Here is a 115,343-nt window from a genome sequence, read left to right as displayed (position 1 = left end):
AATAACATAAGTAATAGTTGGGGTGAGTTGACAAGGTAGGTCTACAGTTCGTTTGCTAAGCGCATATCCTCTGGGAGTGGGCTCGGTATTCAGGCTGGTTCGTAGTTCCCGGTTCAGAGAGGCTGATATGGCACCGCAGAATCTGCGTTCTATTGGTGCCGCCTAAAGATATCGCTGCTTTGATTTGTGTACTCGACATTTAGTGACAGTCTTTGCAGGCGGGTTAGTCGCACTTTCCTGCACTCAACTCCCTAACGCGGATGGTCGTACTACGAGGCTCTTGGGTCGTCAGGTTCGGCAGTCAAATAAGAACTCGCACCTCGGTGCAGGCGAAATGGGTGAATGAACGATGAAGATGTTTCAGTTAAAACCGCTTGGATTCGCTGTGGCCGTGCAGTCCATTTTGTTGGCTGTGCCAGCAGGGCAGGCACTGGCCCAAACCGATGAAAAGCCACGGCGTACTTCCCGGGCGCTAGAAGAGGTCGTCGTAACGGCCCAGAAACGGGAAGAGAACGCGAACGATGTTCCGATTTCGATTCAAGCCTTCAGCCCGGATCAACTTGAGGCTTTGGGCGTTCAAAATACCACCGACTTGATGAAAGTCACCCCGGGGCTTGATATGGGCACCCAGGCGGGCGACTTTACCAGTGTCTTCATGCGCGGTATCGGCTCTGAGGCCTGGTTGACTTCTGACCCCAGTGTGGCGACCTATATTGACGGTGTTTATTACCCGTTCGCGCCCTCGGTTGCTCAGAATCTGAAAGGTACTGAGCGGGTGGAGGTACTGAAAGGGCCGCAAGGTACGCTGTTCGGCCGTAATGCCGTGGGCGGTGCAATTAACGTTATTCTCAAAAAGCCTGACTTTGAAGACACCTGGACGGAGCTGTCAGTAGCAACGACCAAGGCAGAGGATCGCGATACGTATGAAGTGGGCATGTTCGTCAACGTGCCGTTGACTGACACGATTGCAATCAATTTCGCAGGTGCGTTCAACCAGGATGACAAGGTTTATAGCGATGACAGCACCATCGCTGGCAAACCTGTACCGGCAGATAAGCTGTTCAGTGGTCGCGCCATGTTACGATGGCAGCCTAATGAGTGGCTTGATCAGCGCGTTACCATTCAGGGTGCAAAACGGGACGGCACCTCAACATTGGCCTCCAATATAGATCCAACTCCGCTGGGCACCGCGGTTGGTGTTGACGGTGAGCGCGGACGGAACTATGAAGTACACCCGGACCTGCCAATCTACGGTCACTTGCAATCTTTCGTTATTTCCAGCCAGACTGAAATGTATTTTGACAAGTTGGATGTCAAATTTCTGGCGAGCCATCAGGCACACAGTAACCCCTACAACTACGATTACGACGGCACCGAATTCCCCGGCGCGTCATTTATCGTACACCGTCACGAAGCCGATATAGATGAGGCGGAAATTCAGTTGCTGTCCAACGAGGGTACTCCCTTTTCGGATTGGCTGACGTTGACCGCAGGCGCTTTCTATTTCAAAAAGGAGCAAGGCTTTGACCCTGTAGAGCTCACCGTGGGTGGTGCAGATTTGACCAACCTTGACGGAGCCCTGGGTAACCCTGGTGGCTTGCTAGGAGATTTGGTAGATACTCTCAGCCCGGTGCTTAGCGACGTACTGAGTGGCGTTAAAACCCCGGTTTACGCCTTGTCTAACGTCGGTATGGTTGAAGGTGAGTCTTGGTCGGTGTTCATGCAAGCTACCGCGCAGGTGACTGAGTGGATGGCGGTGACACTGGGTGGCCGTTATCAGGATGAGTATGTTGGTGTCGCAGAATCCAGAACCAGCGCACGGGTATTAAATGGCGATGAAGTCTTGCTGTTTGATTGGAAGCAGGCGCGGGATGAAAACAACGAGCCCTACCCACTGGGTGACCGTACCAAAGCGTTTACCCCTAAGGTTTCTTTTGACTTTACACCGTTTGAAGATGGCACGTTGATATACGCGTCGTATCAAGAGGCGATTAAAGCGCACGCGTACAACGCATTTGCGTTCTATTTGAACCCTGCTTATGTACCTGCTGAAGAAACAACCGCATATGAGGTTGGTATCAAAACAACGCTGTTTGATGACACCGTACAGGTCAATCTTGCTGCCTTCCGCTACGAACTTCAAAACCTTCAGTCTCAGTCTATCTCGTTGACTAACGGTGGTGCTTTGTCACTGGATAGTGCAGGTAACTCTGAGTCTGATGGTTGGGAGTTCGATATTAAAGCTGATATCTTCCCAAGCATCTTCGGTAATCTGGTCGGCACCATCAATGGTACCTTCCTCGATGCAGTCTATACCGAGTACATTGACGGTGCGGGTCACGATCCTGAGACCGGTGTATTTACTCAGAACAACGACTTCACCGGCAACCGCGTCACCCGTACGCCCGAATTCAGCGGCTCGGCATCGCTGTCTAACACCTGGTTTGTTCCTGGTGGTCCGCTGGAGGCAACCGTTAGCTACTACTACAATGACGGCTTCTTCTACGCAGCGACGAATGACCCACGGTTCTCGCAGCCCAAGTACGACCTCTGGGGTGCCCACCTGAGCTATTTGCTGGAAGACTCAAACTTGCGGGTCACCCTGTCAGGGCAGAACCTTAAGGACGAGTTCTACACTGCCGGTATGTTGAAACTTGACTTTGGTGCCTTGGCGTCGCTTGGTGCTCGTCGCACCATCGGCCTGAAAGTTGATTACGAGTTCTGAGGTGAGTCATGAATAAACAGAATGCTCATACTCAAAATACAACGTTTCGAGGGGTAAAGTCCGTGACTAGTTCAATCAATAAGTTTCTTATGCCTGTGGCCTGTACTTTGATGTTGGCCTCCGGAGCAGCTCACGCTCAGTATGGCGATGGCGGTGCCCCGGCGTCTGGCGGTAGCAGTGGTGGAAGCACTACTGGTTCCACTACTTTTGATAGCTACATTGATGTCATGTTCAACACTGAGTTCAGTCAGGATGATGATGTTCAAACGGTAACCACCGGCGGCGGTCTGCTCGGTGGCGGGTCGACCAAAACCTACGACCCGGTGCTCGATCAGGCAAATGGGATTAGCGTCTTGGCGGGTTTCCGTCGCAAAGGCTGGTATGGTTTTGAGGTTGGTTTTGGTTATTCGAAGGATGGCGAGGCAGACGTTCAAAAACAGAGCGCTCAGTTCAATACTTTGTTCTACCCCTTTGAAGAGTCAAATCTTTACTTGAAACTCGCGCTCGGTGTGACTCGCTACGTTGAATACCCGATCGAGCGCAGTGATGACCCGATTCCTGATGGCGATGATGACTTCTTGACTGCCAATTATGGTGGTGGTGTTGGCTACGTGTTGCCCATCGAATTCGGAGAAACCTCTCTGGGTATTCGAGCGGAAGCGGTTTACCTGGTCGGTGATCGCTTCCTGGAGCGCGAGAATGACTTTGAAGAGGATATCCGCGCACCGGGTACCTTGAAGGAAGTGCAATTCAACATCGGCGTACGGTTTCCTCTGTGATTGTTACCCCCTCCCGTCTGGGGGGGGTAAGTCGCGGTTTGTTAGGTATGTGAACCAAGTCTACTCTTTTGACTTGTGTTGCATGGAAATAACACTGTAAATTAGCTGCGTGCACTTCGAGATTGGCTGTCACGCAAATTAGAGGTTCTAGTATGAATAACAATTTGGTAAAGAAAACGTTGATGGGTTCTGCTTTTGCAGTCGCCTTTACCGCCGCGGGCAGCGTTAACGCCCAGATTCCCGGCTTACCAACAGACGCTCTGGGTGGCCTCACCAGTTTCGATCTGGCTTCTCTCGGTGGTCTGGATATCCTGTCACTCGACTCGTTTGGCGGTCTGGACCTCCTGGCCATTGGTGACTTCGGTGACCTTGGTGGTTTGGGTGGCCTGGATATTCTGTCACTCGACGCGCTAGGCGGCTTAGACCTGCTTGCCATCGGCGACTTCGGTGACCTGGGTGGGTTGGGTGATTTCGGCTCCGTGTTGTCCTTGGGCGGCGGCTTGGGAGGTCTTGATCAGCTCCCGGTAGAGGATCTTACCGGTCTAGTTGGCCTTGAATTGCCACCCTATGCCACCGGTTTGTTCTCCGGAGGTCTCGATGCCTTGGGCGTATTGGGGCTTGATACCTTTGGCGATATTCTCGGCGGTGGCGGGATTCCAGAGATTCCCCTGATCGGTATCGACTTGGCGGCCTTCCTGACCCCAGAGGGCTTGGTATCCGGTCTAGAGGGGCTGGCGACTGATTATACGCTTCCCATTGGCCTTCCAGTTCTCACGCGGAATCCCGCCCAGCTGTACCTGCCCGTTGTGTTTAGCGCCCTTGGGACACAGGGTTTGCCGCTTGGAAACGGTGCTCCCCCGACACTAGACGACATTCTCACAGGTAATTTTGGTGGTTTTGGTGGCGGTGCAGGTGGTCTGACAGAGCTGCTTGCCCTGGGCGGCGGTGCAGACGCTGACCTGACTGGCCTGTTGGTGCTGCCCTTCTAAACCAAGCGGGGTGCTAGGAGATGTGGCCCATTAAACTGTTGTAAAAACAGGGCCCGCAAACTAAAAAGCCGACGAGTAATCGTCGGCTTTTTAGTTTTTCGAACTCAGCGGCAAAAGTCGCTGGGTGTAGTAAAGTGGGCAGTCCCTTGCCCAGGTACAAACTTACTGTGCGCTGACGACCAGCTTGTCCTCTACCTCAACGACATTGTCGTAGCCTTTGGCCATCTCAATAGCCAAGTCATGAGCTGCTTCGCTCTTTACCGTGCCGGAGAGGGTGACCACACCCTGCTTGGTGTCAACGTCGATGGCGGTGGCCTCAATGGCATCGTTGGCAGCAAACTTCATGTTCAATCCCGCCGTGGTAGTTAAATCGTTCCACGTTGTGGCGAAGTTGTTACCGACTTTCTGCAGGTCGTTCTGATACTCGGCTTCGACCTCCAGTTGGTTATCGACTTTCTTGACGCCTTCAACATTCGAAGCGATTTGGCCAGCCAAGTCTTTTTCAATCTCAGTGCGTACGGTACCGCTGAGGGTAGCTTTGCCAGCCTTGACGTCGGTGTCGATCTCAAAGTTGTTGAGCTCGCCATTTAGCATCAGGGCGGTTTCGATTTTACCGTCCAGCCAAGCATCGTTTGCCTTGCCCTGCCAGGTGTTAGCGTGAACAGCGGTGCTGGAAATTGCCGCAGTGAGAATGGCTGTACCAATCAGATTTTGACGTTTCATATCGCACTCCTTTTCAAGCTCGAACTGTTGTTTCGTAATCGAGTTTTCCTGCCGGCGGTCCTGGCTGAGAAGCTCAAACAGGCACGCCAGTGTGGTGTATATAGCCCGGTAAAAGCTTACCGGGCTTGGGGCTTAAGAAATTTTCTTCTTCAGCTCTTCAAATTGCTTTTTGGCATCTTCCTTGGCCAAACCGTATCGCTCCTGCAAAATGCCAATGAAGCGTTCGCTACTGCCTTCGGCCTTGTTGAGGTCGTCATCGGTAATATCCGCCCACTTCTCTTTGATTTGAGCTTTAAATTGTTTCCACTTTCCTTCAGCAATATCGCGGTTCATATCAATACTCCTTTCGATAGAAAAAAATGAGGTGATTGCAACAAGCTATAGCTTAGGTCTACCTGAGCGCAGTAGCTGAGTAGCAACGGAGATAACAAGTAAGGCAAGAAAAACGAAGAAAAGAATTTTCGCGATTCCGGTTGCCGCGCCTGCTATTCCGCCAAACCCCATTGCTGCTGCAATAACAGCAACGAGAAAAAATATAAGCGACCAGCCAAGCATATTTCCTCCTATGTGTTTGCACACAGTTACTCAGACCGCGAGAAGATAAACAGTTCCATGTCAATTTTGTTGCACGCAGGTTCACGCAAAGAGTTACGCAGTTTGGGGCGTGCTGTATCGCCGGGGGATAGGGCTTTCTCGGTTGTACTTCAATTCAGGAAGCGGTTGTCATGCTGAACTCTTGTTTAATTATGCTGACTGAGATGGAGGTGGCGACGCATCAATCTTTTAAAGACGTTGTGTACCCATTTAAAAATGAAGCGCTATTTGTGAGGAGAATGACAATGGCAGTAACAAATACTTCTGAACACCATGATTCCCACAACGAGCACATCGATAGCCTTGCACGGCGTGCTCACGAAGCGGTGGACCGCGCAGCGAAAATGGCAGGGAGCAGCGAAGAGCGTATTCTCAGACTCGCAGATGAATTGCGAAGTCAGGCAGAGCAAATGGGCTCCAGTGCTAAGCAGCGCTCCGAAAAGATTACGTCTTCAGTCGAGGACTATACTCGGGCTCATCCGATCAAGACATTGAGTTTTGCCTTTGTGTTGGGGGCGCTGCTGACCTTTCTGCTGCGGAAGTAAGCATGGGAGAGGAAGCTCATATTGAGTCGCTCTCGGCGTGCCCATCTTCGGGTGCGCGCCGTGGAGCACCGCCCGAGCAGGGTGAGTTCGGCTCAAGTCTGAAAGATTTGGCTGGCGTGGAGCTCGATAGCCTTGCCAACGCCCTGGCCATTGCTCAACTCAAAGGGCTGCTGTCGGTGCGCTTGCTCCTTGGTGGTCTCGCTCTATGCGCTTTGGCAGTACTCGGGGTGGTGATTGCGCTGACCTTAGCAATTGTTGCCTTGGTGGTTGTTGCCACGAGTGCTGGCATACCCCTGGAGCTGGCTTTTCTTGGGGCAGCGTTACTGTGCCTGTTGGTTGGCTGGATTTGCCGGCGCGCCGCGGCGGCCCGATTTAGTCGTCTGGCAAAGCTGGTGGTTTCGATTGCAGGCCCCGATGCGGAATCGGCAGAGAGCGGAATATGAGTCAACGTAATGTCGCCAGTCTCGAGACGGAGCTTGCCGAGCGGCAGCGGATTCAGCAGTGTCTCCGCCGCCGCAAGCGTCAGTTACGGACCCAGTGGCACGCTGGTCAAGTGCGCCGCCAGCCGGTGCTTATTTTTGCCGGCGGCGTGCTGGCCGGCGCGGTGTTCTGGACTACACTTCAGACAGCGCGAGCCAAGCGCACGGTGCGCGCGCTGCTGAATCATTGGGTGGACGAGAAAATTGATACCTTGGTGAGGTCGCTTCTGGCAGGTTTGCGCGAAGCGCGCGCTAGCCGAAACCCCGGCCATGGCTTAGATGAGGGAAAGTAAATGGATTTGATTCGAGTATTAGTCGCGATTTTGCTGCCACCCTTGGGGGTGTTTCTGCAGGTAGGCTTCGGCGGCGCATTCTGGCTGAATATTCTGCTCACCTTGCTGGGCTATCTGCCTGGCATCATCCATGCGGTTTGGATCATTGCCAAACGCTAGTCAGCTCTAATTTGCGGGGAACTGCGTAGAAATCCTGATTTCGGTTTGTTTCGGGAGAGGGTATGTTTCCTGCAAAAATCTTTCTTTTATTGTCTTTGGCGTTGCTGGGCTGCAGCGCCCGCGAGCCGCTGCCCCCGTTACCATTGGCTGAGAATGTGGACCTGCAGCGATTTATGGGGCCGTGGTATGTGATCGGCTTTATCCCCCTGTTTCCAGAGCGTCATGCCAATAATGGAATCGAGCGGTATAAGTTGATGGACGACGGGCGGATTGCGGTAGCATATCGCTTCCGAGAGGGTAGTGCCGAAGGGGAATTGAAAAGCTATTTTCCCAGTGCCGAGGTGGTTCCGGGTACAGGCAATGCCGTGTGGCGTATGCAATTTCTATGGCCCTTTACCGCCGATTTCCGCATTGCCTATCTCGCTGACGATTATCAGGAAGTCATCATCGGTCGCGAGGCGAGGGATTACGTTTGGCTGATGGCGCGGTCGCCTGATATGTCTGCTGAGCGGTTTGAAGCGCTGCGGCGTCGCATCGGGCAAATGGGGTATGATGTTGAATCGTTGCGCCGCCAGCCCCAAGTGTGGCCGGAGAAATCGCAGCGTCCTCCCCTGGAGGGGTGGTAGGAAATCAAACGTGCCCGTGGGTGCGATGACATCATGAACTGTCAAGGCGCAATAAATGGAAGGATTTTGGGAAACGCTATTCGGTAACAAAATGCCCCCCCATGGGCATTGCTACCTGTGGAACGATCAATTGGTCGCCCTGCACGTGGCCAGCGACGCCCTGATCACGCTCTCCTACTTCACTATTCCGATCGCGCTGGTGTATCTCGTTAAAAAGCGGGATGACCTGAGCTTCAATTACATGTTTATCCTGTTTGGCATATTTATCTTTGCCTGCGGATTGACCCACCTAGTTAATATTTACAATGTCTGGTACGGCGCCTATTGGCTGAGCGGGGGAATCAAGCTCATTACTGCGGCGGCCTCAGTCGGCACTGCTATTTTGGTTTGGCCGCTGATTCCCAAGGCCTTGGCGCTGCCCAGCAACGAAACGCTGCGTCAAATTAACACTAAACTCCGGGCTGAATCGGAACGGAATATCCAGCAGCGAAAGGAGCTGGAGCACCTATCTGATCAGCTGCAGGCGTCGGTCGATGAGCGGATGGCGGAGATTGACGAGCTCAATCGGGTAAAAGCGGAGCTGGAGGAAAAAAACCTTCAGCTGGAGCAGAGCAATGATGCCCTTCAGCAGTTTACCTACATTGCCTCCCACGATTTGAAGGAGCCCTTGCGCACGATTTCGTCCATGTCGCAGTTATTGCGCCACAATCTGGCTGACCGCCTGGACGAGCAGGAAGGGCAGATGATTGACTTCATCAGTAGCTCTGCCAGCCGGATGACCGCGCTGATTGATGATTTGCGCTCCTACACGGTGGTGGGTAGCCAAAACGAGCAGTTCAGCCAGACTGATCTGGACGAGCTGGTAGACAATATTCTTGGCGATCTCTCAGCGCGGATATCGGACAACCGCACCAGGGTGAGCAAAGAGCCACTGGGTGTGCAAACGGTAATTGCACCGCAGTTTCAGCAGCTGATGTATAACCTGATTAGCAATGCGACGAAGTTTAGTGCGGGTGGCGAGAATCCGGAGGTGAGTATTGGCGCCCTGGAAGGGCTGGAAGACGGCCAGTACGGGCTGTATGTTCGCGATAACGGCGTGGGTATCGACCCCGCCGATCGAGAAAAAATCTTTCGGGTCTTCGAGCGGTTGCACAGCAAGGACGAATTTGAGGGGTCAGGTATCGGCCTGGCCATCTGTAAGAAGATCGTTGATCGTCACGCAGGACGGGTAGAGGTGCATGGTGCGCCGGGCGAAGGGACAGAGTTTCGTCTCATCTTCCCGAAGCGAAACCGCTAGTGGGTGATCGCCAGGCTAGCGCTTCCGACGGAGTGGGGGAGCCGGCATGACTTCCTCCTGGAAGATGGTCGCCGATATTGGTGGCAGCAATGCTCGTTTCGGTTTAGTGAATGCTCGCGGACTTGTCGCTTTTAGCAAAACCTTTGCGGTGGCGGACTTCCCCACGCTGGAAGAGGCCTTAAATCAATTTCTCTCGGCGCTTCGCTCGGCTGGCGGGTGGGCTGAACTACCCACTGCGGCCTGTTTTGCCCTTGCCTGCCCGATACAGGGCCAGACCTTTCATTTTACTAACAGCCCCTGGCAGGTAGTGCCAGATGAGCTGGCAGCGGCCCTTGGCTTGGATGCGGTTGCGGTGATTAACGACTTCGCCGCGATTGGCTATGCGGTGACCGAGCTGGCTCCTGCAGATTGGGTCAGTCTCGGTGGTGGAGACGGGCTAGCGAGCGAGCCGGTCGGGGTGTTGGGGGCGGGCACCGGGCTGGGTGTGTGCTCTGTCATTCCTGCACGATCCGGGTGGCAGCCGCAGATTGTTGCTGGGGAAGGGGGGCATGTGGACTTTGCCCCCCAGGACGACTTGGAGGTAGCGCTGTACCATTATCTTGCGTCGCGCTATGGCCATGTTTCGGTTGAGCGAATTCTGTCGGGGCCGGGGATTCTGGAAACCTATCGGTTTCTGTCTGAGGCTCTCGACAAGCCCCGCCAGCAAGATTCTGCTGAGGCCATATCCATGTCAGCCTTGGCCGGTGGTGAAGTGCTGGCTACTGAAACACTCGCGCTGTTTTGCCGGGTGCTAGGCAGCGCTGCGGGTAACCTGGCCCTTACGCTGGGCGCCCGCGGCGGCGTGTATATTGCCGGCGGGATCGTGCCGCAAATTATGGGGTTGGTGCAGGCCAGCGAATGCCGCAAGCGCTTTGAGGATAAGGGGCGGTTTGCTCGCTACCTGGCGGATATCCCACTTCGGGTCATCACCCGCGATCAGTTGGGGCTTCTCGGTGCCGGCGCCTATTTGCGTTGTACCTAGCCGTTTAATGCCTTCTCTGCCGGCAGAAAGGTCATTCCGAGTGAGTCGGCCACGGCAGGGTGGCAGACATTGCCCCGAAAGATATTTAGGCCATTGCGTAGGTGAGGGTCGTCGCGCAGCGCCTGCAAGCCACGGTCTGCCATTGCCAGGGTAAAGGGCAGGGTCGCATTATTGAGCGCCAGTGTGGCAGTGCGGGCCACCGCCCCCGGCATGTTGGCCACGCAGTAATGAATAATCCCGTCCACAACATAAGTCGGATTCTGGTGAGTGGTTGGTTTTGATGTCTCGAAGCAGCCTCCCTGATCAATGGCTACATCCACCAGCACACTGCCGGCGCGCATTTCGCCAAGCAACGCTCGCCGGACTAATTTTGGTGCCGATGCTCCCGGAATGAGTACCGCACCGATTACCAGATCGGACTCTCGCACCGACTCGTCGATTGCCGATTGAGTGGCGTAGCGACAGATGACCCTGCCCTGAAATTGGCTATCGAGCCAGCGAAGGCGAGCGGGTGAACGATCATACACGGTCACACTGGCGCCCATTCCCGCGGCAATGCGAGCGGCGTTGTAGCCGACAATGCCGCCGCCGAGCACGCATACCTCGGCCGGGCTGACACCCGGCACGCCACCCAGTAGTACGCCCCGGCCGCCGGCGGCTTTTTCCAGGTGGTGGGCGCCTGCCTGAGGCGCAAGGCGGCCCGCGACTTCACTCATTGGAGCCAGGCAAGGCAGGTTGCCGTGGTCGTCGGTAATGGTTTCGTAGGCAATGGCGGCAACGCCGCTGGCCAGCAGGCCCTTGGCCTGCTCGGGGTCGGGGGCCAGGTGCAGGTAGGTAAATAGCAGTTGCCCTGCCCCAAGAAGCTTGCACTCATGGGGTTGGGGTTCTTTCACTTTGACGAGTAGCTCGGCCTCAGCGAAAATTTCGGTGGCCTCACGCGCGATGCTGGCGCCGGCATCGCGATAGTCCTGATCGCTGAAGCCGATACCCGAGCCTGCGTTGTGCTCGACGCATACCGAGTGCCCACGCGCCACTAGCTCGCGACAAGAGGCGGGTGTTAGACCAACCCGGTATTCGTGATTTTTGATTTCTTTGGGAACGCCAATTCTCATTACTTGCCTCGGCTCTGGTTGGGTGGGGCAGTGAATGTAGACCACCAATAATGCCATCCGATCTCCGCGGCCTAACCTAACGCTGGCGGCACCTCGATCAGCGCATTCCACCCCGAAGGCAGGCGGAATTTGGTGCTGTGAGTCGGGTGGCGGCAGCGTTGACTGAAAGCAACGTGTGGCCCTGGTCGGCTCCGATCGCAGGCCATAACAGGTCTTATAGACCATGCCGTTGTGGGGTGCCAGTAGCCTTGTCTATGACGCTATCTCTTTGATATAAAAATTATTTTAAGCAGGGTGGCGCCGATGACGAGTGCTGTCTGGCTGCGGAGAGGGGGGAGCTCGAGCTGAAGAGTGCCGGCCGCTGCTGATGGCGAAGCGCTGGGCATGGCTGATTACCGCAAGTTGCCCGAGGTGGACTTCTTATGGGTGAATCGACAGATTTGAGAGACTTTGGGAAAGTAATGGTGCCCAGGAGAGGACTTGAACCTCCACGGCCTCGCGGCCACTAGCACCTGAAGCTAGCGTGTCTACCAATTTCACCACCTGGGCAGGAGATGAAGTGCGGCATTACTGCCGAGGCGCGCAATTTACTTATTGGGCGCTATTTTGTCAACGCTTGCGTTACACTGTACCGAACTTTTTTTGTTTCAGTTAAAGGACCCGCTACTGCATGGCAAAACGCCGCATTTCAGCAGACCCCCACGCCGCCCGAGAGGCCGAGCGCTATGACAAACCCATTCCGAGCCGGGAATTCATTCTCGAAAAATTAAAACAAAGTGATCAGGGGCTGAGCCTGCGCGAGTTGCGTGGCCTGCTCGCCATTGAGGACGAGGATGAAGAGGAAGGCCTGCGCCGCCGGATCAAAGCGATGCTGCGCGACGGCCAGATCAGCGAGGGGCGCCGCGGGCGCTACGCTGCCCTTGGTGGCGGCGATTTGATCACCGGGCGCGTTCAGGGGCACCGAGATGGCTATGGTTTTTTGCTGGTGGAAGAAGGCGAGGATATCTATCTGGCCAGCCGGCAAATGCAGCAGGTGTTCGATGGCGATTTGATCTCTGCTCAGGTGACCGGCGTGGATCAGCGTGGCCGCCAGGAGGGCGTCATTGTTGAGGTGCTGGAGCGACGCACCAAGCAGTTGGTCGGCAAGCTGATCGACCACCGGGGGCGGCCGATGGTGGTGCCGGACAACGCCCGTATTCAAAGCTGGATATCCCTGGAACAGGACGATGCCGCCGACGCCAAAGAGGGTGACTTCGTGATGGTCGACATCACCGAGCAACCTGGCCCCCGGCGCCAGCCCAAGGGCCGGATTGTGGAAGTGCTGGGCGACCGGAAGACCGCCGGGGTGGCCACGGAGCTGGCCATTCGTTCCCATGAAATTCCCTTTGAGTGGCCCGACGCGGTGGAGGAAGAGGCCCGTCAGTTCGGTACCGAGCCGGCGGAGAAAGACAAAAAGGGGCGGGTGGATTTGCGCAACCTGCCTTTGGCCACCATTGATGGTGAAGATGCCCGGGACTTTGACGACGCGGTCTACTGTGAAGAAAAGAAAGGCGGTGGCTGGCGCTTGTGGGTGGCGATTGCCGATGTGTCCCATTATGTGCAGGTAGGATCACCCCTCGATCAGGAGGGACAAAAGCGCGCCACGTCAGTGTACTTCCCCGACCGGGTGGTGCCGATGCTGCCGGAAGCGCTGTCTAATGGCCTCTGTTCGTTGAAGCCCAAAGTAGATCGGCTGGCGATGGTTTGCGAAATGACCATTAGTGCCCGGGGCAAGCTGAGCGGTTACGTGTTCTACGAAGCGGTCATCTGCTCCCACGCCCGGCTGACATACAACGAGGTCGGTGCCTTGCTGGGGCTCCCTTCGGTAGACCCGGCCCACAACACGGGGCGCAACGAGCATATGTTGCCCCATCTCAAGCGCTTGCATGCCTTGTATAAGGCGCTTCGGGAAGCCCGCTCTGAACGGGGAGCCATCGATTTTGAAACTGTGGAAACCCGGGTGGTGTTTGATGCCGAGAAGCGCATTGAGGCCATTGTGCCGGTGTACCGCCATGACGCTCACCGCTTGATCGAAGAATGTATGTTGTGTGCCAACGTGGCCACCGCCCGGGCTCTGGAACGAGCTGGGCTTGAGGCCTTGTACCGGGTGCACAACGGTCCGTCAGATCAGAAGCTGGAAAACCTGCGTACCTTCCTCGGCGAAATTGGCCTGGGTTTGAAGGGCGGGGCGACACCAACGCCCAAGGATTATCAAACCCTGCTGGGCAGCCTCGGCGAGCGACCCGATGCCCAGATGATCCAGACCATGATGCTGCGCTCGCTCAGTCAGGCGGTGTATCAGCCTGACAACGAGGGCCATTTTGGCTTGCACTACAAGGGCTATACCCATTTCACTTCGCCCATCCGGCGCTATCCGGATTTGCTGGTCCACCGCGCTCTGCGCCATCTTATTCGCAACGGCGGTGGCGAGGCCGCGGCCTGCTTCCTGCGCCAGCCGGGCGCCGGCAAGCTGCCGCGCAAACGGATTTATCCCTACGATATGGAAGCCCTGGTGGCCTTGGGCGAGCACTGCTCCATGGCCGAGCGGCGGGCGGATGATGCCAGCCGGGATGTGATGGCCTTTCTCAAGTGCGAGTTTTTGCAGGAGCATGTTGGGGGCGAGTATGCCGGCGTGATCGCGGCGGTGACCGGCTTTGGCATGTTTGTGGAGTTACAGGACTTTTACATTGAAGGCTTGGTGCATATTTCCGCCCTGCCCCAGGATTACTACCAATTCGATCAGGCCCATCAGCGCCTTGTGGGCGAGCGCACAAGGCGCAGCTTCCAGCTGGGCGACACCGTCCAGGTGCAGGTGCTGGCGGTGGATATGGACGATCGCAAGATTGACCTTGGCCTGGTCGATAATGGTAGCCCCAAGCGCAAGAAGCCCTCAGTGCGAGAGGCGCTGGCCAAGGGGCAGTTTCCCGGTGCCCAGAAGGCCGACAAGGGGGGCAGCAAAAAAGGTGCTGCAGGCAACAGCAAGCGGGGCAGCGCTAATAAAAAGCGTCGCCGGCGTTAGGGTGGAATAACAGGTTATGGAAAAGGTGTTTGGCTTGCACGCCGTGCAAAGCCTGTTACAGCGTAGCCCTGAACGGGTGAAAACGCTTTATGTGCAAAGTGGCAGAGAAGATCAACGGCTGAGTGAGGTGCTCGGTCAAGCCGAGCAGGCAGGGGTGGCGGTCATCAGTCTGCCGCGCAAAAAACTCGACGAAATGGCCGCCGGGCGTCACCAGGGCGTGATCGCGGAGGCGGATACCACCAGTCATTATTCAGAAAAAGACCTGCCGGCCCTGCTCAATCAGGCCGGGCGCAAGGCGTTGGTGCTGATTCTTGATGGGGTAACCGACCCCCACAACCTCGGCGCCTGCCTGCGCAGCGCTGACGCTGCCGGCGTGACGGCGGTGGTGGCGCCGAAAGACAAATCGGTTGGCCTGAATGCCACCGTCATGAAGGTGGCCTGTGGTGCAGCGGAGGTGATCCCCTTTATTGCTGTCACCAACCTGGCCCGGACCATGAAACAGCTGCAGGACGCCGGGCTGTGGCTGATCGGTTTGGCGGGCGAGGCGGATGACACGCTCTATCAGCGGGATCTGCGTGGCCCGGTGGGGCTGGTCATGGGCGCCGAAGGGGACGGCCTGCGCCGCCTGACCCGGGAGAACTGCGATTATCTGGCGAAACTGCCCATGGCGGGGTCGGTCAGCAGTCTGAATGTGTCCGTGGCCACGGGTATCTGTCTTTTTGAAGCGGTCCGTCAGCGCGCAATTGACTGATTTTTGCGCAAATTGCTTGCATCAACGTCCACGCTTGCCTAAAATCCGCGCTCTTGAATTCTTGGTGGCCCTCCGCAGCGGTGGGCGGCCACTCTCCTTGCCACACCGAAAAGGGTGGCTTAACCCGTAAGGAGCATACAATGCGTCACTACGAAATCGTGTTTCTGGTTCATCCAGATCAAAGCGAGCAGGTTCAGGGTATGGTCGAGCGTTATACCCAAACCATCGAAAAGGACGGCGGTAAAGTTCACCGTCTGGAAGACTGGGGTCGCCGTCAGTTGGCTTACCCCATCGACAAAATCCACAAGGCTCACTACGTGCTGATGAACGTTGAAGCGTCTGCCGAGGCGATCGACGAGCTCACCACCAACTTCCGCTACAACGACGCTGTTCTGCGTAACCTGGTTATTCGTCGCGACGAAGCGGTTACCGAAGAGTCACCCATCATGAAGGCTGAGAAAGAAAGCCGCGAGCGTCGCAGTCGCAGCGAGCAGCGCACTGAGCGCAATCGCGACGACAGCGATAACAACAATGATGGTGCAGACAACGAAGAAGCTGAAGAAACAGCTTCTGAAGAAGCCTAATTTCAGCGGAATCAGTGAGGAGTTAACACAATGGCACGTTTTTTCCGTCGTCGTAAGTTTTGCCGTTTCACCGCTGAAGGCGTGAAAGAGATCGATTACAAAGATCTGGACACCCTGAAAGCGTATATCTCTGAAACTGGCAAGATCGTACCGAGCCGTATCACCGGTACCAACGCCCGTTACCAGCGCCAGTTGTCAACCGCGATCAAGCGCGCGCGCTTCCTGGCCCTGCTGCCCTACACGGACAGCCACAAGTAAGAAGACATTTTCCATGCGCGCCTTAGCAGAGTTCATAATGAAAGGGCGCTTCCAGGCCGTTGCAGTTTCTGGCCTGGGTATTGGAACGTTGATGTTTGCCTGGGTAGGCGCGGCGGCAGCTGCGCTGGTGATGCTCAGGAAAGGCCTGGCAGAAGGCGCCTATGTGGTGTTTTGGGCTCTGCTGCCGGCCATCGCCGTGGCCTATGTCGGCAACGATATTGGCCCGCTGACCATGCTGTTAGGCACAGCGGTCTCGGCTCAGGTGCTGCGAGAGCAACGCTCCTGGGCTGCAGCTATTTTGGCTGCCGTGGGCATGGGGCTGCTGACCGCACTGCTGTTATTGCATTTTGGCAGTGCCTATTTGCAGTCATTACTGGCGCTGGTGCAGCCAATTATGGATGACCTGCGCAGCCAGACTCAGGGTCAATTGCCCACGCTAGGCGAGGGCGATGTTGCCGCCGCCATCGGGGGCAGCACCATGCTCTGGAGTGTGCTGGCAGTGATGTTGGCGCGGTGGTGGCAGGCGATGCTGTACAACCCGGGCGGTTTTCGGGAAGAAATGTGGGCGCTGCGCTTGCCGTCAGTGGCCTCCCTCATTTTGGTCGTGCTGCTGTTGCTACTGCGAGCAGCCGGTGAGGATTACCGCTTCTGGGGTGTGATTTGTATGCTGCCCTTTGTGATCGCCGGCCTGGCGCTGGTGCACGGAGTGATCGGCAAGCGCCAAATGGGGCGCGTTTGGTTAGTGGGTTTTTATGTTGCGCTGGCGCTGTTGACCCCCCTTTGGGCTCTTCTGGTACTGGTCGCGATCTTGGACAGTTGGATTGATTTTAGAAAGCGTTTGTCACCGCCGTCGGGCGCTGAGTAACGCGATTGAGAGGGTTAGAACCATGCAAGTGATTCTGCTTGAGAAAGTTGGCAAGCTCGGCAACCTGGGCGACCAGGTAAATGTGAAAGCGGGCTTTGGCCGTAACTACCTGATTCCCTTTGGCAAAGCAGTACCTGCCAACGAGAGCAACATCGCTGAGTTCGAAGCGCGTCGCGCCGAGCTGGAAGCGGCAGCCGCTGCCAAGCGCGCTGAAGCTGATGCGCGTGCAGCCAAGCTGGCTGATGTCAGCGTGACCATCGCGGCTAACGCTGGCGAAGGTGGCAAGCTGTTTGGCTCTATCGGTACTCGTGATATCGCCGATGCCATCACTGCGGCCGGTCAGGAAGTGGACAAGAGCGAAGTGCGTATGCCCGAAGGCCCGATTCGCGAAATCGGCACTTTCAGCATCGCCATCCAGGTGCACAGCGACGTCATGCAAGAAGTGACCGTTGAGGTTGTTGCAGAGTAATACTGCTGCGCCTTCCAGCATCGCTGCAATCGAAACAACCGGGTGTCGCCGCGCCGCTGGGTGATGGCGCCGCTCTGTTTCAGGCGCGGTAAAAGAAAACACAGGGGATTAACCTCTGTGTTTTTTTTTGCCACAATGCTCGGCCCTGTGCCGCAATGATAATGAGTCCTCGTGCAGACCGAGTCCTTCCCTGAACCGCCTCCCTTCGACGAAGACGATGCGGCCTTTGCCCAGCTGAAGCTGCCGCCCCATTCCCTCGAGGCGGAGCAATCGGTCTTGGGCGGCCTGATGATCGCCAACGAGGTTTGGGACGCCGTTGCCGATGTGATCGGTGAGGGCGATTTCTTCAGGGCGGAACACCGTAAACTGTTTGCCCAAATGGCGCGGCTGGTCGAGCAGCAGCAGCCTATCGACGTAGTCACCCTGGCTGAGGCCCTGGCCAGCGCTGGACACTTGGAAGACGTCGGCGGTGCGGCTTACCTCGCCGAAATTGCCAGTAACACCCCCTCGGTTGCCAATATTCGCGCCTATGCCCAGGCGGTGCGGGAGCGGGCCACCTTCCGTTCATTGATCAGCGTTGCCAATGAAATTGCCGACAGCAGTTTCAACCCGGAAGGTCGCAGCAGCGAAGAAGTCCTGGACGAGGCCGAACGGCGGATCATGCAGATTGCCGAGGACCGTCCCAAAATGGGTGGCCTCGAGCCGATCAACCCACTGCTCAAGGAAGCGGTGGAAAAAATCGATGAGCTGTTCAATAACGATGCCGCGATCACCGGCTTAACCACCGGCTTTGAAAAGCTCGATGAGATGACCTCGGGGTTGCAGAACTCGGATCTCATCATTGTGGCGGCCCGTCCCTCGATGGGGAAAACCACCTTCGCCATGAACCTGGTGGAGAATGCCCTGTTGAAGTCGGAAAAACCCATGTTGGTGTTCAGCATGGAGATGCCCGCCAGCCAGCTGATGATGCGGATGCTGTCCTCGGTGGGCCGGATTGACCAGGGCCGGGTGCGTACCGGTCGGCTAGAAGAGGACGATTGGCCCAAACTGAGTGCGGCGGTGTCTAAGCTCAAGGATCGGCCCCTGTACATTGACGATACCCCGGCGTTGACACCCACCGAGCTTCGCTCCCGGGCCCGCAAGATTTTGCGGGAGCACGGCAGTATTGGCATGATCATGATTGACTACTTGCAGCTGATGCAGGTCGCGGGCCGCGGCGGTGAAGGCCGAACCGCGGAGATTTCAGAAATCTCCCGCTCCTTGAAGGGCATTGCCAAGGAATTTGGTTGCCCGGTGGTGGCGCTTTCCCAGCTGAACCGCGCCCTGGAGCAGCGCCCCAACAAGCGGCCGGTCAACTCCGACCTGCGGGAATCCGGCGCCATTGAGCAGGACGCCGACGTGATCATGTTTATCTACCGGGACGAGGTCTACAACGAGGAGTCGCCGGATAAAGGCACGGCCGAGATTATTATCGGCAAGCAGCGGAACGGTCCCATTGGCACCGCGCGTCTGAGCTTTATCGGCAAGTACACCCGCTTTGAGAATCTCGCCTTTGGTTTTGATCAGGGTGAGGAGTATTGAGGTTTAGCGCTGCCAGCGTGGGCCTCGCATCCTGGGCATAGTGGGAGACGCTTGACGGGAGAGGGACGGCCGGCGTTCCGGAGACGTAAAACCCTGCCTCTTCGGGCCTGGTGCTCATACCTACTGGAATGCTTCCACCATCGTCATGCCGGCCCTGAGCCGGCATCCATAGACCCGCTACAGTAGTAATGTGCGGGATACCCGCCTTCGCGGGTATGACGCTATTTCAGGCTTTCGTAAATCAAGTCTCGCCCCCGGATTGAAAACCCTCCGCTTTGCGAAACTCTTCGGCGTCATACAGGCAGGCTTCCCAGGCTGATATTGGCGGGATAAGTTTTCTCCCGTCTCCCGAACGCCCATCTTCACCAAAACCACCCCACTACCAGCATCGTCGCAAGGACCACCACTGCCGCGGCGATCGTCACCGAGCCTGAGGGTCGGGGCAACTGTTCTGGCTTTGCTATGGTCGCCGTATCCGCGTTATCCAATACCTGACTCAGTAGCAGAATCATCACCCCTGTCGCGGCAAATAGCAGTCCGGCGACGACGGTAAAGTGGATGTGGTGCCAGCCCAGTTGCGCCGCGACAAACACCGCGGCGGCCAACAGATGACCACTCGCCGTTCCCCAAAACGCGGCGTTGGCGCCGACTCGCCGCGACACCATGCCGACGGCAAACACCGCGACCAGTGGCGGCGTCACATAGGCAAAGGCTTGCTGAAGATAGGCGAACAGGCCGGGAAAGTGGTCAATGGCCGGTGCCCAGATCGCCGCCAAGATCATCAAGCCGAGGGTGGTATAGCGGCCGTAGCGGGCGATCTGCTTCGGGCTGAGGCCCGGCTTTTTCGGCTTTACGAAATCGACCATGACCAGCGTCGACGCTGAATTCAGCGCCGAATCTACACTGGACATAATGGCCGCCATCAGCCCTGCCAGCATGATCCCGGCCAGCCCCGGCGGTGCGTATTCGCTGATCAGCCGGGGGAACACCGTGTCGCCCCGCTCAAGGTCGGTGAATAATGCGGCGGCCATCGCGCCCGGTAACACCATCAAGAACAGCGGCAACAGCTTGAGCGCGGCGGCCAACACCGCGCCTTTGGCGGCGGCGTCGGCGCTTCGGGCACCGAGCAGACGCTGGGCAACATACTGGTTCATGGTCCAGTAGTAAAAGCCCAGCACCGGCAAGCCAATCAAGGTGCCCAGCCAGGGAAGCGCCGGGTCGTCCAGGGGGCGGATCAGCGACATATGCTCGGCTGACACCGCGGCGGTGATCTGGCTCCAATCGAAGTCGAATTGGGCAAAGACAATGCCGCTGAGTAGGGCAGAGCCAATCAATAGCACCACCGCCTGCAACACATCGGTGTAAGCAACCGCACGCAAGCCGCCTGCGGCAGTATAAATTCCAGCAAAAATGGCCATCGCGGCGCAGGTCGGCCCGAGACTCAGGCCGGGAATAAACAGCATCAACACCAATGCGCCGGCGTAAAGGCTTCCCGCCGTGTCGAGCACAACGCTCAAAAACAGCGAGGTGCCTGACAGATACTTGCGCAGGCGTGGGTCAAAGCGCCGCTCGAGGACTTCCGGTACCGTGGTAATGCCGCGACGGATGAACATCGGGGCGACGAAAAATGCGCTGAACAGCAATACCAGCCCGGCCATCCACTCGTAGTTGGCCACCGAAATACCGTATTCCCAGGCGGCGCCCGGCAGACCGATGAGGGTGGTGGACGAAATATTGGACGCAAATAAGGACAGGCCAATCACGACCGGCCCAAGGCTGCGTCCGGCCAAAAATAACTCGTCGGTATCTGGCGAGCGGCGACTGACTCTGGCGCACAGCCAGATCACAATCAGGGCGTAGCAGCCGACAATCGTGTAATCAATGGTATGTAGCTGGGAGGCGTTGTCTGTCACTCTGCGTCTCCTGTCGTTGGGTGCCCGGCCGTTGCTGCTGCGGTTCGTGGCTCGGCGCGTTCGCTATTATTTTGAGTGCGGCGGTAGTCTCGCCGAAGCCGGCGCGTTACGAATTTGCTGTACTTCAATGAAGCAAGTTTTACGCTAGAGCCGCCCAAGAATCACGCAAGAACCAGACCAGCCGTTTTGCAGGTGGTCGTCGGCAGAAAAGGGGTGCTGTGGCGGAGGGTGACAGAGACTCGGGGGCGGGAAGGAAGCGCGACGCCGCCTGAGACGCCGCGCATGGCCCGCTAAGGGGTGGGGAGATCAAGCTTATTGAGGCAGCAGCGCCTCCAGCTTCTGCCAGTCGATCACTTTAAAGTTCTGGTTACCGGCTGGCACCCGGTTGCGGCCGTCCTGCACCACAATCAGGCCCTTGGGGAAGCCCTTCAGCACGGCGGCACTCACCGCCAGCCCGTCGGTTTCGGAGGCCCCGTCCAGGCCAAGCTCGACATTGGGGCCGATACTGAATTTCACCAGATATTGCCAGGGTGCCAACGAGAACAGCACATAGCTGTCATCGCCTTGGCTGGAGGCCAGTAGCAGTGGTCCGCGCTCAGGGTGAGGGTAAATATCCAGGCCCTCGACATCGGCAACCAGGTGACCCCGGGCAACCGCTTCGATCAGCGCCTGCTGTTGGGTAGCGGTATTGATGCGCCAGATGCCTTTGTCCTCTTGGCCGACATACACTGCCCCTTCACGAGCGGAATAGACGCAGCCTTCGGTCTGGGAGCTAAAGCGATAGCGGTGGTTGAGCCGACCGGGGGCGGCGGCGTCGGGCAGTTGCCAGTGCTGAAACTGGCTGTCGGAATCGCCGACAAAAATCTCGATGCCCTGGCTGGAGCGGCCCATGCACAGTCCATAAGGATCGTCCAAGTCCAGGGGAATGGCCCGCAGGAAGGTGACCTGATTCAGGGAGCGTTTGGCCAGGTAGAGGTCGATGGCCTTGTCGGTGCGGTTGCTGGCGGCCAGCAGGTAGCTGTCGGCATCCAGGGCCAGGGCATCGACGTTGTTGATGCGGCCGCGGGGGAGAAAATGAATTTGCTTACCGGCAGCGTCAAAGATTCGCAGACCCCGTTGTTTGTCGGTGCCGGCAATCCAGAAGTCGCCACCCTGCCAAACCAGAATGGCGGGGTCGTCAGCGGCATCACCGGCGGTTTCCACGGTGTCGGTTTCCAGGTCCGCGCTGATGACCGGCTGATCGGCCTGGGGCAACTGGTCCGTGCTCAGCGGCGTTTCGGCGGCCAGGCGGGTTACCCAGGTGCGGTCAGCGGCAGAGGCGGGGCGCAGAATGCCGTCGGTCTCGGGATTGCGCTCGGTTTTCACCGGGCCCAGGTAGGGGTCATCCAGGAAAATATCGCTCTGGCTGAGCACGCAGCGTTCAATGTCGGGATTGCTGCTGAGCTGACGCACCGGCATCAGTGGGGCCGACTCGCCCTCGCGCAACCAGTAGTGAAACACCCGGCCGTCGCCATCGGTGATGACCAGATCGCGGGTGGTCTCGCTCAAGGGCGCGAAACACAGCCCATCGACGTCATGATCGAGGTTGGCGACCATGCTGGCGTCCAGGCGGCCGTCGCCGATCGCGCCAAACCATAGGGCGGGGATTTCGCCATCGGTGGCCCATACCAGGTGCTTGCCGCTTTGCGCCAGGGCTTCTATCTCCGCGTCGCCCTGCCACAGGGTGATGGCTTGGCTTTGTTCGCCTGATTGCGTGGGGCTGAGCTGCACAATGCGCGTGTCGTCAATTGCCAATGCCGACGGTGTCGAATCGCCTGGGGCGGGTGCGCTGGTGGCGCAACCCAGTAGGCCGGCGCTGAGCAAGCCCGTCAGGATGAGTTTCAAATTCATAGCAGTGTATCTCTGAAATAGGGATTTGCCTGTGGCGAGCCCTAGGGCCCACCTCAGTGCGTTAGGCTAATAAATACCGCGCTTAGAACCGGCCCCGGAACGTCAGGATAATCGCCGGGCTGGTTTCTTCGACTTCGGTTTCGCTGCTGGCAAACTGGCCCGCGCGGTAGGCATCGCCATCATCGTACTCACGAATCAACTCGCGCTTTTCGGCATCGAGCAGGTTTTGCGCTGAGAGGCGCAGCACATAGTCGCCACCGGCGAAGCGCTTCTCGATAAAGGCCTCAAGGTTGCCATCGTAGCTGATGCGATTCACTTCGCCGCCTTCAAATTCCTCGCTGTCGCCCTGGCGCTGGAAGCTCATGCCGTAGCTCATGTCGAGGGCGGGAAGCTCGTGCTCGAAGCCGATGTTCATGACAAACTTGGCCTGGCCGCTGAAGCGCCGTTCAACCCCTTCCAGAAAGACATCGTCTACCTCGGAATCCATGTAGCTCAGGTTCAAAAAGCCCTGCACGTTGGGCAAGCCCAGCAGGGTCATCGGTGCGCTGTAATCCAGTTCCACACCATACACCCGGCCGGTGTTGCGGTTGTTGATGGGCTCAACCAGTTCGAACTCTTCGCCGCCAATGGTGACATCGCGTTGGGTGAGCTCAATCAGGTCTTCAACTCGGCGGTAATAGACGTTGATGCCCACCACACCGGTGTCGCCCATAAAGTGATCCAGCCCCAGGTCGAGGCCCCAGGCTGTTTCGGGGTCCAACTGAGGGTTGCCGCGGAACTTCTCGTCCTCAATGGTCAAAGTTACGGGGTTGAGTTGATCAAATTCGGGATAGCGCACGGTGCGGGCGATGCTGATGCGCGCCTGATCCTGTGGGCTGAGGTGCCAGCGCAAATGCAGGCTGGGGCTCCACTGGAGCTCTTCCTCGTCACTGCGGGACTGACTGCCGTCGAAGTTGGCGCCGCGGATATCCTCTTTTCGGAACTCGCCGCGCAGACCGGCCTCTATCTCAAGCGCTTCAGATACCTGCCACTGTTGTACGGCGAACAGATCCAGGCCATCGATATCGGCTTCGAAGTCGGCAAAGCCATCGTCTTCATCGTCGAGCTCACCCTCGTCGTCAAAGACGGCGACGGCAAACTCACGGGTCTTTTGGGAAAATTCTGCACCCAGGGTGGTTTCCATTTTCTCGCCGCCAAATTTCCACTTGGCACCCAAGCGATTTTCCACATCGTCGATGTCGGTAATTTCCCGCTCGTCCAGTTCCAGCGGTTCGCCAATGTCCGACTCGGTATTGGTTTCAATTTTGTCCTGGGTGAACTGATTGCGGCTGGCGTAGAGCGTTAGGGTGCCGGCGCTGGTATCGATCTCGTACTCGGCACCCACATTGATGTTGTCCTGTTCAATGTCTTCAACCTGATGTTCCCGAACCCGCTCGTCCAGATCAAAGGGGGCATTCTCGTCGGCGCGCTCAAAAGCCGACACAATCGTGTTCTCGACCTCCTCCCGCGCAGTGTCCACATAGAACAGGCTGAAGCCCAGCTTTTGGTTTTCGCTCAGTTTGAAGCTGATATCCCCGGCCAGGGAAACGTCCCGGCTGTCACGGGTGTCATCTTCCACGGTGTCTTCGCGCTCATTTTCTTCAATTTTGCTGGAGACTTTTTCTTTGGGGTTATATCGCTCCTGAACATTGGCCGAGAAGCTGTATTCCACTTTGTCGTTCACGCCAGTGAAGCCGACAAAACCGCTGCCGTCGGTTTTGTCCATGTTCACGGCACCTACCCGCCAGATGCCGCCTTGATACTGGGCGCCTTCTTTCAAAATGATGTTCAGGGTGCCGCCGATGCCCTGGCTGCTCATGTCGGCGCTGGGACTGCGGATGATTTCGATCTTCTCGACCATCTCGGCGGGAATCCGGTCCACGGCAATAGCGCCGCTGTTCTCCTCGCCGGGCAGGCGGCGGCCATTAATCAGCACCTGGGTGTACTTGGAGTCCAAACCGCGCAGGCGGGGCAGATCGTACTCGCCCACATCACTGACAAAGGAGACGCCGGGGACGCGCTTAAGCATATCGCCCACCGAGATCGGTTCGAAGCGTTGGAAAAAGGCGCCGTCGTAAACCAGTTTAGGCGCGGCATCGTCAGTGTGATTCCGGCGAACCACCCGCTTGGCAATAACGTGGACCGACTCCACATTGGCCTGCTGGGTGTCAGCAACGCTGTTGCTGCTGGCAACGGTCAGCAGTGCGGAAGCCACCGCCAGTGGCAGACCAAAAGAACGTGAGCCGGTGATGGCGCGTGAAGAGAGTGAGGGGCGTGTGCGAGTCATGGAAAGTGCCTGTGTTTGCGAAAAAGAGATCACACCCCACGGGGTGCATTTGCAGCGAATCTAGATCAGCAAAATGACATTTCCTTTACAGCCCTCGCGCCATCGTCGTGTTGGCAGTGTGCAGGCGGGCAAATATTGCGCCGCTGAGCTGATATGACCTTTTTCTGCAATGTCCCTTCTCTAGACTGAATCACCGAAGTTTTTCCCCGGTGATCGAGTCTGGCAGGTGAAGGCTGCTCATTTCCTCGATTGTGTGCGGGTACGGGGGCTGCCGCGGCGGAGTGCGATTTGCCAACTGCAATGCCCTGGGTTTGTGGAAATAGGAAATGAATTTAGAAAATTTACTGAGCCGTTTTGACCTGTTAGGTCACCTTGACCCCAAGTCGCCGACCCGTCGTTCCCCCGGTGCGAGTCTGCATTGGCGGTGTTTTTGGGCCTTGTTAGCTTTGTATCTTGGCACCGCCATTGCCGTTGCCGGGCCGGGTGAGGTCAAGACCTGGGCAGAGATCGATTGGCTGGATGTAGCCGGTGAGGGCATGGTGGCTCTGGCGGCTCTGTTGTGGCTTTATCTTTCTTTGTTGTGGCGGCCGCCGGGCCCCGTCAGTTACCTGCTGATGGCTGGCTTTTCGTTGTTGTCCTTTGGCTTCTTTTTGGATGCACTGGACGAGATTGTCCGCCTCGGCGGCCATTCCTGGGGCGGCCAACTGGAATCGGTGGTGACGCCCTTCGCGGTGATCATGATCAGCTGCTCGCTTATTTCGCTCAGCCAGGAGCAGCGCATTTTGCGCCGTCAGCAGTTTCGGCGGGAGGCAAATTACCGGGACCATCGCGTCATTGATCCGGTAACGGACCTCTACGATGCCACCTATTGCCGTCAGGCGCTGGCCAGTGCAATGGCTGATCCCAACACCGAGGCGGGAGCGCTGTCTCTGTGGATGATCGATCTGAAGGACTTCGATCACATCAATCGGCGCTATGGTTTTGCTGTAGGTGACGCGGTGCTGAATCGGGTGGCCAGCAGTCTGGTGGCCGCTGCCCCGAGTCAGTCACTGGTGTGTCGCTATGCCGGTGACTGTTTTGTGGTGCTCGGTCAGGGTGTTGCCCACGGCGCATCACTGCAAGAGGCGCTGGGCAAGCTGTTGCAACAGACCGTCGGCATTGCCCTGTTTCAAGAAACCGGGGAACAGCCTGAAATTGGTGTGCGCCTGCGGGTGATTTGCCCGCAGCCCGGTGAGTCGGCAAGTGCGGTGTTGCAGCGCGGTGCCTGCATGCTGAAGCAGAGCGAGGTTGCCGGGTGAATCCGGCCTTTGCCAGTGCGGGACAGGGGCTGATCCCCGCATGGCTGCAAGGTCTGGCGGTATTGGACCTATGTGCCGCACGGGGTGTGGAGCTTGAATCCCTGCTGCCGGGAACTGGCATTTTCATCGAAGACCTGCCGTTGGCGGATCGCCATCTTAGCGCGACCCAGTTTCAGCGCCTGCTGGAAAATGCCCAACGCCGGTGGCCTGGGGGCGATTTTGGCTTTCAGTTGGGTCACGCACTGGCCCATCATGGCCTGGGCCCGCTGGCAGATTACCTGGCGACTCTACCCGTATCTGATTGGGGGCAGGCCCTGAGTCGTTACCAGCTATTAATCGCGCCTGGCCTGTGGCTCTATTGTGCCGGCTTGTCGCCGGACACCCTGCTGGTGCAATTCTCCCCGGCATCGTCATCGCCGGATCATATCAGCGCCTGCGCATTGATTACCGTTCTCCATCGGCTGTTGAAATCGCGTGCAGATGCGAGGGTCGAGGAGGTGTTCTTCAGTGGGCGGTCGGGATTGGCAGAGGAGCAGTGTCTGGCCCACTGGGGTAAGTTGCCGAATGATGCGGCTCCCTTCGATGGCCTGATGATTACCTTCAAGGCCAAACCCTGCAGCGACGAATGGGCCGTGTCGCCCCAGCACCTGCGCCGACAGCTCGCCAAGTCCCAGTGCGAAGCATTGCTCCCACCTTTGCCCGGCTTGCCCATGGCGCTTCGCAACCAGCTGCTGGTAAACAACGGTTCTCAAGCCAATCTGTTGCAATGTGCAAGCGCATTGCAAGTGAGCCCCGCCACGTTGAAGCGGCGCTTACAGGAGCAGGGCCTGCATTTTCAGGCACTGCTGGATGACTGCCTGCGCCAGCGGGCGGTGGCAGAGCTGCTCAGAAAAGGCAGTACCATTGAGGGGATCTCGGAGCAGCTCAGCTTTCACGACAGCAGTAACTTTCGCCGGGCCTTTAAACGCTGGACCGGCACGACTCCGTCGCAAATGCGTCTTGCCTTTAAAACCCTGATCTACTGATTGCCGCTGGTATCACTCGCGCTAAGCTGCCAAGCTCCGTCTTGCCTGACTATTACCCTGGCAATTCTATAGATCTCCAATCTATTTAATTGCGCGCCTTTAAAATGCTCGCATTGGCCTGTTGGCTAATGGCGGCGCATCCTTGTGCCGCATGGACCACTAGTATGTTTACCAAGACCAACCAAACCGGATTTGACGATGCCCTGACCTGTGAAGCGGAGGGGCTTGCCGTGCTGGCCAAGGCCGTTGACGGAAGCGGGTTGTCGGTGCCCAGCGTATCGAAGGTCGACGGCTGGGAAATTGAGATGACGGCCATTGACGGCTGCCCGGGCGATCAGGATCACCACGCAACGTTGGGGCAGGGGCTGGCCGACCTGCACCGCCAGCATCAGCCCCAGTATGGTTGGCACCGGGATAACTACATCGGCCTGAACCCGCAGGCTAACGCGCTGACGGAAAATTGGGGCGCGTTCTTCACCGAGTATCGATTGGCTCGGCAGATTCAGATGATTGAACCGCCGGCGGTGCGCAAGGCCTTTCGGCAGCGCTTGGAGCATTGTCAGGCGACGCTGGAAGACTTTCTCAATGCCTATTGTCAGCATCCGAGTCTGGTTCACGGCGATCTGTGGTCTGGTAATGTGATGTTTGATGCCCACGGCCAGGTGTGGCTGATCGACCCGGCAGTGTACTTTGGTGACCGGGAGGTGGATTTGGCCATGACCGAGATGTTTGGCGGCTTTGCCTCGGCGTTTTATCAGCACTATGACGCGTGCTATCCCCGCTCGGCGCAATACCCGGTCAAGCGGGAAATCTACAACCTGTATCACTACCTCAATCACTACAACCTGTTTGGCGAGGTGTACCTGGGCGGTTGCGAGCGGGGGCTGTTGGCGGTGGAGCAATTGTAGGCCGGGCATATCAGTAGAGTCCCCGGCGAACTACGCATAGGTCCTCTCCCGAAACACGTTGACAGGGCATAGGCTCAGGGTATACTGCCCTTGCTTGAAAGTAAGTCCTATATTTATGCAATCCATTTCGACGTTCCTCCCTGTAGTACCGTCCAGATCTTCATAAGTAATAGAATCACTTCTTCAGCACTAATCGCCGCAAGGCACTCACTTTGAATGATTTGGAAATTTAGTTATGGCAACTGGTACTGTTAAATGGTTTAACGAATCTAAAGGTTTCGGCTTCATCGAGCAGGAATCTGGCCCAGACGTTTTCGCACACTACAGCGCGATCAGCGGCAGCGGCTTCAAAACTCTGGTTGAAGGCCAGCGCGTTGAGTTCAACGTAACTCAAGGCCAAAAAGGTCCCCAGGCTGAGAACATCGTAGTTATCTAAGGCTATCCAAGGATAACGCCCGGGTCAGTTTCAACTGATCCGCGCTAGATGTTCGCGCGGGGGCGGTGTCTCCCGCACAATAAAAAGGGCGAGACCATTGGTCTTGCCCTTTTTTATTTTTTCGAGAGTTGAGTTGTGAACGAGCAAGCCTTTTCCTCCCTCAAGCTTCACCCTGCCCTGCTGAGCAACCTGCAAGACCTGGGTTATCAGCAGATGACGGCCATCCAGGCAATGAGCTTACCGGTGGTGCTGGCCGGCGGCGACCTGATTGCCCAGAGCAAGACCGGGTCGGGCAAGACGGCGGCGTTCGGTTTGGGCATATTGCAGGGCCTGAATGTGCAGCACTTTGCCGTGCAGGCGCTGGTGCTGTGTCCCACCCGTGAGCTGGCCGATCAGGTGGCCAAGGAAATTCGTCGGCTCGCCCGGGCGGTGCACAATATCAAGGTGCTTAGCCTGTGTGGTGGTGCGCCCTTTGGTCCTCAGGTGGGGTCACTGGAACATGGTGCCCATATTGTGGTGGGTACACCAGGGCGGGTGGCAGATCATTTGCGCAAGGGCAATCTCAAACTCGACGGTCTGAAAATGTTTGTGCTGGATGAAGCAGACCGGATGCTCGAAATGGGCTTTCAGGAAACCCTGGAGGCCATTGCCAAAAAACTGCCGGCAAAGCGCCAAACCCTGTTGTTCAGTGCCACCTTTCCCGATCAGATCGAAGCGATTAGTGCCAAGCTGTTACACGCGCCCGAGCGGGTGACGGTTAAGGAGCAGCATACTAACGTCAGTATTCAGGAGTACTTTTACAAAGTCAGCGGGGCAGATACTCGCGATGAGATTCTGCAGCGCCTGTTGCTGAAATTCCGCCCCGGCAGCGCCGTGGTGTTTTGCAGTACTCGCAAGGAAACGGAAGAGCTGGCCCACACCCTGCGTCAGGCTGGCTTTAGCGCGCTGGCACTCCATGGCGAATTGGATCAGAAGCAGCGCGATCAAACCCTTACCCGCTTTGCCAACAAGAGTGTTTCTATCATGGTGGCCACTGACGTTGCCGCCCGGGGCTTGGATATCGATGCACTGGATGCGGTGTTTAATTATCACCTGGCCAGAGATCCCGAGGTGCATGTGCACCGGGTTGGCAGAACTGGTCGTGCTGGTGCCAGTGGGGTGGCCTGCAGTCTGGTTGGCGACCGGGACAGCCAGAAAATTGCCCGCCTTGAAGCGCTGAAAGGGGAAGCTATTTCCCTCGTGTCACCGCCGAGTCTCGCGGGGGTGGACGGCAATAGCTATCAGCCACCGATGGTGACCTTGCAAATTGATGGTGGCCGCAAGCAAAAGGTCCGCCCCGGCGATATTCTGGGCGCGTTGACCGCCAACGGCGAGTTGACGGGCGACGATGTTGGCAAAATTCATATCTACGACAATTGTGCCTATGTTGCAGTGCGGCGCCGAATTGTCAGTGATGCCCTGCGGCAGATCAGCCAGGGCAAACTGAAAGGGCGCAGTTTCCGAGTGCGCAAAATCACGTGATTGCCATCCCAGTGGCCGCGGATGCGCGCGCTTAGTAAACGTCTCTGAGATAGCGTTTTGCCTTGGCCAGTCCCTGCAAATAGGCACTGGCCTCCTCTTCGCTCATATCCCCTTGGCCGGCAATGATGTCGAGCAGGCTATTCTCGACGTCCTTGGCCATACGATTGGCATCGCCGCACACATAAAAGTGAGCTCCTTCTTGCAACCACTGCCAAATCTCGGCGGCGGACTCAAGCAGCCGGTGCTGCACGTAAATTTTCTCTGCCTGGTCTCTGGAAAACGCAGTGGAGAATTTGGTTAACACGCCCTGCTGGCAAAGGTCTGAGAATTCTGCCTGGTAATAAAAGTCGCAGCGCTGCTGCTGTTCGCCGAAAAACAGCCAGTTCTTGCCGCTATGCTGCTGGCATTGCCGCTGTTGTAAAAAGGCTCTGAAGGGAGCGATGCCGGTGCCGGGGCCGACCATGATTACCGGCGTGTCGGGTTCCTCTGGCAGCCGGAAATGTTTATTTCGCTGGATAAAGATCCCCGTGTGTTCCTGCTCCGCCCGGTCGGCCAGATAGCGGGAACACAGCCCGCCCCGGGCTGCACCTTCATACTCGAAGCGGGTCACCGAGACGGTGAGATGCACCTCACCAGGATGTCGCTCCAGACAGGAGGAAATGGAATACATGCGCGGCTGCAGGGGTTTGAGTTGTGCGAGCCATTCTCCGAGGCTGGCCTTGACTGGGTACAGGCTGAGCACGTCGCGCAACTCCTTGCCCCACCGCCAGGCATCCAGGGCGGCTTTGTCGTCGCTTGTCAGCAGTTCGATGAGCGGGTCTGCAGCGCTGCGTTCAGCGATAAATGCCAGCAAGGATTTGGGTAGCTGAACGATGTCCAGTCGGGTCAGCAAGGCCTCGAACAGGGAGATTTCCTGGTCTTCGTCCAGGCGGACCATTTTCGTGCCATCCAGACCGGTCAGGTCTAGCACTTCCTGCGCCTTAATATTGTCGTTTTTTGGCCAGACGCCGATAGCATCCCCGGGGGTGTAGTCGATGCCGCTGTCACCCAGATCGAAGACGAATTGGCGCGTTTCCTTGAGCGAGCCCGGCCCACTGAGCAAAACGTTGTGCTTCAGGCGCGCCTGGAAGGGCCGCTTGCGGCTGTAGTGTTCCCCCTGGTTTTCAGGCGCTTTTGCGATGGCGCCACTATCTAGCACCGCGTCTAACCCGGCGGCTTGCAGTGGGGGTTTGAGCGCGGTTTGGACCGCGCTTAACCAGCGTTCGGCAGATTCTTCAAAATCCGGTTCGCAGTCTATCCGGGGGCAAAGTGGCATGGCGCCCAACTCGGCCAGACGGCCGTCGAGCTTGCGGCCAAAGCCGCAGAATTCGTCGTAGCTGCTATCGCCGAGGGCGAGCACCGCATACTGGGTGTGGATCAGCCTGGGTGCGTCCTGTTGTTGCAGGACCTGCCAGAAGCTGGTGCCATTATCCGGCGGATCGCCGTCGCCAAAGGTGCTGGTAACGACTAACAGATTGTCGATCTTGGCGAGCTCAGTCGGATTGATCTCGTTCATTTCATGGGTCGTAACGGCAAAGCCGGCGGCAGAGAGTTGGCCCTCGACGTATTCCGCTAGGGACTCCGCATTGCCCGTCTGGGAGGCCCAAACCAGTGACACTCGGGGGCCGGTCAGGGCCAGGCGATTGGCGGCGCTATTGGTCTGCGTCTCGCGGGAGAATAAGCCCGCGATCAGGCCTTCCAGGCCAGGGCGATTGCGGGTTTGTATAGGCGCATCATCAGGCAGCCGGGGCAATTCATTCGTTGCTGGCGGCTTTCGCTCAAGGCCGTCGAGAAAGCCCTGCAGATAGCGCTGCTCCGTGTCGTTGAGGGTGAGCTTGCTGGCGCTGGGTAAGTCGAGTGCACGACGCAGTGAGTCGGTCGCCCCGAGGCCGTCCGTTTGCTGGGGGGCTGTTATCAGGCGGACGGGTTGCGCCGCGGGGCTCAGGGCCACGGCGGCGTGTTTGAATTCGGGTTGCAGGGAGTCGGGGTCGACGGCATCGGTGGTGACCGCGTTGATGGCCAGGTTATCGCCAAACACATCGTTCCAGTGAAAGGGCGCAAAGCATTCGCCGGGGCGTACCCGGTCAGCAATTTGCACTGGCAGGGTGGCTTCCCCCCGGCGGGAGCGAATGGTTAAACCGTCACCGTTTTGCAGCCCCAATCGCTTGGCGTCATCGGGGTGAATCTCAGCAAAGGGCCCTGGATTGAGTTTGTTGAGGCGAGGCACCTTGCCGGTTTTGGTCAGGGTGTGCCACTGGTGCTGGAGGCGACCGGTAATCAGCACGAAGGGGTAGTCGTCGTCGGGCAGCTCCGCTGGCGGCATAAAGGGGCGAGGAAAGAATGCCGCCCGCCCATTAGGGGTGGCAAAACGCAGCTGCCCAGTCTGGTGAGGCTGCTCAGCCTCGCCTTTGAGGTAGCGAATGGGATTGCGATTGCTGCCCGCGGGATCGGGGCAGGGCCATTGCATCGGGGTTTGGCGCAAGCGCGGGTAGTCGGCGCCGGCAATGGAATAGCCCGTTTGCGGATTGGCGGCTTGCTTTAGCTCGTCAAACACCTGCTCGACGCAATCGTAGGTGAAGCTGTCCTGATAACCCATGGCGCAGGCGACATCGGCGATGATTTGCCAATCGGGGCGAGCTTCACCCGGCGGCGCCACGGCTTGCTGCATCAGGGTCAGGTTGCGCTCGGAGCTGACCATCACCCCCTCTGCTTCGGCCCAGAGGGCGCCGGGGAGCAGAATATCGGCGTAGCGGTTGGTTTCGGTGTCCTGGAAGGCGTCCTGGGAGATCACCAGTTCGGCTCGCTCCAGGCCGGCAATCACATTACTGCGGTTGGGCACCGTGGCAACCGGATTGGTACAGATAATCCAGCAGGCTTTGATGTCGCCCTGGGCCATGGCTTCGAACATGCCCACCGTGCCGTTACCCGGGCCTTCCCGTAAGGTACCCCTTGGGATGCGCCACAGGTCTTCTATAAATTGCCGGTCGTCGGCATTCAATACACTGCGCTGACCGGGCAGGCCCGGCCCCAGGTAGCCCATCTCCCGGCCGCCCATGGCATTGGGTTGCCCGGTTAAGGAAAATGGCCCGCTGCCCGGGCGGCAGATGGCGCCGGTGGCCAAATGCAGGTTGCAGATGGCGTTGGTGTTCCAGGTGCCGTGAATGCTCTGGTTTAGCCCCATGGTCCAACAGCTCATCCACTCGTTGGCTTCAGTGATCCAATCGGCTGCCTGGCGAATGTCGGCTTCGTCGAGCCCGGTAATCTTGGCCACCCGCGCCGGCGGGTAGTCAGCCAGAAAGGTGACCATCTGCTGCCAGCCTTCGGTATTGCCATCGATAAAGGTCTGATCAATGGCGTTGTGTTCAACGAGCAGGTGGAGCAGGCCGTTGAGCAGGGCCAGGTCGGTGCCGGGGCGGATTTGCAAGAACAGGTCGGCCTTGTCGGCGGTGGCGGTGCGGCGGGGGTCCACCACGATGAGCTTTGCCCCCTGCTTGACCCGCTCCATCATCCGCAAAAACAGGATGGGGTGGCAGTCGGCCATGTTGGCGCCGGTAATAAAAAACAGGTCGCTGCAGTCAAAATCCTGATAGGAGCCGGGCGGGCCGTCAGCGCCGAGGGACAGTTTGTAGCCGCTGCTGGCGCTGGCCATACACAGGCGGGAATTGGACTCGATGTTGTTGGTGCCGAAAAAGCCCTTGGCCAGCTTGTTGGCCAGGTACTGGGACTCCATCGACATTTGCCCGGAAACATAGAGGGCGACGGCGTCGGGGCCATGTTCGTCGATGATGGCTCGGAGGCGCCGCGCGGTCTCGGTAATGGCTTCTTGGTAGGATCTGGGTGTTGGCGGCGTTTGCCGATCTGGCCGCACCAGGGCCGTCTCCAGTCGGCCGCTGTCGGCCACCGCTTCGCCGCAGGTGTTGCCCTTGGTACACAGACGGCCAAAGTTGCTGGGGTGGCTTTTATCTCCGGTGACCCGTTTGATGCGGCCGTCTTCAACTTCCATGACGATACCGCAGCCGACCCCACAGTAGGGGCAAACACTTTTTACACGGTTTGTGGATGTTGGCTTAGTCACGTTGCTCGATTCGGCTTGGATACAGGGCCGTGTGGCAGCGGCCCCTTGCAATTGGTTGAGACGCGGCGATAGGTCTCTCGATCTCTACTCTACGCAATTGCTATGCCAGCGAATTTGCCCCGAGATACTGGGCCTGGCGGGGGCGGCTGTCTGTCTGGTACGCGTATTTAGTGCGTTTCAGCTGATTCTGCTCTGTTTTGGTGCGGTTGGTGGTGATATGGAAAGTTGAGGCTGCCCCAAATGCGAACTTGCCTGGCGGCGGGCTCACCTCGTGATCGCTGCGATGTTGCGTCTGCCGGGGTGGCTACCGCAAAATGCGATCTTCGTTAACTCTGCCGGCGGTGTGATGATTTTTGCTTCGGTTTTATTTCACCGGCAGGAACCGCGCCCGTCGCGTTCCGGTCCTTGGGTGCGCGGCACCTGGGCGCTGGTGTTGCTGGTGTGCTGCAGCGTGCAAAGCGTGACGGCGGAGGTGCTTCACGTGGCGGTGGCGTCCAATTTTGCCGGGCCGATGCGCGAGCTTGCCAAGGGGTTTGAAACCCAGCACGGCCACCACGTTAATCTGTCCTTTGGCTCATCGGGCAAGCTGTTTGCCCAGATCGAGCACGGCGCGCCCTTCGATGTGTTTCTGTCGGCAGACCAGCACAAAATCGATGTGCTGGTGGAAAAGGGGCTGGCCGTTCCAGACAGTCAATTCAGCTACGCCATCGGCACGCTGGTGTTGTGGGCGCCTGATCAGATACAAACCGCAAATCCCCTGGTGATGCTTAAGGAAGGGCGCTTCGCGCATCTGGCTATGGCCAATCCGCTGTTGGCACCCTACGGGCAAGCGGCGGAAGAAGTGTTGCGCCGGTTAGGTCTGCTGGCGAGCACGACGCAAAAACAGGTGCTGGGAGACAATATCAATCAGGCGTTTCAGTTCGTTGCCACTGGCAATGCCGAGCTGGGGTTTGTTGCCCTTTCTCAGGTCCTGGCGTTGCCTGCCGAGCAGCGCGGCCAATTCTGGCGTGTTCCCGCTGAGCTGGCGCCGCCCATTTTGCAAGACGCGGCGCTGCTACAACGGTCGTCCAAAACTGCGGCAGCCACAGCCCTGCTGGGCTATTTGGCTGGCGCCGAGGGGCAGGCGGTGATTCGCCGTTACGGCTACGACGTTGTCTCTGCCACTACTCCCTCAGACTAGCCCCTGAACCTGGGAGCTTTTTGCTAGCGCAAGCTGCCAAAGCTGCGGGGCGCAGCCCGCCCGGTGCTGCTGGATTTGCGTTCGCCGCCCTGGGCTTTTTGATTGCCATTGGCTGGCCTGCTGCTGGCCGGTTTGCCGCTGGTGTTTCCGCCATCATTGCCGGCGCTGTTTCCGGCTTGGGAGGGTCGCTTACGGGCGCCGCTGTTATCCCGATTGCCCTGGCTGTTGCGGCCGGACTCACCAGGTTTGGCATTACCGCGCCGGCGATTGCCGCCGGGTTTTGCTGCGGCCCGTTGATTGCCATTGCCGTTGCCAGCTGGGCGGGGCTTGCGCGGCTTGTGGGGAGTGCTGATCGGGCGCCCCTCTGGCAGCACATGATCGGGCTCAAAGCCTTCCACCTCACGGCGCTCGAGAGAAGATTTGATCAGCCGCTCGATACTGCACAGGTAGTCGAATTCATCGGCGCTGACCAGCGACACGGCGTGACCGCTGGCACCAGCCCGACCGGTACGACCGATGCGGTGCACATAATCTTCCGGCACATTGGGCAGATCAAAATTAACCACTTGGGGAAGCTGGCTGATGTCCAGGCCTCGGGCGGCGATATCGGTGGCGACCAGAGCACGAACCTTGTTTTGTTTGAAATCGCTCAAGGCCCGGGTGCGGGCGCCCTGACTCTTGTTGCCGTGAATGGCGGCGGCGGTGATGCCGGCATCGCTAAGCTGTTTTGTTAGCTTATTGGCGCCGTGCTTGGTGCGGCTGAATACCAGCACCTGGTGCCAGTTGCCTTCGCTGATCAGCTTACACAGCAGCGCAGGCTTGCGCTTCTTGTCTACCGGCACAATCCATTGCTTCACGGTTTCGGCGGTGGTGTTGCGGGGGGTGACGGAAACCTCGACCGGGTCGCTAACAAAGGATTTGGCCAGCTGGCGAATATCGTCGGAGAAGGTTGCCGAGAACATCAGGGTCTGACGCTTGGGGGGCAGCAGGGCCAGAATTTTGCGCAGGTCGTGAATAAAGCCCATGTCCAACATCCGGTCGGCTTCATCGAGCACCAGCACTTCCAACTGGTCAAAGCGCACGGCCCGTTGCTGATGCAAATCCAGCAGTCGGCCCGGTGTGGCCACGAGGACATCGGCACCTTTGCGCAGAGCCATCATTTGCGGGTTGATCTTGACGCCGCCGTAAACCACGGTGGAGCGCATGCGCAGATATTTGCTGTAGGCGGCAACGCTTTGGCCAACCTGGGCAGCCAGCTCTCGGGTGGGTGTCAGCACCAGCGCACGGGCCTGGTTGGATCCGGCGGGCTGACCTTTGGACAGGCGCTCCAACAGCGGCAGGGTAAAGCCGGCAGTTTTGCCGGTGCCGGTTTGGGCGGCCGCCATAATGTCCCGGCCCTGGATGATCGCGGGAATAGCCTGTTCCTGGATCGGGGAAGGGGTGCTGTAGTTTAGTTCGGTCACGGCCCGAGTAATGGGCTCGGAAAGGCCCAGGGAGGAAAAACTCATAAATAAAACGTTCTCTGTGGGGAACCGCCGGGTCTGGCGGGCGGGGAAAAATACGGGATTTTGCAGAAGGGGACCATTTTGAGGAAAATTCCCGGCCCTGGCCAGCCATTTCCCCGGCATTTGTTCGCAGTAGTCATATTTTATGCGGGCGATCGTCGATGAAAACCCGGGGGCTTTCGCGTAAAATCCACGCCCATCCTGGCGGAGGCTCCGCCGATTCCGCCCGAATATCCATGCGAGAACACCCACGCCAATGTCTGTAGCTCAATCTGAAATAGCCAAACGCCGCACTTTTGCCATTATTTCCCACCCGGATGCGGGTAAAACCACCATCACCGAAAAGCTGATTCTGCTGGGTCAGTTGATTCAGGTGGCGGGCACGGTCAAGGGCAAAAAGCACGACAAAGCGGCCACCTCTGACTGGATGAGCCTGGAGAAAGAGCGGGGCATTTCGGTGACTTCGTCGGTGATGCAGTTCCCTTACAAGGGCAAAGTGGTGAACCTGCTCGATACCCCGGGGCACGAGGATTTCTCTGAGGATACCTACCGGACGCTCACCGCCGTGGACTCGGCGCTGATGGTGATCGACGGCGCCAAGGGGGTCGAGGACCGGACCATCAAATTGATGAATGTCTGCCGCCTGCGGGACACCCCCATCATCGGCTTTGTGAACAAAATGGACCGGGATATTCGCGACCCCATCGAACTGCTCGACGAGATTGAGAGCGTATTGGGGATCGCCGCGGCGCCGGTGAACTGGCCCATCGGGATGGGTCGTGATTTCAAGGGGGTATACAACCTCTACACCGATACCATTCATGTGTTCCAGCCGGGTAAGGGCAGTGTGGTCGCCGAGGATATTCGTATCGACGGCCTCGACAGTGACGAGGCCAAGGCGCTGCTGGCTGATGAGTATCAGGACTTTCTCGATGAGATCGAGCTGGTCCGGGGCGCGAGCCATGAGTTTGTGCTGGAGGACTACCGGGCCGGCCAGTTAACGCCGGTTTTCTTCGGCACCGCGCTGGCCAACTTTGGTGTGCGGGAAATGCTGGATGATTTCGTTGAATGGGCGCCCGCACCGCTGAACCGGGAAGCCCTGCAAAGTGATGGCAGTGCCACTGAGGTGGATGCCAAAGGCGAAACCTTCAGCGGCTTTGTTTTTAAAATTCAGGCGAACATGGACCCCAAGCACCGGGACCGGATTGCCTTTATGCGGATTTGCTCCGGCACTTATCGTAAAGGAATGAAAATGCGCCATGTGCGCATTGGCAAAGATGTGAAGATTGCCGATGCCGTGAGCTTTTTGGCGGGGGATCGGGAGCTGCTGGAAGAGGCCGTGTCGGGCGATATTATCGGTCTGCACAATCACGGGACCATCCAGATTGGCGACACCTTCACCGAGGGTGAAGAGCTGAAATTTACCGGGGTACCGCATTTTGCGCCGGAATTGTTCCGCCGGATTCGCCTGAAAGACCCTCTCAAGTCCAAGCAGCTTCAGCGGGGCTTGCAGCAGCTCTCGGAAGAGGGCTCGACCCAGGTGTTTATGCCGGAGCGCAATAGCGATCTGGTAGTGGGTGCGGTTGGGGTGCTGCAGTTTGATGTGGTGGCCTACCGCCTCAAGGATGAGTACAAGGTTGAGGCCATATACGAGCCCATCAACGTTTACACTGCGCGCTGGGTGGAGTGCGATGACCCGAAGAAATTCGAGGAATTCAAGCGCAAGTGCTACGACAACCTGGCCATTGACGGCGGCGGACACCTGACCTATCTCGCCCCCACCCGGGTGAATTTGTCTCTGACGGAGGAGCGTCACCCCGAGGTGCGTTTTCGGGCGACCCGGGAGCACTAGCCCTCGCCATCAGTTCATAGGGGGCTGTTGACGGCCCCCGACTCTACCTTCTCTTCCGGCGGTCTTGTTGCGCCGCTGTCTGCCTGCAATCCCTTTTGCCCTCTTCGGTGGGCAGAAACTGAATCTAAGCTGACTCGCATCGCGTTGATAATGTGAAATTATTTGCCAAGTCATCACTTGTCCGTCACAAGTCACCGACTACAATGTGGTATCACTAGCTAACGCAAACGGGGAATACAATATGAACAATCGCAATATGCTGGCCATTGCTTTGATGATGGCAACCACGGGCGCCTTTGCTGCTGGTGGCAGTCTGACCGGTAGCTTAGGTATTGGTGGTGACAGTGGTTCTGGATCAGCGGCGCTGAGTGTCGATGGTTCTGTCGAAGGCCTGTCAGAGGAAGAGTTGGAAGAGAAAGCCGACGCGGCAAAAGCCAAAGCAGCGGCGAAACAGGATGCATCCGTTGACGCAGCAGCCGAAAAGAAAGCGGCGATGAAGGAAGCTGCCGCTGAAAAGAAAGCTGCCATGGAAGCCAAGCGTGAGGAAATGAAAGCCAAGCGTGAAGCTGCCAAAGCGGAGCGCGAAGCCAAGGCCGCTGAAGATGCCGCTGCCCGTGCCGAAGCCAAGGCGAAGATGAAAGAAGATCTGGAAGCGAAGAAGAAAGCGCTCAAGGATATGGGCAATGTCAAAGTAGACGCCAGCGTTGAAGCGGGCGCCTCTGCCGAGTAATCGCAAGGTAAAGCCCTCCATTTGGAGGGCGATTTCATTAGTGCACAGGAGAAGAAGAATGAAGAAAGTGATGAGCGCTGTGTTAGTTTCAGGCGTGGTAATGGGTTTCAGCGCATCAGCCAGTGCCGAAGGCTTTTTCAGCCGTCTGTTTGGTGGTGGTTCCAGTGAAACTAAAGTGGAAGCCAAAGCCGAGGTGAAGAGCGATGCACCGGCCAAGGCCGACAACGCGGTTGCCAAAGGTCAGGAAACGGCGGCTGACATGAAGGCCAAGGCGGAAGCCAAGCAGGATGAAATGGCGGCCAAGAAAGCGCAGATGCAAGCCGACGCGGCAGCCCGCAAAGCGGAGCGCGATGCTGAAGCGGAAGCTAATGCTCAAGTCCGCGCTGAGGCAAATGCAAAAATGAAAGCTGACGCTAAAGAAACCGTTAGCAAGACCAAAGACACCGTCAAAGGTTTGACCAACGTCGGTGTTAGCGTCAACGTTGATGCGGGTGCCAGCGCCAAGTAAGCGTTTCGCTTACCCCGATGAGTAACACGCGAAAGAGGCCGATACGGCCTCTTTTTTTGTGTCGCAAAAAGTGGTCTGCGACCCAGAGGGTTTCACAGTGCCAGGGCGAATAGCGTCACAATAAACCCGGCGCAGACTACCAGCCAGGCGTTGAAAAACACCCGTATTGCCAAGGGCAGCTCGCTCAGTTCCATAAACTGATAGAGCACCAGCCGGGCCTTGATGGCAGACAGGGCCATGATGGCGGCTACTGCGAGAATTTGCTGTGTACCGTACTCGGCTGATAGAAACCCCGACAGGGTGAGCACCATTAGCGCCACCCACGCTGCGGTGGGTGATTTGGCGAAGGCCTTGATCATGACTGTACCCCCAGCAGGTAGAGCATGGCGAAGATATAAATCCACAGTAAATCCACCAGATGCCAGAACAGGGCGCCCGCCTCCAGCCAGCTGCGGCTGCGCTCATCCCCCGCAGCGATACGCGGAGTGGCATTGACCAAAAAGCACAGCGCGCCCATGCCCAGCAGATAGTGGAACAGGTGAAAGCCGGTGATGGCGTAGTAGAAGGTGAAAAAATCGTTGGTCAGCGGCGTGATGCCGGCGCTGACCTTGGTGGTGTACTCAATCGCCTTTACCACCGCAAAACCGCTGGAAACGGCAATGGCGGCAATCAGGTGCCTGCGGGTTTTATTGCCATCGCCCTGTCGGGCGGAGACCACGGCCAATGCCACCAGCCAGCTGCCGGTGATCAGAATGGCAGTGTTGAGCAGGCCAAAGCCCTCGCTGAGCTGGCGGGCGGATTGGGAAAATACCTCGGGCTGGCCGAGCCGCTCGACCATGAACACCAGAAAGAACAGCGCAAAGCTGACGCTGTCGATGATCAGAAATACCCAGATGCTGTGGAATTTGGGCGCAGCCCTGCTGGACTGCGCCTCGGCTTCAGAGGGTGCCTCAGGCTGCATTGGCATGTTCCCGTTTCAGACGATTGATGGCCTTGATCAGATAGATAGCGGTGACCCACCAGTAAACAAAGAACAGGCCGAACTCGATCCAGTAGTTGATGAGACCGCTGCGGGAGAAAGCGCCACTTTTAAATAGCGGCATAAAGATTTCCATTACAAAGCTGATGCCGGAACAGATGGCGATCCAACACACCCAGGCCGGAATCAGTGGCTCTGGGCGCTCATCCTGCAGAAAGCACACACCCATGGTAATCATGGCCATCGAAGTCAGCGTGAAGGTGTTGTCAAAGAACAGCCAACCGAAGTCATAGAAGATCTGCAGGATTTGTGGGTCCATTTGCTCCGGACGGTAGACCACGGTTAGCCAGATAACGCAGGGCAGCATAAAGATCAGGGTGGTCAGGCCAGTTCCCCAGCGCTGCACGGTGGACAGCAGGTTGTTGTCTACTTCGACCTCCTCCATCACTTTGGAGATGACAAAGCCCCAGAGCGCGTAGATAAACGAAATCCACAGCTGGCCGATCATGCCGATGCGAATTTTGGAGGCATTGGCAATGATCTCCGCCGCGAACTCGTCCGCTGGCAGGGCGGCGGAGTAGGGAGGGATGTTTTCGCCCAGAATGCCCCAGAACAGGACGGTGCCGGGGATCATGAACAATCCCATCCAGGCAAAAAGGCTGTAGTAGCGGTATGGGTTGCGCTTCATATCAATCTCCAAGTAAGTAAAGTACTGCCATAAGTCCGGTTATTTTCCTCGGCTATCAAATACCGTTCGCACGCGAACTTCAAGCGTTGGTTGGCTCGGTTATAGTCCTGGCAATGGTTCGCTAATGAAAGGTAGGTCGGGCACAGCGGCCAGTGAGCTGTTCAACAGTGTGCCGCCCTCTGCGATAAATGTAAGCAGGGTTGCAGGGTCGCTAACCAGTGTCTCAAGCGCGGGGGATAATCCTAAAACCAGGGGTAGCCCGGTTCCACTGCCAAGAGACAAAAGCGGTTGGGGGTCGATGGCCAGGGTCGTTACCAGGCCAGCGACCCGGCCTGGCGCGCCAGAAAAATCGCCTAGCGCCGTGAAGGCGCTGGGGTTGATATCAAGTGGGAGCGGGCCTAGCGGTAGTTGTTGGGCGCCTACCGCGCTGCTAATAGTCAAGCTGATGGCTGCGAAATATAGATGTTTCATATTGTTATCCTTCTGGTGATTGTGGTGGCTGCCACCGCGGTTGTTAGTAATCCCAGTTCACCCGCACGCCGTAGTACTCTTGCGGTGCGCGTGCGCCCATCGTGCCAAAGTCGGTTTGAAACAGGCCAATGTTGTAGTCCTCGCCAGTCAAGTTTTTGCCATACAGCGTGGTCCGAAGGTTCCACGGCTCGTACAGGTAGCTCACACGGGCGCCGAGAAGGCCGTAGCCCTCTTGAATGACATTATCTGTGCCTTGGGGAGCGAAGCTGTACTCACTGGTGTAGTAGTAATCGACACCCAGCTCCAACGGTCCGCCGCGCATTTCGATGGTTTTTAGAAGGCTGACGGTGCCTGTGACGTCAGGAGATTTCACGATCTGATTGCCGGAGTAGTCGTTACCGCCTTCGAACAGCCCGGTTTCGGCGCTAAACCCCGAGGCATTTTTATAATCGGTATATTCGGCATCGAGAAATAGCGCGCCGGCTGACAGAACCAGGTTGTCAACTAAACTGGGGAAAATGGGCGTGGTGATATCGAATTCAAACCCCCGCTGTTGTTGTTCCCCAGAGTTTTCAAACTGCACCGCGCCGCCCGCCAGAAAGGAAATGAATTGCTGTTGTGGCGAATCAATTGTGTAGTGAAAAATAGCGGCATTTAATGTGGTCATGCCGTCAAAAAACGTTGTTTTCAGGCCGACTTCAAACGCATTCATTTTTTCTTCGTCGACGACTTGTGGCGGTCTCCCTGGCAGAATGTTAATGACGTTAATAATCGCTGCTTTGGTGGCGGTCTGATAGCTGGTATATATCATTGGAGCATCGCCCAAGACGTCCCAGTTTGGACGGAATTCCAGGGCAACTTTCGGGTCAAGTGATCTGGTCGTGGTGCTGAGTTTCGGCTCACCTGAAGGGCTGTAGTCATTGATTGGAACAATGTAGTCGCCTTGTGCGTTACCGATGCCCGAGGTGGATTTGTCCAGGGTGCGCTCCTCATCGGTGTAGCGAGCCCCGAGTGTGACCGAGAGCCAATCGTTGATTGCGGCTGTCGCCTGGGCGTAGAAGGCCAGCGATTCGGTTTTTAGCAAGCCGCTGAAGTAGATATCCCCCGCGCCGCTGTCGTTGTCGGCCTGAAGCCCCACTGCCTGTAGAACATCGGTGATTTCTGACGGGATATCGATTGCGCCGCCGAGCATTGAATTGGCTAGTGCAAGCTGAGCGTCAAGGTTGGCGACGCTCAGCTGAAAAAAGGCAGGGTCGTAGCCTTGGAGAGACTCGAAATAGTAGGCACCTGCAGTCCAGGTGAGCCAATCGCTGCCCCAGGATTCGTCGTTGGACACAAATTGAATTTCGGCTGACTGGTTGTCAGAGTAAAGGTTGGGAAGATAAAAAGTTGCTAGAGGCAGTGCTGAGCCATCAAAGTCAAATAGATAAATGGCGGTCACCTGTTGATCACTGGCTAGCAGTTTAATGTCCATCCAGTTTGTGTTCATCACTAGGTCAGCGGAATACACCTCGATATCAATAGAGTTAAGCTGATCTCGTGGTGGATCGAGTTGTCCCCCGCGGGGATCCTGTTCCGGCAGCGCCAGACCCAGGCCGCTCGGCTCCTGATTGGGGGCGTAATTTGAGCCCAATCCCTTTGCATCAATGCGTGAATAGTTCAGGCTGGCTTCCAGCCAATCCAATGGCGAAAAGCGGACCTTGGCGCGCACCCCTTTCTCTATGGTTTGAGGGATATCCTGCAAGGAGCCGTCGCGAGCTGGGCTGCCAACCCGGCCATCAATGTGATGGTCGGCTTCATCATCGACAGCGGCCAGGCTTACGGCTAAGCGGTTCTCGATTAGCGGAATGCTGATTTCACCTCTGGTACGGCGCGCAGTTGCATCGTGGGGGCTGTCGTACATTTCGTAGGCCGCCATCGCAGACGCTTCGATTTCGTTCAGGTTCGGCTTTTTGGTAATCACGCTGATCGCTCCGCCCACCGCATTTCGTCCGAACAGCGTGCCTTGCGGCCCTTTGAGTACCTCAATCCGCTCCACCGAGCCAAAATTTTGCAGGCTGCCCGCCGCCAGTGGGTAGTAAACACCGTCGATATAGCTAGCGACGCTAGGGTCTCCCAGCACGAAGGCATCGCTCCCCACACCGCGAATATAGGTGCTGGTGTAGCCGGACTGGGCGGTCACGGTCAAACCCGGTGTGATGTGAGGGAGGTCGGCGGCGTTGACCACGCCTTTGGCATCTAGCACGCCTTGGGAGTAGGCTTGAATCGAGATAGGCACATCCTGGGCGCTTTCCTCCCGTTTTTGGGCTGTGACTACAACCTCTTCGATAAGGCGGCTTTGGCGCTTCTTAGCAGGTTCCTGTGCTTGGGCTGGCAGACCAACTAGCGCCATCGCAGCTACTAGGGTCATCGTGGAGGTTGGCTTGCTGCCGTGATGGGTTGAAAGAAATTGTGGAGCATATTCACCCTTAGTCGATTTCCAGAGCATTTTTTATATCCTATGTCTTGGTTTGATCATTATGATTTTTAAAGGCTGTAGTCGATACCGGACCAACATCAGGATTAGTATAGGCATGAAAGTAGGGGTTGCCCCCCTCCTCTGGTAGGGGGTGTGTACTGATCGCGAAATACCTAAGGTTTGAAGTCTGTGGAAATGTCAATGTCTGCCGCCAGTCGGCCTCCTAGCTTTGTTTTTGACTTAGTCCGTACCGAGCTAATGAGTCAGTTAGTGACCGAGTTTGAGCGTCAGCCCAAATTGCTAAGCGTGGTTGCGCCCATAGGCTATGGTAAAACTGTGCTCCTGTCGGCTTTATATGAATCGCTGGTCGATCAAGGCGAGCATTGCCTATGGGTGGGGCTGGACGAGCGCCATGCCACCGTCGAGCGGCTTTTGTCATGTTTTGATTCCGGTCGAGACTCTCTGGGGCACTCGGTTATGGACCTGGTTCAGGGGGGGGGAAGCCATTGAACGACAGCTCAGCGGCTTGCTCGATCAGTTTGCTGAAATGCCGCCGACCATTATATTTCTCGATAACCTCAATGCCTGTATTGATCCGCGCCTCGCTTCGGTGCTTGATAGCTTGATCTTTCGTACAGGTGCTTCTCTACGCTTGGTATGGTCGAGCACCGCTGAGCCGGAATTTAATGTGGGTCGGGCCAGACTAGAGGGTCTGGTGCGGCAGGTTTCGGATAGAGAATTGGGGCTGGGCCCAAAGGAAGTGGCTGAGCTGTTGGGAAGTGACCTCAGCAAAGCGATTGGCGAGGCCGAAATCGCAGCAATGGTAAAGCGTACCGAGGGGTGGCCGGCGGCCATTCGCTTGATGCAAATTGTGCTTTCAGAGTCTGACAAACCACTTGATACGCTGGCGGATTTTTCGGGTACCGATGAAGATATTGTTTCGTTGCTGAAGCGGCAGGTAATGGTTCGATTTTCGGTGGAGCTGCAGCGGTTTCTCTTACGGCTGGCTTTGCTGCGAAACTTTACAAGAGGTCTTTGCCGATATGCCATTGATAATTTGGCCGCATCCGACTACCTAAATTTTTTACTGCGTCGCAACGTTTTTATGATTCCGCTAGACCGTAATCGGGAGCGCTATCGGCTACACAATATGTTCCGGGAGTTTTTGCTGACTGAGGCGGCACAGACGTTGGCAGATGGAGAACGGGCTGCAGTGCTACGCCGCGCGGCACAGTGGTGCGAGGCGCGACAGGAATGGCATGACGCTGTCGATTATGCGCTCGCGGCGGAGGATCTAGCGCACAGTGGACATCTACTTAATGCGATCTCCAGCCACTATGTCCGCGAGCAGCACGACGTACAGCAATTTATCGACTGGGTGCAGTCTTTTGACGCCCTCGGCGGCGTCTTAGGAGTAGAGTCTCATTTTTGGTACGTTTGGGCGTTGGTGTTTAAGCGACGTTATCAGGCCGGTCGCCGGGAACTGGATCGCCTGGCCTCTAAGCTGAGCGAGGCGGCAAATTTTGAGGAAAAGGAGAATCTGACTCTGCGTGTTATGCACCTGCGGCTCTGCTTGGAGTTGTTCACCGACAGACTGGCAGATTGCGAGCAGGTGATTGTCCGTTGGCTTGAACTCGATAATGGCAGCGATGCCTATTCCTCAGGGTCGGTGCGCTGCGCACAGAGCATATGTTTGACCGCACGTTTTGAATTCCGCCACTCCCGTCGGGTGATGTTGACGGCGCATCCCTATTTTCTGGATGTTGGCGGGCCGTATAGTCTCGGTTGGATAGGATTGATTGAAGGGGTGACTGCCGCCCTTGAAGGGAATGTGGCAAGTGCCTATCGGGAATTGATGGCCTCTTTTAGCCGGGTCAAGAGAGACTTGGGCGCCGATGCTCAAATTGGTTGCTCCCTCGCATGTGTTGCCAGCTACTGTGCCGTGGAGATGGGGGAGCTTGCCGAGGCAAGGCGCTTACTGGCCGTGGCTATGCCCAATTTCCAGAGCAATGTTCTGGTCGATCATGCGGCGTTTGGTCTGGAGGCGATACTTAAACTCTGGGACGGCGATATCTCAGGGGAAATTTCCATTGAGCGACTTCGGGCGTGGGTACGAAGTTATCCACCGCGACTGGCGTTGATGTTTTCATGCATGCTGATCCAGCGCTTGGTGGTCCTGGGAGAGTTGGAGCAGGCTGAAGCGGAGGCGCGGGCCATCAATCTGTATGGCGATGTGCTTAGCGTCGAAGTGGCGGGTTATGCCCTCAGTGATCACCCTGGATTTTCTTCACTCTGGATGTCCACTCGCTTGCAACTGATGATCGCTCGACATCAATTTCGCTCTGCCTCGTTGCTCGTTGCCCGGCAGATGACGGTGTTGAAGGCGGAGGGACGCCATGCGCGCCTGCTGGAGTTAGAATTAGCCAGCGCGACCATCTCTGTCCAGCTTGGCAAGGTAGAGCTTGCTGCCAAACTGCTGACGGGGGCGGTGCGTCGGGCAGCGCAGCGACGTTTGCTCAGGGCATTTTTGGATTACCGAGACACGGTCGAGACCTTGGTCCGGTCCGGGTGTATTAGCGCTCGATCCTTTGCACTGCGTGATGAGAGCGAGTTTTTTGAAGAGCTGTGTCGTCTGCTGCGCATTGGGGAGGTTGAAGAGGCGCACTCCCGGACTGGCGGCGAGATTGGAACTCCGACCCAACGGGAGGCGGAGTTGCTCTCCCTCTTGGAAACTGGTTTGTCCAACGCCGAGATTGCCAGCTACACCAATTTGTCCATCACCACGGTGAAATGGCACCTGAAGAACCTGTACAAAAAATTGGATGTTGGTAATCGAGCCGCCGCCATTGCCACCGCCAGAAAACTGGGGCTGCTCGCTAAATAGGGTGAGGATTTTTTTCTCGATTTGGTAAACAATCTTGAAGCGCGGGTCGGCATCTCCGAAAATGCCGGATTTAGTCGAGGTGAGCATTGCCGAAGTCTGCCCCCACTATGCGCTTGGACCGCTACTTGGCCACGGTGACGGATTATTCCCGCAGCGAAGCAAAGCGGCTGATTAAAGCGGGCGAAATCGCGGTGGCGGATAGGGTCACCACCGACCCGGGCTATCCTGTCGCCGACGGCGACGACGTGAGTTTGCAGGGGCATTTACTGCGCCCGCCCGGCCCCCGCTATTTCATGCTGAACAAACCCCCCGGCTATGTTTGCGCGGCCAAGGACCGCCGTCATCTGACAGTGCTGGACCTGTTGGACGAAGACAATCCCGAGCGGTTGCATGCTGCCGGTCGTCTGGATATCGACACCACCGGCCTGGTTCTGCTCACCGACGATGGTCAGTGGTCCCACGCCATCACCTCGCCCCAGCGTCAGTGTTGGAAGCGCTACCGTGTTGGGCTTGCTGAAGACATTAACGACAAGACGGTGGAGCACTTTGCCCGGGGCGTATTTCTGAAAGACGACAAAGCCCGGACTCTGCCCGCCGAGCTTGAGGTGCTGGGGCCCCGGGAGGCCCTGCTCAGTATTCAGGAGGGCCGCTACCATCAGGTAAAGCGCATGTTTGCCGCTGAAGGCAACGCGGTTGTCACGCTTCACCGGGAAGCGATTGGTGCGATTGAACTGGACGACGACCTGGATGAAGGGGCCTACCGACCGTTGACGAAGGAAGAGATCGACAGTGTCTAGCGCAACTGACACCGCCCTTGTGGCGCTCATGAATGCCCTCAGTGAATGCCCAGCGCCCACCTGGTGGTTTGCAGGCGAGCAGGAGTTTGCACCGCCCGTGGCCAGTGGCGAGGTCAATGTATTCACTAATCGCTGCGACACGGCGGCATTGTTTTCTGATCGTGGTTATCCGGTCATCCTGGGCGATTTTGAATTGCCCTCAGGTGACGGGCAGAACGCGGAATGGGAGCGGCCCCAAAGTATTTGCTACCGGGTGTCTAAGGAAAAAGCCCTGGTGCATTACCTGATTAACCAGGCAGCCAAGGCCCTCCCCGAAGGCGGTGAACTGCTGCTGGCTGGGTTCAAGGGTGATGGTCTGAAAACCTATGCGGACAAAGCGGCCAAATTACTCGGCGGACAGAAACAGATAGAAAAATGTGCCGGCAACGCTTACCTGGCACGGATCAGCAAAGGCGAGCTGAGTGATCAATGGTTGCCGGATCAGGATTACACCCGCCTGCAGATGATTCACGAGGAGCCTGTGCTGCTGAGCAAGCCGGGGATTTTTGGCTGGCAAAAGTGCGATCGGGGCAGCGCCCTGCTGATAGAACAGTTGCCGGGTGTGCTAGCTTCCTGCCAACGCGCTCCGCATCGGCTGCTTGATCTGGGCTGTGGTTACGGCTACCTGACCGTGATGGCCCATCGCCATCTGCCCGGAAGTGAATGGTTACTTACTGATAACAATGCCACCGCATTGATCGCCGCACAGGCCAATTGTGAGCGCCACGGTATTGCGGCGGAAACCCTCCTGGCGGATTGCGGAAGTGGGGCGCAGGGGCCCTTTGATATGGTGTTGTGTAACCCGCCATTCCATCAGGGCTTTGCGGTGGAGGGGAGTCTGACCGATCAATTTCTGGCCGCCGCCAGTCAGGTTCTTGCCCGGGGTGGGCAGGCGCTGTTTGTGGTCAACGAATTCATTCCGCTGGAGCGCAAGGCCCGGCAAGCGTTCGCCTCAAGTGAGCTGTTAATTCGCTGCGACGGCTTCTGTGTATACCGGTTGATTGCCCGCTGACGCAGCCTTTGCGCTAGGGCTTACCGCGTTGGGGGAAGTTGGGGCACTCTCCGGTGGCGGGGTGAGCAATTCGGGTGGCAGTTCCTCTGTCTCCGGTACATCATTCAAGGCGCCATCGCAGGAGCTGCCAGCGTACATCGCCCGCTTATACAGTCCCTGCGCGAGAAGGGACAGGCCGCCGGTATAGATAGCGGCGCCCGTCGACAGGCCGGACGTGAACATGCCAGATGGGTCGGCGACGATGCGCGGTTTTTGCAGCGGCCCTGCCAGGCGGACCAGGCCGGCGGCAGCGCCAATGTTAATGCCCACCCCGGTGCGGGCGATGGGCGAGACACCAAAGGTGAGGGATTCGTCGGCCAGGTCTACCTGTCCGGTACCGACGATTTTGGTGGCGCGGGTTTCGAGGGCGATACCATTGTTACTCAACAGCTTGCCGTCTTCGCCTTTAAAGTGAATCGCCACGCACTCAATTTCGGTGGTTTGCCGCTTTTCGGCAAAGGGATTTAACTTGCTGATCAATTCGCTGAGCAGGTCGGAGCCAATCAAGTTCAGTGCGTTGCCCTTGGCTTCCAGGTTGGTGATCTTGGCATCGAGCTTAGCTTTGAGGTTGGCGGCCAGTTCGGCGGGGCTGCGGCCTTGGCTTGACGCCGTCAGTTTGATTTTGCCGTCGCCGCCGCGAATCCCGGCGGCTTTCTCCAGCCCCAGTTTGCCGTAATCCTGGCCGTCTACCTGCAGTTTGGTTTTCAGGCTGGGGGCGTTGCCCTGGCTGTCGAGGGAGGCCGACAGCTTCACCGTGCCGTGATCAAATTGCAGCGTGGTGGACTTAAGGCTGAATTTGCCATCCTTCAAGATGGGGTCGAGCTGGGCGCTGCGCAGCCGGTTGTAGCCGGTATCGATGTCCTGCAGCTGAATATTCAGGTCGATGTCGAAGGATTGCAGTGCGTCGAGGGGCAGAGGGTCCTGGCTGAAGACCGGACCGCCTGTCTTCTTGGTGGCAGGTGTCGCGGTCTTGGGCGTCGGCGCTGCTTCATTGGCGTCGGTGATAAAGGTCAGGTCGAGTTTGGTCAGACTGAGATCGCCACGAAGATGGGGTCGTTGCTGATCGAGGTAGCTGAGGTTGAAGGTGGCGTTCTGCTCGCCGAGGCGGGCGCTGCCTTTGGCGCTGTGCTGTTTGCTGCCGGTACTGACCTTGCTTTCAAGGCGAAGTGGGCCTGCTTCTTTCCAGGGGACCTCAGCCAGCCGCCAAATGGCTTTGCTGTTAGGGGCGGAGGCATTCAATTGCAGCTCCGTGCCCTCGAGGCCATTCACGTTCACCTCGCCCTGACCGGTGAGAGTGACCTCCCCGATGGCGATATCGAGATCGGCCTTGAGATCGGGGCCCTGGGTGATGCTCGCCAGGGGGCTGGCGCTGGCCTTGATGCGCAGATCGCCATAGCGGCGCTGGCTCGCCTGCTCGGACAGGCTTTTGGCTTTTAGTGAGAGCGACATATCCGAATCCACCTTGGCGTCCAGGCTCAGATCCTGGCCTTGCCAGCCCCTGGCCTTGAGGGTGGCAATTTGGGCGGTGAGGGCAACTCGGGTGGTATCGAGCCAGGCCCAATCGATGTCGGTCTCGGGGCTTTCCTCATCTGGCGTCGATTCGGTGGCGGGAAATAGCTGGTCGATGTCCAGTAGCGAGGCAGTGAGGTTGGCACTGACGGCCAAATCGTTTTGGCTGACTTCGACCTTACCCTTTACCTGGCTGTCGCCGCTACGCAAGTTCAGATCGCGGATTTCGTAATCCGGTGTGAACGCCAGGGTCGCTTTGAGGTGGGTTTTTGGCAGTTCGGGCAGCGTGGTCTCGGCCAGGGCGGCCAGGTTCTGTAGTTGACTGATAGACAGGTCGAGGTCGATCTCGCTGCCCTTCAAGTCGCTCGCCAAGACCAGTCGGCCCTGGGTTTTTAAGCTGGCGTCGGCGTGGTCAAGGTTGAGCTGGTAATTAAGAATGCCATTCTGCGGCTCAAACAGATCGACTTTGCTATTGATGGTGAAGTCCTGCTCTTTGTAGCGGACGTTGAGGCGCAGTTCGCCGTTGCCGACTTCCACCCGCTGGGCGTCGATCAGCGGTAGGGTAATGCGCTCTTCCAGCTCGCCATTGCGCCAGGTGACGGTAACGTTTTCCAGCTCAATATCATTGAAATTGAAATCAGCGGGAAGGGTAATGCCGTCGGCCGCCTCTGGTACCGGGTCAGCGGGTGTTTGGGTCTCGCCGCCGGCAAGTTTGTTGCTGATCCAGTTCAGTTTGCCCTCGTCATTGCGGGCGACCAGCAGTTCAATACCGCGGCCGCGCAGATCCCAGAAAGGCTTGTCTGAAAAGGGCAGTTGCGTGAGTTCCAGGCTGAGGTGATCAATAGTTAACAGTGCTTCATCGCCCCAGTCGGGGTTTTGCAGCTTCAGTTTTTGCACTTCAATGCGCAGCGGGTTCATGTGCGTGCTGATGTCGCCGATTCCCAATTGCAGCCCGGCATAGCGATCGGCGCTGGAGCTGATGGTACCCCGCAGCAAGTTGGGATGAATGAGCGCGGTACTGACACCGAAGAACAGGGTGACCAGTAAGATCAGCAGCGCAATAGCGATGGTTTTCAGCATGGGCTTGAATCGGCTGTCTGGTGGTGGGTAATAAAGGCTTGGGGCAACAATAACACGATTGCGCAGCCCTGTGATGGCAATGGCCAGGCTTCGCGCCGCAAGGTGGTGTGCTAGGCTTTGCCTCTTTTTGCCGATGATTGCGCCGGCTTAGGCCCGCGATAACTGGCGTTTTTGCCTCGGCGATGTGGCAGAAGCATAACAAGGTGAAGACGAGGTCAGTGATGCAGTGGCAACCCCCTTTGGTGATCGGACGTTTGCAGCGGCGGTATAAACGCTTTTTGGCAGATGTTGTGCTGGACGATGGCCTGGAAGTTACCGTGCATTGCCCTAACACAGGGGCCATGACGGGCTGTGCAGAACCCGGTAGCGTCGTCTGGCTGTCACCCAGCACTAACCCCAAGCGCAAGCTGCCGTATACCTGGGAGCTGGTAGAAACTCAGGATGGTCATCGCATTTGCATCCATTCGGCCCTGGCAAATGGCCTGGTTGCCGAGGCACTGGACGCAGGAGAGATTGACGAGCTGGCCCAATACAAACACTGGCGTGGTGAATGGAAGCTGCCTTCTGGAAGCCGCATTGATTTTGTGTTGTCAGACCAGGCTGGTGACGCTGAATGGGACTGTTATGTCGAGGTAAAGTCGGTCACCTTGCATCGGGGTGGTGGGCAGGGCGCCTTTCCAGATGCGGTGAGTGATCGGGCCCGGCGGCACGTCGATGAATTGTTGGCCCTCAAGCGAGGCGGCGCCAGGGTGTTGCTGATCTTTGCCGTCCTTCATGAGGGCATCGACCGGGTCGGTCCCGCAGCGGATATTGATCCGCGCTACGCTGAAACGTTGGCGGCGGCCTGCGCTGACGGGCTGGAAGTGCTTGCCCTCGGGGCAGAGGTGTCGCCACAGGGAATGCGCCTAACCCGTCGGCTTGCCTTTACCCTCTAGCGTTGCGACGGAGGGATCAGTGGGCGCCTAGCAAGAAGAGTTTGTCGCCGTCCACCGAGAAGGGCACGGCGTCGAGGTATTCCCCCTGGCAGGGGCCCGACACGCACTCACCGGATTCAATCAAGAACAGGGCGCCGTGGGTGGCACATTGAATCAGACTGCCGCTAGCGTCGAAAAATGCGTCCGGTTGCCAGTTCAATCTGACTTGCCGGTGGGGGCAGCGGTTGCGGTAGACCCATATTTTGCCCCGGCTGCGCACGGCAAAGTAACTGACTCCGTCCGTCTCAAAGCCGACGCTGCCCGGGTCGGGAAGGTCGCTAAGGTCGAGGACGGGTTGCTGTTGCGGGCGGGTGGTCACGGTTGCTCCTCGGCAATGTTGCTAAGCCGAAAATCGCCCTCGCGCTCGAAGGTGTGCCGCAGCGCTGGCAGCATCCGGTCGATGGCGTCGCGGCCCTCTGCAATGGCCTCGCTCGCCTTGCTGAATTCAAGCAGACCGATATGACCGAGCCGGGGCCACAGCATGATGTCGGCGGGTTCGCCGGCCAGCCGTGAACGGGTGATCCGGTCTTGCATAATGTTGATGGCGCTCATCATGACGCTCAGTGTGCCGGGGGCCACGGGCTTGCTGTCATTTTCATCGCTGCGGAAATTGGCGGCGGCTTCCTTCAGGGAGTGGGTAAAACGGGCGAAGGCGGAGGGTTCGGTGGGCGGCTCGCTGCCCGCCGCTTTTTCATCCTCCGACTCTTCCTCTTCGGCCATCTCTTCCTGAGTGGGCGCGGCAACATCGGTCAGCACCCGGCGGCGACCAACAATATCGCTGTTCAAGTCCACACCAATAATAATGTCGGCGCCCAGGGCGCGGCAGACAGAAACGGGCACGGGGTTGACCAGGCCGCCGTCCACCAGCCAGGCGTCGTCTTTGGTCACTGGGGTGAGCACGCCGGGAATGGCAATGGATGCTCTCACGGCATTCCACAAGGGGCCGCGCTGGAGCCACACTTCTCGCCCCCGGTAAAGGTCGGTGGCCACGGCGGCGAAGGGCAAGGGCAGGCTTTCGATATCGGGGTTGCCGTATTCCGCGGAAAAGAAGTCCATCAAGCGGGTGGCGTGAGCGACCCCACCGGTAGCGGTCAGGCTGACACTCATGTAGTGGAATACCTGGGCGTTGCTGAGGTTTTGAATCCACTCGGCGAAATGTTCGAGTTTGCCGGTGAGATAACAACCGCCGATCAGGGCGCCGATTGAGGCCCCGCAGATAATATCTGGCGCAATGCCCAGTTCCTGCAGGCGTTGAATAACACCAATGTGCGCCATGCCCCGAGCAGATCCGCTACCCAGAGCGAGCCCGATCTTTTTGTGATTTTCCTGGTGTTCCACGATGAGGTTCCTGCTTAGACGGGGGCTTGTCACAGGTAGTATCATGCCAGATTGCATGCGTCCCAAGATACCCTGCCGCCAGGCGTTGGCATGGTGGTGGGTTTCGCAGTGTGGTGCGCAGTGTTGTAGGCGGAGCGGATTGGGGAGCAGACGTGGAAATACGCCCGGAGCAAGTGCTAGGACAAATCCCCGAGCTGATGGATGACAGCTTGGGTGCGCCCTTGCATCCGGCGATCCGGGCGCCGTTGGTGCGCCTGCAGCAGCGGGCAGCAGAGGTGGGTTTTGATCTGCAGGTGGTGAGCGGATATCGGAGTTTTGATCGGCAGTTGGCGATCTGGAATGCCAAAGCCAGCGGTCAGCGAGCCTTGTTGGACTCCCGGGGCCAGCTCCTCGATTTTGCCAGCCTGTCTCCTGACCAGTTAGTCCATGTCATTTTGCGTTGGTCGGCGCTGCCCGGCGGGTCCCGCCACCATTGGGGTAGCGATATTGATGTCTATGATGCCGCTGCGGTTGATGCCGATTACGCGGTCCAGCTCACGCCCCAAGAGGTGAGCGAAGGTGGGCCCTTTGCGCCAATGCACGACTGGTTGGACGAGCAGTTCCGGCGCGATGACGGCGAAGGCTTTTTCCGCCCCTACGATATAGACCGGGGTGGCGTGGCGCCGGAGCGCTGGCATTTGAGTTTTGCGCCGCTGGCGGCGCAAATGCAGGCGGCCCTCACCCTGCCGGTTTTGGCTCAGGGGCTGGCGGCTGCCGGGATAGTGTTGAAGGATGAGGTAATGACCCAATTACCGGAATTGTACCGGCGTTATGTGGTGGTGCCGATAAGTGCCTACCCGCAGCCGCTTCGGTCGCTGCTGGTTTCTCAGGAGGAAGAATGAGTCTGTCGGTTGCAGATCTTTGGTCAGCGATGATTCGTGAGGCGACTGAATTTGGTGGCAACGAACCGGTGCTGGCAAGTTTTTATCACGCCAGCATCCTTAATCACCCCGATTTTTCTGCGGCCCTCAGTTTTCAGGTCGCCAGCAAGCTGGGCTGTAAGTCGGTGCCAGCGATGCTGATTCGGGATGTGTTTAATGAGGCGGTGGCGGCTGACCCCGGCATTGTCCAGGCGGCGGCAGATGACGTTTGTGCCCACTATGATCGGGACCCTGCCTGTGATCATTACGGCATGCCGTTTCTCTATTTCAAGGGCTTTCAGGCGATTCAGGCCTACCGGATCGCTCACTGGCTGTGGAATCAGGGGCGGGAATCGATGGCCCTGTTTCTGCAAAATCGCATTGCCACGACCTTTGATGTCGACATTCACCCGGCAGCGAGGCTGGGCAGCGGCATTATGATTGACCATGCCACCGGTCTGGTTATCGGTGAAACGGCAGTGGTGGGGAACAATGTGTCGATGCTGCACTCAGTAACCCTGGGTGGTTGCGGCAATCATCGTGGTCCCCGGCATCCCCATGTGGCAGACGGGGTGTTGATCAGCGCAGGTGCAAAAGTGCTCGGCAATATTCAGGTGGGAGAAGGGGCCAAAATCGCCGCCGGCAGTGTGGTGCTTTGTGACGTAGCTCCCTTTACCACTGTGGCAGGTGTCCCAGCACGACAAGTTGGACGTGAAGTAAGGGAACTTCCGGCACTGAATATGAATCAGAGTATCGGTGACGATGAGTAGCAGTGTTATCCCCCTCGCTGAGACGGAAAACGGCCTTGGTTAGCGGAGTTTGCAGCTCGACAAAATCGTCAGACATACTGATTGACATATGGTATATTGCATTCGTTAGGTCAAAAAATATTAGAGGTGCTTGTGAGCGTTAAACTACTGGACAACAGGGCGTTTTATGGCTTTCGGGTGCGCAGAACCGTTGCTGGGGAGCTGTTTCAGGAGTACTTCTCCCTAAAGAAAGACGGCAAGCGACTCGAAGGACGTCAAAAGAAGGCGATTGAGAAAGAAGCAATCGCCAGGGACAAGGAGCTTGAACAGCAGCAACTGCGTTACCTCGAAGAGACTAAAGAGGATCGTTGCTTCAAGCCTGATGGCACTGTTAGGGGGATCAGCTACCTGCTGAAAACCGAGAAGAGCGGTAATTTGACGCCGATCTTCCAGGTCGGGGTGGCGTCAAAAATTGAGAATAAAACGGTTTGTACCAGTTTTTCTCTCAATGCCCATGGCAGTGACGATGCGTGGGAGCGTGCGGTTGAGGCCTATGCCAAGCACAAATCCATTCACAAGAACTCCAAGCTATACCAGCGCCTGCTGGAAGCGATGCCCAAGGTTCAATAAGGGGATCGCCCTGGCTGCGCCCCCGCCTTGCTCGCTGGCGGCATCTCGCCGAGATGTCGCCTCCCTGCCTTTTTCTTCCTTTCTGTAACTGACACCCATCGCTAACACACCGAGTCAGCGCCTTTGTGTTGCGGCGTTGTTTTGCGCGGTGATGTTGGGTCGTGGGTTGGGGAGGACGACTGAAGGTGAGGCGCGGACTGCCGCACTACCTGATAGTCAGAGGTAAAGGGGTGTTGTCAGTTGTAGTAAGGGTCTGACTGGAGAGGGAGCTGAGGGCCCCAAGGGGCCCTCCTGCGCAATTAGCCTTTGTAGGCTGCTGCGGCTTTGGTGACTTCTGCGAGTGCAGCTTCGCTGCCTGCCCAGCCGTCAACTTTAACCCACTTGCCTTTTTCCAGATCTTTGTAGTTCTCGAAAAAGTGCTCGATTTGCTGAATCAGCAGCTCGGGCAGGTCAGAGGGCTCTTTCACGTCTTTGTACAGCACGCTCAGCTTGTCGTGGGGAACGGCCAGTAGTTTGGCGTCCTGGCCAGCTTCGTCGCTCATGTTCAGAATGCCGATGGGGCGGGCGCGAATTACTGAGCCGGGTACCACGGGGTAGGGCGTCACCACCAGCACGTCCAGCGGGTCACCGTCTTCAGACAGCGTGTTGGGGATGTAACCGTAGTTGGCAGGGTAAAACATGGGGGTGGCCATGAAACGGTCAACCATCAGGCAGTCGGCGTCTTTGTCGATTTCGTACTTGATGGGGCTGCTGTTGGCAGGGATTTCAATGGCGACATAGATGTCGTGGGGCAGCTCTTTGCCCGCGGGAATTTTAGAGTAGCTCATGCTGAATTCCGTTTTCCAGGGTGGGTTTTAGGGTTAAAAAAGTCCGTCGAGTATAAACGCTAAGGCTGGGGAAGCGAAGGGCAAAAAAAATCCGGCCCGGCAGCGGGGGAGCCGCCGGAGGCCGGTTAGTGTGGAGACTTACCGTGGTTTGCCCATCTTCTTGTATAACCCCCAAAGGGGAGGGGCTATTCTGCTGTCATGCCCACCTGCACGGCGTCGCCTTCGATGCGTACCGGGTAGGAGGGAATGGTGACATCAGCGTCTTCCAGGCAGGCGCCGTCCTCGAGGCCAAAGTGTTGTTTGTAAATCGGTGACGCGACGACCAGCTTGCCGTTGAGGCTACCTACGATCCCTCTGGAAAGGACATTGGCGCCGCTGAAGGGGTCGCGATTGGCAAGGGCATAAAACGCATCGTTCACCCGAAAAATCGCCACCTGGGTTTCCCCCAGCAATGCGGCGGCCCCCGCATTGGGGAGGATGTCGTTGATTTTGCAGACGGGAGTCCAGTTCATGTTGAGATTCCTGTGGTATTGATGTGGCGGACGCTTAAGAAGCCACCGCGATCAGGTTGTCGGCGGTTTGCTTCTCTTCCTCGGTGGCGGGGCGAATCTGGCCGCGTTCCTGTACAAACACGATGTCTTTGTCGCCACCCTCGGCGTTTACAAAGCTGCGGAATTGCTTGACCTTGTCCTCGTTCTCAATGGTGGTTTTCCACTCGCACTGGTAGGTGTTAACGACCTGTTGCATTTCCGCTTCCAGTTCCGCGCAGATGCCAAGCGAGTCGTCAATGATGACCTTGCGGAGGTAGTCGAGGCCGCCCTCCAGGTTGTCCATCCACACCGAGGTTCGTTGCAGGCGGTCGGCGGTGCGGACGTAAAACATCAGGAAGCGGTCGATGTACTTGACCAGGGTTTCGGTGTCGATGTCCGAGGCAAACAGATCGGCGTGGCGGGGCTTCATGCCGCCGTTGCCGCACACATACAGGTTCCAGCCCTTCTCGGTGGCGATCACGCCCACGTCCTTGCTCTGGGCCTCAGCACATTCCCGAGTGCAACCGGATACGGCCATTTTCAGCTTGTGGGGGCTGCGCAGACCTTTGTAGCGGTTTTCCAGGTCGATAGCCTGCCCAACGCTGTCCTGCACGCCGTAGCGGCACCAGGTGGAGCCCACGCAGGATTTCACCGTGCGAAGAGACTTGCCGTAGGCGTGGCCGGATTCAAAGCCGGCGTCGATCAGTTCCTTCCAGATCAGTGGCAGCTGATCGACGGTGGCGCCGAACAGGTCCACCCGCTGGCCGCCAGTGATTTTGGTGTAGAGGTTGTATTTTTTGGCGACGGTGCCCACGGCGATCAGGCCATCCGGGGTGACTTCACCGCCCGCCATGCGGGGCACCACGGAGAACGTGCCGTTATTCTGCATATTGGCCAGGAAGCGATCGTTGGTGTCCTGCAGGCCGGCGTGCTCGGGCTGGAGAATATAGTCATTCCAGCAGGAGGCCAGAATTGAGGCAGCGGCAGGTTTGCAGATATCGCAGCCCAGACCGGTGCCGTGTTTTTCGAGCAGCTCATTAAAAGATTTGATCTGGCCAACCCGCACCAGGTGATAAATTTCCTGGCGGGTGTAGGGGAAGTGTTCACAAATATCGGTGTTCACTTCCACACCCAGCTTGGTGAGTTCGGCGTTGAGTACCTGGCCAACGAGCGCGGTACAGCCGCCACAGGTGGTTGCGGCCTTGGTGCAGGCTTTCAGGTCACCCACGGTTTGGGCACCGTCCTGAACGGCGGCGCAAATCTGGCCTTTGCTAACGTTATTACAGCTACAGATGGTGGCGGTGTCGGGCAGGGCGTCCACGCCCAGGCCAACGCTGGCGCTGCCGTCGAGCTGGGGCAGAATCATTGCCTCGGGGTGCTTGGGCAGGGTGATTTTGTTCAGGGCAAATTGGAGCAGGTTGCCATAGTCTTCGGCGTCGCCCACCAAGACGGCGCCCAGCAGGTGTTCGCCGGTTTCGCTGACCACGATCTTTTTGTAAACCTCGGCCTGCTCGTCAATGAAGGTGTAGCACTTGGCGCCGGGAGTGTTGGCGTGGGCGTCGCCAATGGAGGCTACGTCCACACCCATCAATTTCAGTTTGGTGCTCATGTCGGCGCCGGTAAAGGCCAGGCCTTGTACGCTGCCAATCACGTGGTCGGCGGCGGCCCGGGCCATATCCCAGCCGGGAGCAATCAGACCGTAAATGCGACCGCCCCAGAGGGCACACTCGCCAATGGCGTAAATGCTGGGGTCTGAGGTCTGGCAGTAGTCGTTGATGACAATGCCGCCGCGCTCGCCGATCTCCAGTTCGCTCTGGCGGGCCAGAGCGTCTTGCGGGCGAATACCGGCGGAGAAGACCAGGATGTCGGTCTCCAGCTCGCTGCCATCGGCAAAGTTCATTTTGTGAACGCAGCTTTCACCGTCGGAAATGTTCTGGGTGTTTTTCTGGGTGTGGACGGTTACACCCAGGTCTTCGATTTTGCGGCGCAGCAGGGCACCGCCGCCGTCGTCAACCTGTACCGCCATCAGGCGGGGGGCAAACTCCACCACATGGGTTTGCAGGCCCAGGTCTTTAATTGCCTTGGCGGCCTCGAGGCCGAGCAGACCGCCACCGACCACGGTGCCCACTTTGGCGTTGGCAGAGGCAGCGGTGATTGCTTCCAGATCTTCTATAGTTCGGTAAACGAAACAGTTTTGCCGGTCGTGGCCCGGTACCGGAGGGACGAAGGGGAACGAGCCGGTGGAGAGCACCATAATGTCGTACGGGTATTGCTCGCCTTGGTCGGTGCTGACGATTTTGTTCGCCCGATCGATGGCCACCGCCTTTTCGCCATTTTTCACGGTAATGTGGTTGGCCTCGTAAAAGCCCTCCTTCACCATATTGAGGGATTCGGCTTTGCGGGTTTCAAACCAGGCGGTGAGATGGACGCGATCGTAGGCCGGGCGGGGCTCTTCACCAATTACCGTGATGGCAAATTCCCCGGCCTTGCCGCTGTCGACGAGGGATTCAAGAAATTGGTGGCCGACCGGGCCGTTGCCGATAACCAGCAGGCGTGTGGGGTTTGTCATGGTGGTGGTCCTTTACTTCTGTTCGTCGGGGAAGGTTGCCCGACGAGGTAATTCATTCAGGGATTCGCTGATGAATGGGAAAGCAATACCTATGCCATGACTGATTTTTATATTTAAGCTATTGAAATATAAGTTAAAAAAATTAAATTGCCATATTTTGGGGCATTTATAAGGTGCGCCAAAATGGAATATTTGCGAAATGATGGGGCGCAATGATTTATTTTGGTGCTCTTCTGGGGCGCTGAGGAATGGAATGGCCGCCCTGAAATGACTCATAATGGTGCGTTATTTTTATTTAATTCATAGAAAACAAATAGATACGTTTGTTTTGAGGCGGTTTTCATGCTTGCTGGCACAGCAATTGCTCCGGGGTCTGCGTCGCTTTATCTGTTTTCGGAGTTTTCATGTCATCGTCTAATCTGAACCTGCTGGATATTAAGCAGGATAAAATCCGCCTGCTGCACCTGAGCTGGTTCGCCTTCTTTCTTACCTTTGTGGTGTGGTTCAACCATGCGCCCATGCTGGCTGCGATCAAAGAGGCCTTCGATCTCACCGGTCAGCAAGTTAAAGCCCTGATGATTCTCAACGTTGCGCTGACGATTCCGGCCCGGGTGATTATCGGGATGCTGGTCGATCGCCTGGGGCCCCGCATCGTTTTTAGTTCTTTGTTGGTGATTGGGGGCGGTATCTGCTGCGGCTTTGCCTTTGCCAATTCCTACGAAATGATCGCCATGATGCGCTTCTTTATGGGCTTCATTGGCGCCGGGTTTGTGATTGGCATTCGCTTGGTGGGCGAGTGGTTCCCCGCCAAGCAAGTTGGGCTGGCCGAGGGGGTATATGGTGGCTGGGGCAACTTTGGCTCGGCGGCTGCAGCGATGACGCTGCCCACTGTCGCGCTGATGTTTGGCGGTGAGGACGGCTGGCGCTATGCCATTGCCAGCACCGGTGTGATTGCGGCGCTCTACGGGGTGTTCTTTTACACTCGGGCGCGCAATACGCCTAAAGGGTCTACCTATTTCAAACCGAAAAAGTCGGGCGGGCTGGTGGTTAGTAGTCGGCGGGACCTCTACTTTTATATTGCCATGTGCGTGCCCATGTATTTGGCGCTGGCGGTGCTGACCTGGAAGCTGTCCCCATCCAACCTGGGTCTGTTGACCGGCGTGGCCGCTAATATTATCTATCTGGGCCTGGGTGCACTGTTTGTGTTTCAGGTCAGCCAGATTTTGCGGGTGAACAGCGATGTATTGAAAGGGATCCCGATGCCGGAGATGCAGCGCTTTAAATTCAAGCAGGTCGCAATTTTGAATGTGTCGTACTTTGTTACTTTTGGCTCCGAGCTGGCGGTGGTCTCCATGTTGCCCTTGTTCTTTATGGAGACCTTTGAGTTGAGTGCGGTGAAAGCGGGCTTGTTGGCTTCCGGCTTTGCCTTTATGAATCTGGTGGCGCGCCCTGGCGGTGGTTACCTGTCCGATAAGGTGGGTCGTCGCAAGTCCCTTACTATTTTGGTTGCTGGTCTGGCGGTGGGCTATATGGTGCTGAGCCAGGTCGATGCGGGCTGGCCGGTGTGGTTGGCGGTGATCGCAACCATGTGCTGCTCGTTCTTTGTTCAGGCGGGTGAAGGTGCGGTGTTTGCCATTGTGCCGCTGGTGAAACGCAGCATGACTGGGCAGATCGCCGGCATGACGGGTGCCTATGGTAATGTTGGTGCGGTGATCTTTCTGACTGTGCTGTCCTTTGTGGATGCCTCCCAGTTCTTTATGGTGATTGCGGCCTGCGCCGGGGTGGTCTTTATTGCAGTGCAATTTTTGGAAGAGCCCCAGGGCCATGTCGCCGAGCTGAACGACGATGGCAGTGTCGCCCTGGTGGAAGTGAGCTAAGGCCTTTGCCAATGGCTGGGAGCGCGTAATGTACCTGGATGCCGGGTTACGGTGTTCGGCGGCGCAACTGAGCACCGCCGGACGCAAGCCCATCAATGAGGACAGCCTCGGGATGCTGATTCCCGAAGGGCACACCGTGATTACCAAGGGGGTGGTCGCGGTGATTGCTGATGGGGTCTCTGCGGCAGAGGCGGGCAAAGAGGCGGCGGAAACCTGCGTTCGCGGGTTTTTGCAGGACTACTTCTCCACGCCGGATTCCTGGTCGGTCAAGCGCTCCGCTCATCAAGTCATTTCAGCCCTGAATCGCTGGTTGTACAGCCAAGGAAGTCATTTTGCCAAGGCGGAAAAGGGCTACATCTCCACCTTGAGCATTGCCATTGTCAAATCTCGCACTGCCCACCTGTTTCATGTGGGTGATAGTCGGATCTACCGCTTTCGCGGCGGCGTGTTGGAGCCGCTGAGTCGTGATCATGCGCGTCATATTGGTGAAAACCAGAGTTATCTGACCCGGGCCATGGGGCTGGATGTCAGTCTGGAAGTCGATTATCGCAGCGTTGATGTGGAGCAGGGCGACCTGTTTCTACTCAGCACCGATGGTCTGCACGGTGTGCTCAGTTCAACCGCCATTGCCGGGCTATTGGGCCAGGCTGGCGATAACCTGGATGCCTGCTGTGCGCGATTGGTCGATGCGGCGCTGGAGGCGGGTAGCGACGACAATATCAGTTGCCAGCTGTTACGGCTGGATGCGCTGCCGGGAGAGGACGCAGACGAGGTATATCGGCGCCTGACGGCCTTGCCATTTCCGCCGGAGTTGAGCGTTGGGGACCGGCTGGACGGCCTGGAGGTGATCGCGGAGATTCACGCCAGCGCCCGCAGCCAGATTTATAAAGTCAAAGACATCGCCAGCGGTCACCTGCTGGCGATGAAAACCCCCTCGGCTAATTTCCAGGACGATCCGGCCTATCTTGAACGCTTTGTCATGGAGAGTTGGATTGGCCGCCGGATTGCCAGCCCCCATGTGGTGGAGGTGGTGGAGCGGGAAGCCGCGCCTTCCTGCCTCTATTACCTGACCGAATACATAGACGGCCAGACCCTGGCGCAGTGGATTAAAACCCATCCTGATGCCTCGCCCCGGGAGGTGGTGGCCATCGCCGAGCAGGTGGCGCGGGGACTGTTGGCCATGCATCGCCGGGATACCTTGCATCAGGACATCAAGCCGGAAAATATACTGCTGCGCCCGGATGGCTCAGCCTGCATTATCGATTTCGGCTCCTGCTATGTTGCCGGGCTAGCGGAGATCTCGTCACCCATCCCCCGCGAATATTGCCTGGGTACTGCCCACTATTCGGCGCCGGAGCAGGTGCTGATGCGGCCGGTAACGGCCAGAGCGGACCAGTTTGCGCTGGCGGTGGTGGTCTTTGAGATGCTCACCGGTAAGCAGCCTTTCGCCGGTAAGCTGGCAGAGTGTGCCAGCGCGGTGGCATACCGACGTTTGCATTACGTTCCTGCCAGTCAGGTCAATCCTCATGTGCCCTTGTGGCTTGATGCCGCTCTGGAAAAGGGGATGAGCATCAGCCCGGAGCTACGCTACGCCGATGTGGCCGAATTTGTTCACGACCTGCGCTACCCTAACCCTGCTTTTTCCCTCCGTCGCAAGCAGCCTCTGGTGGCGCGAAACCCGCTACGCTTTTGGCAGGCTGTCTCGGCAGTGTTGTTTATTCTGCTGATGCTGAGTCTGTTTGACTGAAATCCGCCGTGCGGGTGGCCTTGTCGCCCGGTCTCTCCCCTTTGCCCTCCAAGCCAAATGGGTCCTTTTGGTGCAATGCCTGATCTTTCGGGGGAATTTGCTTGGGCGACATTGGTGCGGCGCCGCACTTGATCGGAAAAATCTGATAAAAGTCAAAAAAAATGCATGTTTTTTGGAGGTGCAAATCGGCCTGAATTTTTTGGTGCATGAAAAAAAGCTGCACTGAATGTTTCCAAAAACCACGCAATTACTCAAATTGATACCTATCGTATCGTCCTTGGCATAGCTATTGCTGAACTTATTGTGCCGGCACAAATAAGTGGCGTGCTGTGAGGCGCTCACTCTCGGGTGAGTAAAAACCACGGATGCTTTGCTTTCGAGTGAGGCCGCAGCACCCAAATTTACATTCAACATAGATGATCAAACCATTGTTTGGGTAGGAGCGGGAAATATGGAAAATCGAATTGGGCGTTGGGTAAAACCAATTGCCGCGGCAGTTGGTATGTCAGCAGGTTTTTGCGCTAATGCGGGTCTCTATAACGACGGCAAAGTGCTGGCGACAGGGGGCGTTAGTATGATTGATGGTGCCGGCGGTGGCGGGATTACACCCTGGGCGACAATCACGGGTTATGCAACGCGAGATGGTATAAACGGCGATGTTCACTATACCTATGCGCCGTTGGCCAACTACACCCTTCATTCGTTAGGTGCGGCGGTAGGCTTGTTTGACCGCTTTGAGCTGTCTTACGCCAAGAGCAACCTTACAACTGGCTCGACCTTCGACACGGTGGGCTTGGTGGTGGACACCTTGGGCGGCGTCACTGGCGGGTTGGGGGCACCGATTGAAACCGGTATTGAGCCCTTTAACACCACCATTGAAATGGATGTTTATGGTGCCAAGGTCAGAGTCTTCGGTGAGGCAATCTACGACTCGGATAATCTAATTCCACAAGTTGCTGTGGGCGCATTTTACAAAAAGAACAAAAATGAAGAACTGCTTAGAACCTTGAAGGCGGCCGAAAGCGATGGGTGGGAATACTACGTCTCAGCGACAAAAATCTTCTTTCCCATCAATACCCTGGTCAATATCACTGCACGGTATACGTCAGCGAACCAGACGGGCTTAGTCGGCTTTGGCGGGCCCGACGGCAACGACAAGGAGGTTCGGCCGGAAATATCCCTCGCCTATCTGCTGAAGAAGGACACGGTAATCGGCATGGAGTGGGCCCAGCACGGGGATAATCTCAGCGGAGAAAGCGTCGAGCTAGGGGGAATTGACGTCACCGAACTACAACCGACCCTCGAGGGCTTGGGGCTCGGAAATCTATCGGGCACGCTCACCCAAAACGAAAGTGACTGGTTTGATGCCTTCGTTGCTTACTTCCCCAATAAGAACCTGTCGATGACCTTCGCCTACGCCTGGCTCGGTGATATCACCATCACTCCGGACCAGCATGGCTTCTATCTGTCATTGCAGGCGAGCTACTAACTGGCAACCAGGACGACTTGAGGAATACACAATGAAGACATTTGCTAAGTATCTAATGTTTATTTCCCTGATGTTTGCCTGCGCCATGCCCTTGCAGGCACAGACCGGGAAAACAAAAACCCTGCCGCCGCTGGATGACGATGCACTGGAGCAGTGGGGCGGGAAAGAGGGTATCCGCAACTGGGTAGAGAGTCTTTTCTACTACATCATGTTGGATAACCGCATAAACCATATCTTCCGCGAGTTTGGCAACGTTGAGCGGCAGATATTTCTCAATACCCAGCTGGAGCAACTGGTGCTCGGTGGTGATGTGCAATATCAGGGGGCAAGTATGGCAGCTGCTCATGCTGATCTTGGTATCACTGTTACCCAGTTTAACGCCGTGGTTGAGGCGGCCTATAAGGCTTGTGAGCGCGTTGAGGTTACTTATGAAGCCTGCAATCAGCTGATTGCCGCGCTGGCACCATACGAGCGGGTGATTGTGACGCGCTAGTAGGGCGGTTCTCGCTGGCTCTGCAGTTTGCCCGCGCTGCGTGTACTGCAAAGCCAGTGAAGATCTCAGCACGGCGCCGATTCTCGAACCTTTCAGAAACGATTTAGACAGGTAGTGGTTGATATGTTGTCAAGTGATATAGCGGTAGCAGGCTGGCGCAAGAGCAGCAGCGACAAATATAGCGAGGCGGGGAAAATGTGTGGCGATATTACGCGAGGATTATTTGCGGTACTGGCAGCGATGTTGATGTGGTCTAGCGGCGCTGCTCAAGCCTTTGAACTTTACAAAACCTTTCAAACCCCGGAGGTGTTTCTAAAAGAGGTCTTCAATGGCCAGGTGCCGGCACCAAAGGTGTTGGAGTTATCTGCGAGCGACCAGGGGAAAGTAGCCCAGGCATTCAAGCGAAATTTTCCCCAGCAACGGCTCCGTTACTGGCAGGACGGCGACAGAAGTGTGTGGATCTTCGACGATATTGGCAAGGAGGGCTACGTGCCAACAACCTGCGGATTTGTGATCAGTAATCAGAGTGTGGAAGTGGCAAAGGTGCTTATCTACAGAGAGTCTCGTGGTGAGCAGGTGGCTGAACCGTCGTTTCTCCAGCAATTGTACGGTGCCAAGGCGACGCCATCAGGACTTGATGTCGAGGTGGACAATATCACCGGTGCAACCCTTTCGGTTCAGATGATGGAGCGAATGGCGTGGACGGCTATCGTGTTTGACAGTCTGATTCAGTGAAAAAATAACGATGAGAGTGAGGTTCTTTTATGGCTGATATAGACATTGCAGACGCTGGCAAAGACAAAGTTGTACTCGGGCAAACGGTCATGCGCAAAGCCTTATTGAAAAAGGTGCCTAAGCTGCGGGCGGTAGGGTCGTCGTCGAAGCCCGGCGGCGCAAAGAAAAACCTGACGATGGTGCTTCGACAGTGGCACCAGCGGGCCGGCTTGTTCGCCTTTCTGTTCATGGCCTGGCTCGGAATTAGTGGTGTGCTGCTGAACCAAAGTGCGTCCTGGGGCCTGGACGCGCTGCGGGTCAAGTCGGCCGCCGTTATGTCAATGTACGGGCTGTATCCCCGGGCGCCAGAGACGGGGTATGTGAATGCCAGCCACTGGTTGGTCAATACCACTGAGAATACGGTGGTGGATGGGCATTTGCTGGATCGACACATTCCCTCGCCAGTTGGCTTTTCTGCCCTGGGCGAAGATGCGTCGGCGCAGATTTTTGTTGCGACCAAAGACAAGCTCACGCTGGTGGATGCGAAGGGAAGTGTGATTGATGAGATCAGCGACTATATGTTGCCGGTGGCTGCAATCAACCAGATTGGCGTGTTGCCCGCCACGAGCGCAAGCGGTCAACGTGTTGTGGTAAAGGGCGAAAGCAGTTATGCCACCGGCGACGGCATGGTTTGGGAGGCCCTTGACTCGGATGTCGATGTGCAATGGTCTGTGTTGACCGATTTGAGTGAGGAGATCAAAGCCAAGGTTTTGCCCTTTGCGCGGCCAACGGTGGCATTGGAACAGCTGCTGATTGATATGCACAGTGGCCGCTTTTTTGGCCGATTTGGGCCATGGGTGATTAACACCGTTGGCATTCTGTGTGTATGGCTGTCAATCAGCGGCATTTGGATGATGTGGCGCAGTAATCGGCGCCGCCGGAAATGAAATATGCGGCTGAGGCAGCGCGTTTGTTTAATCCTAAGCGGCGCGGTTGGATCGCTCTGTCACGACTTGAGGAGGTTGCCAATGAAATCAAAGGATGAAGGACTGCCTGGCCGCCGGCGGAATAGTGCGGTTGCCATGAGCGGCCTGCTCGGAATCGTGCTGATGGAGCGAGTGCTGCCTTTTGCTGCGATGTTGCTGCTGGCATGGCTGAGTGTGAGTGTGGCGTTGAGTGATCCTGTGGATGAACGCGGCGCTGTGGGTGACGGTGACCTGGAAGCTCGGGCGCTGCAGGTGGACAAGGCGGTGCGGCAAGCGCTGGAAACGGAAATTCGCGATCTGGGCCTGGTTAATTTACTGGTGGCCGACCGGGCTGCAAAGCTGGATCTGCAGTCTGTGTCCATTCTGGTAGATGAATCCTCGTCGCCTCTGTCATACAACTACAGTCTGTTCGAAACCGATGCCCTTAACCAATCAGCACGCCATCATATTGCGGTATTGTCGCTGTCGCCGGGTCGTCATCGTATTCGTGCAACGCTGGTCGGGGTGGCAGGGCGAGGCGGTCAGGAGCGGATTCCCGTTCGAGTGGACGCCTATGTGGATGTTCTCGAGGGGCAGCAGGACGTCGCAGTGGTCTTGGAAGATGACAGCCAATTTGGCTTGTTCTACAAGACCGAGGTCAAGGTGGTCAGCGTCACGGGCAATGCCCACTGGGCTGATTCCGCCCATTTTTGGCAGGCCTCCGGCCGGCGCTTTGCCTATCTGTCCGATGCGGCGTATGTCGGGCTTGAGCGCGACACTGGGATCGCGCCCCAGGTCCCCGCTGATGAAGCATGGTTTGACCAATTCAACGGCGCGTTGGCGTCCCTCTCCCAGGGGCGGTCTGAGCCGCTCGAGCAACTCTTGCGTGCAGAGGTAGCTGACGAGGGGCAGCGCATTCTGCGTGATCAAGGGCACTTGCTGCTCGGGTCGTACTTTCTTGACCGGGGTGATCACCGCAAAGCCGCAGACTATTACAGTGAAGTGCGGCGACATGGCCCCTATGCCAGTCAGGCGTTGATCGGGTTGGGCTGGGCAATGTTGAACCCGGTTGATGATGCCGGTGCCGGGCTGACCGAAAATCCCTACAACGGCAGTCCCCAAGCGGGCTTTATGTGGTCTGATTCCGAAGATTTTATCGCCTGGGCTCGGCGCCAATCTCCCTTTCGAAATGCCTGGGCGGTGGTGCCCGCCCGCAAGCGGGGTGAAGTTATTGAGGCTATGGCCCCCTGGATGGAGCTGGTGGCCGGTGATCCCTACGACCCAGCTGTTCAGGAAGCGATGTTGATCGTGCCCTATACCCTGCTGCACTTGGGCGCTGCCGAGCAGGCGTTGAAGCGCTATCACCAGGCGGGAAGGCAATTGCGTGAAACCGTATTGGCACTGCGCCAGTCAATTGAGCGCGTGGAGCAGGGCAAAATGACGGAAGAGCTCCACGCGTTGTTAGTGCGCAGCGACAGCGGCTGGGGGCAGTGGTTGTGCGGTGTTGATGAGGCGGCGCCAGAGGCCTATATCGTGCGAATGCTGGAGGCGCCGGATTTTTTGGTTGCGGCAGATAAACTGCGCAATCTGATTGATACCAAAAAGGTGCTGATGCTGCGTCGCAGCCAGGCCCGGCTGGCATTGACTGCTGATGTTTCCGATCCGCTGGTCGGCGAGATTGACCGGCTGCTGGTGGAGTTGGATGGCCGTTTTGAAGCGCAAGCCGGCCTGGCAGAGAATGCGGCGCTAGGGTATTTGCAAAGGGAGTTGGCGCGTACCGAGGCCTATCTGGCGGAGGCCCATTTTGCCCTAGCCCGGCTGGCTGAAAAGCGCTTCGGGAATTTCAGCGAGGTGGTGCTGTGAGAAGCCCCGCCGCAGCGGGCCAGGGCAGTGTGGCGCCGATGCTGTTGGCGCTGCCTCTCGTTACGGCGTTGGTGGCTTGTCAGAGCGCAGGCACGTCGCCGCAATTACAAACGGTTGGGGAGTTAATTGGCGGAAACGGCCAGCGTCCGGAGCGCCTGGGAATCTCTCTCGCTCCAAGCTCCCTTGCCGAGGAGGGCGACGATGCCGCGGCCTTGCGCAGCGCCCTTGAGCACTATGACCAGATTGCGGGGATGGCCGCCAGGAGTGAAGTGCAAGCAGAAGCCCTGCGGCGGGCCGCAGACCTGCGGGTAGACGCGGTGGCCTCGGGTTTACTTGGGCCGGATCAGTTGCAGCCGGCCCTGGCCAATTACCAGCGTTTACTGGCGGCTTTCCCTCACTACCCCAGCCGCACTCAAGTGCTTTATCAGCGGGCCCGGGCGGAGGCGATGCAGGGTGATGACAGCGCGGCGATTGCCAGCCTGGAGCAACTTGCCGCCGATTATCCCGATAGCCCGCTCGCCGTGAAAGCCCAGTTTCGGGCAGCAGAAATGTGGTTGAGATTGAAGAATTTCGCGGCTGCAGAGCGCGCTTACAGTGCACTTCTTGCCCTGCCCTCGGCGGGTCAGGATTACCGCATTTACGGGCACTACAAACGCGCTTGGGCTCGCTATCAGTTGGATCAGTTTTCACAGGCCTTGGTAGACCTTAATGCGGTTCTGTTGTCGCAGCCGGTCATCAGCGACCCTTCTCCCGGTCTGCCCCCCTACCTGGCGACGGACAACCGTCAGGGAACTGTTGAGGATGCCACGCGTTTGGCGGTGCTGTGCCTGGCAGCCAGCGACAGGGCACAACTGGATATTTTCCTACCCCCTGAGGGCGATCAGGCGATTGCGCTGACAATCTACCAGCGCCTGGTCGAGCGCTTGCTGGAAACCCAGCGGATAACCGATGCCGCTCTCGTGGCGCTGCACTATGCGGCATCGCGACCTGATTCGCCTGCCGCGCCTGCCTTTCACCGCCAGGCCATTGGCGCCTACCTGAATGGAGGTTTGATGGCCCAGGCGACCGCCCAGAAAGCGGTCTTTATTCAACGCTATGATCCCGGCAATCCCCTGCTTCCTGCTGCTGCGCCGGCGCAACCGGTGGTATTGGCGCCGGGTGTGGAGGTGTCGGTTTTAATGGCCTATATGCTCGATGTTGCTGGCTATCATCACCAGCAATTCCGTCAGGGGCGGACCGGGACCCTTGACGTTGCTACCGCGATGTATCAGCGCTGGCTGGCCCGCTTTCCTGGCAGTGAGGCCAGGGGCGATGTTCGCCGGGCCCTCGCCGAGACCTACTATGATGGCGGCCGCTTTAAACTTGCCGCTGTCGAATACGAGTTGCTTGCTTATAGTGATACGCCCTATGCCAACAAGGGTGATGCCGGTCTAGCGGCGATCCAGTCCCAATTGCAGGCGCTTGATGCGCTGGTAGCGAGCCCGGCCCCGGTGCGGCGAGTGGCGGTCCAGCGGTTGGCAGCTCTGAGTCAGCGCTTTGTTGCCGCCTATCCCCGGCGAGAGGAGGGCGGTATTGCGCTGCTGCAGGCGGCGGGCTTGCTGTTTGAATCTGGAGATTTCCCCGGGGTGCTTGCCCTGGTGAGCGAAGTTGAACAGGGCGCTGTCCCCCTGAGTCCGCGACAGCATTATCAAGGCCAACTATTGAAGGCTGACGCGTTGTTTCAACTGGGTCGTTACCGTGAAGCCGAGCCCCTGTTTCGGAACTTGCTGGCGGGCTCGGAGCTGGCTGGTAAGGATCGCTCCGGCGTGGTCTCCCGGTTGGCGATCATCGTTTATCAACGGGTAGATACCTTGCGTGACGCAGGCCAACTTGAACCGGCAGCGACGGCGCTGGAGTCGATGCTGGCACTACCCCTCTCAGCTAGCGTAAAGCAGCGGGCCTTGTTCGACGCTGCGGTGTTACGCGATCAATTGGGGCAATGGCCGGCGAGTCTCCACTGGCTTGAAGTGTTGGTCGAGCAGTTTCCGGAAGAGAGAAAGCTAGCCGAGGTAGATGTGATGCTAGCACGGGGCTATAGCAAGATGGGCAAGCCCGGTGCGGCAGCGCAGGCATATCGCCGCCTGGCTGCCAACACGAGCCAGCAACTGGTTGATCGGGAGAGTGCGCGCTTGCAAGCGGCCCAATGGTTCCAGCGGGCCGGTCAGCCCGGTCAGGCCCTTGTTGATTACCGCCGATATTTGGAGACCGGCCGCCCCGACGCAGAGGCGGCTCAACGCGTTCGTTGGCATGTTGTCGGGCTGTTACCCCCACATAGTTCTGAGCGACAGCGGTATCTCAAAGAGATTGTTGCGGCGGATGAGATCGGGACCGGGTCGCCGGACACCAGTCGACTGATTGCCGCCCAGGCCCATTTGCAGCTGGCCCAGGAGGTCGCCAGCCGGGGTCGCCAGATTGCTCTGGTAGCGCCCCTGGCCACGTCGCTGGCAACCAAGGGACGGCTGCTGGAGCAGGCTGCCCAGGGTTTTCATCGCGCGGCGGAGTATGGTTATGCGGACGTATCCAGTATTGCCCTGAATGAGCTCGGCTTGCTGTATCGGGATTTCGCCCATGCCATTCTCGCGTCCCAGCGTCCCTCCGATCTGACGGGGGAGGTGTTGGGGGAATATCTGCAATTGCTTGAGCAAGAGGCCTCCCCCTTTGAAGAGAGGGCAATTTCTGCCTTTGAACACAACTTGGGGCATGTCCGTCAGGGGTTGTGGAATGACGCGCTGCAACAAAGTCTTGCCGCGCTCGAGGTGATGTTGCCCGGCCGCTATGCCAAGCAGGTGCGCCTGGCGGGGAGCTACGATGATTTGCGCTAGGTTTCTGGCCGTGTTGCTGGTGTTGCTCGCAGTTGGTTGCGCCAGTGGCCCCGGTGGTGACCGGGGGCGTCCGGCGCCCGAGGCGATGCCAAAGGCTGCCTTTGCGCGGGCGCTGGGCTTGATGGATCAGGGAGAGCTCGCCGCCGCCGAAGCTGCCTTTAGGTCTCTCGCCCAGCGTTATCCTCACTATTCAGGCCCCTGGACCAATCTGGGCATTCTTGCCGCCGGGCGGGGCGATCATTCATTGGCGGAGGGCCTGCTTGCCGCGGCGTTAAAAGCCAACCCCAGCAATGCGGTGGCCACCGCAGCCTTGGCGACGCTGCGTTATCAACGGGGGGAGGTGACCGCGGCGCTGGGCCTCTACCAACAGGCTCTGGCGCTGCGCCCGGCCTATGCTGAGGCCCATTTGAATCTGGCAGTGCTCTACGACAAAGCCCTTCATCAACCGGCTTCGGCGTTGCGGCATTATCGCCGCTACCAGCAACTCAGCGGCGGCGAGGACTTGCTGGTCGCTGCGTGGATTCTCGACTTGGAAAATGCAGATTCAAAAACCCACTACAAGGTAGTACGCAAATGAAACGACGGTATTTGAGTGCGCTGTTATTGCTGTGGCCGCTGTCGGGCGCGGCGGTGGAGGAGGTCAGTTTGGCCACACGGATTTATGGCGACAATGAGTCGGCGGCCGGGCTCTTTCTTATGCCTTGGCAGAGCGGAGAGGGCAGTGATGTTGATCGACCTCCCCGGTTGTTGGCCGGCAAGCCCGAGGTGCTGGACCCGCAAAGTTTTCAGCGCTACGTCGAGTGGTATGAAGCCCAGCAGGCCTATCGCCGCTGGCGGTTGCAGCGGAACAACTGGTAGTTGGCACCATGTTTATTGATCGAGGGGAGGCGTAGGGGAATGGAGCTCACAGTGCGAGCGGCAACTTTTTTTAATGAGGGTGGGCTGTTTATGTACCCCATTGCGGCGGTGTTGATACTGACCTTGGCAATTGCGCTGGAGCGCTTTGTATTTCTGACGGTGTCTCTTCATCGCAATCGCTGCCTCTGGAAAAAGCTGGAGCCTTTGCTGAAAGGGGCCAACCTCGGCGAGGCAGAGCAGTTGCTGAAAAGCTCCCGGGCCACCATCGCGGTGGTGCTGTTAGGCACGCTGCAGCAGTCCCGCAGCTCTGGGCATTTCAGCGATATGGAAACCGTGGCCGAGCAACAGCTATTTGAAATTCTTCCGGGGGTGGAGCGGCGCACTTCCTATCTCGCGACATTCTCAAATGTGGCGACGCTGCTGGGATTGCTGGGCACGGTGTTCGGGCTGATTGGTGCCTTCGGTGCGCTGGGTAACGCCGACCCGATGGAAAAGGCGAATCTGCTGTCAGCCGGTATCTCTGAGGCAATGAGCTGTACCGCCTTTGGCTTGATGGTGGCGATACCGGCGCTGCTGCTGCATGCCTATCTGCAAAATCAGACCCTCAGCCTGATTGATGCCATGGAAAACGCCAGTGCTCGCTTCGTTCGCTGGCTGCGGCGCCCGGCCGCAGTGGTCGCGGCTTAGGACTTGAAGTGGTGGTTGGTCTGCGGGGAGGCGAAAAAGGCAGCGGACGACGGCGGGGACGCGGTGCGACCCCGTGGGCGCGACCCCACCTCAATATCGTTTCGCTGATAGATGTGTTTGCGGTGCTTGTGTTCTTTTTGCTCTCTGGCGCCTCGATCACTGCCGCCAAAGTACAAACGATACCAGCGCAACTTGCCGGGGTTGGCGAACGGGATGAGGCGCAAGCACAGCCCGAGCTGCCGATATTGGAGTTGCGCTTGGACGCGACCTCAGTGGTGGTAGACGACGGCAGTGGGTCGCACCGCCTTTCTCGGCCAAGCGAGGTTGACCTGGGAGAAGACGCGCTGCTCAAGGCGCAATTACGCGCTTTGCTGGAGGAGTTGAAAGCGCGGCATCCGGATTTGAATCGAGCCACGCTGGCGGTAGCTGACCGGGTGAAATATGCCGATGTTGTGGCATTGATGGCGCTCTTGCGCGCTCCAACGCCGGGTGGCGGCGCTCTGTTTCCGGCGATCGCCCTCGCCGGGTTGCCTGCACAAGCGAGCGGGGGAGGCGATTAATGGCCGCATTGACAACACGTAAGGGGCGGCGTGCCCGCAACCGGCCCGACCAAGGCGAGATCAATGTGGTGTCGCTGATCGATATCTTCGCCATTCTGGTTTTCTATTTGTTGGTGAACGCATTGGTGGTGGAGGTGATACCCCGGTATCAAGATATCACTTTGCCGAGGGCAGAAGCCTCGAGGCCTCCCGAGCGGAAGCGGGTGTTGGCCGTCGGGCGGGATTGGATTCTGGTGGATGACCAGCCTCTGATAACCAGGCAGGCTCTGGACAGGGAGGAGGCGGGGAGTGACGCCGCCATTCCCGCGTTGGTTGCGGCCTTGTCGGGGACGGACGCTTCTGCAGAAGGCGCGGGGGTGGCCCAAACCTGGAATATTGTGGCGGATCGGGAAATCCCCTATGGGTTGTTGAAGCGAATTTTGGCCAGCTGCGCCGAGGCAGGGGTTGCCGGGGTTTTGCTGGCGGTGGAGTCGCCGGGGAGCCAGGGATGAGCGAGGCCGTTTATTGGGGGCGATTTGGTGGTGACCCCTGGCATTTGCAAGCCCGGGGGGATCGGGCTTTCCGCAGCTGGCTCTTGCTGCTGGTCCTGCTGGCCACCGGGTTGGCTTATTGGGCTCAGCGCCTGCCGCCCCTGCCCGTGGCCCGCCAGAATGTAGCGGAAGCTCCTCCGCCCCTTGCCTTGTCCTTGGTGACAGCCCCTGCCGAGGTGAAGCCCCAAGCCGTCATGACCCAAGCCGCTATGTCCCAAGTCAGGATGTCACAAGTCAGGATGTCACAAGTCAGGATGCCCAAGGCGCCGCCGAAGCCTGCAGCATCCGCAGCACCGGCTGCCCGGCCTGAGCCTGGCTCGCAAATCGCTCCCGGCAATGCCGCAGCGGCCTCTCCACCAAGCAGGCCGGAGGCTGCCCAACACCGTGATTCGGCGCCAGGAACGGCGGGCCTACTGGCATTGAAGTCTGAGCTCAGGGCCTTGCACGGCAGTGCCTTGCCACGGGTGGGTGAGTTGGCTAGCAGCGGGGCTGCCCCAGCGAAGGCTACCGATCCAGACAGCGGTGGATCGCCCCCGTCTATGTACCGGGGCAGTGGTGACGTGGTTGCAGAGGCGGGCGCGCTGGTCGGCAAGGCGCTGGGGCAGCTGGAGTCACCGGTCCGCCGCGAGGAGCGCGTCCCGGGGCAAGGTTTGTCTGCGGCGGTGAATGTGGCGGATCGCGGCGCCGCCTCGTCCTTGCCCGGGCGTACCCTGGAAGAAATTCAGCTCGCCTTCGAGGCGCAAAAGTTGGCCTTTTTCGCCCTGTTTCGCCGGGCAACCCGTGATGGTGGGTTGCCCGGCGGTGGCGCGGTGGTGGTTAGTCTGACCGTGTCCCCCCGGGGGCAGGTGACTGACTGCCGGATCGTGTCATCGAGTATTCGCGACCCCCAGGTGCTGGCGCAATTATTGGAGCAAGTCCGGGGCCTGCGTTTTGAGAGTAAGAATGTGCCGGTGTTTACCTACTCGGCCTACCCCATCACGTTTATTCCTTCATAAACACCCTACGGAGTGCCTATGACCCTTGCTAAGACCTTGCTTCCTCCTCGCCTTCTGCCATTGATCTGCATGCTGGTGCCGCTGTGGTCGTCTGCCGCTGAGCCGCCAGTCGCGCCGGATTCCGGAGCGGACAGTGATCAACAAGTTGTCCGAATTGTCGATTTTATGCGATTTGAGCCGGTTGAAATCACGATTCGGGCGGGGCAAACCGTCACCTGGATTAACCAGGACGGGTCCAATCACAAGATTCAGTTTACCGATAGCACCAGCCCGCGCCTTCGTCACGATGCTCAGTACAGCAAGCAATTTACAACGCCCGGCAGCTACGACTACCTGTGCGCTATTCACGGCGACAAAATGTCGGGCAAGGTCATTGTTCAGTAGCCCCCTTCCCACAATGTCAGTTAGATAGCTCGGCCCCCATCCTCGCCTTCACCCATCGCTTCGGGGGTCGAGCTTTTTTATTCTTTATGACGACAAGATGATATTGCGCCGGCCGACGGCGTGATGTGATCACTGGTGTCTTCCCTCCTGATATATCTGTTTTGGTGCACTCATTGTCAGTGCTTATTTCGCGTTCGCATCATTCTGGTGCGAAAAACCACCTGTAACGAAAACCGAGTCAATTGAGTGACGAAAACGGCATGGCCTAAATACATGCATTTTCAGTGCATTAATTAAATTATTAATGCATTTTGTGTGCATGTTTGGTGGTGATCGCGATTGTTAAAGGCAAGTTTCAGCGCTGGCATAGCGTTTGCTGAATACCGCTCGAATGGGTCGTTGGAGACCGGCCTCGTTCAAGCTGTTGTGGCGGCAAAAAGAGAGAAGCGATGGCAGGTCGACTACCTGCTGCGGATGTTTTTGGGTGTGTTTCTGCCTTTTTGTACAAGTAATTCAATAGCTTGCATTTCTGCATGGTTTGAGTGAGTGGCTCGCTCTTGGGGGAGCCCGCGGTGCCGAAGCGGTTCGTTAGGGCCTTATGCGGTACTTGGGTCGAGCGGTGGCAAGGGCTCGCGAGAACGTGAAGTAAATGAAAGCACGACACCTATTTTTTTATTGATCGATGGTATTTAGGAGAGGTTTCCAATGAGTAAGTTACCCACAAAATTGATTTCAGCGTCCTGCGTTGCCCTGGCGGCAATGTCCAGCTCCAACCTGATGGCTGATGCCATTGCCGATGCCATTACCGGTGGCAAGGCCTATGGTGATCTTCGTCTGCGTTACGAAACGGTTGATCAGGATACCGATGCTGTGGATGAGGCCGAAGCGCTGACGCTGCGTACGATGATTGGCTACACCACGGGCAGTGTGGAGGGCTTTTCTGCCACGATAGAAGTAGAAGACAGCCGCATCGTTGCTGGTGGCGACGCCTACTCGGTGCCGCCCACTGGCTTTAACACCGGTGAGTACTCCGTTATCGCCGATCCAGAAACAACAGAGCTGGATCAGGGCTTCATTCAGTACAAAAACGGCATCGTAACGGCTAAATTTGGTCGTCAGGTGTTGACCTATGATGGCCACCGCTTTGTTGGTCATGTGGGCTGGCGCCAGGATCGCCAAACCTTTGATGGTTTGACTCTGGCGGTCACTCCGACCAAAGAGCTGGCGATCAACTACGCCTACATCACTCAGCGCAATCGTATTTTTGCCGAGGCAGCAGATCAGGATTCCAAAGATCATTTTATCAACGTGGCTTACACCACGCCTGTAGGTACCCTGGTGGGATATTCCTACATGTTGGAGAATGACTTCACCGGTAACGATGCCACTCTGGATACTTACGGTGCCAGCTTCACTGGGTCAGCTGGCGGCGACGTGAAGTTTCTCTATGCGGCTGAATTCGCTACCCAAACCTTTGAATCGGGCAGTACTGAGTACGATGCTGACTATATGATGTTGGAAGGCGGTGTGGCGGTCTCCGGTATTACCGTTAAATTGGGGTATGAAGTGTTGGGCTCAGACGACGGTATGTATGGTTTCGGCACGCCCTTGGCCACGTTGCACAAGTTTAACGGTTGGGCAGATATGTTCATCGTTCCGACAGAGCCTTCAAACTCCCCAGATGGCGGTCTCGTCGATACCTATCTTTCTATTGGTGGTAGTCTCGCTGGCGGTAGCTGGGCCGTGGTTTATCACGACTTTAGCGCTGACGATGACAGCACTGGTCCCGATGCCTATGGTGACGAAATCGATCTGGTCTACAGCAAGAAGTTCGGTATCTATAATGCGGGTATCAAGTACTCCGCTTACTCAGCCGATGAATATGCCGTTGACACCGACAAACTGTGGTTGTGGGTGGGCCTGAGCTTCTAACGACCGCGCCCAACGCTGTTGTGACGATCGCGCGGTTTTGTCCATAGAGATAGCACAACGGCGGTGATAACATGCCACACAGTTAAAACTGTGTGGCTTTTTCATTTATGCACCTTCATATTTTGGGGATATGCGGCACCTTTATGGGTGGTCTCGCCATTTTGGCCCGGGAGTTAGGGCACAAAGTGACCGGCTCCGATGCCAATGTGTACCCGCCGATGAGCACCCAGCTCGAAGCCCAGGGCATTGGTCTGATGGAGGGCTATGACCCTGCCCATCTCGACCCCGCACCGGACCTGGTGATAGTCGGCAATGCCATGAGTCGCGGTAACCCCTGTGTGGAATACATGCTTGACCGGGGGCTGCGCTACACCTCTGGCCCTCAGTGGCTGTGCGAGCAAGTGCTGCAAGACCGTTGGGTGCTGGCCTGTGCCGGCACCCATGGTAAGACCACCACCACCTCCATGCTGGCGTGGATTCTTGAGCACAACGGCTATGAGCCCGGCTTTTTGATTGGCGGTGTGCCTGCTGATTTTGGTCAGTCTGCGCGCTTGGGCGGCTCGGACTTTTTCGTGATTGAAGCTGACGAATACGACAGTGCTTTTTTTGACAAGCGTTCCAAGTTTGTCCACTACCGTCCGCGCACTGCCATTCTCAATAATCTCGAGTTTGATCACGCCGATATTTTTGACGACCTGGCGGCCATCCAGCGTCAATTTCATCACTTGGTCAGAACCATTCCCTCCGGCGGGCGAATTCTGGTTCCCCAGGATTGTGCGCCGCTGCAGGAAGTCTTGGACAAAGGCTGCTGGAGTGACGTGCAGCGCATTGCCGCCGCGCCCCAGGGCGACGAGGCGGCGGAATGGCAGGGGCAGCCATTGACGGCGGACTTCTCCCATTTTCAGGTGTTCCACCAGGGGGAACTGCAGGGCGAGGTGAAATGGCAACACAGCGGCGAGCACAATCTGCACAACGCTTTGGGCGCCCTGGCGGCGGCCCATCATGTTGGCGTGTTGCCCACCCTGGGCATTGACGCCCTGAATGCCTTTCAGGGTGTTAAGCGACGGATGGAGTTGTTGGCAACCGTCGCCGGTATTGCCGTTTATGATGACTTTGCCCATCACCCCACGGCGATTGCGACCACCCTTGAAGGCCTGCGTGGCCGGGTGGCGGGGCGAATCATTGCCCTGATTGAACCGCGCTCCAACACCATGCGTATGGGTATTTATCAGGATCGCCTGGCAGCTTCGGTGGCAGCGGCGGATCAGGCAATCTGGTACCAGCCTCCCGGCCTGGACTGGTCCTTGGATCAGGTCATTGCTGATAGCCCGGTGGCGGCGGAATTGAGTACCGACCTGAATGCCACCATTGCCGGGTTAGTGGATGAATTGGCGGCGGGGGATCACTTGGTCATTATGAGTAATGGCGGCTTTGACGGCGTGCACCAGCGCCTGCTCGCAGCCTTGCGTCAGCGCTGGGAGGCCTCCGCGTGACACCGGTAACGCTGGCCATGACTGGCGCGTCTGGCGCCCAATATGGGCTGCGCTTGCTGGAGTGCCTGCTGCAGGCGGGGTGCCCGGTGCACTTTATGATTTCCAAAGCGGCACTGCTGGTGGTGGCGACCGAGACGGAGCTGCAGCTGCCGCCCAAGCCAGAAGCCCTTCGCCAAACCCTGTGTTCCCACTTTGACTGCGACCCTGCGCTGCTGCAGGTTCATGGCCGGGAAGACTGGATGGCGCCGGTGGCCTCGGGCAGCGGCGCGCCGTCGCGAATGGTGGTGTGTCCCGCCAGCACTGGCACCTTGTCGGCGATTGCCTGCGGTGCCAGCAATAATTTGATTGAACGGGCCGCCGACGTGGTGCTCAAAGAGCGTCGTCAGCTCATTCTGGTGACCCGGGAGATGCCGCTGTCGACCTTGCATTTGCAGCATATGCTCAGCCTGAGTCAGATGGGTGTCACCATTATGCCGGCGTCGCCCGGCTTTTACCGAAACCCCCAAACGGTCGCGGATCTGGTCGATTTTGTGGTTGCCCGGATACTCGATCATCTGGGCATTGAGCAATCGTTGGTCGCCCGTTGGGGCGAGCCTTCCTGAATAAAATCTACAAAAGGAATTCTGCATGAGCGCAGCCTTGGCTTCCCTTTACCAGCGCTGGATATTGGCCAAAGCGCCAGTGGTGATGGTGTTGCTGTTACTTCTGGTTGGCTTTCTCGGGTCTTATGTGCCGAGCCTGAAAATGGATGCGTCCGCCGACGCCCTGGTGCTCGAGGGAGACAAGTCCCTGGAGTATTACCGGGAGATCAGCAAGCGGTATGAAACCGAGGACTTTTTGCTGGTGACGGTGCAGCCCAAGGGCGACCTCTACAGCGACGAAAATCTGGCCATGCTCAAGGAGCTGCGCGACCGACTCGCCGGGCTGCCACGGGTGTCCGGGGTTAACTCCATTCTCGATATTCCCTTGCTGGAGAGCCCGCCCATTGGTTTGTCGCAGGTGACCTCTGGGGAGATTCCCCGGTTGACCGACCCGGATATTGATAAGGCGTTGGTACGCGAAGAGCTGTCGACCAGCCCGATTTACCGGTCGTTGCTGACCAGTGTGGACAACACTACCACCGCCATTCAGGTGAATCTGGAGCGGGATGAAAAGTATTTTGCGCTGCTCAATGCCCGGGATGACCTGCGCGCCAAGGCTAACCAGGGGGCGTTGAGCGAGGCTGAGGCCGCAGAGCTGCGCGATCTGGAAACGGCATTCTCTGATTATGTCGCCGAGGCCCACGAGCGCCAGGCAGATCTGGTGGCCAAGGCTAGGGCGATTCTGGCCGATTACAAAGACGATGCCCGGGTGTTCCTCGGCGGGGTGCCGATGATCGCGGTGGACATGATCGACTTTGTCAAAGCCGACTTACGGGTGTTTGGCACCGGCATTCTGCTGTTTATTGTGCTGCTGCTGGCGGTGATTTTTCGCAGTTTTCGCTGGATCGTTCTGCCGGTGGCCAACTGCCTGCTAACCGCGGTGTTTATGCTGGGCCTGCTCAGTTTTCTTGATTGGAAGCTGACGGTGATCTCGGCCAATTTTGTTGCCCTGCTGTTGATCATTACCCTGTCGATCACCATTCATATTGTGGTCCGCTACCGGGAGATCGCTGCCGGAGACCCGGGCCTGAATCAGATGGAGCGGGTCTCCCGGACCGCGGCGCTCATGGCCAAACCCTGTGTGTATACCTCGCTGACGACCCTGGTGGCTTTCGCCTCGCTGGTGGTCAGCGGTATCCGCCCGGTCATCGATTTTGGCTGGATGATGAGCATGGGGGTCACCGTTGCCCTGGTCATGACATTCGTCTTTCTGCCCTGCGCGCTGATGCTGCTTAAGCCCAAAGAGGAGAAAGGGGGCGGTGAGGCAAAAAGCGGCTTTACCCGCTATTTTGCGGCGGCCACTGAGCATTATGGCGGGATCATTCTGGCGGTGTCGGCGGCGATGTTGGTGGTCAGTGTGTGGGGTATCAGCACGCTGAAAGTAGAAAACCGCTTTATCGACTACTTCCACGAAGACACCGAAATTTATCAGGGCATGGAAACCATTGACGCCGAGCTTGGTGGCACCATTCCGCTGGACATTATTATTGATCTGCCGGTATTCCCGCCGGAGGAGATGGGGCCGGCAAGTGCCTCGGCTGATGATGGCACTGCTGATACGAGCGCCGTGGATGATGAATTCGACGCGGCCTTTGGCGGCGACGAAGCCAGCGATTTCTCTGACGATTTTGGCGGAGATTTCAATGGCGATTTCAGCAATGATTTCGACAGCGATTTCTCTGATGATTTTGGTGGCGGCCAAAGCGCTGCGCCAAGCGGCAAGTGGTTCAAAGTTGCCGGACTGCGTCGGGTGGCCGAGGTGCACAACTACGTCGACAGCCTGGAAGAGACCGGTAAGGTGCTGTCGCTGGCCACCTTCTATGAATTAATGGAAATGGTGATGGGCAGCGTCGACGACCTGCAGCTGGCCCTGGCGGCCCGGGCCTTGCCCGAAACGCTCTCGTCGGTGCTGGTCGACCCCTATTATTCGGCGGAGGAAGACCAGGTTCGGATCAGCGTGCGGGTCAAGGAAACCAGTCGCTCACTGCATCGCCAGGAATTGCTGACCGAAATTAAACGCTACCTGGTTGAAGAGCTGAATTTTTCCGAGGATCAGGTGCACCTGACCGGCATGCTGGTGCTGTATAACAACATGCTGCAAAGCCTGTTCACCTCCCAGATCATGACCTTGAGCGCCGTGTTTGTCGCCATACTGGGCATGTTTGTGGTGCTGTTCCGCTCGTTGAGTCTGGCGTTGATTGCACTGACACCCAACCTGCTCGCCGCTGGCGCGGTGCTCGGCGGCATGGGGCTTGCCGGTATTCCGCTGGATATGATGACCATTACCATTGCCGCAATTACGGTGGGTATCGGGGTGGATGACACGATTCACTACGTGCACCGCTTCAAGAGTGAGTTTGTCACCGATCGCAATTACCTCGCGGCCATGTATCGCTGCCACGGCAGCATCGGCAAGGCGATGTACTACACCTCGGTGATTATTGTGTTTGGTTTCTCCATGCTGTCGTTGTCCAACTTCAAACCGAGTATTTATTTCGGCTTGCTAACCAGCCTGGCAATGGTGGCGGCGCTGCTGGGCGCCATGCTGCTGTTGCCCAAGTTAATTCTGTTGATCAAGCCGCTGGGGCCCGAGGGCAGCCAGGGGCAACAGGGCTGAGCCATGTCACTGTATCCGTTATTTCCGTTGCGCAGCGTGTTGTTCCCGGGCGGGCGTATGGCGCTGCGGATTTTCGAGCGCCGCTACCTGGACCTGGTAAGAAACAGTCTGCGCCAACAGCAGAGTTTCGGTATCGCCTGGCTCGAACAGGGCGGTAGCGAAGTGCTGGAAGACGGTGCCAGCCTGCCGGAGTTGGGTGAGGTGGGCACCGAAGCGAATATCGTCGATTGGAATCAGCAGCCCGATGGCTTGCTCGGTATTGTGATTGAAGGGGGGCGGCGCTTTCGGATCGGCTCTCTCAGTCAGGATGCCGGCGGCGTTTACATGGCCGAGGTGGAATGGTTAGCCGACGAACCCATTGCGCCGCTACCCGAGCGCAGCCAGGAGTTGCAGCGTCTGCTGCAGCAGCTGGGCGAGCACCCTCATATTCAGCGTTTGGGCATGTCACTGGAGGTCGACGATGCCGGTCTACTGGCCAACCGGCTGGCGCAAATGCTGCCCATTGACCCCTATGTCGCCCAGCAGCTGCTGGCGATTGACGATCCTGTCGTCCGCCTCAATGCACTTCAGGAAGCCCTTGATCACATGGCCCGCTAGCGGCGGGGCCCGTCGATAGTGAGTGCCGGGGCATTCCGGTATACTATGCGCCTTTTTCGCAGCAGGTTTTAGGGTTTTACCGATCATGGATATTACGCAGTACATGGCTGAGGTGGGGCAGGCCGCCCGGGCGGCGGGTCGCCACATTGCCGCCGCCGACACCGGGGTGAAAAATCGGGCATTGTTGGCCATCGCCACGGCCATCAAAGCCAGTCAGGAAGCCATTCTCAGCGCCAACGAAAAAGACCTGGCTGCCGGTCGCGCCTCCGGCCTCGAAGCGGCCCTGCTTGATCGTCTTACCATCAGCCCTGCCACCATCGACGGCATGATTGAGGGGCTGCATCAGGTGGCCGCCCTGGCCGATCCGGTGGGTGCGATCAGCGATCTCAACTACCGTCCCAGTGGTATTCAAGTGGGGCGCATGCGGGTGCCCCTCGGTGTGGTGGGTATCATTTACGAGAGTCGCCCCAATGTGACCATCGAAGCGGCCAGCCTGTGTCTCAAGTCTGGCAATGCCGCGATTCTGCGCGGAGGCTCGGAGGCCATTCATTCCAACCAGGCGCTGGCGGCCTGTATCCGCACCGGCCTGGCGGCGGCGGGCCTTCCTGAAAACGTGGTGCAGGTGCTGGAAACCACTGACCGGGCGGCGGTCGGTGAATTGATCACCATGCCCGAGTACGTGGATGTGGTAGTGCCCCGTGGCGGCAAGGGTCTGATCGAGCGAATTGCCCGGGATGCCACGGTGACGGTAATCAAGCACCTCGACGGTATTTGCCATGTTTACCTCGATGACGAGGCGGACACCGATAAGGCCCTGGCCATCGCGGTCAATGCGAAAACCCAGCGTTACGGCACCTGCAACACCATGGAAACCCTGCTGGTGGCCGAGAGCCGCGCTGAGGAGTTACTGCCGGCGATCGCCGAGCAGCTCCAGGAAAAGGGTGTGGAATTGCGGGGCTGCCCCCGCACTCGGCAGATTCTGATGGGTGCGGTGGAGGCCACCGATGATGATTGGGCGACCGAGTACCTGGCGCCCATCTTGTCCATCCGGGTGGTTGCCGGGCTGGATGAGGCGATGGCGCATATTGCCCAGTTCAGCTCCGGTCATACTGAGTCAATTGTCACTGAGAATTACAGTCGGGGTCGGCGTTTCCTGCGGGAAGTCGATTCCAGCTCGGTGATGATTAATGCCTCAACCCGTTTCGCCGACGGTTTTGAATATGGTTTGGGTGCAGAAATCGGTATCTCCACGGACAAGATCCACGCCCGAGGGCCGGTGGGCCTGGAAGGCCTGACATCGCAGAAATATATCGTGCTGGGCGATGGCCACATCCGTCAGTAGCGGGCCGGTGACTTCCTCTTCTTCCCCGTCGGGGCGAGTGCCCAGCGTCGGTATCCTCGGCGGCACATTCGACCCGATCCATCACGGCCATCTCCGCTCGGCGGTCGAGCTGCGCGAGCTGCTCGGCGTGAGTGAGCTGCGCTTGATGCCCAGCCACCAGCCTCCGTTGCGGGATGATCCCGGTGCCAGTAGTGAGTTGCGTCTGGCCATGGTCGAGGCGGCCATCGACGGCGAGCCTGGCCTTGCAGTCGAGAGCCGGGAGATGCGTCGCAGCGGCCCCTCCTACAGTGCTGATACGCTGGCGGAACTGCGCCGGGAGTGCGGCCCCTCCGCCCCCTTATTATTTATCGTTGGCAGTGATGCCTTTAACCAACTGCACCGTTGGCACGACTGGCAGGGTATTTTTGCCAGTGCCCATCTGGTGGTGATGGAGCGCCCCGATTTCCCCATGGCGCCGGATGCTGAGGTCGCCCAGTTTCTGGCGCGCCGCTGGGCTGATGATACCGAGGCTTTGCTGGCTCAGCCCGGCGGGCAGGCGTTGCGGGTTCAGCTCTGCCAGCTGGCGATTTCCGCCACCGATATCCGTCAGCGTATTGCCCAGGGGCGGTCGGTGCGGTATCTGCTGCCAGAGGGGGTTAGACAAATTATCAATGAGCAAGGACTATATCGTGCTGGAAAACAGGAAACTCAATCTTAATGGATGTTGATCAATTGAAAGATGTCATTGTCGATGCCCTCGAAGAACGTAAGGGCAGGGATATTGTCACCCTCGATGTGCGCGGCATGAGCGGTGTCACCGACTACATGGTGGTGTGCAGCGGAACGTCGAGTCGGCATGTGAAATCGCTGGCTGATAACGTGTGGATTGAGGCGAAGAAGCACGGCGCCACTCCACTGGGCATGGAGGGGCAGCGCTCCTCCGACTGGATTCTGGTCGATTTTGGTGACGTGGTTGCCCATGTGATGTTGCCCGAGGCAAGAGAGTTCTACGATTTAGAGCGTCTCTGGCAAGTGCCTGCCCAAAGCGATAAGCATGAAAATTAGTCTGATCTGCGTGGGCACGAAAATGCCCGCCTGGGTTGAAGCCGGGGTGGCGGAATATCAGAAACGCCTGCCCCCCGAGTTCAACTTTGAGATCCGCGAACTGCCCTTGGCCAAGCGCGGCAAAGGGCTGGATATCAACCGCGCCATTGCCCAGGAAGGGGAGGCCATGCTGGCGGCCATCAACCCTGCCGACCGGGTGATTGCCCTCGATGTGAAAGGCAAGGCGATCAGCACCGAAGGGCTGTCTGACGCCCTGGATGACTGGCTGATGGACGGTGACAATATCAGTATTCTGGTGGGCGGCCCCGATGGCTTGTGCCCGCGCTGTGTGGATTTGGCGGCCCAAAAATGGTCGCTGTCCGCCATGACGTTACCCCATCCCCTCGTTCGGGTGCTGTTTGTTGAGCAGCTCTACCGGGCCTGGACTATTCTAAGCAACCACCCCTACCACCGCTGATGCCCCGTCGCCTGACCCTCAAAAACACCTTCCGCGAGCGCCTTGTGTATCGGCGCCGGATACTGGTTTCGGTGTTGGTGGTGCTGGTCATGGTGGGTATTTTGGTCGGGCGGTATACCCAGCTGCAGATAGCCGACTACCAGGTGTATATCACCCAGTCTGACCGCAACCGCATTCAGCTGCTGCCGATTGCGCCTAAGCGTGGGTTGATCTTTGACCGCAACGGGGTGTTGCTGGCCGAGAACATCCCCAGTTATACCCTGAACCTGGTGCGGGAGCGGGTTGGTGATATGGACACCACTCTGGCCGAGATTGGCCAGTTGGTGGAACTGACAGATGACGATATTGCAGAATTCCGCAATCGCCGGGGCCGGCCTTACCAGGCGATTCCGCTGAAATTTCGTCTGACCGAGGAGGAGATTGCGGTGATCTCGGTCAATCGCCATCGCCTGCCGGGGGTGGAGATTGATGCCCAGCTGGTTCGCCACTACCCCTTTGGTGAGCTGTTTGCGCATATGCTCGGCTACGTCGGCCGAATCAATGAGCAGGAGCAGGCCGAGATCGACCCGGTCAATTACAGCGGCACCCACTACATCGGCAAGATCGGCCTGGAAAAGTATTACGAAGATATCCTCCACGGCACGGTGGGTTACCAGAATGTCGAAACCAATGCCCACGGCCGGATTCTGCGGGTGCTGGAGCGACACGACCCGCTGCCCGGGGGCGATATTCATTTGCATGTGGATGCCGAGGTGCAAAAGGTGGCCGCCAAAGCCATGGAGGGGCGGCGCGGTGCGATAGTGGCCATTGATCCGCGCAGCGGCGGTGTGGTGGCGATGGTCAGCGCGCCCAGCTTTGACGCCAATCTGTTTGTGAATGGCATCAGCTCCAAGGATTATTCCGCGCTGCGCTCAGACCCTGATCTGCCACTGTACAATCGGGCGCTGCAAGGGCAGTATCCGCCAGCGTCCACCATCAAGCCGATCTGGGGCCTGGCTGGCCTATACTACGGCGCCGTGACGGCCTCTACCACCTACTATGACCCGGGGTTTTTCACCCTGCCCAACGACAGCCGTCGCTATCGCGACTGGAAGCGGGGCGGCCACGGCGTGCGCGTGGATTTGGAGCAGGCCGTACAGGAATCCTGCGATGTTTACTTTTATGAGTTGGCCCACAAACTCGGCATCGACAAGTTGCATGATTTCGGCGCCCGCTTTGGCCTGGGTGAAGTCACCGGAATCGACAATACCAACGAGCGGGCCGGTCTGCTGCCGTCCAGGGAGTGGAAACAGCGTACCCGCGGCCACAATTGGTATCCCGGTGAGACAATTAATGTGGGCATCGGGCAGGGCTTCACCCTTGCCACTCCGCTGCAGTTGGCGGTGGCGACGACCGTGCTGGCGTCCAAGGGTGACCTTCGGGCGCCGAGGTTGTTGGCATCGGTTGGTGGTGAATCCATTGTGGCGCCATTGATGGGTAAGATTGAAGACGTGACCGCCGAACACTGGAAGGAGGTCACGCGCTCAATGGAGACCGTGGTCCACGGCCCCAGAGGGACCGCTCGCGGGTTGACCCAAAATCTGAAATATCGGATTGCCAGTAAAACGGGGACTGCGCAGGTGGTTGGCATCGCCGCTGGCGAGCGTTATGACTCCGCTGCTCTGGAGGCCCGCAAGCGCGATCACGCCTTGTTTGTCGCCTTTGCTCCGGCCGAGGCACCTGAGCTGGCGGTGGCGGTAGTGGTCGAAAATGGTGAGCATGGCGGTAGCGTGGCGGGGCCGATTGCCCGCCAGGTGCTGGATGCCTATATTCTTGGCGAGCAGGCCCAGCCCTTTGACGGGCAGTTGCCCGCCAGTGGTGATTAAGCGTGTTCAGGTGCGACCGCAGGGGCGACTGAGAGAGAGGCGATGAGTAACGATTTTCTGCGACAAATGCCGGGCGGCGGCACCAGCATGCACAGCCAGCGCAGTATCAGTCGTCGCTTGCGCATCGATATGCCGCTGATGCTGTTGCTGATGATTCTCAGCGGGGTTGGACTGGCCGTGCTGTACAGCGCCAGCGACCAGAGTATGGATGCCGTATTGCGCCAGGGCCGGTTTCTGTCGGTGGCCTTTGTGGTCATGGTGCTGGTTGCCCAAATTCACCCGGAACAGCTCAAGCGCTGGGCGCCCTTCGCGTATGTGGGGTGCTTGGTGCTGCTACTGGCGGTGGAGTTCGTCGGCACCGGGGCCAAGGGAGCCCAGCGCTGGTTGTCGATTGGCGGGTTTCGCTTTCAGCCCTCAGAATTGGCCAAATTGATCATGCCGATGGCCTTGGCCTGGTATCTGGCCAGTCACCCGCTGCCACCGGCCGCCCGCCACTCGGCAGTCAGTTTGGTGCTGATTATCGTGCCGTCGGTGCTGGTGGCGATCCAGCCCGATCTGGGCACCTCGATTCTGGTGGCCACCGCCGGGGTGTTTGTTTTGTTTCTGGCGGGGATCAGCTGGACCTTTATTTTCAGCGGTTTGACCCTGGCAGCCTTGTCGATCTACCCGATGTGGCATTTCGTGATGCACGATTATCAACGCCAGCGGGTGCTGACCCTGCTTAACCCCGAAAGTGACAAGCTCGGCGCAGGCTGGAACATCATTCAATCGAAAACGGCCATCGGTTCAGGTGGCTTTGACGGTAAAGGCTGGTTGCACGGTACCCAGTCCCACCTGGACTTTTTGCCCGAGAGCCACACCGACTTCATTATCGCCGTGTTGGCAGAGGAATTTGGCCTGCGGGGCGTGTTATTGTTGCTGCTGCTATACGGTTTGATCATCAGTCGGGGAATCTGGATCGCAACCCAGGCAAATCAGTGTTTTGGCCGCCTGTTGGGCGGGAGTATTATTCTGACTTTTTTTGTCTATGTGTTTGTGAATATGGGGATGGTCTCCGGCTTACTGCCCGTGGTTGGGGTTCCCCTGCCGCTGGTGAGTCAGGGCGGCACCTCATTGATCAGTTTGCTGGTCGGATTTGGTATTCTGATGAGTATCCGGGCGGACGAACGACTGGTACACCAATAACCTACAGGATGCATTGTGAAAAAATACAATAACGGTTTATTCGCGACGTTTTTCTCCCGACTGGCTGCCGTTGCAGCGGTGGGATTGTTGGCGGCCCAGGTCAGCTGGGCAGATTATTCCGGCCACGCCCTCAGTCAGGGCTTTGTCGACAAAATGGTCAGCAAGCACGGCTTTGACCGGGCTTGGGTTGAGGGTGTGCTGACCCAGGCCGAGAAGAAACAGTCCATCCTCGACGCCATGTCCCGTCCTGCCGAGTCAGTGATGACCTGGGGGCGCTACCGCAAAATATTTATTCAGGAATCCCGCATCAACCAGGGAGTCCAGTTTTGGGATGAGTACCGCGAGGCCCTGACTCGGGCGGAAGAAACCTACAAGGTCCCGGCCTGGATGATTGTTGCCATTATCGGGGTAGAAACCCGGTACGGCTCCAACAAGGGCAGCTATCGGGTGGTGGATGCCCTGGCGACCCTGGGCTTTGACTTCCCCCGCCGCAGCGAATTCTTTCTGGGGCAGCTCGAGCAGTACCTGCTGATGGTGCGTGAGCAACATTTTGACCCCTACGAATTGAAAGGCTCCTACGCCGGGGCAATGGGCTATGGCCAGTTTATTCCCAGCAGCTATCGCGCTTACGCGGTGGATTTTGACGGCGACGGTCAGGCCGATATTGTTAACAATCCGGTTGATGCCATTGGCAGTGTGGCCAATTACTTCGCCAAACACGGCTGGAAGTACGGCGAGCCTGTGGTCAGCTCGGTGGTGCTGTCGAAGAACTACAACGCCGATATGTTTAACACCGGTCTAAAACCCAAATTTACCGTGGCCGAACTCGCGAAAGGCGGAATTAAGGCCGATCATCGCAAGGTAAAGGGCGCTATGAAGGCCACCGCAATGCGGCTGGACGCGGATGAGGGCGATGAGTTCTGGATGGGCCTGGAGAATTTTTACGTTATTACCCGCTACAACCACAGTGCGATGTACGCCATGGCGGCCTATCAGCTGAGCCAGATGATTGCTGCCCGGGTTGGCGCCGAGACCGCTAAATAATGCTGAGAATTGGTGTAGCTGTTGCGCTTGCGGCGCTGGCGGCCTGTACTACCCAGCCTGTCGGGCAGCAGACCCGGTCGCCGTCGCCGGTGACGGCGCCAGACAAAGAGCCGGTGGTGGAAGAGGTTGTGCCCTTTCACGACCCGAACACACCTCTGGATGAGTTAAAGGATGGTGCGCCTCCCCGCACGCTGGACCCCGAAACCATTGCCGATGCGGTGCCGCGCTTTGACATTATCAAGGTAGACGGCAATCTGAGCCCCTATTCAGTGGGGGGCGAAGAGTACCATTTGGTTGATGACTACCGCGGCTTTCGTCAGCGCGGCAAGGCGTCCTGGTACGGCACTAAGTTTCACGGTCGCAAGACGTCTAATGGTGAGGTGTATAGCCTTTATTCGATGAGCGCGGCGCACAAGACCTTGCCGATTCCCCTCTATGTCAGGGTGACCAATCTGGACAATGGCCGCCAGGCCATCGTCCGGGTAAATGATCGCGGGCCGTTCCATTCAGACCGAATTATCGATTTATCCTATGCCGCTGCGGTTAAGCTGGGTTTTGCCCAGAAGGGGACCGCCACGGTGGAAATCGAAGTCGTCGATACGGATAATATGCGCACGGCCAGCGACGCGAGCGCCAGCTATTTTCTTCAGGTTGGCGCGTTCCGGGAGCTGGACTCGGCGAATCGGCTCCAGGCCCAGTTGAGTAGCCAGTTGAGTTACTCGGTGGCCGTGGCGTCGAGCAGCGAAGACGGTCTGCACCGGGTGCGGATTGGTCCCTTCGCAGATTACCCGGCCGCTCAGGCGGCGAAGAAAGTGGTGCTACAGCGCTGGTCCGGGGGCGCGAGTCTTGTGGTTGAGCAGGGCCGCCAGGGCTGAAACCAGAGAATCTATTCAAAGAACGAGAGTCATGCTTAAAAAATTACTGATTGCCGTCACGGTTGCGGTTTCTTCGCTGCCAGTCTGGGCACAGCCCGATGTTATTCCTTCTCCCCCGGCGGTGGCTGCCAGCGCCTATCTGCTGATGGATGCCGATAGCGGTGCGGTACTGATTGAACACAATGCCGACCAGCGCCTGCCGCCGGCGAGTCTGACCAAGCTGATGACCAGCTATGTGCTGTCATATGAGCTGGAGCGGGGTCAGGTCAACAATGATGACATGGTCACCATCAGCAAAAATGCCTGGGCGCAGAATCCGCTTTTTGCCGGTTCTTCGCTGATGTGGATCGAGGTGGGCAAGCAGGTGAAACTGCATGACCTCCACTTGGGTATTATCATTTCCTCTGGCAACGATGCCACCGTGGCGGTAGCCGAGCACCTGGCCGGCAGTGAAGACGCCTTTGCCGGCATGATGAACCAGCATGCCGCGCGCTTGGGCATGACCAACAGTCACTTTGTGAACTCCCACGGTCTGCCAGACCCTGAGCACTACACCTCGCCCCGGGACCTGGCAATTCTCGCCAAGGCGATTATCGGCTTTCCCGAAGAGTATGCGATGTACAGCCAGAAGGACTTCACCTTCAATGGCATCAAACAATCCAATCGCAATGGTCTGCTGTGGACGGATCCCAGCGTCGATGGCTTGAAAACCGGCCACACTGAAGAGGCGGGCTACTGCCTGGTGACCTCAGCCAAGCGCGACGGTATGCGCCTGATTTCGGTGGTGATGGGGGCTTCTAGCACCTCTGCACGGGAGCGGGAAACACAGAAACTGCTGTCTTATGGCTTCCGCTATTTTGAAACCCATCACCTCTACGCCGCTGGCACTGAACTGACGACGGCCAAAGTGTGGAAGGGCGCCTCTGATGTGGTCTCCCTGGGCTTGAAAGAAGATGTGTATCTGACGATTCCCCGGGGCAAGAGCGACGCGCTCGACGCCCAGCTGAATGTGGACGACACCCTGGTTGCACCGATTGCCGGTGATGGCCAGTACGGCGAGCTGGTGGTGAATCTCGACGGCAAGCAGCAGGTTAATGTGCCCTTGGTGGCGCTGGATTCGGTTGAACAGGGCAGCATTTTCAAACGCCTGTGGGACAGCATCGTGCTGTTCTTTGTTGGCCTGTTTTCCTGAGGACAAGGATGCGTCCCTTGAGTGAACAAGAACCGCCTAAGATTGAGTTTCCCTGCGACTATCCGATCAAGGTGATTGGTGACACGGGAGTTGGTCTGCGGGAAAGGGTGATTGAGATCATGCGCCGGCATGCGGGTGAGGTTGATGAGGCGCTGATTACCGAGCGGCAGAGCCGGGAGGGGCGGTTTATTTCCATCACGGTCACCATCGTGGCCACCGGCCAACCTCAGCTGGAAGATATCTTCGCCGATCTGAAAAAAACCGGCGTTGTGAAAATGGTGCTGTAGTGGCTCCCGCCACCCTCTGGTGTCGCCGCCTCGGGCGACAGCCCTACCTGCCTGTCTGGCAGGCCATGCAAGACTATACCGCCCACCGTAATGAAGGCAGCCGCGATGAACTGTGGCTGCTGGAGCACGACCCAGTCTTTACCCAGGGTCAGGCGGGCAAAGCCGAACATTTGCTGATGCCGGGGGATATTCCGGTGGTTCAGGCTGACCGGGGAGGTCAGGTGACCTACCACGGTCCGGGGCAGTTGGTGGGCTATGTGCTGGTGGATCTGCGCCGCCGGGGTATCGGCGTGCGCGACCTGGTTACCGCCATTGAACAGAGCCTGGTCAGGGTGTTGGCCGAGCTGGGGATTGCAGCGCACCCGCGACCCGACGCCCCTGGGGTGTACCTGCCTAATGGTGCTAAAATTGCGCAGTTGGGCTTGCGAGTCCGCCGGGGGTGCAGCTTTCACGGGCTGAGTCTGAATGTGGATATGGATCTGGCGGTCTTTCAGCGCATTAATCCCTGTGGCCATGCCGGAATGGAAGTGACCGACATTGCCCACCAGAGCAACACCCAAGTGCCCGATTGGGCGACCATAGAAACCCGGGTGGCCACCGCGCTGGCAAGTGCCCTGGGTTATCAGCATATTGAGGAGGGCGGTGCCGACTTGCCCGCCGCCGAGGAAGAGCAATGAGTTCAGACGCCGACACCAAAACCGTTTCAGCACCTCGCCCGGCTGCAAAAAAAGTTGTGCAGGGTGAGAAGCTCCGGGGTGCCGAGAAAGTGGCGCGGATTCCCGTCAAGGTCATTCCCAGTGTCGAACTGCCGGTAAAGCCCAGTTGGATTCGGGCCAAGCTTCCTGCCAGCCCGGAAATCAGCCGTATCAAGAGTATTTTGCGCAAGCACAAGCTGGCCTCGGTGTGCGAAGAAGCCGCTTGCCCCAATCTGGGTGAATGCTTCAGTGGCGGAACGGCCACCTTTATGATCATGGGCGAAATCTGTACCCGCCGTTGCCCCTTCTGCGATGTGGCCCACGGCCGCCCCAACGCCCTGGATGAAAACGAACCGGTGGAGCTGGCCGAGGCCATTGCCGAAATGCAGCTAAAGTACGTGGTGATCACCTCGGTGGACCGGGATGACCTGCGCGATGGCGGCGCCCAGCACTTTGCCAACTGTATTCGTGAGACCCGGGCGCGGATGCCCGGTATTCGCATTGAAGTCCTGGTGCCCGACTTTCGTGGCCGTATGGAGGTGGCGCTGGATATCCTCGAGGGTGAGGCGCCGGATGTGTTTAATCACAACCTGGAGTCGGTGCCCAGCCTGTACAAGAAAATTCGCCCCGGCTCAGATTATCAGTGGTCGCTGGATTTGCTCAAGAAATACAAACAGCGTCGTCCCGATGTGCTGACCAAATCCGGCTTAATGCTCGGATTGGGGGAAACACCGGAAGAGCTGATGCAAGTGATGAAGGATATGCGCGCCCACGATATCGACATGATTACCTTGGGCCAGTACCTGCAGCCCAGCCGTGATCACCTGGCGGTTGAGCGCTTTGTCACCCCGGAAGAGTTCGACGAGTTTGGCCGCATTGCCGAAGAACTCGGCTTCAAAAGCGTGGCGAGCGGACCGATGGTGCGTTCTTCTTACCATGCCGACAAGCAGGTTGATCTTAGCCTGCTGAAATAACCTCGCGGGCAGTGTATCCCCCAAAACCACTCTCGCCAGTGGAGTGCTAAAACGCCGTTACCACCCGGTTGCGGCCTTCTCCCTTGGCGATGTACATGGCGTCGTCGGCGCGCTTCAGGGCTTGGTCAATATTAGTGTCTTCCGGCAGCACCTGTGTTACGCCGCAGGAGATGGTGATCGAGAGGGGGGTATCGTCGGGGGTCTCAATACTCAGCTTGGCTATTTGGGCGGTGAAGCGCTGCGCCAGATGATGTGCCTCTTCAGGCTGGGTGTGGGGTAATAGTATGGCGAATTCTTCGCCCCCCAGGCGGGCCAGGCAGTCACCGCTGCGGATAAGCTGGCCCATGTGCTTGGCAAAGGTGGTTAGTACGGTATCGCCGGTGGCATGGCCGTAAACGTCGTTGATGCGTTTAAAATGATCAATATCTAACATCACCAGGCAGAGCGGCAGTTGGTGGCGCAGGGCGCGGCTTTGCTCAGCCTCGGCAAACTCGTAGAAGTAGCGACGGTTGCGCGCCCCGGTAAGGGCATCAATGGTGGAAAGGTGAGAGAGTTCTTCGTTAGCCTGGGTCAGCGCGCGGGTTTTTGTCTGTAGTTCAAGATGAAGATTCACCCGCGCCTGAACCACGTCAGGGTGGTAGGGTTTGGTGATGTAATCGACCGCGCCGCCGTTTAAGCTGCGCACTTCCGCTTCCGCTTGTGTAATGCCGGTTAGAAATATGACCGGGATGGGGTCCTCCGGGTACAGCTCCAGCACTCGGTCTAACACCGCATAGCCATCCAGGCCCGGCATCATGATGTCCAGCAGTATCAGATCTGGACGGTTGGTGGTCACGCTGGCAACCGCATCTTCGCCACAATTGACGACGGTGACCTGATACTGCTCGGAGAGCAGTATCGACAGCAGGGTGGCACTGGCGAGTTCATCTTCCACCACCAGAATGGTGGCCCGTTCAATGTTGGGTGTCATAACAGGCCCTTAAGAGGTTATTTTGAGGCGTCCGCTAATAGGGTATTGGCTCACGAGGATTAAGGCTTATGCATCTCTGACGCAGTCAGGGAAGGTATCGCGCAGTAGGTCGTCGATTTTTTCTACGGTTAGCGGCTTATTTTCGTAGTGCTGAACGCAGTCAAAGCTGGCCGCTCTCTCGCGATCGTCAGGATTAAGCGAGGTAGTCAGCATCGCAATGACGGCTCCGGCTTTGCATTCTGCAGCGATGTCGGCATAGGCCTCCAGAAATTCCCAACCGTCCATGCGCGGCATATTAATATCCAAAAATATAATGTCTGGCTTTGGATAAACGCCGTCGACAGCGGTGGTCAGGTATTCCAATGCATCTCTACCATCACAGGCTTCTACCACCTCTTCGGCAAAACCGTGCTCCTCGATCACCATGCGGTGCAGGAAGTTGGTGGCCAAATCGTCATCCACCAGCAGCACTTTACTGAGAGTCTTCATGTCGGGGTTCCTTTAGGGTGAATACAAAGCAGCTGCCGCAAGGCTCGGCAGATTCCACCCAGATTTTACCTTGGTGAAGTTCTACTACTTTTTGGCAGTGGGCGAGCCCGATGCCGGTGCCTGGGTACTCTTGCTTGGCATGCAGGCGTTTGAATACGCCAAAGATCTTATCCCGGTATTGGGGTTCAATGCCAATGCCATTGTCGCAGACCTGAAATTGCCACCCGCTACCCTGCCGAGACGCGGATACGTGAATGACGGGTGCTACTTCCGGCCGTGAAAACTTCAGCGCGTTGGAGAGCAAATTCTGGAATAACAGTCGCAGCTCGGTCTCAAAGCCTTGCAGGGCAGGGAGCTTGCCCAGGGTGACGGTAGCGCCACTGTCTTGTATTGCGCTGGACAAATCTTCCAGAACCGCGGCGACCAGCAGGTTCATATCCAGGAGTTTGGTCTTGCTTTTTGTGCCGATGCGCCCGTAGTCCAGCAGATCCTTAACCAGGGTTTGCATACGGGCGCTGGCGTCCTCCACAAACTGCATCATGGTGCGGGCATTGTCGCTCAGGCCGTTGGCGTGATGCTGCATCAGCAGTTCAATGAAGCTTCTAATGGTTCTGAGCGGTTCTTGCAGGTCGTGGGAGGCAATATAGGTAAACTGCTTGAGCTCCTGGTTGGCGCGGCTCAGCTGTTCCACCTTGTCTTCCAGAGACAGCTGGGCGGTTTGTCGGGCGTGAACTTCTTGCTCCAATGCCGACTGCTGCAGGGTAAGTTGTTGATAGGCCTCATCCAGAGACGATGCCAGTTGATAAAACTCCTGCGGGGCGCTGCGCGATACAGCTTGAGAGAGCTGACTGCGCTCGCCGCGCTGAATTCGCTCGGTAACGTCCGCGATGGGCCGGATGATGCGACGGCTCATGTACACCGACAGCGCCACTGAAAAAAGTAGCAGGCCGGCAAGAATAATCGCAGAGCGCTCGATCACCTTATTGCGCACTGCCAGAGAGTCAGATATCTGGCCTTCTGCCGCCACCTGCAGCTGCTGGGGATGCTGCGCCGAACCGTATTGTACCGGGACAATGGCAATGGTTTTGCCATTATGCGTGAATACTGGACTTGCGCTGCGGTGGGCCGTGCGGCTCTTGCGCTGGGTATCGCTGAAAAAATTGGCGTCTCCGGCATCGGCGTGGGTGATGGCAATGGGGCGACTGGAGTGGAACAAATACTGCCCGTGGCTATTGGCGACAGTAATACTATGGTTGGGGGCGACCAGTTGAGGTAGCGACTGGAGCATGGGGTCCATCCCCACATTCAGGATAATGATGCCAAAAGCCTGGGTGCTGTTTTCATCGGCGAACAGGGGCATCGCGCCGCGGATAACCAGTTCGCGGGGCTCAACAATTTGGTTGTTTTCCTGGTTCAAATCGATGTCTGATAAAAACACCTGCCCCGGGGGCATCGCCATGGCCGATTGAAAGTAGGGGCGATCCTGCTTGTTTTGTAAATTGCCTTGCGCCACCCGGCGTATACGTTTGCTGTCACCATAGCGGTCAACCCGGACCACTTCCTGTCCTGTGGCATCAATCAGTCTTGCCTGTGACAGGGCGGGGTTGGCCTTGAGCATACCGGTAAACAGTTGCGCCACGCGGTTTTCCCACAGGCGTGTTTCGGTGGTGCTGAGGCCGTTATTGGCGGCGCGTACCACTTCCTCTACGGCGGGAAAGGTGCTGGCCTGGCGAACATCGATCTCAAGCCGTTCGATGGCAGTGTCGATTCTATCGGCGACCTGGCGGGTTTCGCCTAACAAGAGCGAGGCATCACGTGTGCGCAGTTCAGAATCCAGCACCGTGTAGGTGGTGATGAGAATGAGTAAGTTGCTGACCAGCAGTAGTGACAGAGTGGGTATCAGAATTTGCGGGAGAATACGTGGCCGCCGCTCTTTGGGCGAAGATGAGGGGGTCAATTCCGGGTTCTCCAATCAGCGAAAATGGCGGGCTAGCCCTCAGGGTAACAGGTTTGGGGGGCGGGAGGCGCTCGTTGTGGGAGCGCCAGTTCGTGTGGCGATAATTTAGTGTCAACAGGCCCTAGTGTGCTGTGGCCAGGCCGACGTTTACAGGAAGCTTCAGCACAAACTCCGAACCTTCATTGAGTGTGGAGGTGAGTGAAATACTACCGCCCAGCCGCTCAATGGCCTTCTTGCAGAAACTCAGTCCCAGACCCACGCCGGGAATATTGGGTTTGCCATGTACCCGTTTTAGAAACTCGAACACGCGCCCCTGGTTTTCTTCGGCAATACCCAGCCCATTGTCAGTAATGGAGATTTGCCAGTGCACCCCGGTATTGCACGCCGTTACCCGAATTTGCGGTGCAATATCATCGCGCCGATATTTGATGGCGTTTTGTATCAGGTTGTAGAGCACCTGGGTAAACAGAATTTTGCTGGTGGTAATGTCGGCGTCGCCGTTGAGAGTGATGGTGGCCTGGGTTTGCGCGATTTCGCTGCCTACGTCGCGTTGCACCGCTGCCAGTGCATCTGAGAGGGTGACGACCTCGGTACAATCCGGCGTTTCGTCAAGGGAAGCGATGCGGTGCAGCTCCTCGATAACGCCGGTCATTCGAGACATTGAAAGCTGCAGCTCGTCTATTAAACGCTGGCTCATTGCGTCCATTGTGCTGCCATATTTTGCGCTGATAATTTTTAACGCCAGTGCAGCGTTACCAATGGGGCCCTTTAAATCATGGCTTATGGCGTAGCTGTATTTGAGCAGTTCGTCGTTTTTTTGTTGCAGTTTTAGTTCGGCTTCTTTTAATGAGGTAACGTCGGAATGGGCACCCAGCATGCGGATGGGCCGTCCGGCACCATCGCGAATGGCGAGCCCCCGGCAGCGTATCCACACCGTGGAGCCGTCACGGTGGCGATAGCGAACTATCTGATCATAGGAGTGGGCGGGGTCGTCACAGTGCCGCTGAAAATTTTCCAGGGCAAGGGCCAGATCGTCCTGATTGATAATGTCCTGCCAGGCGCTCGCCAGATGCGGTTTGACGGTGGGGTCGTAGCCCAACGTTTCCCAAAACCGCGGGCTCATCCATTCGTGCTCGGGGTTTTCGATATCCCAGTACCAGATGCCGTCCAGAGAGCCACTCTGAATGAAGTCGAACACACGACTATCTTCGCGAACCAGCGTGTACAGCTCCGAACGAAGATAGTGAGGCTCAGTACTCTGTAAAGCACTCGGGCTGGCGGCGGTCATGGAGTCAGCTCCCATATCAGTTCGGGGTGTCTTGAAAGTGTGACGCGAGTCTCGATTTAAGCGGAAGTGTGTCAGGTGGGGGTATAGGGCGTTTTACGTATCTTGCGGATTTTCGGCCGTTGGTCGGCACGGAGGCGACAGCCCTGGGAGTGGGGTATCGAAGTTCCTTCGCTAAGGCGAGCGGGTGTCAATTACCTATTAAACTCACTCCTACTGGCTGATAACGTGGTGATTCTTTGGCCTATCCTTTGTATATAACGTATGTTTGAACAGGTCCGGATTCATCAATCTGTAGCAAAGATGAAACATACTAACATCTTTGTCGAGGAGCACTCCTTGGAGCATGTTGAACGCTGTCACTAAATACCTCTGGGTGCTTCCCTCCCTCCTTGTCTCTGCGCTGATTACCGGGGTGATCTTCGTAACCTCGCCCATGGTGGATGACGTGCATTTCGCCAATGCCATGCTGGAGGGCCTGTTAGTACTTATGCCGCTGATCGGCACCTTTGTCGTCATTAATGCGAGGCAGCGCATTCCCCATATTTATGGCTTGGCGATGATTAGTTTTGCCTTTCTGTTGTTGTCGATGAGCATGGATACCCTCGATGAATTGGTGGAAGTCGAGTACGTGTACACCCTGTGGTTTGAGGGGGTGGCACAAATTCTCGGGTTCGTTTTTCTGCTATTGACCTTTTACAAGGCGACCAAGCACACCACCAGAGAGGCCCGTAATTTGGGCCGTTTGGCAATCACTGACGAGCTAACAGAGATATTTAACCGTCGCTATCTGCTGACCCATCTCAACCAGGAAATTCGCAATGTCGGCGGCTGCGCCCAGGAGTTTGCTGTTGTTTTGATTGATCTGGACCATTTTAAAAAGATCAACGATACCTATGGTCACGACGTTGGTGACCAGGTTTTGAGGTCTTACGCTGCGCTGTTGACGGCGGGGATCCGCAAGTCAGATATTGCTGCCCGCTACGGCGGCGAAGAGTTTGTGGTTTTGGCGCGACATACTGGTCAACGAGGCGCCGCAACCTTATGCGAGCACCTTCAGGCCCGTACCCGGGAGCAGTGGCCCGAGGGGCTGCCGCCACTGACCGCCAGCATGGGTGTTGCGATCTATGATGGCAGAGAGTCTGCGGAGGCGGTGCTAAGCCGGGCAGACAAAGCATTGTATCGAGCCAAACATGAGGGGCGCGACCGGGTGGTTTTTGCTGATCGGGCTGCCGGTGATGTTATTCGGCGGGTCGATGCAACAGCCAGCTGAGCAGGCCTTTATGGGGCAAGCCTGAATCCCGGGCGCTCGCCTTCGGCGGCGTTGTTTTCTTCCCCGCTTTCGTCTTCGGCCCGGTAGTTCTGGTATTTGTAGGGCGAGACGCCCATCCAGCTTTTGAAGGCGCGACTAAAGGCGCTGGTTTCGGAGTAACCCAGTCGGTTCGCGGTTTCTTCCACTGTGCAGCGCTGTTGACGTAACAGGTCGATGGCGACCTCGCAGCGCAGTTGATCCCTGATTTCCCGGAACTTAACCCCCTCGTCTCGGAGTCTCGCCCGAAGTGTATGGGGATGCACGCTGAGCGTGCTCGCAATCTCGGCGATACCGGGGCTGCGGGCGAGGTTGTTGAGCAATATCTGCTGCACCTGGGTGCGCCAATTTTTGTGGCGGTAGTGCTGCGCTACCATCGCCAGGTTGGTGTGTTCGAGGAATTTCTTGAGGTTGTCCGGGCTCTGGCGGATGGGTTCCTGCAAGTAGCGACGGGGGAAGGAAATGTAACAGCAGCGCTGGTTAAATTCGAAGTGACTGGTCAGGAAAAGATTGCGGTATTCCGCCCGCTGGGGAGAGGGTGGAAAGTTGAAGCCAGCGCTGATCAGCGGAATTTGCTTGTTGATCAGCCAATTGCTGTAGCGCGAGACATAAAACAAAAAGGACTCGTACAGATAATTCGAAAACACCTTGTCGCTGGTGCTCTCCATCACAAACCTGGCATTGTTGCCCTCTTCCACCAGTCGGGTTGCTACGCCCCAGGGGAGCAGGCGGTAAAAGCGTGCAAAGCGGCGCAGGGCTTCACCGAGGTGGGGGGCGTTGATGGTAAGTTGCGTCACCGTTTGCCAGGACCCCAGTGGCTGGGCAACGGCGGCATGTCCGAGCTGCTCATCCTGGGTGATGAGCATGGTATCGCGGAGTAAGTTGGAGAAGTCCTCTCCGGGGACCCGGGCATACTCCTTTTCCAGCAGGGTTGGGGGAATATGATTCTTCCTTAACACGTGCTGCAAGACATCTGGCTGGTCAGCCAAATGCAGGGTGGCAGCGCGGACGAAGTAAATGGCGACAGTGGGGGCGTGCATAGAAGTTCAATCGAATAATGAGGTCTGTATTGTAACGAAATGTCAAAGAAAATTGCGCCCCCTGTCATGGCTAATCGGCTACCGCTTGGCGAAAATTGCTAATATCAAAGGTGATCTGATCCAAGGATGCTGGGCCTGCACTGATCCCCGCATTTTGCAAACCTCTCACACAATAATTTTCGGAGTTATTTATGCCCATTCCCGAGTCGATTGCTGCCAACCTCTCTCTCCCGCTGATTGCCGCACCGATGTTTTTGGTGTCGGGTCCCGAGTTGGTCATTGCCTGTTGTCGGTCGGGAGTCGTTGGCAGTTTCCCCGCGCTGAATCAGCGTAGCAGCGAGGGCTATGAGCAGTGGTTGCAGGAAATCAACAGTGCGCTGGGTGAGGGGGATGCACCCTACGCGGTCAATCTGATCGTCCACAAAACCAATCCCCGCCTTGCCGCCGATATTGCATTAACGGTGAAGTACAAGGTGCCCATCGTGATTACCTCCCTGGGGGCGGCGAGTGAGGTGGTTGAGGCGGTGCACAGCTATGGCGGCCTGGTCTATCACGATGTGATCAATACCCGCTTTGCCAAAAAGGCCCTGGACGCCGGGGTCGATGGCTTGATTGCGGTGTGTGCCGGGGCCGGCGGTCATGCGGGTACCTACAACCCCTTTGCTTTTATCAGCGAGTTAAGGGAGCTCACCGACAAAACCATTATTGCCTCGGGCTGTATCAGTAACGGTGAGTCGGTGCTGGCGGCCCAGGCATGCGGTGCTGACTTTGCTTACGCCGGCACCCGCTTTATTGCCGCGGAGGAAAGTCTGGCCAACCCGGGCTACAAGGCCATGCTGGTTGAGAAAGACGCCGCCGATATCGTCTACACCCCGAAAATTTCTGGGGTAAATGCCAACTTCCTCGGCTCGAGTATCAAGGCTGCCGGTCTGGATCTGGCAAAAATGAGCACGCCAGAAATGGATGCGGAGGAGGAGCTGAGTGGTGAATCCAAAGCCTGGAAGGATATTTGGTCTGCCGGGCAGGGGGTGGGCGCCATCAAGGCGGTTCAGCCGACGGCGGAAATTATTGGTCAGTTCAAACAGGAATACGATGGCGCGCTGGACAAGTTGATTGCTCAGCGCGGCCAATGGCGGCGCTAGCGCCGTGCGCTAAGGTTTCAATTTTTCTGAGTTGTGGAGAAACATCATGCCCTTTATTTACACCGCCAAACGCACGGCCCTGGGTGGCCTGAATGGTGCGCTGAGCGCCCATAGCGGGCCCGCATTGGGTGCCGCCGCCATTGCGGCCGCCTGCCCCGAGGCGCTGCGCGGCCAGGTTGATGAGGTGTTGATGGGCAACGTGATCTCGGCGGGTGTGGGGCAGGCCCCGGCCCGTCAGGCCTCCCTCGGCGCCGGGCTGGGCAGCCACATTCCCTGTACCACGGTGAGTAAAGTGTGCGGTTCGGGAATGCAGGCAGTGATGACTGCTGCCGACCAGATTCGCGCTGGCAGCAGCCGACTGGTGGTGGCTGGCGGGATGGAGAGCATGTCCAATGCGCCCTATCTGCTCGACAAGGCTCGCCAGGGCTATCGCATTGGCCACCAACAAGTGCGCGATGCGATGTTTGTCGACGGACTGGAAGACGCCTATTCCGGCAAATTGATGGGCCAGGTGGCGGAGCAGGTTGCCGCAGAGCATCAGTTTACGCGTGAAGCCCTGGACGATTACGCGTTGCTATCTTTGGAGCGGGCCCTGGCGGCCCAGCGCAGTGGCGCCTTTGCCGCCGAGATTGTTGCTCTTGGAGAGATTGATCAGGACGAGCAGCCCGGCAATGCGCGGCCGGATAAGATTCGGCAATTGCGTCCGGCCTTTGCTGCCGACGGCGTGCTGACCGCGGCCAACAGCAGTTCCATTTCTGACGGCGGTGCCGCGCTGTTGGTTGGTGATGCCAGTATCGAGATGGCCCCCCTGGCCGAGATCAAGGGCTACACCCGGTTTGCGGCCGCCCCGGAGCAGTTTCCGGTTGCCCCGGTGTATGCGGTTGAGAACCTGCTCAAGCAGCTGGGTTGGCAGGCCGGTGATGTGGATTTATACGAAATTAACGAGGCCTTCGCTCTGGTAGCGCTGCTGCCCCATAAATTGATCGGCATCCCGGTGGAAAAAATCAACGTCAACGGCGGGGCCTGCTCGCTGGGACACCCCCTCGGCTGCTCTGGTGCTCGAATTCTGGTGACCCTGATCCATGCACTGCAGACTCGGGGGCTGAAGCGCGGTATTGCCAGCCTCTGCATCGGCGGCGGTGAGGCCACAGCGGTCGCTGTCGAAGTCTGCTAGCGGTATCCTCGATTGACAGCGCCCCCACACCGGCAGCGCAGGATGGGGCGTTTTGCGGCTGACAGGGTGGCCGCCGCAGCGCGCTATTTCAGCAGTGCGCGCAGGGTCGGCACTCGGGAAATCAGCAGGGTGTCGACCAGTATCACCACGACCATGGCTGCCCCGGACAGGGGAAAACACACTGCTAAAACCAGCATCACCGCGATAACGCCTCGACTCTGGGCCGGTGTGGCTGCCGGTGGCGCCAGTTGATATGCCCGGGCCGGACGGCGCTTCCACCACATCACCACACTGGCAATCATCAGGGCGATGATCGCCAGCACCAGCAGCAGGTTCAATAACCAGTTCCATAAGCCCAGGTCACCCTGATGGGTGGGGATAAATGCGGCCATTGCCTTGCCCAGCCAGGGGTAGTCGGCAAAGGTCAGCTCCGCGATGAGCTGGCCGTTATGTGGGTCGAGATGCAGCACCCGTTCATTCAACGGGTTGGTGATATCACCCGCGATGGTGGTGGCCGACACGGTCCATACGCCATTGGCATCCTGGGGCAAGTGCACCCGAAACGTTTCCAGTCCCTCGGCGGTGGCAATTGCGTTAACGGCATCCAGGTCGAGTCCGGGGGCATGGGGAGTGCCCGATGTCGGGCTGGGCATGGGGGTCTGCTCCAGTACCCAGGGCACTTGGTGCACGCCGCTCTCGTTCATGGCGCTGTGTTGGTGCTGCTCGGTACTGGGGGGCGGTTCGGAGGAGCGCAGATCCCGGGCGGCCAGGGCCGCGTCGAGGCGGGTGCCGGGCAGAGCGCTCCAGCCTTGGACCATCTTGCCTCCCCAGACATTGGTCCAGGCCATACCAGAAAGCAGAAAGAACAGCAGCGGCAATGCCACGGCCACACCGGTCCAGCGATGGGCCTGGCGCCAGTTTTCACGCTGTGCAAAGGCAGTTTGGGCACTTGTCTGCCGACGTTTTCCCCGGATGGCCAGATACAGCCCGGTGATGACCATCAGCACCGCCAGCCCGGCGACCACCTCGATGAGGGTATCGCCGAGGTTCCCCAGCATGAGCGAGCCGTGAAGGGTTTTGACCTGAGCGTAGAAGGTGCTGGCGGGGTCGTGGCTGCCAAGGATTTCGCCTGAGTAGGGATTGATAAAGACAGTGGTGGCAGGGGCACCGTGACCGCCATGACCGGCGCCACCATGTGCGACCAACACGAAGCGGGCTGATTCAGTGGGGCTGCTTGGAGGCAGATAGAGTTTCACCTGTTGGTGTGGGTGGGCGGCTTCTACCGTGGCGAGCAGCGCAGAGGCGGGCAAGGCCGGTTCGGTGGCAGTCACGGTGGTCAGCTCATTGAGCAGCAGGGGTTCCAAGGGCTTGCTGATCAGCATCAGCAGGCCGCTGACCGATAAAACAAACAAAAAGGGCAGTACAACGATGCCCGCAAAAAAGTGCCAGCGCCACACGGCCCGGTAAAGGGGCGCCAGAGGCTGGTCTGAGTTGCGGGCTTCGGGCGGATGGCTCGCCTGATGGCGGGTCTCTGTGCTCATAGGTTGTCTGCTTGGCTGAAGGGAGCCGCGTCACTGACGCCGCTCCCTAGTGAAATTGAGTGTGTAATTGAGTGGTGAAAATCTGTGGTGAAATCCTGTTTGCCCCCAGCGTTGGCAGCGCTCCATTGCAACGGGGCTATAGCTGGAAGCGCACGCCGAAGTAAAAGGCGCGACCCTCTCCCGGTGTCAGAATTGCCGGGTCGGTGCTTGGATCGATACTGTCTTTCACGCTGACCTGGGTAATGTAGTCTTTGTCGGTGAGATTGCGCAGCTCACCCCAGACTTCCCAGGTTTCCCGGCTGTAGCCGATCCGCAGGCCCAGTAATTCGTAGCCTTCAACCACGTAGTTGTTGGCAAAGTCGGCATAGCGTTCATCGACAATGTCAAAGGTCGGGCCGGCAAAGAAACCATTACTGTGGCGGTAGAGCAGCTCACCCTTGATGAAATGCCGTGGGGCGACGGGCAACTCGTTGTCGCCGTAAGCCCGGTCGCCGTCAAACGAAAACTCGTTCAGGGTCAGGTTGAGTGTGGGGTTCAGACTGTGAACGCCACTCTGGCCCAGGGCAACACGAGCGCTGAACAGGGCTTCCAGCCCGCCGTGGAGGGTATCCTCGGCATTGATTGACAAGCTGGTGCCGGGAGCGGACGGGTCGTCCCGAGACAGAATTTCGTCCTCCAGGTGAGCCAGGTACAGCGAGACGTCCCAGTTCCAGCTGCTTGCCGTGCCCAGCTTTTGGCTGCCCCGGCTGCCGATCTCGGCCACCGTGCCTTGCATGGCGTTCAAGGTTTCTTGATTGCCCCGGGCGTCGTCTTCCAGCTCGTACAGGGTTGGCGCCTCATAGAGTTTGCTGAGGTTGGCGAACAGGGCGATCTCGTCGTTGATTTGGTAAATCACGCCGACGCGGGGGTTAATGCTGTCGTAATCCCCCTTGGGATCGCGCACGGTGCCTGATGACACTGTCTCGTTGCGAATCTCTCGGGTGGCGTCAACAAACTGAGCGCCGATGACTGCGGTCCACTGGGGCGTAAACTTCCAGCGATCCACGACAAACAGCTCCAGGCTTTCGGCGTCGTTATCCACCTTCGTGCTGCGGGTCGTGCGCACCCCGGCAACGTGGCTGTAGTTGCCGCCTTCAACCTCGGTAACGCCGTAATTAAGACCGACCATTACATCATGGTCGCCACGCCGGGCGTTGTACCGCAGGGTAGTAGCGGTGTTGGTCTGCTTGGTGTCGATCAGCAGGCTGAAGAAGGGGCTGAACACAATTGGGTGATACAGGTCCTGCTCTTCATAGGCGATGCCCGCAGTCAGACTGGTTTGCTCGTCGATATCCCAAACGGTTTTATTTGCCAGGCGCCAGCTGTCCACGTTTAGCAGAAAATGACCCACTTCATTGCTGGGGTTGGCCTGCTCTGGGTCATCCTTCCATTGGGCACGGGTCAGGGCGCCAGGCAGCTCTTGGTCATTGCTGATTTGCTGGAAGTACACCCGGGTGCTGACCGCGTCACTGAACTGCCACCCGGCGTTGCTGTACACCCCGAGACGATCTTGCTCCTGGTGGTCCCGATAGCCGTCCCAATTGCGTGACTCCAGGGTGATCAGGCCGTCGAATTGGCCCTGTACGGTGCCGGCGGTCAGGCGGCCCTGTTGCAGGTTGTCGCTGCCGCCGGTGTAGTAAAACTCCATTGGTGCTGAGTCGCGGGCAGTCGGGGTAATGAAGTCGATGGCGCCCCCCAGGGTGGCAGCGCCATAGGTCATGGCATTGGCTCCCCGGGCGACCACGGCATAGCGGGTGCTGAGGGGGTCGATGGTACGGTTATGATTGTTGCCGTCGGCGGCCGTAATGGGCAGGCCGTCTTGCATCAGGCGCACACCATTGCCGTCATAGCTGACGGCATCGAGGTTGGAGCCGCGGCTGGAAAAGTAACTGCCGTCACCAGTGGAACCGCTGGCCACCCACAGGCCGGGCACATAGCGCAGCATGTCGGCCAGATTTGCCGCGCCCCGTTGGAACAGGTCGGCGCTGTCGAGCAGAGTGACACCGCCAGGTGTCAGTGACTGCTCCGCTTCCAGTTCGAGTTTGCTCTCCTGACCGTAAACCGTCAGGGTTTCCAGGTTTTTTTTCTGACCGTCTGCGGCTTGGGCAGTAGCGGCCAGCGGCAGGCTTAGACTGAACCACAGTGCTCGGTGCGGAAAGAGGGGGTGACAACGCGACATGGAATATCCTGATCTTGGGTAACAATTCGGGGGCAGTGTGGGCTGCTAAGGGTCTGTTAACACTAACGGGATTTTTTGCCTCAGCCCGACTGGCCGGGCGGCGCACCGCTAACGGGAAGTGAAAATCACCTGCCAGCAGGAACAATCAAATCAGTGTGAACAGGCCCAAGTGTTAGCAGGCCCTGTTGGGCGCGTAGTGTAGTCGACGCTGTGGCAATGACCGGTGTGGCAAATGGTCGCAGAGGGGCATCAGCCGGGTGGAACGGCGCTAACGAGATGTGCCGCGGGCGTTGCGTTGGCGCTGTGAAAAGGGCGGCGGCCCAAGAAGAATCAGTTTGGCAGAAAAGGTCGGCCGGCCAGCATTGCCACCATTTCGGTGAGCAGCAACTTGCCATTTTCCCCGCTTTGGCCCTTCAGGGCGGGGTCGATCCGTGCAGACAATTGCAGCAGGTTGCCAAGTGCTTGGCTTGAGTGGCGCTGCAAACACTGCTTATAAAGGGCTTTGCGTTTGTCCCAGACCCGAGCATTGTCCAGCACTCGCTCGATGCCATTGCCCTGCTCAATGGCGGTCGCGCATTGATAAAGGGTGCGCAGCTCTCGGCACAGGGCGCCCAGCATGGGGATTTCCTCGCCGCCTTCCGCGCTGAGGTAGTTCAACATGGTCAGGGCGTGGCCGGCGTTGCCCGCCAGGGCGGCATCGATGAGTTTGAAAACGTCGTAGCGGGCACTGCTGGCCACGGCGCTGGCGACGATGTCGGCGTCAATAGGGCGCTCTCCCACCAGTACCCGGAGTTTTTCGATTTCCTGGTCGGCGGCCAGCAGGTTGCCCTCCACCCGGTCAGCCAGCAGTTCTATGGCAGCGCGATCGGCTTGCATGCCACGGGACTGCATACGCTGGGCAATCCACGGGCCCAGCTGGCGCCGCTCCACCGGCCACACTTGAATCACCGCGCCCGCGCCATCGAGTGCTTTGACCCATTTGGCGTTCATGCTGCGGCTGTCGAGGCGACCGCAACTGACCAGCAGGATATTGCTGCCGTCGCTGTGCTGAAGGTATTCCTGCAGGGCGGCAGAACTTTTCTGGTCCATTTTGACGGTGCCCAGGCGCAGCTCGATCAACTTGCGCTCGGCAAACAGCGACAGGCTGTTGCCGGCGGCGAGCAATTGATTCCAGTCGAAGCTGCGATCGACTTCAAGCACTTCCCGCTCGTCGATTCCTTGTGTGCGGCAGGCGCGGCGAATCTGGTCACAGCACTCCTGCGTGAGCAACAGTTCGTCACCAGTGACCAGGTAGGCGGTGTGGAGGGATTTTTCCAGGTGCGCCGGGAGTTGCTCTGGGCGCAGGCGCATCAGGGGGTCTCGACCAATTGCTTGCTCCAGTATTCCAACTGCTGGGCAATGCGGATACTGAGCTGCTCCAGCATTTCGCTGCGCACAATCTCCGATTCAGTCTCTTCCCCGACCGGGTTGTCCGGGTCATTAACAATAACGCGGCGTTGCTGTAGCGTGCGTGGTCCGCGCAGGGTCTCGCCCTGAATATTGAGCAGCATGATTCTGGCAGATTCAAACAGGGCGTACTCGGCGTCACGGGCTTCGTTGTCCAGGGCGACGCTGCGGGTGTCCTGGTCGAGTAATTCCATACGCAGGATCAGCGCGGCTTCCTTGCGGCGGGTGGTGACCTTCACCGCGTTGATGGCCAGTTGGCGCTTGAGCGAGTCCTTGAGCTCGATGCTTTCCCGACTAGTCTCGATAAATACCGGTTGCAGCTGGGCAGGTACCGACACATTGCCCCGCAGGGCAAAGCCGCAGCCGCTCAGCGCGAGGCTGAACAGCACGAGTAAAGCAGCAGGGAGGAGCGGTTTAGTTCGCAACGATATTCACCAGTTTTTTGGGCACCACAATTTCCTTGCGGATGGTCAGGCCGTCGATAAAGCGTTGGACGTTTTCCTGACTCCGGGCCAAGGCCTTAATGGATTCTGCATCGGCGTCGGCGGCCACTTCAATGGTGCCCCGCAGTTTACCGTTAACCTGTACGGCCATTTCAATGGTGTTGCGCACCAGGGCGGCGTCGTCGACAGCGGGCCAGGGTGCATCGATGACGGCGTCGCTGTGGCCCAGTTCCGCCCACAGGCGGTGGCAGATGTGAGGCACGATGGGGGCCAGCAGAACAACCGCCGCTTCGATGGCTTCGCGCACCACGGCATTGCTCTGATCGCTGTCGCCGTCAAAACGGGAGATCTCGTTCACCAGTTCCATCACCGCGGCAATGGCGGTGTTGAAGGTCAGGCGGCGGCCGTAGTCATCGCTGACCTTGGCAATGGTCTCGTGGGTTTTGCGGCGCAGATCGGCATCAGCCTTACTCAACTGGGTAGTGTCCAGCGCGGCGACGCTGCCCGCCTCAAGATGGGTGGCGACCAGTTTCCACAAGCGTTTAAGGAAGCGGTGGGCGCCTTCCACGGCGCTGTCGGACCATTCCAGCGATTGCTCTGGCGGCGCAGCAAACATAATAAACAGGCGCACGGTGTCGGCGCCGTATTCTTCAATCAAGGCCTGGGGGTCAACCGTGTTGCCCTTGGACTTGGACATTTTGGCGCCGTCTTTGAGCACCATGCCCTGACACAGCAGCTGCTTGAAGGGCTCGTCGGTGTTGACCAGGCCCTCATCCCGCATCAATTTGTGGAAGAAGCGGGCGTATAACAGGTGAAGAATGGCGTGCTCAATGCCGCCCACATACTGGTCCACTGGCAGCCAGTAGTTGGCCCGTTCGCTGTCCAGCATGCCCTCTTCAAAGTCGGGGCAGGTAAAGCGGGCGTAATACCAGGATGACTCCATAAAGGTGTCGAAGGTATCCGTTTCCCGCTCTACCGCTTCACCGTTCAACTCGTCTTTGCGCCACTCAGGGTCGGCCTTGATGGGCGACTGGACGCCGTCCATCTGCACATCTTCGGGCAACAGAATGGGCAGCTTGGCGGCGGGCACCGGAATCTCGCCGCCTTCGGGCAGATTGAACATGGGGATCGGCGCGCCCCAGTAACGCTGACGGGAGACACCCCAGTCTCGCAGGCGGTAGTTGGTAGTCACCCGGCCCTTGTTCTGGCTGGCCAGTGCTTCGGCAATGGCGTTGAAGGCGCCGTCAAAATCCAGGCCGTCGAACTGGCTGGAATTCACCAGCACGCCTTTGTCAGTAAAGGCTTCGGTAGCCAGATCGATCGCGGCGCCGTCGGCGGGGGCGATCACCTGTTTGATTTCCAGGTTGTATTTCTGGGCGAATTCAAAGTCCCGTTGGTCGTGGGCGGGCACCGCCATGACAGCCCCAGAGCCGTAGTCCATTAATACATAGTTGGCGATCCATACCGGCACGGTCTTGCCGGTAATCGGGTGAATGGCCTCAATGCCAGCGGCCATGCCTTTCTTTTCCATGGTGGCCATATCAGCCTCGGCCACGGAGCTGGATTTGCACTGCTCGATAAAGGCGGCCAGCTCAGCATTGCCTTTCGCCAATTCCAGACTGATGGGGTGTTCGGCCGCCAGGCTGACGTAGGTGACACCCATCAGGGTGTCGGGGCGAGTGGTGTAAACCTCGAAGTGGTCCATGCCGGCCACCGGCGCTTCCAGGTCGAAGCGCATCTGCACGCCCTGGGAGCGGCCGATCCAGTTGCGCTGCATGGTTTTGACCTGCTCGGGCCAGCCGTCCAGCTGATCCAGATCCGCCAACAACTGGTCGGCGTAGTCAGTGATTTTGATAAACCACTGGGGAATCTCTTTGCGCTGAACCACGGTGTCGCAGCGCCAGCAGCAGCCGTCGATAACCTGCTCGTTGGCCAGTACGGTTTCGTCCACCGGGCACCAGTTCACCGCCGAGGTCTTTTTGTAGACCATGCCTTTCTCGTACAGGCGGGTGAAGAACCACTGCTCCCAGCGATAGTAATCGGGCTTGCAGGTGGCCAGCTCCCGGTTCCAGTCGTAGGCAAAGCCCAACTGTTTGAGCTGGTCGCGCATGTAGGCGATATTTTCCACCGTCCATTTGGCCGGGGCGGTGTTGTTTTTAACCGCGGCATTTTCGGCGGGCAGGCCGAAGGCGTCCCAACCCATGGGCTGCAGCACATTTTTGCCCAGCATGCGCTGGTAGCGGGAGATCACATCGGCAATGGAGTAGTTGCGCACATGGCCCATATGCAGCTTGCCGCTGGGGTAGGGGAACATGGCCAGGCAGTAGTACTTCTCTTTGCTGAAGTCCTCAATGGCGGCAAAGCTTTGTTGCTCGGCCCAGAATGCCTGGGCTTGGGCCTCGATCTCGCGCGGGGCGTAGTGCTGATCCATGGTGGGTGTATCGTCTCGTCAAGCGGATTTGGAAAGCCGGGTATTCTAGCAGCTAAATGGCCCCTGAATAACCGCCGGGGCCGGGCAATTCTCAGGGCGAAGTTTGCCTGCGGGTCAAGGTGGCCAGTGCCGCGGTGAGGGCGGCCAGGATCAATATTGGCGCTGAGCCAAAACGGGTAAAGGGTGTGGTGCCGACCCGGGCCTGCACGGTTTCCACCAGGGTGCCTTGGGTAAAACTGGGCAGGCGGTGGGTGATCTGGCCGCGGTGATCAATCAGGCCGGTGATGCCGGTGCTGGTTACCCGAATCAGTTCGCGGCCGTTTTCCAGGGCCCGCATCTGCGCCATTTGCATGTGCTGGCTCGGGCCGATGGAGTCGCCAAACCAGCCGTCGTTGCTGATAGTGAAGAGGATGTCAGCGCCCTCGGCTCCGCGAGCAATCAGGTCGGGGTAGACTATTTCATAGCAAATTGAACCGGCGAGTTGCCAGCCTTTCACGTCCAGGTGCGGTTGATCTGGCTTACCGCGGCTGAAACTGGACAAGGGCAGGTCGAAAATACTGATCAGCGTGCCCATGAACTGGCGGAGGGGAACGTACTCGCCGAAGGGCACCAGACGCTGTTTGTTGTAGATGCCCTCGCCACCACTGATCACCATCACCGAGTTATACAAATCATCGCCGTTACGAGTCGGCACGCCGGTAATCAGTGCCCCGCCTGCTTTGTCTGCCAGGTCCCGAATGTAGTCGAAGTAGGGAATGGCGTGGTGATACAGCGCCGGCACGGCGGCCTCGGGCCAGATGACCAGGTCCGTACTGCCCCACAGGGGCTGGGACGCCACATCGTAAAATTCCAGGGTCGCCCAGAATTCGGCGTCCTGCCATTTTTTGTCCTGGGAAATATTTGATTGCACCAGGCCGACAGTGAGGGGGGCTTTGTCAGCGGGCTGAGTCCACTGCTGTTGCTGCAGCGACAGACCGAGACCGGCGAGTGCCAGGCTGGCAATGAAGGGTGGCAGACCGCGGCGCCAATGGCTTGCCAGTCCGGCCAATGCGCCGCCGGCAAGGGCGACCCAGAACGTCAAGCCGAATACCCCGATCACCGGCGCCCAGCCGGCCACTGGGGTATCGATCATGGCATAGCCTGCCAACAGCCACGGAAAGCCCGTTAGCACCCAGCTGCGCAGCCATTCCACCAGTAACCAGACTGCCGCAAAGCCCAGGACGTGCCCGCCCAGACCATCGCGGACCCAGCGGCAATACCCGTAGCCCATGACCCCCGGCAGCAGGCCCATGGCAATACAGAATGCCGCTGTCATCAATACCGACAGGCCGACCGAGTAATAGCCGAAATCGTGGATGGCAATGTAAATCCAGGAGACCCCCACCAGAAAGCTGCCGCTGCCGTGGGCCCAGCCGAGCAGGGCGCCCTGGCGGGGCGCAACGTGGCGCAGCAAATAGGCCAGCACGCCCAGTGATATGACGGCCATCCACCACAGGTGAAAGGGGGCGAGGGCCAGTGGGAGCAGGGCGCCGGATAGTGCGGCGAGCAGGTAGGGAGCGATTCGACGGACCAAGGCAGTCAACCCGGGTAGGGAATGGGGTGGCTTAGTGTAGTGGGCTGGCCGCATTGCTGCCAGCCTGAAGGCCAGAGTGACATGGATTAATCGCCGGTCTGGCGGCTCCGCCAACTAAAGACGCGGCTCCCAGCATTAGCCGGTAACGCTGTCAGAGGCGGTTTGCTGCCGGGTGCTGGCGATAATGTATTCCGGTTTAGACGGCATGTCGGGGTAGCGGTCGGTGAGCGGCTCCGGTACGCCTCGGGCATCGATCAAATACACGTGCTTGCGGCTCAGGGAGCGGGCTTCCTTGACCCCGCAGGAGTGGGCAATCACCCCAACCTCGTGCATTAAGTTCAAGGCATAGTTCTTCACACGCTTGGCCTTGTCTGCGGGCACCAGGCCTCGCTGCAGCTCCGGGTCGTGGGTGGTGACCCCGGTGGGGCAGGTGTTCTTATTGCATTGCAGGGCCTGGATGCAGCCGAGGGCAAACATAAAGCCCCGGGCGCTGACAATAAAATCGGCGCCAACACACAGTGCCCAGGCCGCTTCGGCGGGATTGATCATTTTACCGGAGGCGATCACCTTGATGCGGTTGCGCAGGTTGTATTCATTGAGCTTATCGACCACCAGGGGCAGGCTGCGACGCAGCGGCAGGCCAACGTAATCCATCAGGCTCTGGGGTGCGGCGCCGGTGCCGCCGTCGGCGCTGTCGATGGTGATAAAGTCGGGGGCGAATTGCTGGCCGCGCTGGTGAACCCGGCCGAGCAATTCATCGAGCCACTCGGAGAAACCGACCACCACTTTGAATCCAACCGGCTTGCCAGTGACTTCTCGGATGCGCGCGATCATGTCCAACAAGTCATCGATATTATGGATATCGGTATGGCCGTTGGGGCTGATGGAGTCTTTGCCCTCCTTAATACCGCGAATGCTGGCGACTTCTGCGGTCACTTTGCCGCCTGGCAAAATGCCGCCTTTGCCAGGCTTGGCTCCCTGACTGAGTTTGATTTCAAACATGCGCACTTGCTCGTGGCGGGCGATGCTGCGTAGCTTCTCATCGCTGAGGTGCCCCTCACTGTCGCGCACCCCGTATTTTGCGGTGCCAATCTGAAATACCAGGTCGCAGCCGCCCTCCAGGTGGTAAGGCGATAAGCCCCCTTCCCCGGTATTCAACCAGATGCCGGCCTCTTTGGCGCCAACCGTCAGCGCACGAATGGCGGGCTTGGATATGGCGCCGTAACTCATGCCGGAAATATGGAAAATGGCGGAGCTGGTGTAGGGGTGGCGGGCGTAATCCTGTCCGATGGTAACGGCATGGGTTGGCACGACGTCCTGACTCAGTGTTGGAAAGAGACAGTTCATAAACAGCACTTCATTGCTCTGATTGAGTGGCCGGGTGGAGCCAAAGGCAATGGTGTTGTCGAGGTTTTTGGCCGCCCGGTATACCCAGGCCCGCTGGGACCGATTGAAGGGCAGCTCCTCCCGGTCCAT

General features: G+C 57.9%; 100 protein-coding genes and 1 tRNA gene (1 of these 101 only partly in view). 68 read left to right on the top strand and 33 right to left on the bottom strand.

Translation table 11 applies throughout. The annotated features are described in order from the left end of the window. Positions 1 to 349 precede the first annotated feature (349 nt). From NCG89_RS06650 to NCG89_RS06640, 3 genes are all read left to right on the top strand, one after another. Positions 350 to 2,725 (top strand): TonB-dependent receptor, encoded by a 2,376-nt coding sequence (locus NCG89_RS06650; protein WP_251088978.1) that lies wholly within the window; start codon positions 350 to 352, stop codon positions 2,723 to 2,725. Positions 2,726 to 2,787: 62 nt separating this feature from the next. Next, on the top strand, positions 2,788 to 3,504 hold the full coding sequence (locus NCG89_RS06645; protein WP_251088977.1) for a hypothetical protein: 717 nt from the start codon (positions 2,788 to 2,790) through the stop codon (positions 3,502 to 3,504). 152 nt (positions 3,505 to 3,656) lie between these two features. Next, the gene (locus NCG89_RS06640; RefSeq protein WP_251088976.1) at positions 3,657 to 4,493 is read left to right on the top strand and encodes a hypothetical protein; all 837 of its coding nucleotides are present in this window, start codon (positions 3,657 to 3,659) and stop codon (positions 4,491 to 4,493) included. Positions 4,494 to 4,655: 162 nt separating this feature from the next. Here the strand turns inward: NCG89_RS06640 and NCG89_RS06635 are convergent, their stop codons facing one another. The 3 genes from NCG89_RS06635 to NCG89_RS06625 form a co-directional block, all read right to left on the bottom strand. Next, on the bottom strand, positions 4,656 to 5,216 hold the full coding sequence (locus NCG89_RS06635; protein WP_251088975.1) for a BON domain-containing protein: 561 nt from the start codon (positions 5,214 to 5,216) through the stop codon (positions 4,656 to 4,658). A 132-nt stretch (positions 5,217 to 5,348) separates the two neighbouring features. Next, positions 5,349 to 5,549 carry a CsbD family protein gene (locus NCG89_RS06630; protein WP_251088974.1) on the bottom strand — a complete coding sequence of 67 codons (201 nt, stop codon included), beginning with the start codon at positions 5,547 to 5,549 and terminating at the stop codon, positions 5,349 to 5,351. A 45-nt stretch (positions 5,550 to 5,594) separates the two neighbouring features. After that, positions 5,595 to 5,771, bottom strand: a complete 177-nt coding sequence (locus NCG89_RS06625; RefSeq protein WP_251088973.1) for a DUF1328 domain-containing protein — start codon at positions 5,769 to 5,771, stop codon at positions 5,595 to 5,597. 170 nt (positions 5,772 to 5,941) lie between these two features. Here NCG89_RS06625 and NCG89_RS06620 point away from each other — a divergent pair, with 170 nt between their 5' ends. The 7 genes from NCG89_RS06620 to glk all read left to right on the top strand — a co-directional run bounded on the left by NCG89_RS06620 (position 5,942) and on the right by glk (position 10,230). After that, complete coding sequence (locus tag NCG89_RS06620) at positions 5,942 to 6,355, top strand: ElaB/YgaM/YqjD family protein (protein WP_251088972.1); 414 nt, start codon at positions 5,942 to 5,944, stop codon at positions 6,353 to 6,355. Positions 6,356 to 6,357: 2 nt separating this feature from the next. After that, a complete protein-coding gene (locus NCG89_RS06615) occupies positions 6,358 to 6,798 on the top strand; it encodes a hypothetical protein (protein ID WP_251088971.1) in 441 nt (146 codons plus the stop codon). Next, the gene (locus NCG89_RS06610; protein ID WP_251088970.1) at positions 6,795 to 7,127 is read left to right on the top strand and encodes a hypothetical protein; all 333 of its coding nucleotides are present in this window, start codon (positions 6,795 to 6,797) and stop codon (positions 7,125 to 7,127) included. The genes NCG89_RS06615 and NCG89_RS06610 overlap by 4 nt, the downstream gene beginning before the upstream one ends. Next, complete coding sequence (locus tag NCG89_RS06605; RefSeq protein WP_251088969.1) at positions 7,128 to 7,286, top strand: YqaE/Pmp3 family membrane protein; 159 nt, start codon at positions 7,128 to 7,130, stop codon at positions 7,284 to 7,286. Between the two features lie 62 nt (positions 7,287 to 7,348). After that, complete coding sequence (locus NCG89_RS06600) at positions 7,349 to 7,912, top strand: lipocalin family protein (protein WP_251088968.1); 564 nt, start codon at positions 7,349 to 7,351, stop codon at positions 7,910 to 7,912. A 55-nt stretch (positions 7,913 to 7,967) separates the two neighbouring features. After that, a complete protein-coding gene (locus NCG89_RS06595; RefSeq protein ID WP_251088967.1) occupies positions 7,968 to 9,209 on the top strand; it encodes a sensor histidine kinase in 1,242 nt (413 codons plus the stop codon). A 46-nt stretch (positions 9,210 to 9,255) separates the two neighbouring features. Beyond that, positions 9,256 to 10,230 carry a glucokinase gene (gene glk, locus NCG89_RS06590; protein ID WP_251088966.1) on the top strand — a complete coding sequence of 325 codons (975 nt, stop codon included), beginning with the start codon at positions 9,256 to 9,258 and terminating at the stop codon, positions 10,228 to 10,230. Here glk and ald read toward each other — a convergent pair. Continuing rightward, positions 10,227 to 11,342: an alanine dehydrogenase gene (gene ald / locus NCG89_RS06585; RefSeq protein WP_251088965.1), complete on the bottom strand. Its 1,116-nt coding sequence runs from the start codon at positions 11,340 to 11,342 to the stop codon at positions 10,227 to 10,229. The genes glk and ald overlap by 4 nt on opposite strands. A gap of 462 nt (positions 11,343 to 11,804) precedes the next feature. Then, positions 11,805 to 11,891 (bottom strand) — tRNA-Leu (locus NCG89_RS06580). A gap of 121 nt (positions 11,892 to 12,012) precedes the next feature. On the opposite strand from NCG89_RS06580, the gene rnr reads away from it, so the two are divergent. The 7 genes from rnr to dnaB all read left to right on the top strand — a co-directional run bounded on the left by rnr (position 12,013) and on the right by dnaB (position 18,908). Next, positions 12,013 to 14,400, top strand: a complete 2,388-nt coding sequence (gene rnr / locus NCG89_RS06575) for a ribonuclease R (RefSeq protein ID WP_251088964.1) — start codon at positions 12,013 to 12,015, stop codon at positions 14,398 to 14,400. 16 nt (positions 14,401 to 14,416) lie between these two features. Further along, positions 14,417 to 15,151 (top strand): 23S rRNA (guanosine(2251)-2'-O)-methyltransferase RlmB, encoded by a 735-nt coding sequence (gene rlmB, locus NCG89_RS06570; protein ID WP_251088963.1) that lies wholly within the window; start codon positions 14,417 to 14,419, stop codon positions 15,149 to 15,151. A gap of 140 nt (positions 15,152 to 15,291) precedes the next feature. Further along, positions 15,292 to 15,735 (top strand): 30S ribosomal protein S6, encoded by a 444-nt coding sequence (rpsF, locus tag NCG89_RS06565; protein ID WP_251088962.1) that lies wholly within the window; start codon positions 15,292 to 15,294, stop codon positions 15,733 to 15,735. 30 nt (positions 15,736 to 15,765) lie between these two features. Continuing rightward, positions 15,766 to 15,993, top strand: coding sequence for a 30S ribosomal protein S18 (rpsR, locus tag NCG89_RS06560; RefSeq protein ID WP_251088961.1), 228 nt, complete (start codon positions 15,766 to 15,768; stop codon positions 15,991 to 15,993). Positions 15,994 to 16,030: 37 nt separating this feature from the next. Next, positions 16,031 to 16,858 carry a YybS family protein gene (locus NCG89_RS06555; protein WP_251088960.1) on the top strand — a complete coding sequence of 276 codons (828 nt, stop codon included), beginning with the start codon at positions 16,031 to 16,033 and terminating at the stop codon, positions 16,856 to 16,858. 22 nt (positions 16,859 to 16,880) lie between these two features. Beyond that, positions 16,881 to 17,327, top strand: coding sequence for a 50S ribosomal protein L9 (rplI, locus tag NCG89_RS06550; protein WP_251088959.1), 447 nt, complete (start codon positions 16,881 to 16,883; stop codon positions 17,325 to 17,327). A 171-nt stretch (positions 17,328 to 17,498) separates the two neighbouring features. Then, positions 17,499 to 18,908 carry a replicative DNA helicase gene (gene dnaB / locus NCG89_RS06545; RefSeq protein WP_251088958.1) on the top strand — a complete coding sequence of 470 codons (1,410 nt, stop codon included), beginning with the start codon at positions 17,499 to 17,501 and terminating at the stop codon, positions 18,906 to 18,908. A gap of 362 nt (positions 18,909 to 19,270) precedes the next feature. On the opposite strand, the gene NCG89_RS06540 is transcribed toward dnaB, so the two are convergent. From NCG89_RS06540 to NCG89_RS06530, 3 genes are all read right to left on the bottom strand, one after another. After that, positions 19,271 to 20,821 carry a sodium:solute symporter family transporter gene (locus tag NCG89_RS06540; RefSeq protein WP_251088957.1) on the bottom strand — a complete coding sequence of 517 codons (1,551 nt, stop codon included), beginning with the start codon at positions 20,819 to 20,821 and terminating at the stop codon, positions 19,271 to 19,273. 312 nt (positions 20,822 to 21,133) lie between these two features. Beyond that, the gene (locus tag NCG89_RS06535) at positions 21,134 to 22,711 is read right to left on the bottom strand and encodes a phytase (protein WP_251088956.1); all 1,578 of its coding nucleotides are present in this window, start codon (positions 22,709 to 22,711) and stop codon (positions 21,134 to 21,136) included. Between the two features lie 82 nt (positions 22,712 to 22,793). Further along, a complete protein-coding gene (locus tag NCG89_RS06530; protein WP_251088955.1) occupies positions 22,794 to 25,037 on the bottom strand; it encodes a TonB-dependent receptor plug domain-containing protein in 2,244 nt (747 codons plus the stop codon). Between the two features lie 326 nt (positions 25,038 to 25,363). On the opposite strand from NCG89_RS06530, the gene NCG89_RS06525 reads away from it, so the two are divergent. The 5 genes from NCG89_RS06525 to dbpA all read left to right on the top strand — a co-directional run bounded on the left by NCG89_RS06525 (position 25,364) and on the right by dbpA (position 30,225). Further along, positions 25,364 to 26,335 (top strand): GGDEF domain-containing protein, encoded by a 972-nt coding sequence (locus NCG89_RS06525; protein WP_251088954.1) that lies wholly within the window; start codon positions 25,364 to 25,366, stop codon positions 26,333 to 26,335. Further along, entirely contained in the window at positions 26,332 to 27,360 is a 1,029-nt protein-coding gene (locus NCG89_RS06520) for an AraC family transcriptional regulator (RefSeq protein WP_251088953.1), read from the top strand. The genes NCG89_RS06525 and NCG89_RS06520 overlap by 4 nt, the downstream gene beginning before the upstream one ends. A gap of 164 nt (positions 27,361 to 27,524) precedes the next feature. Further along, positions 27,525 to 28,268: a fructosamine kinase family protein gene (locus NCG89_RS06515; RefSeq protein WP_251088952.1), complete on the top strand. Its 744-nt coding sequence runs from the start codon at positions 27,525 to 27,527 to the stop codon at positions 28,266 to 28,268. Positions 28,269 to 28,503: 235 nt separating this feature from the next. Then, entirely contained in the window at positions 28,504 to 28,704 is a 201-nt protein-coding gene (locus NCG89_RS06510) for a cold-shock protein (protein WP_251088951.1), read from the top strand. Between the two features lie 135 nt (positions 28,705 to 28,839). After that, entirely contained in the window at positions 28,840 to 30,225 is a 1,386-nt protein-coding gene (gene dbpA / locus NCG89_RS06505) for an ATP-dependent RNA helicase DbpA (protein WP_251088950.1), read from the top strand. 31 nt (positions 30,226 to 30,256) lie between these two features. Here the strand turns inward: dbpA and NCG89_RS06500 are convergent, their stop codons facing one another. Further along, positions 30,257 to 34,267: a bifunctional nitrate reductase/sulfite reductase flavoprotein subunit alpha gene (locus tag NCG89_RS06500; protein WP_251088949.1), complete on the bottom strand. Its 4,011-nt coding sequence runs from the start codon at positions 34,265 to 34,267 to the stop codon at positions 30,257 to 30,259. Between the two features lie 343 nt (positions 34,268 to 34,610). Here NCG89_RS06500 and modA point away from each other — a divergent pair, with 343 nt between their 5' ends. Further along, positions 34,611 to 35,519 carry a molybdate ABC transporter substrate-binding protein gene (modA, locus tag NCG89_RS06495; RefSeq protein WP_251088948.1) on the top strand — a complete coding sequence of 303 codons (909 nt, stop codon included), beginning with the start codon at positions 34,611 to 34,613 and terminating at the stop codon, positions 35,517 to 35,519. A 23-nt stretch (positions 35,520 to 35,542) separates the two neighbouring features. Here modA and NCG89_RS06490 read toward each other — a convergent pair whose 3' ends face one another. After that, entirely contained in the window at positions 35,543 to 37,027 is a 1,485-nt protein-coding gene (locus tag NCG89_RS06490) for a DEAD/DEAH box helicase (RefSeq protein ID WP_251088947.1), read from the bottom strand. A gap of 253 nt (positions 37,028 to 37,280) precedes the next feature. On the opposite strand from NCG89_RS06490, the gene NCG89_RS06485 reads away from it, so the two are divergent. From NCG89_RS06485 to NCG89_RS06475, 3 genes are all read left to right on the top strand, one after another. After that, positions 37,281 to 38,876, top strand: coding sequence for a peptide chain release factor 3 (locus NCG89_RS06485; RefSeq protein ID WP_251088946.1), 1,596 nt, complete (start codon positions 37,281 to 37,283; stop codon positions 38,874 to 38,876). Between the two features lie 241 nt (positions 38,877 to 39,117). Next, positions 39,118 to 39,606, top strand: coding sequence for a hypothetical protein (locus NCG89_RS06480; RefSeq protein WP_251088945.1), 489 nt, complete (start codon positions 39,118 to 39,120; stop codon positions 39,604 to 39,606). A gap of 58 nt (positions 39,607 to 39,664) precedes the next feature. After that, the gene (locus NCG89_RS06475; RefSeq protein WP_251088944.1) at positions 39,665 to 40,114 is read left to right on the top strand and encodes a hypothetical protein; all 450 of its coding nucleotides are present in this window, start codon (positions 39,665 to 39,667) and stop codon (positions 40,112 to 40,114) included. Between the two features lie 92 nt (positions 40,115 to 40,206). Here the strand turns inward: NCG89_RS06475 and NCG89_RS06470 are convergent, their stop codons facing one another. From NCG89_RS06470 to NCG89_RS06455, 4 genes are all read right to left on the bottom strand, one after another. Further along, positions 40,207 to 40,473: a cytochrome C oxidase subunit IV family protein gene (locus tag NCG89_RS06470; RefSeq protein WP_251088943.1), complete on the bottom strand. Its 267-nt coding sequence runs from the start codon at positions 40,471 to 40,473 to the stop codon at positions 40,207 to 40,209. Further along, on the bottom strand, positions 40,470 to 41,075 hold the full coding sequence (locus tag NCG89_RS06465) for a cytochrome c oxidase subunit 3 (protein ID WP_251088942.1): 606 nt from the start codon (positions 41,073 to 41,075) through the stop codon (positions 40,470 to 40,472). Before NCG89_RS06465 ends, NCG89_RS06470 begins: the two co-directional genes overlap by 4 nt. Next, complete coding sequence (locus NCG89_RS06460) at positions 41,065 to 41,781, bottom strand: hypothetical protein (protein WP_251088941.1); 717 nt, start codon at positions 41,779 to 41,781, stop codon at positions 41,065 to 41,067. Before NCG89_RS06460 ends, NCG89_RS06465 begins: the two co-directional genes overlap by 11 nt. A gap of 514 nt (positions 41,782 to 42,295) precedes the next feature. Next, a complete protein-coding gene (locus tag NCG89_RS06455) occupies positions 42,296 to 44,662 on the bottom strand; it encodes a TonB-dependent receptor (protein WP_251088940.1) in 2,367 nt (788 codons plus the stop codon). A 460-nt stretch (positions 44,663 to 45,122) separates the two neighbouring features. Here NCG89_RS06455 and NCG89_RS06450 point away from each other — a divergent pair, with 460 nt between their 5' ends. From NCG89_RS06450 to NCG89_RS06440, 3 genes are all read left to right on the top strand, one after another. Continuing rightward, entirely contained in the window at positions 45,123 to 47,594 is a 2,472-nt protein-coding gene (locus tag NCG89_RS06450) for a winged helix-turn-helix domain-containing protein (RefSeq protein ID WP_251088939.1), read from the top strand. Positions 47,595 to 47,680: 86 nt separating this feature from the next. Beyond that, positions 47,681 to 48,391, top strand: coding sequence for a 16S rRNA pseudouridine(516) synthase RsuA (gene rsuA / locus NCG89_RS06445; RefSeq protein ID WP_349631926.1), 711 nt, complete (start codon positions 47,681 to 47,683; stop codon positions 48,389 to 48,391). Then, complete coding sequence (locus NCG89_RS06440; protein ID WP_251088938.1) at positions 48,384 to 49,442, top strand: class I SAM-dependent methyltransferase; 1,059 nt, start codon at positions 48,384 to 48,386, stop codon at positions 49,440 to 49,442. The genes rsuA and NCG89_RS06440 overlap by 8 nt, the downstream gene beginning before the upstream one ends. Here NCG89_RS06440 and NCG89_RS06435 read toward each other — a convergent pair. Beyond that, positions 49,395 to 52,070, bottom strand: coding sequence for an AsmA family protein (locus NCG89_RS06435; RefSeq protein WP_251088937.1), 2,676 nt, complete (start codon positions 52,068 to 52,070; stop codon positions 49,395 to 49,397). The genes NCG89_RS06440 and NCG89_RS06435 overlap by 48 nt on opposite strands. Before the next feature lie 221 nt (positions 52,071 to 52,291). On the opposite strand from NCG89_RS06435, the gene sfsA reads away from it, so the two are divergent. Further along, positions 52,292 to 53,005, top strand: coding sequence for a DNA/RNA nuclease SfsA (gene sfsA, locus NCG89_RS06430; RefSeq protein WP_251088936.1), 714 nt, complete (start codon positions 52,292 to 52,294; stop codon positions 53,003 to 53,005). A 16-nt stretch (positions 53,006 to 53,021) separates the two neighbouring features. Here sfsA and NCG89_RS06425 read toward each other — a convergent pair whose 3' ends face one another. Continuing rightward, on the bottom strand, positions 53,022 to 53,363 hold the full coding sequence (locus NCG89_RS06425) for a Rieske (2Fe-2S) protein (RefSeq protein ID WP_251088935.1): 342 nt from the start codon (positions 53,361 to 53,363) through the stop codon (positions 53,022 to 53,024). After that, the gene (locus NCG89_RS06420) at positions 53,360 to 54,382 is read right to left on the bottom strand and encodes a patatin-like phospholipase family protein (RefSeq protein ID WP_251088934.1); all 1,023 of its coding nucleotides are present in this window, start codon (positions 54,380 to 54,382) and stop codon (positions 53,360 to 53,362) included. Before NCG89_RS06420 ends, NCG89_RS06425 begins: the two co-directional genes overlap by 4 nt. Positions 54,383 to 54,534: 152 nt before the next feature. On the opposite strand from NCG89_RS06420, the gene NCG89_RS06415 reads away from it, so the two are divergent. The 3 genes from NCG89_RS06415 to NCG89_RS06405 all read left to right on the top strand — a co-directional run bounded on the left by NCG89_RS06415 (position 54,535) and on the right by NCG89_RS06405 (position 56,660). Beyond that, positions 54,535 to 55,263, top strand: a complete 729-nt coding sequence (locus NCG89_RS06415; protein WP_251088933.1) for a M15 family metallopeptidase — start codon at positions 54,535 to 54,537, stop codon at positions 55,261 to 55,263. Then, complete coding sequence (gene cysE / locus NCG89_RS06410; protein WP_251088932.1) at positions 55,260 to 56,051, top strand: serine O-acetyltransferase; 792 nt, start codon at positions 55,260 to 55,262, stop codon at positions 56,049 to 56,051. Before NCG89_RS06415 ends, cysE begins: the two co-directional genes overlap by 4 nt. A 132-nt stretch (positions 56,052 to 56,183) precedes the next feature. Continuing rightward, positions 56,184 to 56,660, top strand: coding sequence for a hypothetical protein (locus NCG89_RS06405; RefSeq protein WP_251088931.1), 477 nt, complete (start codon positions 56,184 to 56,186; stop codon positions 56,658 to 56,660). 299 nt (positions 56,661 to 56,959) lie between these two features. Here the strand turns inward: NCG89_RS06405 and ppa are convergent, their stop codons facing one another. From ppa to nirB, 3 genes are all read right to left on the bottom strand, one after another. Next, entirely contained in the window at positions 56,960 to 57,487 is a 528-nt protein-coding gene (gene ppa, locus NCG89_RS06400) for an inorganic diphosphatase (RefSeq protein ID WP_251088930.1), read from the bottom strand. Positions 57,488 to 57,672: 185 nt separating this feature from the next. Continuing rightward, the gene (gene nirD, locus NCG89_RS06395) at positions 57,673 to 57,999 is read right to left on the bottom strand and encodes a nitrite reductase small subunit NirD (protein ID WP_251088929.1); all 327 of its coding nucleotides are present in this window, start codon (positions 57,997 to 57,999) and stop codon (positions 57,673 to 57,675) included. Positions 58,000 to 58,033: 34 nt separating this feature from the next. Beyond that, entirely contained in the window at positions 58,034 to 60,586 is a 2,553-nt protein-coding gene (nirB, locus tag NCG89_RS06390; protein ID WP_251088928.1) for a nitrite reductase large subunit NirB, read from the bottom strand. A 404-nt stretch (positions 60,587 to 60,990) separates the two neighbouring features. On the opposite strand from nirB, the gene NCG89_RS06385 reads away from it, so the two are divergent. Then, a complete protein-coding gene (locus tag NCG89_RS06385; RefSeq protein WP_251088927.1) occupies positions 60,991 to 62,463 on the top strand; it encodes a NarK family nitrate/nitrite MFS transporter in 1,473 nt (490 codons plus the stop codon). A gap of 28 nt (positions 62,464 to 62,491) precedes the next feature. Next, the gene (locus NCG89_RS06380) at positions 62,492 to 64,210 is read left to right on the top strand and encodes a bifunctional protein-serine/threonine kinase/phosphatase (protein WP_251088926.1); all 1,719 of its coding nucleotides are present in this window, start codon (positions 62,492 to 62,494) and stop codon (positions 64,208 to 64,210) included. Here NCG89_RS06380 and NCG89_RS06375 read toward each other — a convergent pair. Beyond that, positions 64,179 to 64,433 (bottom strand): hypothetical protein, encoded by a 255-nt coding sequence (locus NCG89_RS06375; protein ID WP_251088925.1) that lies wholly within the window; start codon positions 64,431 to 64,433, stop codon positions 64,179 to 64,181. The two genes, NCG89_RS06380 and NCG89_RS06375, sit on opposite strands and share 32 nt — an antisense overlap. 228 nt (positions 64,434 to 64,661) lie before the next feature. Between NCG89_RS06375 and NCG89_RS06370 the strand changes: the two genes are divergently transcribed. The 30 genes from NCG89_RS06370 (at position 64,662) to lipA (ending at position 94,849) form a co-directional block, all read left to right on the top strand. After that, the gene (locus NCG89_RS06370; RefSeq protein WP_251088924.1) at positions 64,662 to 65,699 is read left to right on the top strand and encodes a DUF3034 family protein; all 1,038 of its coding nucleotides are present in this window, start codon (positions 64,662 to 64,664) and stop codon (positions 65,697 to 65,699) included. 31 nt (positions 65,700 to 65,730) lie between these two features. After that, on the top strand, positions 65,731 to 66,192 hold the full coding sequence (locus tag NCG89_RS06365) for a group I truncated hemoglobin (RefSeq protein ID WP_251088923.1): 462 nt from the start codon (positions 65,731 to 65,733) through the stop codon (positions 66,190 to 66,192). Between the two features lie 123 nt (positions 66,193 to 66,315). Continuing rightward, positions 66,316 to 66,927 carry an FMN-binding protein gene (locus NCG89_RS06360; RefSeq protein ID WP_251089353.1) on the top strand — a complete coding sequence of 204 codons (612 nt, stop codon included), beginning with the start codon at positions 66,316 to 66,318 and terminating at the stop codon, positions 66,925 to 66,927. A gap of 29 nt (positions 66,928 to 66,956) precedes the next feature. Continuing rightward, positions 66,957 to 67,853: a PepSY domain-containing protein gene (locus NCG89_RS06355; RefSeq protein ID WP_251088922.1), complete on the top strand. Its 897-nt coding sequence runs from the start codon at positions 66,957 to 66,959 to the stop codon at positions 67,851 to 67,853. Positions 67,854 to 67,934: 81 nt separating this feature from the next. Next, complete coding sequence (locus NCG89_RS06350) at positions 67,935 to 69,734, top strand: hypothetical protein (RefSeq protein ID WP_251088921.1); 1,800 nt, start codon at positions 67,935 to 67,937, stop codon at positions 69,732 to 69,734. Next, a complete protein-coding gene (locus NCG89_RS06345) occupies positions 69,731 to 72,595 on the top strand; it encodes a tetratricopeptide repeat protein (RefSeq protein ID WP_251088920.1) in 2,865 nt (954 codons plus the stop codon). The genes NCG89_RS06350 and NCG89_RS06345 overlap by 4 nt, the downstream gene beginning before the upstream one ends. Next, positions 72,582 to 73,172 (top strand): tetratricopeptide repeat protein, encoded by a 591-nt coding sequence (locus NCG89_RS06340; RefSeq protein WP_251088919.1) that lies wholly within the window; start codon positions 72,582 to 72,584, stop codon positions 73,170 to 73,172. Before NCG89_RS06345 ends, NCG89_RS06340 begins: the two co-directional genes overlap by 14 nt. After that, the gene (locus NCG89_RS06335; protein ID WP_251088918.1) at positions 73,169 to 73,453 is read left to right on the top strand and encodes a hypothetical protein; all 285 of its coding nucleotides are present in this window, start codon (positions 73,169 to 73,171) and stop codon (positions 73,451 to 73,453) included. The genes NCG89_RS06340 and NCG89_RS06335 overlap by 4 nt, the downstream gene beginning before the upstream one ends. Positions 73,454 to 73,492: 39 nt before the next feature. Beyond that, on the top strand, positions 73,493 to 74,140 hold the full coding sequence (locus tag NCG89_RS06330; protein ID WP_251088917.1) for a MotA/TolQ/ExbB proton channel family protein: 648 nt from the start codon (positions 73,493 to 73,495) through the stop codon (positions 74,138 to 74,140). A gap of 8 nt (positions 74,141 to 74,148) precedes the next feature. Further along, a complete protein-coding gene (locus NCG89_RS06325; protein WP_251088916.1) occupies positions 74,149 to 74,700 on the top strand; it encodes an ExbD/TolR family protein in 552 nt (183 codons plus the stop codon). Then, on the top strand, positions 74,700 to 75,191 hold the full coding sequence (locus NCG89_RS06320) for an ExbD/TolR family protein (RefSeq protein WP_251088915.1): 492 nt from the start codon (positions 74,700 to 74,702) through the stop codon (positions 75,189 to 75,191). The genes NCG89_RS06325 and NCG89_RS06320 overlap by 1 nt, the downstream gene beginning before the upstream one ends. Next, positions 75,188 to 76,225 carry a hypothetical protein gene (locus tag NCG89_RS06315; RefSeq protein ID WP_251088914.1) on the top strand — a complete coding sequence of 346 codons (1,038 nt, stop codon included), beginning with the start codon at positions 75,188 to 75,190 and terminating at the stop codon, positions 76,223 to 76,225. Before NCG89_RS06320 ends, NCG89_RS06315 begins: the two co-directional genes overlap by 4 nt. Before the next feature lie 18 nt (positions 76,226 to 76,243). Further along, complete coding sequence (locus NCG89_RS06310; RefSeq protein WP_251088913.1) at positions 76,244 to 76,609, top strand: plastocyanin/azurin family copper-binding protein; 366 nt, start codon at positions 76,244 to 76,246, stop codon at positions 76,607 to 76,609. 705 nt (positions 76,610 to 77,314) lie between these two features. Further along, a complete protein-coding gene (locus NCG89_RS06305) occupies positions 77,315 to 78,541 on the top strand; it encodes an alginate export family protein (RefSeq protein WP_251088912.1) in 1,227 nt (408 codons plus the stop codon). 107 nt (positions 78,542 to 78,648) lie between these two features. Further along, a complete protein-coding gene (mpl, locus tag NCG89_RS06300) occupies positions 78,649 to 80,034 on the top strand; it encodes a UDP-N-acetylmuramate:L-alanyl-gamma-D-glutamyl-meso-diaminopimelate ligase (RefSeq protein WP_251088911.1) in 1,386 nt (461 codons plus the stop codon). 17 nt (positions 80,035 to 80,051) lie between these two features. Continuing rightward, positions 80,052 to 80,636 (top strand): flavin prenyltransferase UbiX, encoded by a 585-nt coding sequence (locus NCG89_RS06295; protein WP_251089352.1) that lies wholly within the window; start codon positions 80,052 to 80,054, stop codon positions 80,634 to 80,636. A gap of 25 nt (positions 80,637 to 80,661) precedes the next feature. Continuing rightward, on the top strand, positions 80,662 to 83,292 hold the full coding sequence (locus NCG89_RS06290; RefSeq protein WP_251088910.1) for an efflux RND transporter permease subunit: 2,631 nt from the start codon (positions 80,662 to 80,664) through the stop codon (positions 83,290 to 83,292). Between the two features lie 3 nt (positions 83,293 to 83,295). Further along, positions 83,296 to 83,889 carry an LON peptidase substrate-binding domain-containing protein gene (locus tag NCG89_RS06285; RefSeq protein WP_251088909.1) on the top strand — a complete coding sequence of 198 codons (594 nt, stop codon included), beginning with the start codon at positions 83,296 to 83,298 and terminating at the stop codon, positions 83,887 to 83,889. Positions 83,890 to 83,974: 85 nt separating this feature from the next. After that, positions 83,975 to 85,231: a glutamate-5-semialdehyde dehydrogenase gene (locus tag NCG89_RS06280; RefSeq protein WP_251088908.1), complete on the top strand. Its 1,257-nt coding sequence runs from the start codon at positions 83,975 to 83,977 to the stop codon at positions 85,229 to 85,231. Next, positions 85,212 to 85,928 carry a nicotinate-nucleotide adenylyltransferase gene (nadD, locus tag NCG89_RS06275; protein WP_251088907.1) on the top strand — a complete coding sequence of 239 codons (717 nt, stop codon included), beginning with the start codon at positions 85,212 to 85,214 and terminating at the stop codon, positions 85,926 to 85,928. The genes NCG89_RS06280 and nadD overlap by 20 nt, the downstream gene beginning before the upstream one ends. Beyond that, complete coding sequence (gene rsfS, locus NCG89_RS06270) at positions 85,928 to 86,275, top strand: ribosome silencing factor (RefSeq protein WP_251088906.1); 348 nt, start codon at positions 85,928 to 85,930, stop codon at positions 86,273 to 86,275. The genes nadD and rsfS overlap by 1 nt, the downstream gene beginning before the upstream one ends. Next, positions 86,265 to 86,732: a 23S rRNA (pseudouridine(1915)-N(3))-methyltransferase RlmH gene (gene rlmH / locus NCG89_RS06265; protein ID WP_251088905.1), complete on the top strand. Its 468-nt coding sequence runs from the start codon at positions 86,265 to 86,267 to the stop codon at positions 86,730 to 86,732. Before rsfS ends, rlmH begins: the two co-directional genes overlap by 11 nt. Next, complete coding sequence (gene mrdA / locus NCG89_RS06260; protein ID WP_251088904.1) at positions 86,732 to 88,597, top strand: penicillin-binding protein 2; 1,866 nt, start codon at positions 86,732 to 86,734, stop codon at positions 88,595 to 88,597. Before rlmH ends, mrdA begins: the two co-directional genes overlap by 1 nt. 42 nt (positions 88,598 to 88,639) lie before the next feature. Next, a complete protein-coding gene (rodA, locus tag NCG89_RS06255; protein WP_251088903.1) occupies positions 88,640 to 89,782 on the top strand; it encodes a rod shape-determining protein RodA in 1,143 nt (380 codons plus the stop codon). A gap of 15 nt (positions 89,783 to 89,797) precedes the next feature. Continuing rightward, positions 89,798 to 90,826: a lytic murein transglycosylase B gene (gene mltB / locus NCG89_RS06250; RefSeq protein ID WP_251088902.1), complete on the top strand. Its 1,029-nt coding sequence runs from the start codon at positions 89,798 to 89,800 to the stop codon at positions 90,824 to 90,826. After that, a complete protein-coding gene (locus tag NCG89_RS16865; RefSeq protein WP_285236397.1) occupies positions 90,826 to 91,701 on the top strand; it encodes a septal ring lytic transglycosylase RlpA family protein in 876 nt (291 codons plus the stop codon). The genes mltB and NCG89_RS16865 overlap by 1 nt, the downstream gene beginning before the upstream one ends. Positions 91,702 to 91,732: 31 nt before the next feature. After that, the gene (locus NCG89_RS06235) at positions 91,733 to 92,893 is read left to right on the top strand and encodes a D-alanyl-D-alanine carboxypeptidase family protein (protein WP_251088901.1); all 1,161 of its coding nucleotides are present in this window, start codon (positions 91,733 to 91,735) and stop codon (positions 92,891 to 92,893) included. A gap of 17 nt (positions 92,894 to 92,910) precedes the next feature. Continuing rightward, on the top strand, positions 92,911 to 93,180 hold the full coding sequence (locus tag NCG89_RS06230; RefSeq protein WP_251088900.1) for an HP0495 family protein: 270 nt from the start codon (positions 92,911 to 92,913) through the stop codon (positions 93,178 to 93,180). Positions 93,181 to 93,245: 65 nt separating this feature from the next. Further along, positions 93,246 to 93,857 carry a lipoyl(octanoyl) transferase LipB gene (lipB, locus tag NCG89_RS06225; RefSeq protein WP_251089350.1) on the top strand — a complete coding sequence of 204 codons (612 nt, stop codon included), beginning with the start codon at positions 93,246 to 93,248 and terminating at the stop codon, positions 93,855 to 93,857. Beyond that, on the top strand, positions 93,854 to 94,849 hold the full coding sequence (gene lipA, locus NCG89_RS06220) for a lipoyl synthase (protein ID WP_251088899.1): 996 nt from the start codon (positions 93,854 to 93,856) through the stop codon (positions 94,847 to 94,849). Before lipB ends, lipA begins: the two co-directional genes overlap by 4 nt. Positions 94,850 to 94,895: 46 nt before the next feature. On the opposite strand, the gene NCG89_RS06215 is transcribed toward lipA, so the two are convergent. The 4 genes from NCG89_RS06215 to NCG89_RS06200 all read right to left on the bottom strand — a co-directional run bounded on the left by NCG89_RS06215 (position 94,896) and on the right by NCG89_RS06200 (position 99,553). Then, positions 94,896 to 95,819, bottom strand: coding sequence for a GGDEF domain-containing response regulator (locus tag NCG89_RS06215; RefSeq protein ID WP_251088898.1), 924 nt, complete (start codon positions 95,817 to 95,819; stop codon positions 94,896 to 94,898). A gap of 66 nt (positions 95,820 to 95,885) precedes the next feature. Continuing rightward, complete coding sequence (locus tag NCG89_RS06210; RefSeq protein WP_251088897.1) at positions 95,886 to 96,308, bottom strand: response regulator; 423 nt, start codon at positions 96,306 to 96,308, stop codon at positions 95,886 to 95,888. Beyond that, a complete protein-coding gene (locus NCG89_RS06205; RefSeq protein ID WP_251088896.1) occupies positions 96,292 to 98,265 on the bottom strand; it encodes a sensor histidine kinase in 1,974 nt (657 codons plus the stop codon). The genes NCG89_RS06210 and NCG89_RS06205 overlap by 17 nt, the downstream gene beginning before the upstream one ends. A 121-nt stretch (positions 98,266 to 98,386) precedes the next feature. Continuing rightward, positions 98,387 to 99,553 carry a sensor histidine kinase gene (locus NCG89_RS06200; protein ID WP_251088895.1) on the bottom strand — a complete coding sequence of 389 codons (1,167 nt, stop codon included), beginning with the start codon at positions 99,551 to 99,553 and terminating at the stop codon, positions 98,387 to 98,389. A 343-nt stretch (positions 99,554 to 99,896) separates the two neighbouring features. On the opposite strand from NCG89_RS06200, the gene NCG89_RS06195 reads away from it, so the two are divergent. Next, entirely contained in the window at positions 99,897 to 100,823 is a 927-nt protein-coding gene (locus tag NCG89_RS06195; protein WP_251088894.1) for a GGDEF domain-containing protein, read from the top strand. Between the two features lie 8 nt (positions 100,824 to 100,831). On the opposite strand, the gene NCG89_RS06190 is transcribed toward NCG89_RS06195, so the two are convergent. Continuing rightward, complete coding sequence (locus tag NCG89_RS06190) at positions 100,832 to 101,899, bottom strand: AraC family transcriptional regulator (RefSeq protein ID WP_251088893.1); 1,068 nt, start codon at positions 101,897 to 101,899, stop codon at positions 100,832 to 100,834. 191 nt (positions 101,900 to 102,090) lie between these two features. On the opposite strand from NCG89_RS06190, the gene NCG89_RS06185 reads away from it, so the two are divergent. Next, positions 102,091 to 103,041, top strand: coding sequence for an NAD(P)H-dependent flavin oxidoreductase (locus NCG89_RS06185; protein ID WP_251088892.1), 951 nt, complete (start codon positions 102,091 to 102,093; stop codon positions 103,039 to 103,041). A 46-nt stretch (positions 103,042 to 103,087) separates the two neighbouring features. Beyond that, positions 103,088 to 104,215, top strand: a complete 1,128-nt coding sequence (locus NCG89_RS06180; protein WP_251088891.1) for a thiolase family protein — start codon at positions 103,088 to 103,090, stop codon at positions 104,213 to 104,215. An 83-nt stretch (positions 104,216 to 104,298) separates the two neighbouring features. Here the strand turns inward: NCG89_RS06180 and NCG89_RS06175 are convergent, their stop codons facing one another. From NCG89_RS06175 to NCG89_RS06145, 7 genes are all read right to left on the bottom strand, one after another. Further along, positions 104,299 to 105,756 carry a PepSY-associated TM helix domain-containing protein gene (locus tag NCG89_RS06175; RefSeq protein ID WP_251088890.1) on the bottom strand — a complete coding sequence of 486 codons (1,458 nt, stop codon included), beginning with the start codon at positions 105,754 to 105,756 and terminating at the stop codon, positions 104,299 to 104,301. Between the two features lie 136 nt (positions 105,757 to 105,892). After that, positions 105,893 to 107,974 carry a TonB-dependent receptor family protein gene (locus NCG89_RS06170; RefSeq protein WP_251088889.1) on the bottom strand — a complete coding sequence of 694 codons (2,082 nt, stop codon included), beginning with the start codon at positions 107,972 to 107,974 and terminating at the stop codon, positions 105,893 to 105,895. Positions 107,975 to 108,304: 330 nt separating this feature from the next. Further along, on the bottom strand, positions 108,305 to 109,324 hold the full coding sequence (gene holA / locus NCG89_RS06165) for a DNA polymerase III subunit delta (RefSeq protein WP_251088888.1): 1,020 nt from the start codon (positions 109,322 to 109,324) through the stop codon (positions 108,305 to 108,307). Beyond that, on the bottom strand, positions 109,324 to 109,845 hold the full coding sequence (locus NCG89_RS06160) for an LPS-assembly lipoprotein LptE (RefSeq protein ID WP_251088887.1): 522 nt from the start codon (positions 109,843 to 109,845) through the stop codon (positions 109,324 to 109,326). The genes holA and NCG89_RS06160 overlap by 1 nt, the downstream gene beginning before the upstream one ends. Next, positions 109,835 to 112,294: a leucine--tRNA ligase gene (gene leuS / locus NCG89_RS06155; protein WP_251088886.1), complete on the bottom strand. Its 2,460-nt coding sequence runs from the start codon at positions 112,292 to 112,294 to the stop codon at positions 109,835 to 109,837. Before leuS ends, NCG89_RS06160 begins: the two co-directional genes overlap by 11 nt. A gap of 91 nt (positions 112,295 to 112,385) precedes the next feature. Beyond that, positions 112,386 to 113,867 carry an apolipoprotein N-acyltransferase gene (lnt, locus tag NCG89_RS06150; protein ID WP_251088885.1) on the bottom strand — a complete coding sequence of 494 codons (1,482 nt, stop codon included), beginning with the start codon at positions 113,865 to 113,867 and terminating at the stop codon, positions 112,386 to 112,388. Between the two features lie 135 nt (positions 113,868 to 114,002). Next, on the bottom strand, positions 114,003 to 115,343 hold the 3' portion of the coding sequence (locus tag NCG89_RS06145; RefSeq protein WP_251089349.1) for an FMN-binding glutamate synthase family protein. 216 nt of this gene lie beyond the right edge of the window; the window shows 1,341 of its 1,557 coding nt (coding positions 217-1,557); its start codon lies off the right edge, out of view; it ends in the stop codon at positions 114,003 to 114,005.

The sequence above is a fragment of the Spongiibacter taiwanensis genome, assembly GCF_023702635.1.
Taxonomy (GTDB): Bacteria; Pseudomonadota; Gammaproteobacteria; order Pseudomonadales; family Spongiibacteraceae; genus Spongiibacter; species Spongiibacter taiwanensis.
The sequence above is the reverse complement of the archived record's forward strand: the minus strand, read 5'-3'. Positions and strand labels throughout refer to the sequence as shown.

Bases quoted from the DNA above. Each gene is read 5' to 3' on its own strand.
- NCG89_RS06650 (WP_251088978.1), top strand. From the start codon at position 350: ATGAAGATGTTTCAGTTAAAACCGCTTGGATTCGCTGTGGCCGTGCAG.
- NCG89_RS06640 (WP_251088976.1), top strand. From the start codon at position 3,657: ATGAATAACAATTTGGTAAAGAAAACGTTGATGGGTTCTGCTTTTGCA.
- NCG89_RS06635 (WP_251088975.1), bottom strand. From the start codon at position 5,216: ATGAAACGTCAAAATCTGATTGGTACAGCCATTCTCACTGCGGCAATT.
- NCG89_RS06630 (WP_251088974.1), bottom strand. From the start codon at position 5,549: ATGAACCGCGATATTGCTGAAGGAAAGTGGAAACAATTTAAAGCTCAA.
- NCG89_RS06625 (WP_251088973.1), bottom strand. From the start codon at position 5,771: ATGCTTGGCTGGTCGCTTATATTTTTTCTCGTTGCTGTTATTGCAGCA.
- NCG89_RS06620 (WP_251088972.1), top strand. From the start codon at position 5,942: ATGCTGAACTCTTGTTTAATTATGCTGACTGAGATGGAGGTGGCGACG.
- NCG89_RS06615 (WP_251088971.1), top strand. From the start codon at position 6,358: ATGGGAGAGGAAGCTCATATTGAGTCGCTCTCGGCGTGCCCATCTTCG.
- NCG89_RS06610 (WP_251088970.1), top strand. From the start codon at position 6,795: ATGAGTCAACGTAATGTCGCCAGTCTCGAGACGGAGCTTGCCGAGCGG.
- NCG89_RS06605 (WP_251088969.1), top strand. From the start codon at position 7,128: ATGGATTTGATTCGAGTATTAGTCGCGATTTTGCTGCCACCCTTGGGG.
- NCG89_RS06600 (WP_251088968.1), top strand. From the start codon at position 7,349: ATGTTTCCTGCAAAAATCTTTCTTTTATTGTCTTTGGCGTTGCTGGGC.
- NCG89_RS06595 (WP_251088967.1), top strand. From the start codon at position 7,968: ATGGAAGGATTTTGGGAAACGCTATTCGGTAACAAAATGCCCCCCCAT.
- glk (WP_251088966.1), top strand. From the start codon at position 9,256: ATGACTTCCTCCTGGAAGATGGTCGCCGATATTGGTGGCAGCAATGCT.
- ald (WP_251088965.1), bottom strand. From the start codon at position 11,342: ATGAGAATTGGCGTTCCCAAAGAAATCAAAAATCACGAATACCGGGTT.
- rnr (WP_251088964.1), top strand. From the start codon at position 12,013: ATGGCAAAACGCCGCATTTCAGCAGACCCCCACGCCGCCCGAGAGGCC.
- rlmB (WP_251088963.1), top strand. From the start codon at position 14,417: ATGGAAAAGGTGTTTGGCTTGCACGCCGTGCAAAGCCTGTTACAGCGT.
- rpsF (WP_251088962.1), top strand. From the start codon at position 15,292: ATGCGTCACTACGAAATCGTGTTTCTGGTTCATCCAGATCAAAGCGAG.
- rpsR (WP_251088961.1), top strand. From the start codon at position 15,766: ATGGCACGTTTTTTCCGTCGTCGTAAGTTTTGCCGTTTCACCGCTGAA.
- NCG89_RS06555 (WP_251088960.1), top strand. From the start codon at position 16,031: ATGAAAGGGCGCTTCCAGGCCGTTGCAGTTTCTGGCCTGGGTATTGGA.
- rplI (WP_251088959.1), top strand. From the start codon at position 16,881: ATGCAAGTGATTCTGCTTGAGAAAGTTGGCAAGCTCGGCAACCTGGGC.
- NCG89_RS06535 (WP_251088956.1), bottom strand. From the start codon at position 22,711: ATGAATTTGAAACTCATCCTGACGGGCTTGCTCAGCGCCGGCCTACTG.
- NCG89_RS06530 (WP_251088955.1), bottom strand. From the start codon at position 25,037: ATGACTCGCACACGCCCCTCACTCTCTTCACGCGCCATCACCGGCTCA.
- NCG89_RS06525 (WP_251088954.1), top strand. From the start codon at position 25,364: ATGAATTTAGAAAATTTACTGAGCCGTTTTGACCTGTTAGGTCACCTT.
- NCG89_RS06515 (WP_251088952.1), top strand. From the start codon at position 27,525: ATGTTTACCAAGACCAACCAAACCGGATTTGACGATGCCCTGACCTGT.
- NCG89_RS06510 (WP_251088951.1), top strand. From the start codon at position 28,504: ATGGCAACTGGTACTGTTAAATGGTTTAACGAATCTAAAGGTTTCGGC.
- NCG89_RS06500 (WP_251088949.1), bottom strand. From the start codon at position 34,267: ATGGAAGTTGAAGACGGCCGCATCAAACGGGTCACCGGAGATAAAAGC.
- NCG89_RS06490 (WP_251088947.1), bottom strand. From the start codon at position 37,027: ATGAGTTTTTCCTCCCTGGGCCTTTCCGAGCCCATTACTCGGGCCGTG.
- NCG89_RS06485 (WP_251088946.1), top strand. From the start codon at position 37,281: ATGTCTGTAGCTCAATCTGAAATAGCCAAACGCCGCACTTTTGCCATT.
- NCG89_RS06480 (WP_251088945.1), top strand. From the start codon at position 39,118: ATGAACAATCGCAATATGCTGGCCATTGCTTTGATGATGGCAACCACG.
- NCG89_RS06475 (WP_251088944.1), top strand. From the start codon at position 39,665: ATGAAGAAAGTGATGAGCGCTGTGTTAGTTTCAGGCGTGGTAATGGGT.
- NCG89_RS06470 (WP_251088943.1), bottom strand. From the start codon at position 40,473: ATGATCAAGGCCTTCGCCAAATCACCCACCGCAGCGTGGGTGGCGCTA.
- NCG89_RS06465 (WP_251088942.1), bottom strand. From the start codon at position 41,075: ATGCAGCCTGAGGCACCCTCTGAAGCCGAGGCGCAGTCCAGCAGGGCT.
- NCG89_RS06460 (WP_251088941.1), bottom strand. From the start codon at position 41,781: ATGAAGCGCAACCCATACCGCTACTACAGCCTTTTTGCCTGGATGGGA.
- NCG89_RS06455 (WP_251088940.1), bottom strand. From the start codon at position 44,662: ATGACCCTAGTAGCTGCGATGGCGCTAGTTGGTCTGCCAGCCCAAGCA.
- NCG89_RS06450 (WP_251088939.1), top strand. From the start codon at position 45,123: ATGCCACCGTCGAGCGGCTTTTGTCATGTTTTGATTCCGGTCGAGACT.
- NCG89_RS06435 (WP_251088937.1), bottom strand. From the start codon at position 52,070: ATGCTGAAAACCATCGCTATTGCGCTGCTGATCTTACTGGTCACCCTG.
- sfsA (WP_251088936.1), top strand. From the start codon at position 52,292: ATGCAGTGGCAACCCCCTTTGGTGATCGGACGTTTGCAGCGGCGGTAT.
- cysE (WP_251088932.1), top strand. From the start codon at position 55,260: ATGAGTCTGTCGGTTGCAGATCTTTGGTCAGCGATGATTCGTGAGGCG.
- ppa (WP_251088930.1), bottom strand. From the start codon at position 57,487: ATGAGCTACTCTAAAATTCCCGCGGGCAAAGAGCTGCCCCACGACATC.
- nirD (WP_251088929.1), bottom strand. From the start codon at position 57,999: ATGAACTGGACTCCCGTCTGCAAAATCAACGACATCCTCCCCAATGCG.
- nirB (WP_251088928.1), bottom strand. From the start codon at position 60,586: ATGACAAACCCCACACGCCTGCTGGTTATCGGCAACGGCCCGGTCGGC.
- NCG89_RS06385 (WP_251088927.1), top strand. From the start codon at position 60,991: ATGTCATCGTCTAATCTGAACCTGCTGGATATTAAGCAGGATAAAATC.
- NCG89_RS06380 (WP_251088926.1), top strand. From the start codon at position 62,492: ATGTACCTGGATGCCGGGTTACGGTGTTCGGCGGCGCAACTGAGCACC.
- NCG89_RS06370 (WP_251088924.1), top strand. From the start codon at position 64,662: ATGGAAAATCGAATTGGGCGTTGGGTAAAACCAATTGCCGCGGCAGTT.
- NCG89_RS06365 (WP_251088923.1), top strand. From the start codon at position 65,731: ATGAAGACATTTGCTAAGTATCTAATGTTTATTTCCCTGATGTTTGCC.
- NCG89_RS06360 (WP_251089353.1), top strand. From the start codon at position 66,316: ATGTTGTCAAGTGATATAGCGGTAGCAGGCTGGCGCAAGAGCAGCAGC.
- NCG89_RS06355 (WP_251088922.1), top strand. From the start codon at position 66,957: ATGGCTGATATAGACATTGCAGACGCTGGCAAAGACAAAGTTGTACTC.
- NCG89_RS06350 (WP_251088921.1), top strand. From the start codon at position 67,935: ATGAAATCAAAGGATGAAGGACTGCCTGGCCGCCGGCGGAATAGTGCG.
- NCG89_RS06340 (WP_251088919.1), top strand. From the start codon at position 72,582: ATGATTTGCGCTAGGTTTCTGGCCGTGTTGCTGGTGTTGCTCGCAGTT.
- NCG89_RS06335 (WP_251088918.1), top strand. From the start codon at position 73,169: ATGAAACGACGGTATTTGAGTGCGCTGTTATTGCTGTGGCCGCTGTCG.
- NCG89_RS06330 (WP_251088917.1), top strand. From the start codon at position 73,493: ATGGAGCTCACAGTGCGAGCGGCAACTTTTTTTAATGAGGGTGGGCTG.
- NCG89_RS06320 (WP_251088915.1), top strand. From the start codon at position 74,700: ATGGCCGCATTGACAACACGTAAGGGGCGGCGTGCCCGCAACCGGCCC.
- NCG89_RS06315 (WP_251088914.1), top strand. From the start codon at position 75,188: ATGAGCGAGGCCGTTTATTGGGGGCGATTTGGTGGTGACCCCTGGCAT.
- NCG89_RS06310 (WP_251088913.1), top strand. From the start codon at position 76,244: ATGACCCTTGCTAAGACCTTGCTTCCTCCTCGCCTTCTGCCATTGATC.
- NCG89_RS06305 (WP_251088912.1), top strand. From the start codon at position 77,315: ATGAGTAAGTTACCCACAAAATTGATTTCAGCGTCCTGCGTTGCCCTG.
- mpl (WP_251088911.1), top strand. From the start codon at position 78,649: ATGCACCTTCATATTTTGGGGATATGCGGCACCTTTATGGGTGGTCTC.
- NCG89_RS06295 (WP_251089352.1), top strand. From the start codon at position 80,052: ATGACTGGCGCGTCTGGCGCCCAATATGGGCTGCGCTTGCTGGAGTGC.
- NCG89_RS06290 (WP_251088910.1), top strand. From the start codon at position 80,662: ATGAGCGCAGCCTTGGCTTCCCTTTACCAGCGCTGGATATTGGCCAAA.
- NCG89_RS06285 (WP_251088909.1), top strand. From the start codon at position 83,296: ATGTCACTGTATCCGTTATTTCCGTTGCGCAGCGTGTTGTTCCCGGGC.
- NCG89_RS06280 (WP_251088908.1), top strand. From the start codon at position 83,975: ATGGATATTACGCAGTACATGGCTGAGGTGGGGCAGGCCGCCCGGGCG.
- nadD (WP_251088907.1), top strand. From the start codon at position 85,212: ATGGCCACATCCGTCAGTAGCGGGCCGGTGACTTCCTCTTCTTCCCCG.
- rsfS (WP_251088906.1), top strand. From the start codon at position 85,928: ATGGATGTTGATCAATTGAAAGATGTCATTGTCGATGCCCTCGAAGAA.
- rlmH (WP_251088905.1), top strand. From the start codon at position 86,265: ATGAAAATTAGTCTGATCTGCGTGGGCACGAAAATGCCCGCCTGGGTT.
- mrdA (WP_251088904.1), top strand. From the start codon at position 86,732: ATGCCCCGTCGCCTGACCCTCAAAAACACCTTCCGCGAGCGCCTTGTG.
- rodA (WP_251088903.1), top strand. From the start codon at position 88,640: ATGAGTAACGATTTTCTGCGACAAATGCCGGGCGGCGGCACCAGCATG.
- NCG89_RS16865 (WP_285236397.1), top strand. From the start codon at position 90,826: ATGCTGAGAATTGGTGTAGCTGTTGCGCTTGCGGCGCTGGCGGCCTGT.
- NCG89_RS06235 (WP_251088901.1), top strand. From the start codon at position 91,733: ATGCTTAAAAAATTACTGATTGCCGTCACGGTTGCGGTTTCTTCGCTG.
- lipB (WP_251089350.1), top strand. From the start codon at position 93,246: ATGCAAGACTATACCGCCCACCGTAATGAAGGCAGCCGCGATGAACTG.
- lipA (WP_251088899.1), top strand. From the start codon at position 93,854: ATGAGTTCAGACGCCGACACCAAAACCGTTTCAGCACCTCGCCCGGCT.
- NCG89_RS06215 (WP_251088898.1), bottom strand. From the start codon at position 95,819: ATGACACCCAACATTGAACGGGCCACCATTCTGGTGGTGGAAGATGAA.
- NCG89_RS06210 (WP_251088897.1), bottom strand. From the start codon at position 96,308: ATGAAGACTCTCAGTAAAGTGCTGCTGGTGGATGACGATTTGGCCACC.
- NCG89_RS06200 (WP_251088895.1), bottom strand. From the start codon at position 99,553: ATGACCGCCGCCAGCCCGAGTGCTTTACAGAGTACTGAGCCTCACTAT.
- NCG89_RS06195 (WP_251088894.1), top strand. From the start codon at position 99,897: ATGTTGAACGCTGTCACTAAATACCTCTGGGTGCTTCCCTCCCTCCTT.
- NCG89_RS06190 (WP_251088893.1), bottom strand. From the start codon at position 101,899: ATGCACGCCCCCACTGTCGCCATTTACTTCGTCCGCGCTGCCACCCTG.
- NCG89_RS06185 (WP_251088892.1), top strand. From the start codon at position 102,091: ATGCCCATTCCCGAGTCGATTGCTGCCAACCTCTCTCTCCCGCTGATT.
- NCG89_RS06180 (WP_251088891.1), top strand. From the start codon at position 103,088: ATGCCCTTTATTTACACCGCCAAACGCACGGCCCTGGGTGGCCTGAAT.
- NCG89_RS06175 (WP_251088890.1), bottom strand. From the start codon at position 105,756: ATGAGCACAGAGACCCGCCATCAGGCGAGCCATCCGCCCGAAGCCCGC.
- NCG89_RS06170 (WP_251088889.1), bottom strand. From the start codon at position 107,974: ATGTCGCGTTGTCACCCCCTCTTTCCGCACCGAGCACTGTGGTTCAGT.
- holA (WP_251088888.1), bottom strand. From the start codon at position 109,324: ATGCGCCTGCGCCCAGAGCAACTCCCGGCGCACCTGGAAAAATCCCTC.
- leuS (WP_251088886.1), bottom strand. From the start codon at position 112,294: ATGGATCAGCACTACGCCCCGCGCGAGATCGAGGCCCAAGCCCAGGCA.